Source organism: Kribbella sp. NPDC048837 (assembly GCF_055586945.1).
The window spans coordinates 167572-278724 of the sequence record NZ_JBVJHF010000009.1 but is presented as its reverse complement, the minus strand read 5'-3'; the positions used below and the strand labels follow the sequence as shown (position 1 = coordinate 278724).

The following is a 111153-nucleotide window of genomic DNA, read 5'->3' as shown; positions in this document are numbered from 1 at the left end:
CCGGACCGCTGCCCGCGATGATCATCTTCCGCACGAGTCGCGGCTCTTGCTGAGCGATCACCTGCGCGATCATGCCGCCCATCGAGAACCCGAACAGGTCGACCTGATCCAAGCCGAGGGCATGGATGAAGGTCACCGCGTCCATCGCCATCTCCTCGATGGTCGTCGGCGTGGACCCGCTGGAGGCCCCGACGCCGCGGTTGTCGAACGTGACCACCCGACGCTCGGCAGCGATGCCGTCCACGACACGGGGATCCCAGTTGTCGAGTACGGCGGCCAGGTGGGTGAGGAAGACCACCGGTACGCCGGTCGCCGGGCCGAGCTCCCGGTACGCGAACCGGACTCCGCCCGCGGCGAGTGTCCGGGTCGGGGCGTCCCGCCAGGACGTCGTCGAGCTTCTCTGCACAGCTGGTGACTCGTTCATGTCCGTTCCTTCTGTCGTCGGCCACCTGCGGGGTGCAGCTGGATTTTTAGATTATGATCATAATTCAATCGGAGCCGCAAGCGTCCAGGACAAGATTGGCGTACGGATGTAATACAATTCTCACGAGTGGCGAGGCAACTGGAGGAGCAGATGGCGCGGTACGGCAAGGAGCACAAGGAGGCCACCCGGCAGCGGATCACCGAGACCGCCGGCCGCCGGCTCAAGCGGGACGGAATCGACGGCTCGGGGGTCGCGACGCTTATGGCGGACGCAGGCCTGACCAACGGCGCGTTCTACGCCCATTTCGGCTCCAAGGACGACCTGGTGGCCACCGTCGTCGCCGACCAGCTCCGCGGACAGCGCGAATGGCTCGCGTCCCTGGCGACGGATCGCGCCGGGGTCGAGCGGATCGTTCGCGAGTACCTCTCCCCCGAGCACCGCGACAACCCCGGGGACGGGTGCCCGTCGGCCGCCCTCCTCGACGAGATCGGACGCTGCCCGGACGCGACGAAGCAGGCCTACACCGACGGCGTCCTGGCGTTCATCGACGACATCGCCGCCCACCTGGCGCCACACGATCCACGATCGGCCCGCATCTCGGTGCTCAGCGCCTACGCCCTGATGGTCGGCACGCTGCAACTGGCCCGCGCCCTCGCCGACCGCGACCTCTCCGACCAGCTCCTGGACCAAGGCATCCGGAACGCCCTTACGGTGCTCAACGCGATCCGGGACAGCTGAGGGGGTGGAAGCGGTCCGGGACCGCTGCGGGTCTGAACGGGCCCGGACCTGGAAGCCACCTGACCCCCGAGAGCCCTGCCGCTTCTGGAGCACCGGTACCCGATTCCTCGCGGTCGATTCGTCGTACGGACGGACAGCATTGCTGCGAGGATGGCCGGGTGGACATCTTGCGCAGGAACGCGGTCACCGTCGTCGGGAATCCGGCCGGCCGGACCGTCGTCCTCGCGCATGGGTTCGGGTGTGACCAGAACATGTGGCGGCTGACTGTTCCCGCCTTGGCTCCCGAGCATCGGGTGGTTCTGTTCGACTATGTCGGATCCGGCCGGTCCGATCTGTCGGCGTTCGACGAGCGGCGCTACTCCTCGCTCGGTGGGTACGCCGACGACGTGGTCGAGATCTGCACCGCCCTGGACCTGACGGACGCCGTGTTCGTCGGACACTCGGTCAGCGCGATGATCGGCGTACTGGCCGCGCAGAAGGCACCCGATCGCATCGGTGCACTGGTGATGGTCGCCCCCTCGCCCTGCTACCTCGACGACGCCGACTACCACGGCGGATTCACCGCCCAGGACATCGACGAGTTGCTGAGCTCCCTGGAGTCGAACTACCTCGGCTGGTCGGCCGCGATGGCACCGGCGATCATGGGCACCCCCGATCGGCCCGAGCTGGGCGACGAGCTCACCACCAGCTTCTGCGCCACGGATCCCGCCATGGCTCGCGTCTTCGCGCGCACGACGTTCTTGACCGATTCCCGCCCGGACCTGGCCTCGATCCGGGTGCCGACCCTCGTGCTGGAGTCGACCGAGGACATGATCGCCCCGCGCGAGGTCGGCGCCTACGTGCACGCCGCCGTCGAGGGCTCGACCCTCGTCACTCTGGACGCCACCGGTCACTGCCCGCACCTCTCGGCACCGGACGCCACCAACCGCGCGATCGTGGAATTCCTCGCGGACCTGAAATGACAGAGAGCACCGAGGAGGCCTACGAGACCGCACCCTGCGGCCTCCTGTCGACCTCCATGGACGGCACGATTCTCAAGGTCAACAGCACGTTGCTCGACTGGATCGGCCTGCCCCGGGACGCCGTGGTGGGACGCCTCCGGTTCAGCGATCTGCTGACCGTCGGCGGACGGATGTACCACGAGACCCACTTCGCTCCCCTGCTGCGCATGCAGGGCGAGGTCGGCGCGGTCGCTCTCGAGCTCAAGCAGTCCGGCGGCGGCCGCATGCCCGTCCTGGTGTCCTCGGTCGTCAAGTACGACGACAGCGACGAGCCCGCCGTGATCCGTACGACGATCTTCGACGCGCACATCCGCCGAGCCTACGAACAGGAACTGCTCCGCGAGCGCCAGGCAGCCGATCTGGCCCGGCTCCAGGCGGAGACGGACCGCGCCCGCCTGCAGGACGCCCTGGCCGTCCTCCAACAGTCCTTGCTGCCGGCAACCATCCCGGCCGTGCCAGGTGTGGAGACCGCGGTGTACTACCACACGGCCTCCCCCGACGAGCTCGGCGGCGACTTCTACGACATCTTCGCCATCGACGCCGAACACTGGGGCTTCTTCCTCGGCGACGTGTGCGGCAAAGGCCCCGCGGCGGCCGCCGTGACCTCGGTAGCCCGCTACACCCTCAGAGCAGCCGCGATGCACGACCCGAGTGCGGCACTCGACACGCTGAACGGCGTACTGCACGAGCGGTACGTGGGCGGCGACGACCGCTACTGCACAGCCGTGTTCGGCACTCTGCACAGCGATGTCGAGACCGGCGAGGTCGTCGTCGAATTCGCCTCCGGCGGTCATCCGCCGCCACTGCTGATCCGTGCCGACGGCAGTGCCGACTACCTCGTCAGTCCCGACGGCACGCTGATCGGCATCCTGCCGTCGTCACAGTTTCCGCAGACGCGCATCACGCTCCGTCCCGGCGACATGCTCCTGCTGTACACCGACGGACTGACCGAAGCCCGGGTCAACGGCGAGCGGGATCTGTTCGGACCCGATGCCCTTGAGACGCTCGCGATCCAGCACGCCGGAATGTCACCCGACGCACTCGTCAAGGCACTCTCCGACGTGCTCGCGGGCTTCGGGCCCGAGCTCGCGGACGACACCGCTCTGCTCGCTCTCGGCGTACCAGCGCGGCGAAGCTAACAGTTTGACTGGCAATGTCCATGCCGCTGGCGCGGAGAGGCATCATATGCGCATGGATCAGGTCAGGCCGGCTCCCGATGCCCCGAGCTCACCGGTGCCCGATCCGGCCGAGCCGGTCGGGGCCGATGTCTTCGCCCGCCTCGCGGTCGAGCTTCACGACGCGGACGGGATGGAGGAGACAGTCGAGGCGGTCGTGCAGTTCGCACTGCAGGCCGAGGCCTGTGCGTACGCCGGAGTCGTCCTCACGTTGCGCGGCAGCCGGGAGATCGGAGCCGTCACCGACCCGCTGGTCACCGAGGTGTACGAGCTGCAGTTCGAGACCGGCGAGGGACCGCTGCTGATCGCGCTCGGCCAAGGGATCGCCGTACACGTTCCGGACGTCGAGAAGGAGACGCGCTGGCCCGCCTGGGCGGCGCGACTGACGCAGTGCGGCGTCAGGTCGGTGCTGCACGTGCCGATGTGGGCCGGCGCGCAGCTCATCGGCGTACTCTCGCTCTACAACACCGAATCGAACGCGTTCAGCGTCGACGACGAGGCGATCGCCCACATCCTGGCCCGGCATGCCTCGGTCGCGGTCGCCTCGACCCGCAACGACGAGACCATGGCCGCGGCGGTCGACGCGCGGAAGCTCGTCGGGCAGGCGATGGGCATCCTGATGGAACGCTTCGACCTCGACGACACCCGCGCGTTCGAGATCCTCAAGCGCTACTCCCAGCAGAACAACCGCAAACTGCGCGACGTCGCCCAGGAACTGATCGACACCCGGAAGCTACGAGGCACCTACAATGAGTGACGAACAGCTGACCGTCGAGGTCGTGGACCGTGGCCCGGACCTCCTGATCAGCGTCTCCGGCGAGATGGACTTCGGTACGAACGCCGACTTCCTGCAAGTCGTGCAGCCTTTGGCCCAATCCGGGCGCTCGTTGGTCCTGGACCTGGCCGAGCTGGCGTTCTGCGACTCGAGCGGACTCGGCGCGCTGGTGCGGGTCCACCAGATGACCGCGGAGGCGGGCGGGACGCTGTGCCTGGCGCGTCTCCGGCCGCAGATCGAGTCGACGATGAGGCTGACGATGCTGCACCGGCTGTTCCGGCTCAGCGACGAGGTACCCGACGCCGGCGCCGATCTTCGAGAAGTTCCCACGCAGGAGGTGTAGAAAGTCCTTGCGCGGGGCACCTAAGGCACAGTCCCACCTCCTTCTCCGGGAAAGAGGACAGTGAACGAGTTGTTCGCCGAGATCAACGGCCATCGCGTGATGGCGCTGTCGCGCGTGACAACCCGGGGCTGGGCGAGCGCCGTACCGGTCTGTCTGGACTGCGGTACGCATTTCACGGACCTGCGCGAGGTCGAGAACACCCTCTGCGCGGCGGCCGGCATCCCGCACGGTCACGACATCGTCCTCGACCCCGACGACGGACTCCTCTACTGCCAACGCTGCCCCCTCGTGGCGTACGACGTGAACGACCTCGCCACCGAGCCGAACTGCCCCATCCCGTTGCAATCCTGGGGAGACCAGCCCGATTAGGCTGCCCGCCATGCGGATCGTCTCTCTGAACGCGTGGGGTGGCGCGATGTTCGACCAGCTCGCCCCCTGGCTCACCACCCTCGACGCCGACGTCGTCTGCCTGCAGGAGGTCACCCGTACGCCGGGTGTCTCGGGCTGGACCCGGTTCGAGGACGGCGAACGGTCCCTCCCGCAACGCGCGAACCTCTTCCAGGACGTACGAGCGTTACGCCCGACCGACCAGGCCGTCATGGTCGCCAGCGACGCCGGCCCGGTCACCGACGAATCCGGCGTCCGCCACCGCCAGGAGTTCGGCATCGCCACCTTCGTCGCCGAAGAGATCCCGGTGATCGGCCTGCAGACCGCCTTCGTCCACGGCGACTTCGTCGACCACGACGACTGGGCGATCGAAGACCGCCCACGCTCCGCCCTGGCCACCCGCGTCGTCGACCGTCGCCACGACCGCTCCGTAGCCATCATCCAGCTCCACGGCCTCCGCGACCCCGCCGGCAAACACGACACCCCCGCCCGAGCCACCCAAGCCGAGCGCCTGGCCACCCTCGTCCAGCAGACCGCCGCCGACCTGACCATCGTCTGCGGCGACCTCAACCTCCTCCCCACCAGCGAAACCTTCACCGCTCTCGCCGACCTGGGCCTCACCGACCTGGTAGGCCCAGCCGACACCCGCACCTCCGCCTACCCCAAACCCACCCGCCACGCCAGCTACCTCCTGACCTCCGACCCCACAGCGGTCAAGAGCTTCACGATCCTCGCCAGCCCCGAGGTCTCCGACCACCGCCCTCTGATCCTCGACCTCTGACGCTCGAACCCGGCGCGGACGGCCCTTGAATCTTGACACAGTTAAGTAAAGGGCCCAATATCCTATCGGATCCTGGTTTCCAGACACCGGGGCGCTCGGCTGTCGGCATCATCAGAGAGGTCACCGCTCATGATCAGATCCCTTCGAAAGAAGGCGATACAAGGCGTCATCACCGTTGCCGTCGTCGGCGCGCTGCTGCCGGCCGCGACATCCTCCGCCGCACCCGGCGCGAGCGGGCCGCCGCCGGGGCCGCACCGGGACACCACGAAGTCGAGCGTCACCAGCTCGGCGAGCATCAGCACGCCCGCGACGGTCAGCACTGCCGCGAGCCCCTCGCTGGGACCGGCCGGAGAGGCGGCGCTGAAGCCCTACATGGGCTGGAGCAGCTACAGCATGCAGGTGTACAAGACCGGCAGCTGGATCACGGCGGACCAGATCATCGCCCAGTCGGACGCGATGCACCAGAAGCTCCAGCCGTTCGGGTACAAGTACATCAACATCGACGCCGGCTGGAACGGCGGCATCGACGGGTACGGCCGTCCCGTCCCGAGCAAGACGCTGTTCCCGAACGGTCTGCAGGCCGTGATCGACCACATCCACGCCAACGGCCAGAAGGTCGGGCTCTACAGCATCCCCGGCATCTCGCAGGCGTTGCTGGACGCCAACCTTCCGGTGTACGGCCACCCCGGCTGCACCACCGGCGACCTGGCGGTGGTGCCCCACCAGCAGGCCGACTACTGGGGCTTCGGCTACCGCATGGACATGACGAAGCCGTGCGCCCAGGCGTACATCGACTCGCTCGCCGACCAGTTCGCGTCATGGGGCGTCGACTTCCTGAAGTTCGACAGCGTGACGCCGGGCTCGGGTCACAACGACCTGTCCCTCGACGCCCGCGACGAGGTCAAGGGCTGGTCGCAGGCACTCGCCCGCCACAAGATCTGGCTCGAGCTGTCCTGGGCCCTCGACATCAACTACGCCGACTACTGGAAGCAGGTCGCGAACGGCTGGCGCCTCGACTGGGACGTCGAGTGCTACTGCCAGGGTGAGGCGCTGACGGCGTGGCCGAACATCGCGCGGCTCTTTCCGAAGGTGGCCGACTGGTGGCGCCACGGCGGACCGGGCGGCTGGAACGATCTCGACTCCCTTGACGTCGGCAACGGCACCATGGACGGTCTGACCAAGGACGAGCGCCGTACGGCGGCCACCCTGTGGGCGGTGTCCGCGGCTCCGTTCTACATCGGCAACGACATGACCAACCTCGACTCGTACGGCCTCGAGCTGCTCACGAACCCCGAGGTGATCGCGGTCAACCAGGCCGGCCGGCCGGCGCAGCCCGTGTCGACCAAGACCAACCGGCAGGTGTGGTACTCGCTCAACGCGGACAGCTCGTACACCGTTGCCCTGTTCAACCTCGGGACCACCGAGGCCAATATGACCGCGAACTGGTCGGATCTCGGCCTGACCGGCTCCGCGACCGTACGCGACCTGTGGGCGAAGAAGAACCTCGGAGAGTTCGCGACCGGCTACACGGCGGCGACCGTCCCTCCGCACGGCGTCCGGCTGTTCAAGGTCACGCCGCAGCAGGGCTCGACGATCCGCGTCAACGACGACGACCTGCGGGTCTCGTACCAGGGCGACTGGCAGCGCAACGGCAACCGTGAGGTCCCAGCCGTCTCGGAGCCGTTGACGGTGAACGTCACGGACACCGGCACTCCCCCGGCGACCACTCCGGCCGGGTCCGGCGTCCGCACGGTCGAGCTGAACAACGACAACCCGGCGATCGTCTACACGGGTTCGTGGAGCCGGAGCACGGGCCGCGGGCTCGGTGACTACCAGGACGACGTGCAGTACACCGAGACCAACGACGACTCGTTCAGCTACAGCTTCGTCGGCACCGGTGTGGACTACGTGACGGAGAAGGACCCGTCGCAGGGCCAGGTCGACATCTACGTCGACGGTGCGTTCAAGGAGACCGTGGACACCCACGCCGACGCCCGCGCCGCGCAGCAGACGGTGTTCAGCATCTCGGATCTGCCGAACGGCAGCCACACGATCCGCGGTGTGAAGAAGTCCGGACAGTTCATGCTGGTCGACAAGCTGGTGGTACGGCAGGAGAGCCTGCTGAACCCGGGTACGGCGGCGTTCGACAAGCAGCCGTCCGCGCAGGCCGATGTCAGCACCGAGATCGGTCGCGACCCCGGCGAACTGGTCGCGGTCTCGAACGGCGGCGCCGACCTGGTCAAGGGCACCGACTACACCGTCGACGGCCGGACCGTGACGATCAAGAAGGAGTACCTCGCGACCCGGCCGACCGGCACCACGACACTGGACTTCCGGTTCCGTGGTGACTATCGCGACGACGTGCACGCCGCGACGGCCGACGGTGCGGCGTTCGAGTTCGCCTTCAAGGGCACGGGCGTCAGCTGGATCACGGCGCTGGCTCCGGACCAGGGCGAGGCCGACGTGTACATCGACAACAAGCTGGTCACCCGGGTGAACCTGGCCAACGCGGCGCGGGTCACGAACCAGCAGGTGTTCTCCCGCACCGGCCTGAAGGATGCGGCCCACACGCTGCGCATCGTGAAGGTCTCGGGCGACGTACTGCGCACCGACGTGGTGCAGTACACCGTCGCCAAACCCTGACAGCCGCGGGCTGGGGGTCCGAGGGCTTTCGGATCCCCGGCCCGACGGCGAGCTCAGGCCTGCCGACCCGATCGTCGCGCAGTTCCTGGCCGCCGCGATCGGCACCGCGAGGGCTTAGGGTTTGGGCTTCTTCTTCTCCGGCTTGTCTTGCTTGGGGTGCTCGCTGCGGTTCGGCTTGCCCTTGCCTGAGCTCGGCGCGGGTGGCGGGTGACTGGTGATCGTCGCCGGTGTGCGGGTGACCGTGCGGGTCGGGGTCGGCGGTGGTGTGCCGCTCGGAGTGGTTGAGGGAGGTCTCAGGTCGTTCGTCGCCGGGAGCTCGACACCTCGGGTGTCCAGGGCGAGGCCGACGGCGGCCGAGATCACGAGCGCGAGTGCGGCGCCGATCCCGGCGAGAACGGGTCGCGAGGGAGTACGGCGTACGGGCAGCTCTGTGGTGTCGGCGGGCGGCGGTGGCTTGGCGCCGGCGGCGAGCTGGGCCGCGGTGGGACGGCGGTCCGGGTCCTTGGCGAGCATCCAGAAGATCAGGGCCTCGAGGTCACCGGCCAGCTCCGGCCGTACGTCGCTCGGCGCGGGCGGATCGTGCTCCACGTGCTGGAACAGGATCGACGCGGGCTCGTCCGCGACGAACGGGAGACGTCCGGTCACCAACTGGTACAGGACACAGCCGAGCGCGTAGACGTCCGACGCAGGTGTGGCAGGCTTACCGAGTGCACGCTCCGGGGACAGGAAGTGAGTCGTGCCGACGATCTGACCGGCTGCCGTCATCGTCGTCGTGGTGTCGTCGAGGAAGCGCACGATGCCGAAGTCGGCGACCTTCACCAACCCGTCCTCGGCCAGCAGCAGGTTCGCCGGCTTGATGTCGCGATGCACGACCCCCTGCCGATGGGCCGCCGCCAGACCGGCCGCTGCCTGCCGGACGATGCCCTCGGCCCGCTTCGCGGGGAGCGGACCCGTGCGCCTCAGTTCGTCCGCCACGGTGCGACCGGTCACCAGCTCCATCGCCAGGTACGAGCAGTCCTCGTGGGCGCCGAAGTCGTACGCGACGACGACGTGCGGGTCGCGGATGCGCGCCGCGGCCCGCGCCTCGCGCAGGAAACGCTCCGAGACCGCGAGGGTCTCGGGAACCGGCAGCATCAGCTTGACGGCCACCGCGCGGCCCAGGATCTCGTCCGTCGCCCGGTAGACCTCGCCCATCCCACCGCGACCGATCTCCTCGGCGATCCGGTACCGGCCCGCAATCAGCTCCCCTGTTCGTGGCATCCGCAACCGGTACCCGCGCCGGCACCGATCATCCGCGGGTGGTGGCGATCAGGCGGCGGGCCACCTCGCGGAGTTTGACGTTGCCGTCCTGGGACAGGCGGGCGAGGAAGGCGAACGCGCGCTCGTCGGTCAGGTGGTAGCGCTCCATCACGATGCCGACCGCCGTACCGATCATCGTGCGGGTGCCGATCGCCTCGCGCAGGTTGTGGATCTCCCGGGCGTAGTCGATCGCCGTCGCGGCCTGGTGCCGGAACAGCTCGCCGAGGACGCCGAGATCGCGGAAGGCGCCGACCTCGCGGGCGTACAGGTTCAGGGCACCCCGGGACTTCGGGCCGTTGAGAGCGCGATCCCCGCCTGCGCACGGATCCCGGCAGCCACCGCACTCACGGCGTACCGGGGGAACCGTTCGTCGTGGGCCAGATCTGGTGACGCGACGTGCACGGCATCCGCGGCCGCCTCGTAGCACGGACCTTCCCGCAGCTCGTACTGCGCGGCATCGACACCCAGGAGCAGGTCGACGGTCGGCGCCGCCGTCTCCAACCGCCCGTCGGAGTGCAGGATCGTGATACTCGCGTACTCCGTGTCCGGCAGGGTCTCCACCGCCGCGGCCGTGATGCGACCGAGCGTGTGGTCGAGGTCGCCGGGAGTCAACGAGCTCGCCAGCCGCTGAGCCACATCCAACAGTCGATCATCATCCACGGCACACCCTGTACCCCGAACAAACCCACCCAGCCGCGGCTGGTCAGGCTCTGTGGGGCGTAGACGCATGGGGCATCCGGGTCACATTGCCCGGTGGTGTGGGGGTTGTGAGGACCTCGACCGGTTGGAGGGAGTCCAGGGTGAGTGGTTGCTCCTGGTGCATCACGGTTTCCAGATGGTGGAGGATGATGCCCTCGCGCAAGGCCCAGGGCGACACGTCGAGGGATTTGATGTCGAGGGTCGTCATGACCGCGTGCGCGGCGATGGCTCCCGCGACGATCTGCCGGGCTCGGGCTTCGGAGACACCGCGCAGCCGGGCCCGCTCGGCGGTCGAGAGCTCCGCGAGGCGGGGGATCCAGGCCGCCACATCAGCGCGGCGGAGACGACGGCGTACGAACGGACCGGTGCGTTGCGGTGGAGCGCCCGCGAGCCGAGCCAGCTGCTTGAACGTCTTGGAGCTGGCGATCACCCGTTTGGGATCGCCCTCCCACCGGAGCCGGTCCGACACCTCCCGCAGCGTCGACCGCGCGTGCTGGCGTACGTCGCGCAACCGTCGCCTCGCCGAGCAACGTGGCGTGTTTCACCGCGTGCGTCGGCAGCGGCGGTGCACCGGGCGACGCCTCGACCACCTGTAACTGGGCCGAATTCGACCCGACATCCAGCACGCCGATTCTCACCGGTCCCCTGTTCCCGCTCCGGAAACGCGTGATTCTGCGTGAGATGCTGGCGCCATGGGTGAGCGGCGGGTGACGTCGGCGGATATCGCGAAGGCGTCCGGGGTGTCGCGGTCCGCGGTGTCGCTGGTGCTGAACGGGCGGGGCGACGGGATGGTCGACGCGGAGAAGCAGAAGCGGATCCGGGCGGTCGCCCGCGAACTCGGGTACGTACCGAACGCGTCCGCGGTGAACCTGCGCCGCCGTCGGACCGCGACGATCGGGCTGGTCACCGACGCCATCGCGAGCGCGCCGTTCGCCGGGCCGCTGTTGTCCGCGGCCAGCGACGTGGCGCTCGAGGCGGGCTACATGATCCTCACCATCGACACCTGGCAGCATCCGTCGTACGTCGACGGCGCGCTGGCCACCCTTCGGGCGCGGGACGTGGACGGCCTGATCTACGCCGACGCGGGACTGCGGCAGGTGGAGCACATCGACGCACCACCGGGCGTGCCGCTCGTGCTGGCCAACGCGTTCGTTGCCGACAACTCCCTTCCGGCGTTCATCCCCGACGACGAGGGCGGTGAACGCGCGGCCGTCGACCTCGTGATCGCGGCCGGGCACCGCCGGATCGCCTTTATTACTGGGGATAGCGACTCGTATGCGACCGTGCAGCGGGTCCACGGGTTCACGGCCGGGATGAACGCGGCGGGGCTGCCGGTCGAGGGCGCCATCGTGCCGGCCCGCTACAGCCTCGGCTCCAACCATGCGGCCGCGCTGGAACTGCTCCGGCGGCCCGAGAGGCCGACCGCCATCCTGGCCGCCAACGACCGTGGCGCGATCGGAATCGTGCTGGCCGCGGCGTCGCTCGGACTGTCCGTGCCGGGCGACCTGTCGGTGGTCGGGTACGACGATGAGCAGTTCCTCGCCGCCGAGGTCCCGCCCGGGCTCACCACCATCGCGCTGCCGCACCGCGAGATGGGACAGCGGGCCGTCACCGAACTGCTGGCCCGGATCGCCGGCAAGGGGTACGGCGACCCCGGCACGGAACGCCTCCCGTGCCTCCCCGTCCTCCGCGGCACCGTCGCCGCACCCCCACCCCACTGACCCGGCCCGCCGGCCTCCGGCGGCTCGGCGAGCCCGCGCTGCTGACCCCGACCGGGTGCCGGGACGGATCTTGACAGTGGCGACCTAACACCTGTTAGGTGGCGCACGGTCATCGATCGAATGAGGGGCTCATGACGGACTGGTCAGCACTGACCCGATCGCCCGGCCGGCGCCGGAGCCGATCCATCAACGCCGAGAACCCGACCGGCGCCCCCGGACAGGCGGCCATGACCGCCTCGGCCCTCGGCCCGTCCCGCAAAGGCCGCCCGGCGATCGCGCTCGAGCCCGGCGAGACGGCGACCCTGGCCGACATCACCGGCCCCGGCGTGATCCGCCACCTCTGGATGACCGTGCCGGACAAGACCCCGGCCGGTCCCTGGGTCCTTCGGGACCTCGTGCTCCGGATGTGGTGGGACGACGACGAGCGCCCGGCCGTCGAAGTACCGCTCGGCGACTTCTTCTGCAACGGCTTCGGGCAGCGCACGCTCGTCACCTCGGAGCCGATCGTGGTCGCGCCGACCGGCGGACTGAACAGCTACTTCCCGATGCCCTTCCGCCGCCACGCCCGGATCGAACTGACGAACGAGCACCCGGGCACGGTCGGCGGGATCTACTACCAGATCGACTACACGGTGGACGATGACCTGGCCGACGACACCGCGCTGTTCCACGCCCACTGGCGACGCAGCAACGCCTCCACCGCGCCGGGTGAGGACCACGTCGTCCTCGACGGAGTCGTTGGCAGCGGCAACTATGTCGGGACCTACATCGGGTTGACCGCGCTCGAGCGGTTCTGGTGGGGCGAGGGCGAGGTGAAGTTCTACCTCGACGACGACGAGGACTACCCGAGCCAGTGCAGCACCGGGCTCGAGGACTACGCGGGTGGTGCGTGGGCTTTCCAGGACGCGCTGCGGACCGATCCCCCACCGGTGCCGTTGACCTTCAGCGCGCCGTACTGCGGCTATCCGTTCTACTCGGCCGAGGACACCACCGGGCATTCGCCGTTCGCCACGAGCACGCTGCAGTCGCACGGCATGTACCGCTGGCACCTGCCGGACCCGCTGATCTTCCACCGGCGACTGAAGATCACGCTGCAGCAGATCGGCGCCTGGGACCACGGGCACTTCGAACGCACGGACGACATCTCCAGCGTCGCGTACTGGTACCAGGTCCCGGGCGGCTCGAACGACCTGCCTCCGCTGCCTTCCCGCGAGTTCCGCCGACCCCGTTAGGAAGACCATGACCGACTACCAGGAAGCCAACCGCGGTCAGTTCCACTTCAGCCCACGGGCCGGATGGATGAACGATCCCAACGGGCTGCTTCACTACCGCGGCACGTACCACTTCTACTTCCAGCACGCCCCGAACAGCCTGGTCTGGGACACGATGCACTGGGGTCACGCCACCAGCACCGACCTGGTCCACTGGCAGCAGCAGCCCAACGCTCTCGACCCCACCGTCCACCACCCCGGTGACCTGTGGTCGGGCGGCGGCGTGGTCGACGTACGGAACACCTCCGGGCTCAAGGACGGCGACCACGATCCGATCCTCGTCTTCACCGGCACGCAGGGCGTCCGAACCTTCTACAGCCTCGACGGCGGCATGACGTTCACGGCGTACGACGAGGGCCGGGTGATCGCCCGGCCGAGCGGTCACGAGAACCGCGACCCGAAGGTCGTCTGGCACGAGCCGTCCCGGACCTGGGCGATGGTGGTGTGGTCGGACAACGACGGGAACGGCGTGGACTTCTTCGTGTCGCCCGACCTGCTGACCTGGGAGCGGACCGGGCGGTACGTCGCGGACTGGTTCTTCGAGTGCCCGGACTTCACGCCGATGGTGCTGGACGGCAGGGTGCACTGGGTGCTTCGCGACGGACGCGGCACGTACGTCGTCGGCGATTTCGACGGGCGCGAGTTCCGGACGGACTGGACCGAGGCGCACACCATCACCGTGAACCCGGGTGGTGCGGCCGGTCACTACTACGCGGCACAGTCGTTCGACAACGTGCCGGACGGACGCGTGGTGACGATGGCCTGGCAGGGGCTCAACCGCGGCTCGACCTGGACCGGTAACGCCAGCTTCCCGGTGGAGCAACGACTCGTCGCGACCCCGGACGGTCCCCGGCTGTTCAGCCTGCCGGTCGACGAGGTCGCCGTACTGCGCCGATCGACCAAGACGTGGGGCGCCGAGCAACTCTCCGCCGGATCTCCACTGAGACTCGACGACGCCACCAGCTACGAGCTCGAGGCAACGTTCGATCTCACCGACACCCCGGCCGGCTCGTTCACGTTCCGGCTGCGCACCGGTTCCGACGGATCGGCCGCCCGCGAGGTCACCTACGACATCGGGGCCGGCCTGCTGGACGGCGTACCGCTGGCTGCCGACGGGACCCTCACGGTCCGGCTCCTGGTAGACCGTGGCCAGCTGGCAGTCTTCGCCGCCGACGGCGCCTACTACGCGTGCTACAACGTCGACTTCGACACCGCCTCCACCGGCGACGGTCTCCAGCTCACCAGCACGGTTCCGCTGCGGCTGGAGTCCCTCACCCTCCACCAGCTGGCGTCCATCTGGCCTCTATAGATGCACCGACGACCCCCAAAGTTGCGGCCTTCGGGAGATTGTTCGGCGATCGTTGCGGCCGGACGAGATTTCCGCGATCGCCAACAAATAAAGGGATTCCGACGCTAGCGGACGAGGGATCCACGTGCCACCCTGCGGGAATGAGCACGAAGATCTGGGCGGCCCTGGCCGCCGCTGTCGCGTTGGTGCTGGGCACGACGACGGCCGCGACCGCCGTACCCGAGACGACCAGTTCCGTCGATCCGAACCTGACGGTCACGAGTGTCGTGCTCGGGCGTACGTCGGTCGCCGTCTCCGGGCTGAACACCGTGGCCGTACCGGTCACGGTGGTCGGCGGGTACGCCACGACCGGGTCGTACACCATCTATCTCAACGTCTTCCTGGACCGCACCGGCGGCAGCGGACCGGCGAGGTACATGGTCGCGGCACTCCTGACGCTGGCCTCCGGGACCAACGCGAGCGGCACCTGGAAGGGGTTCCTCTACGTGCCGTCGACGGCGAACGGGACCTTCAAGGTCTCCGGCGTCATGCAGGGCCAGATCATCGACGGCTCCGACGGCAGCATGACCACCCCGACCCCGTTCGCCGGTCCGAGTATCGCGGTCACCGGGCTCCACCTGCCGAGGATCGGCGTCTCGATCATCCCGAAGGTGGTCCCGTTCGGCTCGGCGTACACGGCCCGGGTCGCGATCACCGACGCGACGACCGGCAAGCCGTACGGCAGCCGGATCAACGTCCAGATCACCTGGGACAACCTCTGCGTCGAGCACGACGGGGACCGCTACCTCACCAACGCGTCCGGCATCGTCGACCGGGCCTACCCGGCCGCCGCCGCGGACGCGCTGAACTGCGTCCGGTTGCGCGGCAGGGCGTTCGACACTGCGGGACTCGGTTGGTGGGTCGCCCGGCCGGGAATCGTCGGCGCGACGCCGTCCAAGACCAGCGTCCGGGTCGGCACGGTCGTGCCGGTCAACGGCTCGGTGGCGGGCGCGCCCTCCAACTGCCCGGTGATCCTGCAGCGCCTGTCCGGCGCGACGGCGTGGCGTGGAGTGAGCCAGGACGTGGTCCGGCAGAGCGGACGGTTCACAGTGCTCGCCCAGCCGCCGTACGTCGGCAACGTGATCTACCGCGTGTACTTCCCGACCTGCTCCCGCTATCAGGCCGGCTACTCCAAGAGCTTCGTGATCCGGGGACTGTGACATGAGGGCGATCCGTGTGGTCATCCTCGCGCTGGCCCTGGTCGCGTTGAACGTGACCGCGGTCCAGGCGGTCCCGGACCCGAAGCTGACCGTCACCGGCGTCACGCTCGGGCGTACGTCGGTCGCCGTCTCCGGACTGAACACCGTGCCGGTCACGGTGCGGGTGCTGGCCGGCTACGACTCCACCAACGCCAACGTCTCGCTGGCCGTCTTCCTGAAGCGCACTGCCGGGACCGGGCAACTCGCGACGATGATCGCGATCGACCTGGAGCGCGTGTCCGGCACCACCCAGAACGGTGAGTGGCTCGGCACGCTGAACGTGCCCTCGACGGCGAACGGGACCTTCACGGTGAGCGGCGTACAGGTCGGGCCGTACACCGTGAACGCGAACGGGGTCAGTCCGATCGACCCGACCCCGTTCGACGGGCCGAGTCTGGTCGTGACCGGCTACCACCTGCCCAAGCTGACCGCGTCGGTGAGTCCGCGGGTGGTGCCGTTCGGGTCCGGCTTCACCGTCCGGGCCGCCGTGACGGATTCCGCCACCGGGAAGCCGTACGGGACCAGGATCCCGCTCAGGTTCGCCGCCGCCGCGTGGTGCAAGCAGATCGTCCTGACCTCGAGCGAGATCACCGACACGGCCGGCATCGCGCAGACGTCGTACGCCGGTGGGCTGGCCGACAGCATCACCTGCGTCCGGCTCCGCAACGGCCCGTTCGACAAGCTCTCGATCTCGTTCCTGGTCGCCCGCCCCGGCATCGTCGCGGCGACGCCCGCGGCGACCAGCGCCCCCGTCGGTACGATCGTCCCGGTCAACGGCTCCGTCGCCGGTGCACCCGCCGGTTGCCCGGTCGTCCTCCAACGGTTGCTCGGGGCAACACAATGGCGCGGTGTGAGCCAGGGAGTGGTCCGGTCGAGCGGCCGCTTCACCGTCCTCGCCCAGCCGCCGTACGCCGGGAACGTCAGCTACCGCGTGTACTTCCCCGCCTGCACCCGCTACCAGGCAGGGCTCACCAAACCCTTCACGATCCGCGGTCTCTGACCCACGGCCGCCCTCAGTCGAAGCTGAGGGCGGCCCTCGGGGGTCAGCCGACAGAGGGGCCCAGGCCCAGCGATTGCGGGGTACTGGAGTCGGGTGACGGTTGGTGCAGGCCTTCGTCCAGAGCGCCGTACTCGGTCATCAGGGCAGGGCTGCCGCCCCACGGCGTCTGTTCCTCGGCGATCAGCGTGTTCGTGGTGAGCAGCAGACCGGCGACCGAGGCACCGTTCTGGAGGGCCGAGCGGGCGACCCGGAGCGGGTCGATGATGCCCATCTCGAGCATGTTGCCGTAGCGGCCCTCGAGGGCGTCGAAGCCGTCGTCGACGCCGAGCTGGGCGGTCCGCTCCAGCACCTCCGCGCCGTTGTAGCCGGCGTTCGCCGCGATCAGGTACGCCGGCTCCCGCAGCGCGCGCCGGACGATCTCGACCCCGGTCTCGTAGTCGCCCTTCACGTCCAGGTCGTCCAGCGCGGAGGCGGCGTGCAGCAGAGCCATCCCACCACCGGCGACGATGCCCTCTGCCATCGCGGCCCGGGTGGCCGACAACGCGTCCTCGACCCGGTGCTGCAGTTCCTTGAGCTCGGCCGGGGTCGGCGCACCGACCCGGATGACCGCGACCTTGCCGGACAACGCACCGATCCGCTCGGTGAGCACGTCCTCGTCCACCCCGAAGGTGGCCCGCTCCAGCTCGGCCCGCAGCTGGGTGATCCGGAACGCGACGTCCTGCTCGTGACCGGTGCCGGCCACGATCGCCGTCCGGTCCGCGGTGACCCGGACCTGGTCGGCGCGACCGAGCTGGTCCAGGGTCATCGTCTCGAGGTTGAAACCGGAGTGCCGGCTGAAGACCGCGCCGCCGGTGATCGCCGCGATGTCCTCCAGCTTGTGCAGCCGCCGGTCGCCGAAGCCCGGCGCCTTGACCGCGACACACCGGAACAGGCCGTTCACGTGGTTGTGCACCAGCATGCTGAGCGCGGTCCCCTCGAGGTTCTCCGCGATGATCACCAGCGGCTTCGGCTCGCGCATGATCTTGTCCAGCAGCGGCATGACCTCCTGGACCTTGGTGATCTTCTCGCTGCACAACAGGATGTAGGGATCGTCGAAGATCGCCTGCAGGCTGCCCGGATCCGTCACCATGTACGGCGACAGGTAGCCGTTGTCGAACTCGAAGCCCTCCAGGAAGTCCACGCTCATACCGTGCGCGGCCGACTCCTCGACGGTCACGATCCCGCCGTCCCCGACAGTGTGCAGGGCCTTCGCGATCACCGCGCCGACCATGTCGTCGTCGTTCGCCGAGATCGCCGCCACCCGGGCGAAGTCGAGCTCGGTGGCGACCGGGTGCGCGACCTCGCGCAGCCGGGCCACCAGGCGCCCGACCGCGAGGTCGATCCCGCGCTTGACCAGCACCGGGTTGCCGCCCTTGCCGATCGCCTGCATGCCCTCGCGGACGATCGCGTGCGCGATCACCGTCGCCGTGGTGGTGCCGTCGCCGACGATGTCGTTGGTCTTGATCGCGGCTTCCTTGACCAGTTGGGCACCCATGTTCTCGAACTGGTCCTTGAGGAAGATCTCCCGGGCGATGGTGACGCCGTCGTTGGTGACCACCGGCGAACCGGTGATCTTCTCCAGGATCACGTTGCGCCCCTTCGGGCCCAGAGTCGACTTCACCGCCTCGGCCAGCTGGTCCACCCCGGACAGCATCAGCATCCGCGCCTGCTCACCGAATCGCAGTTCCTTGGCCATCAGAGCCCTCCGGTCGTGAAATGGTCGTTTACGGAACGAGGATCGCGCGGCCGCGGACCCGGCCGGCGTCGAGATCGGCGACCGCGTCGGCGGCCGCGTCGAGCGGGTACGTCCGGGTGTGCAGGGTGACCTTGCCGGCCTGGGCGAGCGCCATCAGCTCGGTCAGTTCGTTGAACGTGCCGACGATGTTGCCGACGATGTTCCGCTCGGTCGAGATGATGTCGAGGGTCGGGATCTGGACCTGGCCGCCGTACCCGATGACGAAGTACGAACCGGCCGGCGCGGTCATCGCGAAACCGTCCTGTTCGGCGCCCTGCTCGGCGACGAAGTCGAGGACGACGTTCGCCCCGGCGCCGCCGGTGAGCTCCTGCACGGTCTGGACCTGCTTGCCGTCAGCAACGACTGTCTGGTCCGCGCCGAGCTGCTCGGCCAGCTTCAGCGCGTCGGGGTTGCGGTCGACCACGATGATCCGGGCCGCCGTCAGCGCCGCCAGGCACTGCACCCCGATGTGTCCGAGACCGCCCGCGCCGATCACGACGCAGGTCGTCCCGGGTGGCAGGAGTGGAATGGCCTTGCGCACCGCGTGGTAAGCCGTGATGCCGGCATCGGCCAGTGCCGCCACGTCCTCCGGCTTGGTGGTCGGGTCGAGCTTGACGCACGCCCGGGCGGAGGTGAGGAGGTACTCCGCCATGCCGCCGTCACTGTCGAGCCCCGGGAAGGTGCTGTTCGAGCAGTGCATGTCGTTGCCGGCCCGGCAGGCCTGGCAGAGTCCGCACGTCGGGGTCGGGTGCAGGATGACGGTGTCCCCGACCTGGACGTTGGTCACGGCCGAACCGATCTCGTGCACCCAGCCGGCGTTCTCGTGGCCGATCGTGTACGGCAGGGCCGGGTGCATGGCCTCGGCCCACTGGCCCTCGATGATGTGCAGATCGGTGCGGCACACGCCGGCCCCACCGATCTTGACGATGACGTCCAGCGGACCCTTGACGACCGGTTCCGGTACGTCCTCGACCACTGGCTGCTGGTGGTACCCGTGCAGTCGAACCGCCTTCATCCCGATCCCTCCTCGCCGGCCCCGGTCTCGGCGTACCGGTGCCGCAGCATTCCCCTACAGATGCCGGTGTTGGCCTCGATCCCGGTCCGGGTGAGGCGTGCCTTGCCCAGATACCTCGGCGCCCCGGCGCCGGTGACCGCGTCACCGGTGCCGGGGTCGAGGAGCAGCGGCGCCGCCAGGTCCGCGGGCAGGCCGAGCTCGGCCCGCCGCCGGCGCAACCGCTCCAGCTCGTCCGACGGCGGTACGTCGCCGAGCGTCAGCCCGGCGAGCTCCGCCGGATCGGTGCCGGAGGCAATCAATGGCCGGCACACCTGGTCGGTGCCGGCCAGCACCGCCTTGGCCACGAAGGTCCGGCGCAGCTCGTCCAGCTCGCCCGCGGCCTCACCCGCGAAGGAGGCCACGAACCCGGCCCGGGCCGCGACGCCGGCGTTGATCTGGTCGGCGGCGAAGTGGTCCACGAGGGCGACGTCGACGGCGCGTACGGCGGGCAGCGCGGAGACCACGTCGTACGCGTCGGCGACCATCAGGAAGGCGAAATTGGGTGCGCAGAAGTACGTCGGCAGGCGCAGCCGCACGACCACGTCGCCGGCCGCCGACACCACGCAGGTGGACACGAACCCCAGCGTCGTGATCGGCTCGTCCAGCTCCGGGTCCCGGACCGCGTCCAGGGCGGCGAGCACCACCCTGGACCGCTCCGTCACCACTGCTGTCATTACGACGTAACCAGCTTGGCGTCGTCTGGTGCTGCCGGCGTCTCCTCCTTGAGTTGAAGCTCGCCCGGAACCTTGAGGTCGTACAACTTGGCCGCGTTCAGCCCGAGGATCTTCTTCTTGCCCTCGACCCCGAGCCGCGGATAGTCGGAGAACTCGTCACCCTCCGGGAACTCCCAGTCGACGAAGCCCTCGATCTGCCACTTCGGCTCCCAGATCCCGTAGTCGCTGCCGAAGGTCATCTTGTCCTCGCCGACCCAGAACAGCAGCTCTCCCATCACCTTCGCGAAGAACCGCGGCCGGGCGTGCATCAGACCGCCGATGACGACGGACAGACCGGCGTACACGTTGGGCTCCTGGGTCGCCATGAAGCAGAAGTCCTCGATCCGCGGCAACCCGACGTGCTCGACGATGAAGTTGAGCTCCGGGAAGTCGGTCGCGGCGTGGTCGATGTCGGCGACGTCGAACGCGTCCTTGTCCAGCGGCCAGATCGTGGGGCCCTTGTGGACGTGGATGTTCTTGATCCCCAGCTCCTGGGCCTTCGCGAGGTAGGCGTACGCCGCGGGGTCGGTGAGCTTGTAGCCCCGCGACCCGGCGTTCCACTCGGCCGTGTAGAGCTTGACGCCCTTCGAGCCGTAGCGCTCGACGTTGCGGGCGAGCTCCTCCAGGCCGACGTCACCGTCGCGTGGGTCGAAGCGGGTGTTCAGCACGAACATGCCGGGGTGCTTCTCCCCCAGGTTCGCGTTCTGCTCGGTGGTGTTGAACCCTTCCTTGTACCACTCCTTCAGGTAGGTCGGCTGGAACACCGCGACGTCCACGTAGCCCTCCTCGAAGACGTCCTTCATCAGGTCGTCCTCGGAGTACTTCATGAACTTCTCGATCGGCCAGTGGGTCTCTTTCGGGGCCAGACTCATGTACGCGTGGAAGCACTCGATCCACCCCTTCGCGTACTGCTCCTGGCCGGCGACCCAGTTGTCCGGTGCCGCATTCCAGAAGTGCATGTGGCTGTCGACCACGAAGTACTTCTCACCATTCTTCTCGTACACGGAAGACCCCCTTGTGTCAGCTGGATGCGGTCAGGTCGAACCCGATGTAGTCGGCGGCGTCCTCGGGGTTGGCGAACATGATCGTCCGGTCGTCGGTGTGGACCATCCGCCCGTAGTGGGTGGACATGTTCTCCTCGAACTCGGCCTGGTCGAAGTACCCGGGCTCCTCACCGAGCGCCTCGGAGATGTCGTCGTAGATGAACTCCATCTTGCCGACCGCGTCGACGCGGATCATCGACGGCAGCGGCGTCACGGTGACGTTGTCGAAGCCCCGCATCACCTCGGCGACGACGGCGCCGACCTGGTTGTTCATCAGCGTGACGCCACACCGGTTGGACGCGGTGTTGTCGGACTTGAACGGGCTCTCGACAACTGCCTTGAGCGTGGTCACTGTGCCAACTCCTTCGGGTTCTCGAGGCCCAGCGTGCCGAGGATGCCGCTGAACCGGCTCTTCACCCGGTCGAGGCCGTCCTCGAACCGTGGCGGTTTGGCGTCCGGTTGCGACCACACCGGCTGCAGGGTGCGCGCCGCGGCCAGGGCCGCCGCGGTCCAGGTGGAGGCCCAGCCCTGCAGGATCGCCTTGTTGTGGGCGGCGAACTCACGGTCGCTGGTGAGCAGCTCGAACATCGCCGTCGTGTAGCGCAGGTCGCGCTCGGCGAAGTCGTACTCGGCGGCGCCGATCACGGTCGGCGTGACGAAGTCGCCGTTGCGCGGAGCGGCCTGCTGGATCAGCTGGCTGCGGAACAGCTCGCCGACGAGCGGCTCGAAGACGACGTTCGCGGCGAAGATCGCCTCGCACCAGTCGTCGATCGCGGTCAGGCGCTCGGCGACATCCCGCACACCCTGCCAGGACGGGTCGGAGTTCCAGGTCTCCAGGTGGGCCTTGCCGTCGAAGCCGTCGATCTCCTCCGACAGGGTCAGGTTGTACAGCGCCAGGTCCTGCGCCGCGCGGATCCGGTGCATGCTGTTCACCGAGATCGCGTTGTTGTGCATGTTCGTCGGGGCCCGCCGGTTCGCGTTCGCGTACAGGTAGAGACCCAGGCCGTGGTCGACGTGCATCCAGGCGCCGACGTGCTGCTCGACGAAGCGGACCCAGTTGGTGTTCCACTGCTCGAAGGCCTTCGACTGCCGCGCGGCCTCGACGTTCTGGGTGACCTGGCGGACCACGTTGGAGTTGTAGCGGTAGAGCGTGAGCTCCCACTCCTCGTTCGGGTCGCGGAACTCGTGCCAGCCGGTGGCCGGCCAGTCCTTGACGAGCATGCCGCCGGTGCCCGGTCCGCGCTCGGGTGAGGGCTTGTCCGAGCCCCACGCCTTCAGCACGGTCCAGTCCAGCGGGTAGCCGCCGCGCCCGTCGGCGAACCCGTACAGCCAGCCCTGGGTGAGGTAGTGCCGCGGATCCGGCTGCACCTCGACGGTGACGTCCTCGTAGTGGCTCTGCTTGCGCTTCTGCGGCTGGTAGTAGTTGTAGCGCCGCGACGACGAGTCCGGGAACTCGCGGGCGCCCGCTTCGGCGTCGGTGAAGACCGGCTTCGGCACGCTGCGTTCGAACTTGCCCCCGGTCGTGGAGTCTTGTGTGGTGGTCATCGGCTCTCTGCCTCCAGCACCTTCGAGTCGCCGGCGTCGCCGGTCGTGGTGAACTTGTCGTAGTAGATGTGCTTCGTCACGACGCCCAGTCCCTCGAGCATCGGGATCGCGGCCTCGACCATGGGTGGCGGCCCGCAGACGTAGGCGTCGGCTCCGGTCAGATCCGGCTCGTTGCGACGGACGACATCGGTGATCAGGCCGGTCTCGCCGTCCCACTCGTCCTCGGACAGGGCCGGCACGAACCGGAACCGCGGCAGGGTCTGTTCCAGCCCGCGCAACTCGTCCTCGAAACACAGGTCCCGCTGGGTGCGGGCGCCGTAGTAGTACGTCGTCGGCCGGTCGATCCCCCGCTCGGCCATCGACCGCAGCAGCGACAGGATCGGCGCCATCCCGGCCCCGCCGCCGAGGAAGACCAGCCGGGCGTCCGGGTTGTCCCGGAGGGTGAACACCCCGAACGGCCCGGACAGGTCCAGTCGGTCCCCGACCTGCAGCCGCTGGTCCAGGTGCTCCGAGAACAGGCCGCCCGGGTAGACCCTGATCACGAACTCCAGCCGGCCGGTCTCCCGGCTGGTGGTGTTTGCCATCGAGAACGAGCGGGTGGCCTCGGCTCCCGGTACCGCGATGTCGACGTACTGCCCGGGGAAGAACTTCAGCTCGCCAGGCTCGGCGAGCCGAAGCACCAGGTGGCGCAGGTCATGGGTGACCGGCGTGATCGCGACGACTTCGGCGGTACGTTCCTGGATCGGCAGGCCGGAACGGATCATCTCCTCGTCGTAGTTGAGCAGCTCGATCGTGAGGTCCTCGTAGGCGTGCGCACGGCAGAGCAAGGTGTAGCCCTCGTCCAGCTCGTACTCCGGCAGCGCGAAGGTCGAGTAGCGGTCCAGTTCGATGTCCTCACCGTCGAGGACGAACGACTTGCAGGACGCGCACTGTCCCTCCTTGCAGCCGTGCATGAGCATCACACCCTGCTCGGCCGCAGCCCGTAGGATCGTCTGGTCCTCATCGACCTCGATCTCGATGCCTACGGGCTCGAACCTCACAACATGCTTCTCAGCCATGACGGACGGGATCAGGCGTCCGCAGGGGCAGGACGGCCGGCGGGGCCTCCCTTGACGTAGCGAGCGGCGAACGCGGTGCGCTCGTCGTCCGTCATCTCGTTCAGCAACACGTTCGGGCTCGCCAGCGGCGGGCACTTGCGCAGGTGGTCCAGCGTCCACATCTTGTCCGGGTTCAGATCAAGGTGCGGTTGCGCGACCATCGTCTTACCGTCGTCCCGGACGAAGCCCATGTCCGAGACCACGTCGGCCCAGTTCCATCCGTGGTACAGCGTCTCCCACTCGCGGTGACCGATCAGCTTGCCCATGTTCGGCGTCTGCCGGCCCTGGTACGTCGGCCGGAAGGCCTCCTCGTCGGTCCAGCGGCACATGTCGTGGCAGTAGGTCCGCCACTGGCCGTCGACCTTGGCCATCACCATGTCCTCGCGGACCAGGCACGGGACCATGCAGGTCCAGCACCGGTGCGGGTACTCGTAGTCGACGTCCTCGAAGACGATCGGCTTGTGACCGTTCGGCATCGACAGGCGGTTGTAGTTCTCCCACCACGCGCCGTACTTGTCGTACCAGCCCGGGTACTTGTACTCGAACCACTCGAAGTCCTTGTCCGTCATCGGGTCGATCCGCCAGTAGTTGGCGAGCCAGCCGGTGGCGAAGAACTGGGCGACCTCGTGCACGTAGCCCTTGTTCCAGATCTGGTTCCAGGACTCCTCGATCAGGTCGTGCGGGATCTCGAGGCCGTACTTCTCCAGCGGGACGAGGTAGCTGCGGTAGTAGTCGTCGTAGATCCACCGGCGCCACATCTCGGCGTAGCTCTCGCGGTCCTTGCGGCGGTCCTTCGTGCCGTACTCGATGAAGGTTCCGATCGCCGCGTCGACGACCCGGTGGTTGTTCCACCACGCGTAGCGCAGGTCGCGGGCGAGCAGCTGGTGGTTGCCCTCGTCGGCGAGTGCCATCAGCAGGGTCGCGTACCCGTTGCTGATGTGCCTGGACTCGTCGGACTGCACCGAGTGGAACACCGTCGGTAGCAGGTAGTCGCCGTTCGCGGCCGCCTCGGCCGGCATCGCGACGAACAGGGTGTTGGTGAACGCCGTCTCGGCCACGATGGTCAGGTAGATACTGGCCGCCGTGATCGCGTCACCGGTGATGAACCCCTCGGCGAACTGCCGGCCGATGGTGCCGCAGTAGTCGCTCTGGAAGTTCCGCAGGCTGGAGTTGAAGCCCGCCGGGTCGATGTAGTTGTTCATGTAGAGGCGCTTGAGGTTCTGCTGGATCGTCGAGTGCCGTACCTCGTCGATCATCTGGATCGCCTGGCCGTTGTGGAGCTCGGGGTTCGGGACGGTCCGGAACAGCAGTGGCATCGCGCGGGCGGCCGAGATCTCCGGCAGCGGGATGATGCTCAGGAAGAGCTTCTGCCATTCCAGCCAGCGCTCCTGCACCTGGCGGAACATGTTTCCACGGATCGCGCCGTCCGAGGCGCCGTACACCCGGTGGTCCTTCTCCTCCTGCATCGGGAAGTACGAGCGCAGAACCTGCTTCAGCGGGTCTTTCTTCTGCGCCTTCTGGAACGTGTAGTCGGTTCCGTACTGAGAGACCGGCTCGTGGTACGCCGGTTCCCAGGACAACTCCTGGATCTTCTGGTGGGCCTTCGCCACACTCTGGCGACTCATGGCACTCCTCCCGCTCATGTGGCCGACTGTCCTTGCAGTACATCGCCGCTGGGATGCCGGTGAGGTCTCAAATTGAGATGAAGATCACGTCTCGCCGAACATCGCCTCACGGAGCTCGGCGAGACGGTCCTGTTTCTGCTGCACGAGGCGCTGATCACCTTGTGGATCAGGCTGGATTCCCAGGCAGCGCAGCAGTTCGGCGGCCGGCTCGCCCGGGTGCCCGGTGGCTCCGAGGACTGGATGCAGGCCGACATCGGCCAGATGCTCGAACACGACGTTCACGATGGTCCACGGGTTGTACGACTCGACCTGGCTGGAGACATCGTTGTCCATCGGAACCTCCCTAGCCCCACTTCGATCACAAGCCCGCGAGCCTCCGGCGGTTGTCTCAATCTGAGACACCACTTGTGTCTGCCTGCATTAGGCTCGAACTGCGATGACCGGGTGGGGCCACGCGGATCAGTGCCGCGCCGTTCCTGCTCGGCGTCAGGAGGCCCCGTGGACGAACTCGCTGCGACGGACGACAGCGCGCGGGCCGCCACGGCCCGGCTGAACTTCCTCACCCTCGATCCGGTGCGTGCCCAGGACGTCCGGCCACCGATCCTTGCGTCCTGGGTGAGATCGCGGCGATGGAACCTGCCCGCCGACCGGATCACGCTGCCCTACGTCGCGGACCCGGATCTGGACCTGCCGCTCACACGCAGTGCGCGCCCGGTGCTGCAGCAACTGCACCAGAACCTGGACGGCCAGCCGATCAGCATCATCCTCACCGACCGGACCGGGATGGTCCTCGAACGCCTGACCGCCGACGCCGAGCTGAGCCGGCACCTCGACAAGGTGTTCCTGGCGCCGGGCTTCAGCTACGCCGAGCAGTTCGCCGGGACGAACGGGATCGGCACCGCCCTCGAGGGCGGCGGCCCGATGCACGTCTTCGGTCACGAGCACTACGCCGAGGACCTCGAGGACCTGGCGTGCGCCGGCGTACCGATCAAGCACCCGGTGACGGGTAAGACAGTCGGGGCCATCGACCTGACCTGCTGGCGCAAGGACGCCGGTTCGCTGCTGATCGCGCTCGCCAAGATCACCGCCGACAACATCAGAGGGGCGATGCTGACCGACAGCTCCACGCGGGAGCTGGCGCTGCTGCGCGCGTACAAGCAGAGCGTGCGACGGCTCGGCGACATGGTTCTCGCCGTCGACGACGACGTACTGCTGATGAATGCGAACGCGCGGCAGTCCCTCGACGCCGCCGACCAGCGCGCGGTGCTCGGCCACGCCGCCGAGCTGCTGGAACGCGGCGGCTCGGAGGCGGTCGTGGTCGAGCTGCCCACCGGCGGCTGGGCCAGGATCACCTGCCGGCCGGTCACCGTCGGCCCGCATGACGAGGCAGCGGGGATCATCCAGGTCAGCGCGCTGAGTGCCGGTGTGGACGGGCCGGTGCCGGGCTCCGTGCACCGCCCGCCGTCCCGGCCTGTGCTGCCGGGACTGGTCGGCCGGAGCGCCCCCTGGCTCGGCAGTAGCCGGGAGGTCGACAACGCGTGCCGGGCCGGGCAATGGGTCGTTCTCACCGGCGAGCGCGGCGTCGGAAAGATCGCGCTCGCGCGCGCCGCGCACCACCAGAACAACCCGGGCGGCCTGTTCCACGTGGTCGACGTCGCCATCGCGGGTGCCGGCTTCGGTGCGGAGCTGGAGGCCGAGCTGGCCGACGACTCCCTGCAGGCGCTGGTCATCCGGCACGCCGAGCGACTCGATGCCGCCGGTGTGGACGTGGCCATCGAGGCCCTGTACGGCGTGCAGGAACGCCGTCCGTCGGCCCCGCCCTGGATCGCACTCACGCTCACCGGCGACGACCAGGAAGCCGCGGATCTCGCGGACCTGTTGGCGTTGTTCCCACTCACCATCGAGGTGCCACCGCTGCGGCACCACATCGAGGACGTCCGGGACCTGGTGCCGCACTTCCTCAACCAGATGAGCCACGGCGAGCTGGCCTGTTCGCCGGAGTCGATGCAGCAGCTGATGCGTTCGTCGTGGCCGGGGAACACCGCGGAGCTGTGTCACATCCTGAAGCAGGTCGTCCTGCGGCGCCGCCGGACCGGCGTGATCACGCCCGCCGACCTGCCGGCCCGCGTCCAGGCGATCAGCCGGCGCAGCCTCAGCCAGCTCGAGGCGCTCGAACGCGACGCGATCATCCGCAGCCTGGTCGCCAACGACGGCCACAAGGGCCGGGCGGCGAAATCCCTCGGGATGTCCCGCGCCACCATCTACCGCAAGATCCACGACTACGGCATCCAGCCACCGTAAGACTTGACCGCAGCTGCACAAGGAGCAGCCGCTGGCGACAACTTTGCTCATTTTCCTCTTGCCGTGCGCAGCCCGGTCGCGGTTCGATAAGGACATGACGGAAATACGCGCGGCCGGCGCGACGGATGAGCAGAAGATGTCGTACCGGCCGTTGCTGTGGCTGGCGGTGGCGCTGTTCTCGACCGGAATCGACGGGTATGTCCTGGCGGGGCTACTGCCTGCGATCGCCGCGGACCTGCGCGTCAGCGCGGCGGCCGCCGGGCAGTTGATGTCGGTGTTCGCGCTGACCGCGGCGCTCGCGGGGCCGGTGCTCGGAACGGTGACCTCACGGTGGGAGCGCCGTACGACGATCGCCCTGTCGCTCGCCGTCTTCATCGCCGGGAACCTGGTCGTCGGACTCGCGACGCTCTACTCGGTCGCGATCGCCGGCCGGGTCGTGGCGGCGCTGGGCGCCTGCTTGCTGAACGCAGCCGTCACCGGGTACGCGATCGCGCTCACGCCGGAGCGGCATCGCGGCAAAGCGTTGTCGTTCGTGCTCGGCGGGTGGATGGCCGCGACCGCGCTCGGGGTGCCCATCGGCCTGGTGATCGGGCAGTCCAGCTGGCGGTTCCCGATGATCATGGTCGCCGTGGTCGGCAGCATCGCGCTGGTGGGCATCCTGCTCAAGCTCCCGAAGCTGCATCTTCCCGGCGGAACCCTCGTCGACCGGCTGCGCCCGCTGCGGCAGCCGCGGCTGCTCGCCGGCCTCCTGGTCACGACCGGCATCCTGTGCAGCAGCTACGCCTGCTTCACCTACGCCACCCTGATCCTCGGCCCGCACTTCCACGCCGAGTGGATGATCATCGCGATCATGTTCGGGTACGGCGTCGCGAGCATGCTGGGGAACGCGGTCACCGGCCGCCTCACCGACCGCTTCTCCGCGATCCGCGTGCTGACGGTCGTCCTCTCCGGACTGCTGCTGAACGCGATCGTCGGCATGGTCGCCCTGTCACTCTTCCCGCTCACCCTCGCCGCGGCCTGCGGGCTGCTGTGGTTCTTCACCGCGGGTGTCGGCAACGGCGGCGCGGCCGTCCCGCAACAAGCCCGCCTGGCCTCGATGGCGCCGGACTCCGCGACGATCGTGATCGCCCTGAACGGCAGCGCGATCTCGCTGGGCTCCGCGCTGGGTAGTGGGCTCGGTGGCGCCGCGCTGGCCGCCGGCTCCGCCGCCAACGACCTGCTCGGCGTCTCCGCCGTCATCCTCGCCATCACCGTCACCCTGCACCTGATCGTCTCCCGCTCCTCCACGACCGCAAAAGTCGCCGCCGAGTGACGAACACGTGCGCCGCGGAGACCGTTGAGGAGCAGGAGTTCTCGTACCGGCCGCTGGTCTGGCTGGCGGTGGCGACGTTCTCGATGGGAATCGACGGGTACGTCCTGACCGGGTTGCTGCCCGCCGTCGCCGCGGACCTGCACGTGAGCGCGGCGGCCGCGGGCCAGTTGATGTCCGCCTTCGCGCTCACCGCGGCCTTCGCCGGTCCGGTGCTCGGGACGCTGACTTCGCGCTGGGAGCGCCGTACGACGATCGCCACGGCGCTCGGCGTCTTCGCCCTCGGCAACCTGATCGTCGGGCTCGCCACGAACTACCCGATCGCGTTCGGCGGCCGGGTGGTGGCGGCGCTCGGCGGCTGCCTCCTGTACGCCGCCGTCAGTGGGTACGTGATCGCGGTGACTCCGGTCCGGCATCGTGGCAAGGCGTTGTCGTTCGTGCTCGGGGGGTTGCTGACCGCGACCGCGCTCGGCGTACCGGTCGGCCTGCTGATCGGGCAGTCCAGCTGGCGCCTCCCGATGATCCTGGTCGCCGTGATGGGCACGATGGCGCTGGCCGGCATCCTGCGCGGCCTCCCCCGCCGGCATCTCCCGCCGGGCCGGCTGGCCGACCAGCTACGCCCGCTCGGGCGGCCCCGGCTGCTCGGCGCGCTGCTCGTCACCACCGGCATCCTCTGCGGCAGCTTCACCTGCTTCACGTACGCCGTCCTGATCCTCGGCCCGTCCTTCCCGGCCGGATGGATGATCATCGCGATCATGTTCGGGTACGGCGTCGCGAGCGCGGTCGGCAATGCGATCACCGGCCGGCTGGCGGACCGCTTCTCGGCACCGCGGGTGCTCACCGTCGTCCTGGGTGTTCTGCTGCTGAACTCGATCCTCGGCATGGCCGGCCTGATGATCGCCTCGGCCACCGTCGTCGCGGTGACCGCCCTGATCTGGTTCTTCGCCCAGGGCGTCGGCAACGGCGGCGCCGCCGTACCGCAGCAGGTCCGCCTCGGCGGCCTCGCCCCGGAGTCCGCCGCGATCGTGATGGCCCTCAACGGCAGCGCGATCTCGCTCGGTTCGGCGATCGGCAGTGGGCTGGGCGGTGTCGCGCTGGCCGCCGGGACCGCACCGAGCGGCCTGCTCGGCGTCGCGGCCGTCGTCCTCGCCGTCACACTGGGCCTGCATCTGGTCGTCGTCAAAGCCGGAGCGCCGTCCTGACGAAGCGCCTCACTCCCAGCCGCGACGGCCGGCTTGCAGACCGGCTTGGAAGCGGCTGGTCGCGCCGAGTTGCTCCTGGACCTGGGCGATCCGGCGGCGCAACGTCCGGCCGCTGACGCCCAACTGGCGAGCGATCGCCTCGTCCTTCATCCCGCTGGCCAGCAGGTTGATCAGGGTCGTGTCGGGATCGGCGGTGGCCGGCTCGGCCAGCCGGAGCGGCGTGGCCTGGCCCCACAGCTGGTCGAACAGGGCCTGCAGGGCATGGGTCAGCGCGGAGTCCGTGACCACGACGGCCCGCGCCTGGCCCGGCGTCGACGGACCGTCGCCGGCCAGTGGGAGCATCGCGGTCCGGCCGTCGACGATCAGCAGCTTCACCGGGACCTGCGGCAGTACGCGCGACTGTTCGCCTCGCTCGGCCATCGATCGCAGCCGATCGACCCAGCCGGGATGATCCAGCACCTCGGCCGCGTAGATCGCCCGGAACCGGACACCGCGATCCAGCAGGGCGAGCTCGGCACCGGACACCTGGTGGCTGCCGTCGGCGACGTACGGCGGGGTGTCGGTGCCGACCGCCTGTTCGGTTGCTCCACGCAACATGTCGTCGATCCGTGCCTCGATCGCGTCACGGCCGACCGCGATCTCGATCAGGCGGCTCGGCTCGGCCTGCAACTGGCCGGCACTGAACTCCCGGGCCAGCTGATCGGTCATCGCGGCGACGCCGTCCAGGGCCGCCCGCCGCTCGCGCACCAGCATGCCGAGCCCGGACCGCGGATCGACCGGCGCCGGCGCTGCCTCCGAGCCGCTGCGTACCAGACCGGCGGCGATCAGCCGGCCGACCGCGGCCTCGACCGTTGCCTCCGGCTCCTCCACCGCCTCGCTGAGCTGCCCGACCGGGACACCGGGATCACGCAACAACTGCCGGTACACCTGCGCGTCCAACGCGGACAGTCCAATCGCTTCCCAATCAGCCACGGATCGAGGGTAGTTGGCCGCAATCGGCGTTTGGCCGGATCCGGCGCCGCGCGAGCCCGGTCAGGGCTTAGCGTGTCCCGAGGAAGCGTCGTTGTCCGAGGAGTGAACTGTGCGTTTACATGCTGGTCGTTCCACGATCGCCTTGGTGGGCGCGATCGTCACCGCCGTTCTGGTCGGCTCGGGGGCCGCGACCGCCCAGCCCAGTGAGCCGGCGTTCTCGCCGCAGTCGATCGTCTGGCCGACCCAGACCGACGGCTACCTGCTCGGCGGTGTCGCCTGCGGTACGACGACCTGCCCGGCCGAGGTCAAGGCCACCCACGACGGCGGCAAGACCTGGACGACCGCCGGCCGGACGCACAACGGGCTGGCCAAGAGCGGCGAGCCGGGCCTGACCAGCCTGCAGTTCGCCGACCAGAAGTTCGGCTGGGCCTACGACCCGTTCCTCGAGGTCACCCGCGACGGCGGCAAGACCTGGACCCAGGTCCCGGTACCCGGTGGTGACGCCAAGATCCTCAACCTGCTGGCCGCCCCGGACGGCACGTACGTCGTCACGTCCGGGTGCGCGATCGGGACCGGCATCTGCGACGACCGCCCGCTGAAGGTCTGGCGCGCACCGGCCGGCAAGTCGACCGGCTGGAAGCAGCTCGACCTCGCGGTGGCGGCCGACGACCACGTCGCCCTCGACGCCGAGGGCTCGACCGTCTACTTCCTGGCCGCACCGTTCGTCGGGTCGGGTCGCCTGTCCACCCTGCGCAACGGCACGGTCCGGTCCACCAGCCTGGTGACCTGCGCCGACCCCGAGGACGCCACCATCACCGACCTCGCGACGAACGGCCCGGGCCGGGTCTACGCGCTCTGCATGGCGAACTTCGGCCGCGGCCACTCCGACAAGACCCTCCTCGTCTCCGGTGACGGCGGCAAGACCTTCCGGTACGACGCCATCCCCGGTGGACTCGGCCTGGCCAGCCGGCTGGCGGTCGCGCCCGATGGTGCGGTCATGCTGACCACGGTCACCGCGAGCCTGGTCTACAACCGCCCGACGCTGTCGAAGTCGTGGCGCGTCGACCAGAACTGGCTGGAGAACAGCGAGCACATCCACGACCTGGTCTTCCAGTCCGGCACCACCGCGTGGCTCGTCGAGCGCGATGCGGCGTACACGCCGGACACCCAGCTCTGGGTGACCCACGATGCCGGCCAGAGCTGGCAGCAGACCACCGTCGTCCCGGCGTGACGCCGATCCACTCTCGAAGCATCGGAGTACATCTGTGATCTCACTGCGCCGGTTGGCGATCCCGCTGGCCCTGGTCCTGGTCGGTGCCACCACCACGGTGGCCGCCGCGGACGTCCAGGAGTCCCCGAAGGTCGTGGCGAGCTGCGACCAGAAGGTCGAGCCGGGACACTTCACCTGCTTCGCGCAACGACGTGCCGACCTCGGCTTCCGGGCCCGGGTCGCCGGTGCGCCCGCCGGCTACGGTCCGGCCGACCTCCAGTCGGCGTACAAGTTGCCGTCGGCATCGGCCGGCCAGGGTCAGCGGGTGTACGTCGTCGACGCGTACGACGATCCGACCGCCGAGGCGGACCTGGCCGAGTACCGCAACCAGTTCGGGCTGCCGGCCTGTACGACGGAGAACGGCTGCTTCCAGAAGCTCAACCAGGACGGCCTGCCGAGCCCACTGCCGGCCCCGTCGCGCTCGTGGTCGGGCGAGATCTCGCTGGACCTCGACGCGGTCTCGGCGGTCTGCCCGCACTGCGGCATCACGCTGATCGAGGCGAACTCCGCCAGCGACGACCTCCTCAAGGCGGTCGTGACCGCCAACCGGCTGGGCGCCAAGTTCGTCTCGCTGAGCTGGGGCGGACCGGAGTCGGCCGACCTCGCCGAGCTCGACAGCACCTACTTCGACCAGCGCGGTGTCGTCTACGCGGCCTCGACCGGCGACAGCGACTACGAGGCCGGCGTCTCCTACCCCGCGAGCTCGGAAGCCACGACCGCGGTCGGCGGTACGACGCTCACGAAGGACGACTCGGCGCGCGGCTGGACCGAGACGGTCTGGAACAGCTTCCTGGGCGACGGCACCGGTTCAGGGTGCTCCGGCGTGATGGCCAAGCCGAGCTGGCAGTCGGTCATCCCGGCGGCGGTCTGTTCGCAGCGCGCGGTCGCGGACGTGTCCGCGGTGGCCGACCCCGCGACCGGTCTCGCCGTGTACCAGACCACCGGCGGCGACGGCTGGGCCGTGTACGGCGGAACCAGCGCCGCGGCACCGATCGTCGCCGCGATCTACGCACTTGCCGGTGACCCGGACCCCGCCTCCCGTCCGGCGAGCTACCCGTACGGCGTCACCGGCAACCTCAACGATGTTGTCCAAGGCAACAACGGCGACTGCACCCCGGCCGCGCTGTGTACGGCGCAGGCCGGCTGGGACGGCCCGACCGGCCTCGGGACGCCGGACGGCACTCGCGCACTCACCTCGCCGACCAAGGGCAACCGGATCACGGTCACGGCGCCGGCGCAGCAGTTCAGCGCGGTCGGTGACCTCGTGCTGCTCCAGGCCCGCGCGACGGACTCTGGTCATCGCTCAGTTCGGTTCGCCGCGACCGACCTGCCGACCGGACTCCGGCTCGACGCGTCGAGCGGCGTCATCTACGGTCGGCCGACCCAGCCGGGCGTTCACTCGGTCACGGTGACCGCGACCGACTCGACCAAAGCTCGGGGCAACACCGTGATCAGCTGGGTGGTCAGCACCAAGCAGGGTGCGCGCGGCGTAGTGAATGGTGACTTCGAGGCCGGCGCAGGCGGCTGGACGCAGACCGCGGACGTGATCCGCGCTGACGGTCAGTACAGCCACAGCGGCCTCGGCTACGCCTGGCTCGGCGGCACGGGCACAGCCCACACCGACTCTCTCAGCCAGCACGTCACGGTCCCGTCCTTCGGCCGGCCCACGCTCCACTTCGCGCTGCGAGTCGCGGGCGTCGCATCCCAGGACGTACTTCAGTTGACCGTCGATGGTCACGCGGTCCGCAGCTACACGAGCGCCCAGAGCGGTCCGTCGTACCGCGATCAGGTTGTCGACCTCACGCCGTACCGCGGCCGGACCGTCACCCTGGCCTGGGTCAGCACCGAGGACGAGGGGACCCCGACGACCTTCCTCGTGGACGACGTCAGGATCGACCGCTGACGAGTTGCCACCACGCATCGCGACCGAAGGACCAGAGCAGCGACAGCAGGCCGATCAGCACGACCCACCAACCGGTGACGTGCACGGCGGCGAGCGAGATCGACAGGAGCAACGTCGTGCCGGCATCGACCGCTACGGGGCGGACCACGGCAGATGTCGGCATCAGCACGTCACGCTACGTCGGAATCGTTCTCTTGACGTCCGCGGGGCCGGTGCGGTTCATAGGATCCTTCCGTGACCCAGAAGATCCGCACGTTGCTGGTGGCTACGCCCTCGTTCCGGAAGATGGTGTTCTCCGCCGCGAGTGTGGCGCGGCTCGAGGCTCTCGGGGAACTCGTCGTCCTCGATGATCCGACGGACGCCGATGCGCTCATGACCGCTCTGCCGGGTTCCGACGTACTCGTCACCTCGTGGGGTGCGGCGCCGCTGACCGCGGAGGTGCTGGATCGCGCGGACCGGCTGCGGCTGATCGCGCACAGTGCCTCGTCGGTCAAGCATTTCGTCACCGACGAGGTGTTCCGCCGCGGCCTCCGGATCACTCAGGCCGGACAGGCGATGGCGCGTCCGGTGGCCGAGGTGTCGTTGGCGTTCACGCTGACGATGCTGCATCGGATCCATCGGTACGACCACGCGCTGCACCGCGGAGCGACCTGGCAGGAAGCGATCGCGGCGCCCGCTCAGCACGGCATCAGCGGCTCCCGGATCGGCGTGGTCGGCGCCTCCCGGACCGGCGTCGAGTACATCGCGATGCTCGTCGCCCTCGGTGCCGAGGTCGTCATCCACGACCCCTATCTGACCGACGAGCGCGCGGCAGAGCTCGGCGTACGACGGCTCGACCTGGACGAGCTGCTCCGGACCAGCCGGGTGGTGGCCCTGCACGCGCCGACCCTGCCGGAGACACGCGAGCTGATCGGTGCCCGCGAGCTGGCGCTGATGCCCGAGGGCTCGGCTATCGTCAACACCGCACGCTCCTGGCTGGTCGACTCCGACGCGTTGCTCACCGAGCTGCGCACCGGCCGGATCGACGCCGCCTTGGATGTCTTCGACGAGGAGCCCCTGCCGACCGACAGTCCGCTCCGCGGACTGCCCAACGTCCTGCTCACCCCGCATCGCGCCGCCGGCACGGTCGAGTGCTACCTCGAGATGGGCGAGATCGTCGCCGCCGAGATCGAGCGCTACGCCACCGGCTCGGCCTTGCGGTACGAACTCACCGAGGCCGCCCTCGCCCGGATGGCTTGACCTGAACCGGGCGAGCCCGAGAGGAGCACCTCTCCCGAACCCGCCCAGGCGTACCAGCTTCACAGCCCGCGATACACGTGGAAACGTCTGATCAGGTCGGCCAGCCGGTGTAGGACTCGGCGAGGAAGGCCGCGCCGTGGGCGGAGTCGACGACGGCGGACAGCTCGGCCAGTTGGCGGCGTACGTCGAAGTCCGCGGCGTCGGGCACGGTGTGGAGCAGCATGGTCAGCCAGGCGGAGAAGTACTGCGCCTTCCACACCCGCGACAGCGCCCGCGACGTGTAGGTGTCGAGGGCCGGCCGGTCGTTCTTCAGTACGGCGCGCTCCAGCACCTCGGCGAGGACACGTACGTCGGCGAGCGCGAGGTTGAGCCCCTTGGCGCCGGTCGGTGGCACGGTGTGCGCGGCATCGCCGGCCAGGAACAGGTTGCCGTGGCGGATCGGCTCGCAGACGTACGAGCGGAACGGCAGGACGGTCTTGCTGAAGATGCGGCCCTCCCGCAGTGCGAAGCCGTCCGCGCCGGCCAGCCGGGCCTGGAGCTCGGACCAGATCCGGTCCTCCGACCAGTCGTCGACGGACTCCTCCGGCGAGCACTGGAAGTACATCCGCTGCACGGATTCGGTGCGCTGGCTGATCAGCGCGAAGCCACGGTCGGAGCGGGTGTAGATCAGGACGTCGTTACTCGGCGGCGCCTCACACAGGATGCCGAACCACGCGAACGGATACTGCCGGAAGTACTCCTGCCGGCCGGCCACCGCGGACCGGGTCATGCTCCGCGAACCATCGGCACCCACCAGGAGATCGCACCGGATCTCGTGCTCGACTCCGTCCGCGTCGGTGAACAGCATCCCCGGCCGGTCCGTCGTCATGTCGACAATCTGCGTGTCGACAACGCCGTACCTGACGTCGCCACCGTCGCGCTCGCGGGCGGCGGCGAGGTCGAGGAAGACATCGGTCTGCGGATACAGCCAGGTCGACGCGCCGACGAGTCCCTGGAAGTCGATCCGGTGACTGACCCCGCCGAAGCGCAGGTCGATCCCCGGGTGCTCGTGGCCCTCCCGCAGCACGCGGTCCGAGACGCCCGAATCCACCAGCAGCCGGACGCTGTCGCGCTCGAGGATGCCGGCCCGGTGCGTCCGCTCGATCTCCGCGCGGCCGCGAATCTCGATCACCACCGACTCGATGCCGGCGACGTGGAGCAGGTGCGAGAGCATCAGGCCGGCCGGACCACCGCCGACGATGCCGACCGTCGTCCGACCCACGCGGCGCGTCACTCGGGATCCTTCAGTACGGCGCCCGCCACCGCGAAGGCGTGGTTGGCGGCCGGGACACCGCAGTACACCGCGGTCTGCAGGATCACCTCCGCGATCTCCGCCCGCGTCAGACCGTTGCGGAGTGCCGCGCGCAGGTGGAGCTCGAGCTCGGACCAATGGCCGTTGGCGATGAGAGCGGTCAGCGTGATCATGCTGCGGGCCCGGCGATCCAGCCCGGGCCGCGTCCAGATCTCGCCCCACGCGTAGCGCGTGATGAACGCCTGGAAGTCCTTGCTGAACTCGCTTCCCGCTCGATCCACGTGAGCCTCACCGAGCACTTCCCGCCGCACCGCCATGCCGTCGTCGTAGCTCATGACTTCCTCCATCGGGCGAGCGCGAGATCGATCAGGGAATCAGTCGCACCCAGGTACGACGCCGGGTCGCCGGGGGCACCTCGCTCACTCACCAAGTCACCTGCCGCCGACTCCACCCGACGACGCATCACCTCCGGGTTCACCTCGAGACCGTTGACCAGATCAGCAGCCTGGCTCGAAGCCGTGAGCGTCAGCTCGAGCAACCGCCGGATGGCCGGCCACTCGGCGTGCCAGGCGCCCGGCGACCGTTCGTCCTGGCTCTCAGCCGCACACAGATGCAGCTGCGCACCCAACTGCGGCGCCTGCAACGCCGCACTCCGGACTAGGACGCTCAGCACCGGATTCTTCTTGTGCGGCATCGTCGACGACCCACCGGCCGACGTGTCCCGCACCTCGCCGATCTCAGGCCGCCCGAGCACCAGCACATCCCCCGCGACATGCCCGAGCGCATCACACGTCTCCACGAGCGCGTCCCCCAACCGCGTGACCGGCGTACGACGCGTGTGCCAACTCAGCTCCGGCGCAACCAGATCCAGCTCCGCGGCCAACGCTTGTACGGCCGCGATCGGATCAGGCAGCAGCTCACCCACGAATGCCAGCGTCCCGGCCGCGCCCCCGCACTGCACCGGGAACGTGAGTGCCCGCAGGCCATCGCGAGCATCGAGCACGCCGGTCAGCCACTGCGCCGCCTTGAGCCCGAAGGTCACCGGCACGGCGTACTGCGTCAACGTCCGCCCGGCCATCACCGACTCCCGGTGCTCAGAAGCCAACCCAGCAAGGGATTCCGCCACCCGATCAAGGTCTCCGGCAACGCGCGCCGCAGCGTCCCGCGCCAGCAGCATCAGCGCCGTGTCGAGCACGTCCTGACTGGTCAGACCGCGGTGCACCCCCTCGACCTGCAGCGACTTCACCAACGGCAGCACAGGATTCCCGGCCGCCTCGACCTCGGCGGCCGCCGGCTCGACCGCCTTCAGCTCGTCCGGAAGGCCGAGCACCCGCAGCCACGCCGCCTCGACCCGAACGAGCGCCTCCACCAGCGCGTCATCGTCCACCACGCCGGCAGCGCGGTGTGAGCCCGGCTCGAGCAGCGACGCCATCACGAATACCTCAGAAACACCGTCTCACGCGGCCCCTGCAGGTGTACGTCGAAGCGCAGACTCCCGTCCTCTTCCCGTACGGCGATCAGGGTCGATCGCTCGTCCTCGGCCAACCCGGCCAACAACCCATCACTCGACCCCGGGAGATAGATCCTTGTGAACAGCCGGTTCAGCAACCCCCGGGCGAAGAACGTGACCGCGAAGAACGCCGCCGCCCCCGGCTCCACCGGCGCCGGCTCGACCGTGCTGAACCAGTAGTGACCGGTCGGGTCCGTGTTGCTGCGGCCCCATCCCGTGAAGCGAGTGCTGTCCCGCCGCATCGATCCCTCGATCGCCGGGACCACGCCGGCAGCGTCGGCCTGGCGGATCTCCAGCAGCGCGTCGGGCATGCCGTTGCCGTCCCCGTCGTACACGTAGCCGTGCAACCACACTGAGCCCGGTGTCCCCCGGCGTACCAGCTCCCGATCGCCCGGGTACGGCAGGGCGTAGTGGAAGAAGGGGCCGACCGTCTGGCCGGGGGTGGGCGCGAGGTCAGTCATCCGCGCGCTCCATCAGGGTCGCGTGGCCGCCGGTCAGGACGATGTCCCAGCGGTAGCCGAGCAGCCGTTCGTGTTCGGACAGGCTGTGGTCGTACGTCGCCACCAGCCGCTCGCGATCGCGGGGATCGGTGATCGACTGGTAGATCGGATCGAGGGCGAACAGCGGGTCACCGGGGAAGTACATCTGGGTGACGAGGCGCTGGGTGAAGTCGGTGCCGAACAGCGAGAAGTGGATGTGCGCCGGGCGCCAGGCGTTGCGGTGGTTCCGCCACGGGTACGGTCCGGGCTTGATCGTGGTGAACGAATACCAGCCGTCGTCGTCGGTGAGGCACCGGCCGACTCCGGTGAAGTTCGGGTCCACCGGCGCCGGGTGCTGGTCGCCCTTGTGCACGTACCGGCCCGCGGCGTTCGCCTGCCAGATCTCCACCAGTTGCCGCCGGATCGCGCGGCCCTCGCCGTCGACGAGCCGGCCACGCACCAGAATGCGTTCGCCGATCGGCTCGCCGTCGCGCTGCAGGGTCAGATCCGACTCCAGGACACCGACGTCGGAGTGCCCGAACACCGGCGCGACCAGCTCCGCGCCCTCTGGGTCGGCGTGCCGCAGCTCCTTGGTCGGATGCCGCAGCAAGGTGCTCCGGTACGGCGGGAAGTCGAGCCGCGGCTGCCCGTCGCCGGGACGGGTGTCCGCGTGGATCTTCTCAATCTCGTCGCTGATGACGCGCTGGCTGGTGAGCTCTGCTGTCACCTGCCCAGGCTAGGAGCCGGACCGCCCGGCGGAGACCCGGAAATTCCACTCAACGGAAGCCCATCCGCCCCCGGCGCGGCTCCGAACGACAGGTGTCAGCAACCCCGTCAGGAAGAGGTCACGCCATGACCGCCAACGCTACGGTGTACTTGATCGACTCTGCCCTGATGCCACCTGCGAACTGACCGTGAACGAACGCACCCCGCTACCCTGGCCGGCCGGGTCGCACCAGCGACCCGGTGAGATCACGGACGGCGACCTGCTGGCGCTGACCGCCGGCGGTGACGTCGCCGCCTTCAGCGCGCTCTACGACCGGGTCACCCCCTGGGTGTTCGGCCTGGTCCGACGGATCCTGCGCAACCCGGCCCAGTCCGAGGAGGTGACCCAGGAAGTGATGATCGACGTCTGGCGGACCGCGACGAGGTTCGACCCCGAGCGCGGCTCGGCCCACTCGTGGATCCTCACCATTGCCCATCGGCGGGCGGTCGACCGGGTCCGCTCCGAACAGGCCGCGGCCGATCGCACCGAGCTCGCCGGGGTCCGGTCCGCCGAGGTCGACTTCGACCAGGTCTCCGACACCGTGACCACCCGGCTCGAGGCGGAACAGGTACGGCGCTGCCTCGGTTCGCTGACCGAGCTCCAGCGCGAGTCGATCGAGCTGGCCTACTACAACGGCTACACCTACCCCGAGGTCGCCCAGCGGCTCGGGGCCAAACTGCCGACCATCAAGGCGAGAATGCGCGACGGGCTGATCCGTCTCCGCGACTGCCTAGGAACCACCCACGGGGGGCGGACGCCATGACAGAACCCGACGTGCACACGCTCACCGGCCCGTACGTCCTCGACGCGCTGCCGATCGACGAACGCGACCGCTTCGAGACACATCTCGCCGAGTGCACCTTCTGCACCACCGAGGTCGCCGAGCTGCGCGAGGCCGCGGTCAGACTCGCCACCCAGGTCTCGACCCCGCCGCCGCCCGCCCTCAAGGCGAACGTGCTCGCCGCGATCGACCACGTCCGCCAGCTCCCGCCGCTGGTCCCCGGGGAGACGGCCGCCGAGCCACCACCGGCCCGCCGCCGCTACACCCGGCGATCGGTCCTGGCGCTGGCCGCGGCCGCACTCGCGGTCGCCGGCACCGGTGGGATCGCGATCGACCAGTACCGCGACAAGATCGCCGCGGTGCAGGCCAACGAGCGGATGGCCGCCGTCCTCTCGCAGCCCGACGCCCGCACGGTCCACGGTCCGGTCAAGGGCGGAGGCCAGGCCACCCTCGTGACGTCCGCGAGCGCCGACGCGGCAGTCGTCGTACTCAAGGATCTCCCGGAGTTGCCGAGCGACCGCACCTGGCAGCTATGGATGATCGACCCGGACAAGACCGCCCACTCCGTCGGCCTGGCCTCGGGCGACCTCACCCAGGTCCTCAACGGCTCCGTCACCGGCATGGTCGCCTTCGGCCTCACCGTCGAACCCCGCGGCGGCTCCGCCACGCCCACCCTCCCCACCGCAGCCACCCTCCCCGTGACCTGACCGCGAGTACTGTCGCCCGCATGGAAGAGGCATCGGCCGAGGTTCAGACCAGGGTCAGGGCGAGCTTCGAGCGGCAGGGGCTGATGCAGCACCTCGGCGCACGCCTCTCACACATCGGGCCGGGCCGGGTGCACATCGTCCTGCCGAGCCGTCCCGAGGTCACCCAGCAGCACGGCTACTTCCACGCGGGGGCGACCAGCGCGATCGCGGACAGCGCCGGCGGGTACGCCGCGTTCACGGTGTTCCGGCCGGAGAGTTCCGTGCTCACGGTCGAGTACAAGATCAACCTGCTCGCGCCGGCCGAGGGCGATCACCTGGAAGCGGTCGGGACGGTGCTGAAGGCCGGCCGCACCCTGACCGTCTGCAACCTCGAGGTCTACGCGGTCCACGGCGCCGACCGCAGCCATGTCGCCACCGGGCAGCAGACCCTGATCCAGATCGAGTCCCGCCCCGAGCGCTGACCCCCGCTGGGTCACCTCGCCCGGGTCCCGTGCGTTCCGAGGTCTTGACAAGTTTGCGCAAGTTGCCGCAATCTTGCCGAAACCTTGGAGCAACCTCGGGAGCGATCTGTGAACCCCACCCTGACGGACGTCGCGCAGCGCGCGGGTGTGTCGTTGTCGACCGCCTCGCGGGCGTTCAGCGACCCCGACCGGATCGGCCGGGACACCCTGCGCCGGATCATCACCGCCGCCGAGGAGATCGGGTACGTCGCCTCGGCCGGCCGCCGCTCCCGGGCCGCGAGCCTGCCGACCCGCTCGGCCACGGTCGCGATGATCGTCCCGGACATCGGCAACCCGGTGTGGGCGAGCTTCGTCAAGGCCGCCCAGGCGCACGGCTGGAACCGTCGCCAGACCGTCGTGCTGACCGACACCGACGGCAGCCCGGACCGCGAGCGGGAGATCATCGGCGAGCTGCACGAGCGGGTCGACGGGTTCGTCGTCTGCTCACCCCGCCTGCCCGCGCACGACATCGTCGAGCTGTGCGGTGACACCCCGCTCGTCCTGGTGAACCGGACGAGCGACGAGACGAACAGCGTCGTACCGGACTCGGTCGACGGCCTGCGGCAGGCGCTGGAGTATCTGCGCGTCCTCGGCCACGAGCACGTCGCCTACGCCCAGGGCTCGCCGCTGTCCTGGTCGAACCAGACCAGGGTCGCAGCGATCCAGCAACTGGCCGACCAGGCCGACATCGAGCTCTCGGTGCTCGGCTGGCAGGCCGAGACCGTGGCCGGCGGCCAGGCCGCGGCGGCCAGCGTCGTCGCGTCCGGTGCCACCGCGGTGATCGCCCACAACGACCTGATGGCGCTCGGCATCATCGCCGGCGCAGCCACCCTCGGTGTCGAGGTGCCCGGCGACCTGAGCGTGATCGGCATCGACGACACGCCGCTCGCGCAGGTCGGCCGGCCGACGCTGACGAGCATCCAGGTGCCGATGTCGCGGGCCGGCGTGATGAGCGTCGACATGCTGCACCAGCAGCTCAGCGCCGAGCCCGGGCAACCACCGGCGGAACCGCGCACGGTCACCCTGCCGACCCAGCTGGTCGTCCGCCAGAGCACCGGCCCGGTGGCCGGCTGGACCCCCGCCCGCCGGGAACGGAACGACGCATGAGAGTCGTCATCACCGACCCGAACCTGCTCCCCCTGCGCGCCGAGTTCGAGACGCTGGTCCCCGCCGGCACCGAGGCGGTCTGGCTGCCGAGCGACGTCCTCGACGTGCTCGCCACCGCGGACGTCCTGGTCGGCCCGGCCTTCACACAGGCGATGGCGGACGCCGCGCCCGGCCTCCGGCTCGTCCAGGTCGCGGGCGCCGGGACCGACCGGATCGAGGCGACCGGAGTTCCGGTCGCGAACACCTACCACCACGAGGACTCGATCGCGGAGTACGTCGTCTGGGCCTTGATCGCCCTGCGCCGCGAGCTCCCCCAGGCCGACGCCGCCCTCCGCCAGGGGCGGTGGCGCTCACCCGTCTACGAACCCTCGATCGAGCAGCCGCAGACTCTGCAGAGCGCGAACGTCGGGTTCGTCGGATTCGGCCACATCGGCCGCGCCACCTGGCGTGTGCTGCAGGCCTTCGGTGCGCGGGCCCGAGCGGTGACGGCGAGCGGCAGGACCGAGGCGGAAGGCCTCGACTGGGTTCGTGACACGGCCCAGCTCCCCCGCCTGCTGGACGAGTCCGACGCACTCGTCGTCTCCGCGCCACTCACCGAGACCACCCGCGGCATCATCGGTGCCCCCGAGCTCGAGCGACTCGGGCGAAACGGCGTACTGGTGAACGTGGCCCGCGGCCCGCTCGTCCAGGAGCAGGCGCTGTACGACGCTCTGCGCGACCACACGATCCGGGGCGCCGCCCTGGACGTCTGGTACTCGTACCCGGCCGAAGGCAACCACGGCAAGCCGGCCGACGCACCGTTCGGCGACCTCGAGAACGTCCTGCTCACGCCGCACCTGTCCGGGATCACCCGGCAGACGTTCCGCGGCCGCATCCACGACATCGCCGCGAATCTCCACGCCCTTGCCGAGGGCAACGATCTGCGCAACGTCGTCCGTCCCTGAAGGGTTACCGCCATGAGCGACCGCATCGTCACCGCCGAGGTGATCCTGACCAGCCCCGGCCGGAACTACGTCACCCTCAAGCTGCGAACGGCCGAAGGCCTGGTCGGGTACGGCGACGCCACCGTGAACGGCCGCGAGCTCGCCGCCGCGAGCTACCTGCGCGACCACGTCACCCCGCTGCTGATCGGCACCGACCCGGCCCGCATCGAGGACACCTGGCAGTTCCTCTACCGCGGGGCGTACTGGCGTCGCGGGCCGATCACGATGGCCGCCATCAGTGCGGTCGACCTCGCGCTGTGGGACATCAAGGGGAAGGCCGCCGGCATGCCGGTGTACCAACTGGTCGGCGGCGCCGTCCGCGACCGGGTCCTCGCGTACACGCACGCCTCGGCCTGGGAGCTTCCGGAACTGCTCGACGCGATCGACGCCCGCCGCGCGGACGGATTCCGGGCCGTCCGCGCGCAGTCGGGCGTACCAGGCCTCGAGACCGTGTACGGCGTGCATCGTGAGGCGACCGGGTACGAGCCGGCGAAGCGTGGCGCCGCGCCGGTAGTGGAGACCTGGGACACGGACGCGTACTTGCGCCACGCCCCCGCCGTACTGACTGCTGTTCGGGAACACGTCGGCCCGGAGTTGGCTCTGCTGCACGACGCTCATCACCGGCTCACGCCGCAGCAGGCCGCGCGGCTCGGCAAGGCGCTCGAACCCGCGGACCTGTTCTGGCTCGAGGACGTCACCCCGGCGGAGAACCAGGAGGCCTTGCGCCTGGTCCGCCGGCACACGACCACCCCGCTGGCGATCGGCGAGGTGTTCAACACGATCCACGACTGCAAGGACCTGATCACCGAGCAACTGATCGACTACATCCGGGTCGCGGTCGCGCATGCCGGCGGGATCAGCCACCTGCGCAGGATCTTCGCCCTGGCCGAGCTCTACCAGGTCCGCGCCGCACCGCACGGCCCGTCCGATGTCTCGCCGGTCTCGTTCGGCGCGAGCGTGCATCTCGGCCTGTCGACGCACAACTTCGCGATCCAGGAGTACATGGGCTACGACCCGATCGCGCACGAGGTGTTCCCGCACGCGTGGTCGTTCGACGACGGTCACCTGCACCCCGGCGAGGCTCCCGGGCTGGGCGTCGAGCTCGACGAGGAGCTGGCCACGAAGTTCCCGTACGAACCCGCCTATCTGCCCGTCGCACGCCGCCTCGACGGCACGATGACGGACTGGTGACGCCGATGCCGTCGCTTTCCCGCCATTCGGTGCCCCGGCACCTATTGACGGCCGGCCGCGCGCCGGCCGTCCCGGGGATCGTCCACCTCGGCCTGGGCAACTTTCACAGAGCCCACCAGGCCGTCTACACCGCTCGGGCCGACGACGGCTGGGGCATCCTCGGCGTCGCGAGCCGCTCGGCCGCCGTCGCCGACGCGATGAACGCCCAGGACGGTCTCTACTCGGTGCTGGAGTTGTCGCCCGAGGGCTCGTCCATCAGCGTCCCCGGCGTCCACACCGGCGCGATTGTTGCCGCCGACAACCCCGCGGCAGTCCTCGACGCCATCACCGCTGCCCGGACACGCATTGTCAGCCTGACTGTGACCGAGCACGGCTACAGCATGGACCCGAGCTCCCACCGCCTCGCTCTGAACGACGAAGGCATCGCCGCCGACCTCGGCGGCAGGACCCCGCACACCGTCATCGGCCAGCTCGCGCGGTCCTTGGAACAAAGGGCTTTGACGCACGGCGCCCCGATCACAGTGCTCAACTGCGACAACATGCAGTCGAACGGCACCCAGACCCGCGGCCTGGTCCTGGACTTTCTCCAGGCCTCCGGATCGAGCGCGATCGACTGGGTCGACGAGAACGTTGCCTTCCCGAACTCGATGGTCGACCGCATCGTCCCGGCCACCACGGAGGCCGACCGTACGGCGGCCGGCGTACTGCTCGGCGTCCACGATCGCAGCCCGGTCCCGGCCGAGCCGTTCACGATGTGGGTGCTCGAGGACCGGTTCGCCGCCGGACGACCGGCCTGGGAACGGGCCGGCGCGGTCTTCACCGACGAGGTCGAGGCGTACGAGCTGATCAAGCTGCGGCTGCTGAACGGCACCCACTCGCTGATCGCGTACCTCGGCGCCCTCGACGGTCACGCGACCATCCCCGAGGCGCGGGCCGTCGACTTCATCGAGTCGGCCGCGCGCGCCGTCCTCGAGGACGAGTATCTGCCGACCGTCACACTGCCGCGTGGCTTCGATGTGAAGGCCTACATCGCGTCACTGTTCGACCGCTGGTCCAACGACGCCCTCGGACACCGGACGCAGCAGGTCGGCACGGACGGATCGGTCAAGCTGCCGCAGCGCGTCCCCGAGCCGGCGCTGCAGTTGCTGCGTCAGGGCGTGATGCCGGAGCACCTCGCGCTCACCCTGGCCGCCTGGCTGTGTTGCGTCGTACCGCTGCCGGGTTTCGACCCCGGCCCGCAGGCGCGGGCGATGGCCGATCCGGCTCGCGAGCGGCTCGGGGCGCTCGCGGCCCGAGCCCGCAGTACCGAGGATCTGGTCCGGGCGGTCTTCGGCCAGGTGTTCGCCACCGAACTTGCCGAGCACAACGACTTCGCCCGGCGCGTCGCCGAGTACGTCGCCGTCATCACCCGTGACGGCGTCCGCGCCGCGGCCCGGCTGGCCGCGCGCTCCCGATCGTCCCAGCCGCAGGCATCGCCCGCGGCCTGACGTCCCCGAAGGATCCGCCATGGAATCGATCACCTCGTCCCCGCCATCGACCACCACCAGCGACGACGTCGCCGAGCCCTCCCGGGCGGAGGTCCGCCGGGCCGCGCTCGCCGGCCTGATCGGCACCGCCCTCGAGCAGTACGACTTCGTCATCTACGGGACCGCGTCGGCGCTGGTCTTCAGCCACCTGTTCTTCCCGAACATCTCGGCGACGGCCGGCCTGCTCGCCAGCTTCAGCGCCTACGCGGTCGGCTTCTGCGCCCGCCCGCTCGGCGGCTTCTTCTTCTCACGGTACGGCGATCGCCTCGGGCGCAAGTGGATCCTGGTGGCCACCTTGACCCTGATGGGCGTGGCCACGATGGCCATCGGCGTGCTGCCGACGTACGAGTCGGTGGGCGTCTGGGCACCGATCCTGCTCGTGCTGAGCCGCTTCCTGCAGGGCTTCGGCGCGGGCGCCGAGCAGTCCGGCGGCGCGACCCTGCTGACCGAGACGGCCGCCCGCGGCAAGCGTGGCCGGCTGGCGGCGTTGATCATGACCGGAGCAGCCGCGGGGACGGCGCTGGGAGCCGGTGCCTGGGCCCTGGTCCAGCTGCTCCCGGACGAGCAGCTGATGTCGTGGGGCTGGCGGCTGGTCTTCCTGAGCAGTGCCTTCGTCACGATCGCGGCGTACATCCTGCGGCGGAAGCTGAAGGAGACGCCGGTGTTCGCCGAGATCAAGGCCGAGCGCGCGGCCGCCAAGGCGCCCGTACGCGAGGTCTTCCGGAACGGCAAGAAGGCCGTTGCCCTGGTCACCTTGATGACGGTCGGGCTGAGCGTGCAGTCCTACACCTACCAGGTGTTCATGGCGTCCTACCTCAAGGGCACGGTGAAGATCGACGCGCAGACCGTGCCGGAGATCCTGCTGGTGGGAGCGATCTTCGGTGGTATCGGCGCGATCGTGCTCGGCTACCTGTCCGACTTGTACGGACGGCGTCCCGTGTTCCTCGGTATCACCGGCTTGCTGCTGCTCCTGCCGTTCCCGACGTTCGTTGCCCTGAGCACCGGTAATCTCACGGTCATCTACCTGGCCATGATCGTCGGCTTCGTGTTCGCCTGCCAGGGCGGCGTGGCGGTGACGATGAGCTTCTTCCCGGAGCTGTTCGGCAGCCGCTACCGGTACGCCGGTGTCACACTGGGCCGTGAGTTCGCCGCCGTCCTGGGTGGTGGCTTCGCGCCGCTGATCGCGGTCGCGCTGATGGGTGCCTTCGACTCCTGGGTCCCGGTGGCGGTCTACATGACCGTCGCGATGGCGGTCACCTTCGGCGCCGGCCTGTTCGCGCCGGAGACCCGGGACCGCGACCTGCTCGCGCCGGAGAATGCCACCGACCGCACCCCGGCACCGAGTCCCGCCTGAGCGAGGAGAACCATGAAGGCGATCGTCATCCAGGGCAAGCTCGACCTCGTCGAGACCGAGCTCCCCACTCCGGTTCCGGCACCGGGCGAGGTCCGGCTGCGGATGGTGTACGGCGGGATCTGCGGTTCGGACCTGCACTACTACCACGACGGCGCCAACGGCTCGTACGTCGTCCGCGAGCCGCTGGTCCCCGGGCACGAACTGTCGGGCACGGTCGACCTCGACCCGTCCGGCGAGCTCGCCCCCGGGACGCCGGTGACCATCCATCCGGCGACGTTCGGTACGCCGGAGCCGGGGATCGAGGATCGCCCGCACCTCTGGCCGGCCGGCGCCTACCTGGGCAGCGCGTCCACCTGGCCGCACACCCAGGGCGGGATGAGCGAGTTCGTCACCGTGGGCAGGCACATGATCCGCACCCTGCCCCCGACGCTGCCGCTGCGCCGCGCGGCCCTGGCCGAACCGCTGGCTGTCGCCCTGCACGCGCTCCACATCGCGGGTGGTGTCAAAGGCCGGCGAGTGCTCGTCTCCGGCTCGGGTGCGATCGGGCTGCTCACCGCGGCCGCCGCACTGTCCGGGGGCGCGACCGAAGTGGTGTCGACCGACGTCCTCCCGGGTCCGCTGCGGCGGGCCCGGGAGCTCGGGGTCCACCGCACCATCCAGGTCGGGACGGACGAGATCCCCTCGGCGTACTTCGATGTCGTCCTGGAGTGCACCGCGGTCCCGGTGGCGATCAGCGCCGCCCTCGAGGCGGCCCGCCGGGCCGGGATCGTAGTCCTCGTCGGCATCCCGGCCAACGAGCCGCGCGGCGTGAACCTCTCCCCCTTGGTCAACCGCGAGCTCCAGCTCCGCGGCACCCTCCGCTTCAACGACGAGATCGACCAGGCGATCGAGCTCCTGAACGCCGATCCACGGCTCGAGCAGGTCATCACCCACGAGTACCCAGCCGCGCAAGCCATCGAAGCCTTCACCACCGCCACCGACTCCAACGCGTCCGGCAAAGTCCTGATCTCCCTCTGGCCCTAGCCGCCGAGGCGTAGAAAGGGACTCATCGCGGCGATGAGTCGGGGGGTCGGCGCCGGTCTGTACAGGTGACAGCAAAGTTTCCTGGAGGACCGTGTGCGGACGACAAGTGAACAACGATGGGTTCTGGGGCTGGCCTCGATCGGGTCGGTCATGGTGGCACTGGATGTGCTGGTGGTCGCGGCGGCGCTGACCACCATCCGGGCCGATCTCGGCGCGTCGGCCGAGCAGCTCGAGTGGACGGTGAACGCGTACGCGCTGAGTTTCGCGATGCTGATGATGACCGCCGCGGCGATCGGCGACCGGTGGGGACGGCGGCGGACGTACGCTGGTGGCCTGGCGCTGTTCACCGCGGCGTCGGTCATCTGTGCGCTGGCCACCTCGCTGCCCTGGCTGATCGCGGCGCGAGCCGTGCAAGGCGTCGGGGCGGCGGTGGTGATGCCGCTGGCGATGGGTCTGCTGGGTGCGGCGTTCCCGCCCGAGCGGCGTGGCTGGGCGACGGGTGCCTTCAGCGCCGTGACCGGCCTAGCGGTGCTGGGTGGGCCGATGATCGGCGGTGCGGTGACCGAAGGACTGTCCTGGCAGTGGATCTTCTGGATCAACGTGCCGATCGGCGTGGCCGCGATCGTCCTGGTACTGCGGAAGATCCCGGAGAGCACAGGTCCGGTACGCCGCCTCGACCTGGCCGGCGCGGTTCTGATCAGTCTCGCCGTACTCGGTCTGGTCTGGGGAGTCGTGCACGGTGAGACCGCCGGCTGGTCGAGCGCCGAGGTGCTCGGCTCGTTCGCGGCAGGTGTCGTCCTGCTCGCCGCGTTCGGAGTCCGGGAGGCACGAGCGGCCGCGCCGATGATCCCGCTGGCGTTCTTCCGCAACCGGACCTTCACGGCGGCCAACGCGGCCGGCTTCTTCCTCAGCGCCGCACTCTTCAGCGCTGTCTTCTTCCTGTCCCAGTACATGCAGGTGGTCTTCGGGTCGGCGCCGCTGAAGGCCGGTCTGCAGCTGCTGCCGTGGACGGCCACGCTCTTCGTCGTCGCCCCGATCTCCGGCCGGCTGATCGACCGGGTCGGCGAGCGTCCGGTGGTGGTGATCGGGATGGTGCTCCAGACGGCCGGCATGTTCTGGGTCAGCCGCGGCACCACCCAGTACGCCGACCTCGTGCTGCCGCTCGTGATCACGGGCTGCGGGATCTCGCTGGCGATGCCGGCCGCGCAGAGCGCCGGCGTCGGAGCACTGCCCCGGGATGCCGTGGGGATCGCCTCCGGCGTCTACAGCATGACCCGTCAGCTCGGCGGCGTCGCCGGGGTCGCCGTCCTGGGATCGGTGTTCGCATCCGCCGGTGGGTACGCCGGCCACGGCTTCACGAGAGCCCTTGCGGGGTGCGGCGTACTGTCGTTGCTCGGGGCACTGTCGGGCCTCGGTATCGCCGCCCGGCGCCGTACCGACGAGCTGGTGGTCACCAAGGCGGTGGAGGGAGTGCGATGAACCTCGAGGAAGAGTTCGCGCTGCATCGGGGCGCGCTGGTCGCGCACTGCTACCGGATGCTCGGATCGCTGCACGACGCCGAGGACGCGGTGCAGGAGACGTACCTGCGGGCCTGGCGTGGACACGCGGACTTCGAGCACCGGTCGACCGTCCGAACCTGGCTCTACCGGATCGCGACCAACGTGTGCCTCAACCTCCTGCAGCACAGCAGCCGCCGGGTGGTGCCGTCCGCGCTCGGTGCCCCCGGCAACGACCCGGACGAGCTCCATCCGCAGGCGCTCGAGGTGCCGTGGCTGGAGCCGTTCCCGGACCAGCTGCTCGGCGCCGATCCGGCCACCGTGGTCGGCGACCGGCAGAGCCTGCGCCTGGCGATGGTCGCCGCGATGCAGCACCTTCCGCCACGGCAGCGCGCCGTACTGATCCTGCGTGAGGTGCTGACCTGGCCGGCGGCTGACGTCGCGACACTGCTCGACACCACGACCGCGGCGGTGAACAGCTCGCTGCAGCGGGCTCGCGCCGAGCTCGCCCGGCTCCGGCCGAGCGAGGAGGACCTGAGTGAGCCCGACGAGCCGCTCCGCCGGGCCGTGCTCGATCAGTTCTCGGCGGCCATGGAGAGCAAGGACCTGGTCACGCTGGAGGGCCTGTTCACCGAGGACACCCGGTGGGAGATGCCACCGATCCCGACCTGGTTCAGCGGGCGTCGCGACGTACTGCGGCTGCTGGACTCGAAGCTGCGGCCGGGTCCGGACCGGCGGATGCTGGTCGAGACCTCGGCGAACGGGCAGCCCGCGTTCGCGCTCTACATCCGCGGCGGGGACGCCTTGTACCACGCGCATTCCGTCAAGGTCCTGACCGTGACGAAGGCCGGTATCGCGGCCGTTCTCGCCTTCCACCAGCCCGCGCTGTTCCCGGCGTTCGGGCTCCCCCTGATCCAATCCCGGTAACGGAGAAATCATGTCACTCGCCACCACTCTCCGGGCGCTGCACGTGCCCGGCACACCTCTCGTCCTGCCGAACACCTGGGACGCGGCCTCGGCCCGGATGGTCGAACAGGCCGGCTTCCCCGCGGTCGCGACCAGCAGCTTCGCGACCTCCACGATCCTCGGGTACGACGACGGCGAGCAGGCGCCGGTCGACGAAGTTCTGGCCGCGACCGCGCGGATCGTCCGCGCGGTCTCCGTCCCCGTCACCATCGACTTCGAACGGGGCTACGGACTCCCGCCGGCCGAACTCGTCGAGCGTTTCACCGCGACCGGAGCCGTCGGCCTCAACCTCGAGGACTCCGACCCGGCCAGCGGCGACATGATCGATCCGGCCGAACAGGCGGACTTCCTGGCCGCGATCCGCGCCGCGGCCGGAACCGAGCTGGTGATCAACGCCCGCACCGACGCGTTCATCCGCAACGCGGGCTCGCCCGAGGACCAGCTTCGTACGTCGATCGACCGCGGCGCACGCTACCTCGCCGCGGGCGCCGACTGCGTCTACCCGATCGCGGTCGGCGACCTCGACGTCGTCGGCATCCTGGTCAAGGAGATCCCCGGCCCCGTCAACGTCGCCTACGGCCAGGGTGCGCACTCACTCGCCGACTACACCGCCCGCGGCGTCGCCAGGATCAGCTTCGGCCCGATGTTCCAGCGACACCTGTACAGCAAACTGGCGAGCTCCCTCCTCCCAGCGCTCCAGGCGGACGAGAACCCGTTCGCCCGCTAGGCGCACCTGGGTCACTGCATGAGATCGGGGACCTCGTGGGCGAGGATGCGGCCACGGTCGGCGGTGGTCCGCAGCTTCGCCGCCGGTGCGACGGGATCCGCGGGGCGGCGGTGATGCCAGTCGGTGACAGCCTGGTAGGCGGCCGCAACGGCGAGGAGGCGGTCCTCACCGAACGGCTTGCCACCGAGGATGGTGCCGATCGGCAGGCCGGCGGCCGTGAAGCCGATCGGCAGTGCGAGCTCGGGCAGGCCCAATGCGTCGAACGGAGTCGGTGAGGTCTGGACGACGACGTCGCACTGGGCGAAGAGGTCCTCGAGGACTCGTTCGAGCAGCAGCATCTTGGCGCGCTGACCGATCAGGTACTCGTTGGCCCCGAGCAAGGCGCCTTGCAGCCAGCCCGTCAACGAGACGCCGAAGCCGCGCAGGTCCGACCGCAGCATCGGGAGGAACGGCTCGCTCCGCTCCGGCAGCCGCACGTTGTTGAAGGCCGCGTTCGTGAGCAGGTCCCACTCGGCCGGCATGGTCACATCGACGACCGAGAGGCCTTCAATTCCCGCGAGTACGCCGAGGGCCGTCGTGCGCGCCACCGCGGTCTCCGACGTACCGCTGGTGAAGCCGGGGATGACACCGATCCGGGTCCGCCAGCGGGCCCGGACACCCCGGCCGCGCACGACCGGCGTCGCCGCGGCCACCAGGTCCGGCACCGGCGGAAGCCCTTGTGTTCTGGGGTCTTCCGGGTCCTCGCCGGCCATCGTGGTCAGCATGATCGCGGCGTCCATCGCGTCGCGCGCCAGCGGACCGGGATGGTCGCGGGTGTAGCTCAGCGGCACGATGCCGTGCAACGAGACCCGGCCCATCGTCGGCTTCAGCCCGGTCAGGTTCTGGGCGTTCGACGGCGCGGTGATCGAGCCGCCGGTCTGCGTTCCCACCGCCGACAGCGCCATCCGGGACGCCACCGCGGTCGCGGACCCGGACGACGAACCGCCGGGATCCGTGCCCGGATCGGCCGGGGTCCAGGCGTTCACCGTGGTGATCCGCCCGTCCGGCGTGGTCGCGCGAGTAGTTGCCAACGGCCCCATCTGGGTCTTGCCCAGGACGATGCCACCGGCCGCGGTCAACCGTCGGACGGCGGTCGCGTCGTACGGTGGGACGAAGTCCGCGAACAGGTACGAGTTCGCCGTCGTGGTCACGCCGCGCGTGTAGTAGTTGTCCTTGATCGCCAGCGGGATGCCGTGCAGCGCACCGCCGCGAGTGCGGCCGAGCGCCTTGGCTCGAGCGAGCGCCTCGTCCGCGAGCACCAGGTTGAACGCCTGGTACGTCGAGTCGAACCGCTGGATCCGGTCCAAGCATGCTTCCAGCAACTGTTCCGGCGTCAGCTGGCCCTTGCGCATCAGCGTGGCCGCCTCGGCGACGGTCAACTCGCTCACGTCAACCGGGCGAACCGGTACATCGACAAGCGTTGCGGCACCAGTGGTCGCCGGTGCCGCGTGCGCGATCGACGGGAGCGCGACGGTGCCGACGGTTGCTGCGGCAGCCAGCGCGCCGGCTCGGTAGAGGAACGATCGCCGGTCGACCTGGTCGTCCTGCGGTGTGCTCATCGCGCGTCCTCCCGAACGACGTCGATCGACGGGTACAGCTTCGGCGGCGCGACCTGCTGGGCGAGTGCGGCGTCGGCCGCGAACGTGTAAGCGCTCAACGGCAGAACTGTCGTCCGCATGAACCCGCGGAGACTCGCGAGTACCGAGTCGAGGCCCGGACTCCCGGTGTCCGGATCCGGCGCGCTGCCCGTGGGCAACTGATCGAGATCGATACCGATCGAGGCAAGACGCGCGCGGATCATCACATCCAGTTCGGCGTCCGTCGGCTGACTGAGACCCATGAGTCCTCCCGGTCGTGGCGGCAACCTGTCAGCCTTTTATGTCACCTTCAACTACTCCGAACATTTCACCGATGTCACGACGACGTTGCGGTCCGCAGGCTTGTGCGGGATCGGTGCGATCGGGTAGGAACGGATTGGTAGCGCACAGCAACCATCGACAGAACGGGGAAAGACGATGGGCATGTTCGACAACCTCAAGGACAAGGCCACCGAGGCGATCGACGAGCACGGCGACAAGGTGGGCGAAGGTCTCGACAAGGCAGCCGAGTTCGCCGACGAGAAGACCGGCGGCCAGTACGGCGACAAGATCGACCAGGGCACCGACTTCGCCAAGGACCAACTGGACAACCTCGACGGCCAGAACGACGACATCGAGTAACCCCCGACCGGCCGCGGGCTCCCCGCGGCCGCTCGCGGTCCACTACACCGGCCCGCTCCACCTCCGAGCGTCGGAGCCGTTGCAGTCGGAGATCTGCAGATCGGTCACGCCACTCGGGCTAACGCCAGATGACTGCTTCGATTTCGCGGCGGCGTTCGGAGAAGCGGCCGTGGTCGGCGGTTGTGGTCAGGAGGGTGCGGAGGTCGGACTCGAAGGTGGGGAGATCGGCGCCGAAGAGGTGTGGGGTCGAGCTGGAGAGGGAGAACACCGACGCGGTGACATCGTCGATCGTGCGGTCCTCGATCTCGTTGCCGCCGACGACGACGCGGGTCGGGCCGCTGTAGCCGGCGGCGCGCATGACCTCCTCTTCGCCCGGGCGGGTGCCGGTGGGCAGTGTGCCCTGACCGGCGCGGCGGACCGGGCCGAGGTAGCGGGCGACGAGCTTGTCGATGTCGTCCCACGGCGGCCGGGGATGCGGGAGCGTGTCCGTGCCTTCGACGCCGCGATGCGTGGTGGCGCCGACGTGCACCCAAGCGCCGTCCGGTGTCAGCATGCCGCGCACCCGATCGGCGACGAGCGGCTGATCCATCCAGTGGAACGACTGCGCGAACGTGACCACCCGGAAGCTCCCGAGATCGGCCGGCAACTCCTCGGCCCGCAGCTGTCGCCAGGCCGTGTTCGTCAGCCCGGCCTGGTTCGCCCGCGCCGCGGCGGTGACGAGCATGTCGCCGTCCGCGTCCACCCCGACCGCTTCCTCGACCAGCGGCGCGAGCAACAGCGTCAGCGAACCCGGACCACACCCCACATCGAGCAACCGTCCGCGACCGTCCAGACCGAGTGCGTCGCGGACTGCGTCCGCCAACGCCGCCGGGTAGGCCATCCGCCCGACCGCGTAATGCTCCGCGCTCCCGGCGTACAGGCTCGGATCCCATCTCCAGTTCCACCCGGTCGAGTCCATCCCGCGATGCTACCGACGCCCCACGCCCTCCCGTCGAACTGTTTTCCAGCGCACACTCGGGAGTGGGGAGAGGAGGGGGCATGTGGCAACCAGATGGCTGGGATGTGCGGACCCGGATCGGCGTACTCACGCCCCACGGTGACGTCGGCCCCGAGTCGGAGCTGCAGGCGATGGCTCCGGAAGGTATCCGCGTGCATGCGGCGCGCGTCCCGTTCGGGGCGATCACGACCGGCGGGGTGATGGACCCGACGATCCCGTTGGCTCCGGTACGGGCGTTCGTCGAACCACCGGCCATCGACGAGGCCGCCGCGCTGCTCGCGACCGCGCCGATCGCCGCTCTGGGGATCGGGTTCACGAGTTCGTCGTACGTGATCGGTGCCGACGGGGAACGCAGGGTCGCCGAGCGGCTGATGCAGCGGACCGCCGGGATCCCCGTCGTCACCCCCTGCGCCGCCGCGGTCACCGGACTGCAGGCGCTGAACGTACAGCGGATGACTCTGGTCGATCCACCGTGGTTCGATGTCGAGCTGGACCGGCTCGGCGCCGAGTACTTCGGCTCCCAAGGCCTGGACGTCGTCCGGCACGGACCGTGCGACCTGCCGAGCAACCAGCGCAGCATCAACCCGGCCGAGCTGTTCGGCTGGGTCGTCGAGCACACCCCGGACCGGGCCGAGGCAGTCTTCATCGGCGGCAACGGCTTCCGCTCGGTCGGCGTCATCGCCGCGCTCGAGGAACAGCTCCAGCGCCCGGTCCTCACAGCGAACTCCTCCCTCCTCTGGGCCCTCCTCAACGCCGCCGGAACCACAGCCAGACCCACGAACTACGGCACCCTGTTCCGCCTGTAACTTGCCTCAGGCAACCACCCGCGCCCGGCAGTCGGCGTAGGTGGTTGAGCGAGAGTGCAGTCACGCGGTGCAGCGGGACGACCTAGCAGCCGCCCAGTGACCGTCGTACCAGCGCTGATCGGAAAGAGGGTTCCTCGGACTGCCCTGGCCCGTCAGACACAAGTGTCCGGTCCGGGCGCGCGACACGTTTCTCCGGTCCGCTGAATGGGTTCCGCCTTGCCTGGCTGAGAATTCGCTGTGAACTCGCGGCCAGATCAAGCGTTTGCCAGCCATCCAGATGCTGATGGCAACTGAGTGGTCGCTGGTTGTCAGAAACGCCGACAGGGGTTCGATCTGGCGGGTTCGCGACGTAGGCTGCTGACGCACGGGGACAGTTGGGGCTGCAGGGGGGAACTGCATGATGCTCGAGTTCGGCCTGCCTTCGGGCAGGTGGACGCGGTGATCGGGTTGGGGCGAATTCTGGTCTGGATCTCTGGCGCCTCGGCCGGACTCGGCGCGGCGCTGGCGGCGACCATTCCGTTCGAGGCGGAGCTGGTGGACATCTCCCGCCGCGGTGGTACGCCGGGAGCCCACCACGTCATGGTCGATCTCGCGGACCCGGCCTCGTGGCCCGTGGTCGAGAAGGACTTCAGGCAACGGATGGACGAGGCCCCCGCGGACATGGTGATCTTCGTCCACAACGCCGGCACGCTCACTCCACTGGGACCGGTCGACCGGGTCGACACCGAGCAGTACACCCGCAACGTGCTGCTCAACTCGGCCGCCGCCCAGGTGCTCGGTCACGCGTTCCTCCGCGCGGTCTCGGGGCGGGACTGCGAGCAGCACCTGATCATGATGTCGTCGGGTGCCGCGGCTCGACCGCACGAAGGCGAATCGAGCTACTGCGCCGGCAAGGCCGCGATCGATCAGTGGGTCCGCACAGCGGCCCTGGAACAGAACCGGCGCGATCCGGGCTGCCGGGTGATCTCGGTGTCCCCCGGCGCGGTCGACACCGACATGCAGGCCGAGTTGCGCGCGTGCAGCGACGACCAGGTCCCGGAGTCCGAGCGCTTCCGCGAGATGGACGCCAAAGGCCTGCTGGCCAAGCCGGAGGACGTCGCCCGGACCATCTGGTCGCTGCTGGACCGCAAGCTCGACAACGGCAGCGTCCTGCACATCCGCGACCTCACCTGAGCCCGCCCCGGCGGACCTGCACCGGTCCGGACCTCATCGCGTGAAGACCCGGTAGCGAGCGGGGTCACGGTTTGGACACCCGCACGACGAGGTCTTGTCAGCGATTATTCCAATGGTTAGTTTAACCGCCACTCTAATCGACGGGGCTGCGCGGAAGAGGTGTGCGATGGGAACTGGGTTCTCCCGGCGGGGACTTCTCGGGATGGGACTGGCGGCCGGCGTCATCACGCTGACGGCCTGTGGATCGGACAACGACAAGGGCTCGGCATCGGGGAACAACGCCACCGCCGCCAACCTGGTGATGACGGTGTGGGGCGGGGAGAACGACAAGACGACGTACCAGAAGCGGATCGACCTGCTGGTCACGAAGTACCCGGAGCTGAAGATCACGCTGCAGCTGATCCCGAACGACGGGTACGCCCAGAAGGTCCAGACGATGATTGCCGGCGGCAAGGGCCCGGACATCATGCAGGTCGCGGAGAGCGTCAACGTCTACTCCAGCAAGAACCAGGTCCAGCCGCTCGACGACCTGGCGAGCAAGGCCGGGATGAACCTGGAGAAGCGGTTCGGCGCGATCGGCAAGCTCTACTCCTACCAGGACAAGGTCTACGCGATCCCGGACCGGTCCGGCGCCATGATCGTCTTCTACAACAAGGCGCTGTTCGCGGCCAAGGGCATCAAGGCGCCGACCGCGGACTGGACCTGGGACGACGCGCTCGGCGCGTTCAAGGAGCTGACCGTCCCCGGCAAGCAGTGGGGATACGCGGGCGGCGGCTGGTGGGCGCAGTGGTGGAGCTTCGTCTACCAGAACGGCGGCAAGATCATCGACGACAGCGGCAAGCCCGCGGTCGCCACCGACGAGGTGATCGACGCGCTGCAGTGGACCGGGGACCTGATCTTCAAGCACGGCGTCGTACCGACCCAGAAGCAGTACGCCGACATGGGCGCGGACGTCGGCGGGGACCAGGCGTTCGCGAACGGCAAGGTCGCGGTCAACACCACCGGCTTCTGGGGGATCAGTGGTCTGACCAAGTCCAAGATCGAATGGGATATCGCGCCGCTGTGGCAGGGCAAGCAGCAGGCCGTGACCGCGTTCGGCAGCGGCCTGGCCATCTCCCGGACCGCGAAGAACCCCGAGGCGGCGTTCAAGGCGATCGACTTCCTCACCTCGCCGGAGGCGCAGCAGCAGATCATCGCGACGGGCCAGGACGTGCCGGCCAGCCTGGAGGTGCAGAAGAGCGACGCGTTCCTGAAGCCGGCCTGGATGACCAAGCCGGTGAACATGAACGTGTTCGGCGAGTCCAGCGACTTCATCTACCGGGCGCCGTTCATCCCCGCCTGGAACGAGATGCAGAAGGCGTTCGACGACGGGCTGGCGGACTTCTGGCTGGGCAAGCAGGACGCCCGGACCGCGCTGACCGCGATCCAGAAGCGGCTCGAGTCGATCGTCAAGCCGGGCTGATGTCGGGGCTGCGCCGCCGTGAGGCGCTGTGGTTCTACCTGTTCGCGTCGCCGTGGATCATCGGGTTCGTCGTGTTCCTGCTCGGCCCGATGCTCGCGTCGGTCTGGATCTCGCTGACCGACTGGGACTCGTTCACGGCACCGAAGTGGGTCGGGCTGGACAACTACACCCGGCTGCTCACCGAGGACCCGGTGTTCTGGAAGGCGTTGTGGAACACGTTCTACTACGCCGCGATCTCGGTCCCGCTCGGGCTCGGGATCGGCCTGTGGCTGGCGAACCTGCTGAACAAGCAGGTTCGCGCCCGCAAGGTGTTCCGGACCCTGATCTACCTGCCGACCCTGGTCCCGCTGGTCGCGACCGCGATGATCTTCAAGATGGTGCTCGCGCCGTCCGGACCGCTGAACGACGTCCTCGGCTGGTTCGGGATCCCCGGCCCGTCGTGGTTGCTGGACGCGGGCTGGGTCAAGCCGGCCCTGATCCTGCTGTCGGTGTGGGGTGCCGGCGGTGCGACCGTACTGTTGCTCGCGGCAATGAAAGGGATCCCGCGGGAGCTGTACGAGGCGGCCGAGGTGGACGGTGCCGGACCGGTCCGGCAGTTCTGGAGCATCACCGTCCCGCAGCTCACCCCGATCATCTTCTTCAACCTGGTGATGGGGCTGATCGGCGCGTTCCAGGTGTTCTCCCAGGTCTACATCCTGACCAAGGGCGGGCCGAACAACGCCAGTCAGATGATGGTGCCGCTGCTGTTCGACGAGGCGTTCTCCTTCTACCACCTGGGCTACGCGTCCGCGGTCTCATGGCTGCTGTTCGCGGTGATCCTGGGGTTCACCCTGCTCGCCTTCCGCACCGCCCGGCGCTGGGTGTTCTACGAAACCGAGGTGAAGTGATGGCCACCGCTGTGTCCGCCGGCGTGCCGGCGCGGGAACCGGCCACGAGCAAGGACCGGGTCGTCGGCGTGTTCCGGGCGACGCCGTTCACCTATGCGACGCTGATCGTCGTCTCCGCGGTGCTGTGCGTGCCGTTGGTGTTCGTGGTGTCGATCGCGCTGTCCAGCGATCAGACCGTCAACGCGAACACCTTCACGATCTTTCCGCACGAGTTCGGCTGGGACAACTTCACCCGGGTGTTCAGCACCGAGCTGCCGATGCAGCGGTTCCTGCTGAACTCGATGATCATCTCGGCCGGCGCGGTGATCGGCCAGGTGCTGTCCAGCGGGCTGGTCGGATACGCGTTCGCACGGCTGCGCGCCCCGGGCAAGAACGCGCTCTTCATCATCGTGATCGCGACGATGATGATCCCGGCGCAGATCACGATGATCCCGCAGTTCATCCTGTTCAAGGAGCTCGGCTGGGTGAACACCTACCTGCCGCTGATCGTGCCGAACTTCTTCTCCAACGCGTTCAACGTCTTCCTGGTCCGGCAGTTCGTGTCCCGGCTGCCGAGCGAGATCGACGAGGCCGCGATGGTGGACGGGCTCGGCTTCTTCGGGATCTACCGCCGGATCATGCTGCCGATGCTCGCACCGGTGCTGATCGCGATCGGCATCTTCACCCTGACCGCGACCTGGGGTGATTTCATGGGCCCGTTGATCTACCTGAACGACGAGACCAAGATGCCGCTCGCCCTCGGCGTGCAGTACATCACCAGTACGTCGGCCGCCCTGCAGGCACCGCCGTGGAACCTGGTGATGGTCGGATCGATCGTGCTCACCTTGCCGATGATCCTGGTCTACTACCTGGGTCAGCGGTATCTGTACGAGATGGACATCAGCGGCGGGAGTGCGGGAGTCAAGTGAGCTCGGTTTCTTTGAACAGCCAAGGCGTCGTCGTCGACGGTCGGCCGGCGGTCGTGCTGTGCGCGTCACTGTTCTACTTCCGGTTGCCCCGGGAGCAGTGGCGCGCGCGGCTCGAGCAGGTCCGGGCGTCCGGCTACACCTGCGTGGACGTGTACCTGCCGTGGAACTTCCACGAGCTCTCCCCCGGCCGGTGGTCGTTCGAGGGCCGGCGTGACGTGGCGGCGTTCCTGGACCTCGCGGCCGAGGCCGGGTTGCACGTCATCGCCCGGCCCGGTCCGTACATCTGCTCCGAGTGGGACGGCGGCGCGCTGCCGGCCTGGCTCGGTGTGGACCCGTCGTTGCGGGTCCGGCAGAACGAGCCGCGCTTCCTGGCCGCGGTGACGGCCTGGTTCGACCAGGTCCTGCCGCTGCTCGCGGCGCGTCAGCACGGTGCGGGCGGCTCGGTGATCATGGTCCAGCTGGAGAACGAGCTGGACTTCTTCGACTGCGCGGACCGGCCCGGGTACCTGACCGCCTTGCGTGACCAGGCGGTTGCTCACGGCATCGGCGTACCGCTGATCGCTTGCGCCGGGCAAGGAGATCTGTTCGGTGCCACCGGCGACGTCGAGGGCGTCGTACCGGCGTGCAACTTCTATCCGGACGACGATTCGCCTGCTATCGAAGAGGAAGTACGGCGGTATGCGGCGCTGCTCGCGGATCGCGGGCTGCCGCTGCTGATCACCGAGACGAACCGGCGGCACCGGACGCTGCGCCGGCTGCTCGCGAGCGGTGCGTCGCTGCTCGCGCCGTACCTGCAGTCGTCGGGGTGGAACTTCGGCTACACGCCGTCGAGTGGGAACTGGGGTACGCCGGGCAATTTCATGAGCCACGGCTACGACTTCAACGGGTACGTCTCGTCGACGGGCGTGGAGCGGCCTGAGTACGCCGAGGCGCAGGTGCTCGCGCGGGTCCTCGAGGCGCTGGGATCGCGGTTGGCTCTGGCGTCACCTGGTGCGGCGGTGGAGGTGGTTGCCGACTTCCCCACCAGCTCGTCGCCTTCCGTGCTGGAGTTGGACGGTGGTGGGCGGCTGGTCGCCGTACCTCACTTGGGTGCTGACAACGGGCGGGCTGTCGTCAACGGGGTGTCGGTGGCGGTCGCTGCCGACTCGTGTCCGCTGATGCTGCTCGATCTGCCGCTGCGGGACACGACGCTGACGCTGGCTTCGGCCGATCTGGTGGAGTTGTCCGATGACGGTCTGGTGTTCTGTTCGTCTGTTCCAGTGACTGTTGTCATCGGCAACACCTCGGTGGAGATCGCGGTCGGATCGTCGCTGGTCGTCGAAGGCGTCGCGGTCACCGTCGAGCCGAGGCCGGGCGTGCCGATGCCGGAGACCTCCGAGGTGCAGCACGGGGCCGTGCGACGACGTACGTCGACAGCTCCGTCGAAGCCGGCCGGTACGCATGAGCTTCCGCCGACCTTGGAGTCGCTCGGCGTCTACCGCGGGCGTGGCGTCTACACGGCCACCGCCGAGCTCACCGACGAGCTGCTGCTCGTGGGTGCGGCGGACATCGTCGACCTGTCGATCGGCGGACGGGTCCGAACGCTGGCCGGATTCGGCGCCACCCAGCGGATCGACACCCGTGGGCTCAGCGGCGAGATCCGGGCGACCGTGGAGATCTGGGGACACGCGAACTTCGACGACTCCCGGCTGCCCGCCCTCCGCCTCGGCGCCCTCCGCGGCCTCGGCACGGTGTGGACGATCGTCGAGGCCCGGGACATCTCCGCACTGTGGACGGTCGACGGCCACTGGGCGGGCGACCCGGCGCCGCTGCGCACCCTCACCGGCTGGAGCAGCACCCGCGTCGGTACGCCGATCACGTACACGCGCCGTGTCGACACGGACACTCCGGCGGCACTGCAGCTGAACGGTGTCCGCGAGCCGGTCACGGTGACCGTGGACGACGGCGAGCCGCTCACCGTGCACGCCGAGAATCCATGGGCGCTGTTGCCCGCGGGCACCAAGCAGGTCTCGGTGACGGTTCCCCACAACCCGAGCGGTGGCGGCATCCGGGCCGAGCTGCTCGCACTGGAGCCGGTGCTCGAATGGGCGTGCGCCGTACAGGACGACGAGCTGCTGACGGCCTTCGCCGGACAGGATGCGCCAGGCCCTGCGATCGAGCTTCCGCTGACCCTGGAACCGGGTGGGGAGGCCTGGCTCGACGTGGAGCTTCCAACGTTGGAGAATGGTCTCGTACTCCGGCCGGAGGGGACCCAGCTGCGCGTCACGGGCTGGGCGTCCGGAGAGTGTGTGGGGAGGGTGTGGCTCGGTGACCGACCGGCCTTTTCCGGTGGAGATCCCGACGTACTGTGGATCCCGCCGGGCTGGTCCGGACTGACGCTGCTGGTGCGGGGCGTCGACGGTCCGGGCACTCCGGAGCTACGTACGCTACGCCTGGAGTCGACCTAGAAGGGGGACAGAGTGCCGCGGCAGACATCCCGTGACCTGCGCAACGAGAGCCGGTTCGAGGTGCTGCACGCACTCTTCACCCTCGGGCCGTCGACCCGGCAGGAGATCGCCAAGCACACCGGCCTGAGTACGGCGACGGTCGCGACGCTGGTGACCCAGTTCCTGGCCGAGGGCGTGCTGCGGATCGCGACCGTAGAGCAGAACACCGTCGGCCGCCCGTACGAGCGACTCACGATCGATCCCGACCGCGGCCGCATCCTCGGCATCGACGTGGCCGAGACCTACGTCGACGCGACCGTGTACGACGTCACCCTGGGCCAGCTCGGCCAGAGCCAGGTCGCCCTCGACGAGCACCAGAACGGCCAGGCGTACGTCGTCGACGGCATCGTCGGCGCGATCGACGCGGCGGTGAAGGCCAGCGGCACCGACCGCGGCCGGATCATCGGCGCCGGGGTCAGCATGCCCGGCCAGGTCCGCCCGGACGCCGGCGTCTCGGTCTTCGCGCCGAACTGGGACTGGCACGACGTCAAGATCGAGGCCCTGCTCGAGGAACGCCTCGGCATGCCGGTGTACGTCGACAACCCGCTGAAGGCGGTCGCGCTGTCGGAGATGTGGTTCGGCGTCGGCCGGGTGACGAAGAGCATGGCCGTGGTCAACCTCGGGACCGGCGTCGGCGCCGGGATCGCGATCGACGGCTCGTTGCTGCGCGGAGCGGCGAACAACGCGGGCGAGTGGGGACACACGCTGCTGCAGCTCGACGGCCGCCAGTGCCGGTGTGGGCGGCTCGGCTGTGTCGAGGCGTATCTCGGGGTGCACGGGTTGCAGACCACGCTGGCGGAGATCGACCCGGATCACCCCGCGCTCCAGCAGCCCCAGCAGCGCGGGTTCGTCGAGGCGGTCGCGGCCGGCCTGGCCGGCGACGACCCGGCTCTGGTGGAGCTCGCCCGCCGTACGTCGCACTACCTCGCGGCGGGGCTCGGTGATCTGGTGAACTTGCTGAACGTCGCCCACATCACCCTGACGGGCTGGACCACAGTCGCGCTGGGCAAGTGGCTGATCCCCGCCGTCACCGCCGAGCTCCCCGAGCACGTCCTGCCCGGGTCACTCCCGGGCCTGACGGTCGAGGCCTCGCGTGTCGCCGGCAACCCGGTGGCTCTCGGCATGGCGGCGTTCACGTTGGAACAGTTCCTCGGGGCCCTCGGTCTGGCGAGCCCGGCGAGCGCTCCCAGTACGCGCCGCCGGCTCCGGTCTCCCGCTTAGGCCATGTCTGGCCTAGGCCGCCTTCTCGAACTGGGTGGCGTAGAGGTCGGCGTACAGGCCGCCGTTGGCGAGGAGTTCGTCGTGGGTGCCGCGTTCGCGGATGCGGCCGTCGTCGAGGACGAGGATGACGTCGGCGTTGCGGACGGTGGACAGCCGGTGCGCGATCACCAGTGAGGTCCGGCCGACGAGGGCGTTGGCGATGGCGGCCTGGACGGCAGCCTCGGACTCGGAGTCCAGGTGAGCGGTGGCCTCGTCGAGGATCACGATCGACGGCGACTTGAGCAGCAACCGCGCGATGGCCAGCCGCTGACGTTCACCACCGGATAACCGGTAGCCGCGGTCGCCGACGACGGTCTCGAGACCATCGGGCAGGCTGCCGACCAGGGTGGCGATCTGCGCGGCTCGGAGTGCCTCGTGCAGTTGCGCGTCGGTCGCTTGCGGGTTGGCGAGCAGCAGGTTGGCGCGGATCGTGTCGTGGTACATGTGCGAGTCCTGCGTGACCACGCCGATCACGTCGCGCAGTGAGCGCTGGGTGACCTCGCGGACGTCGTGGCCGCCGACCAGGACAGCGCCGCCGGTTACGTCGTACATCCGGGAGACCAGCGACGAGAGCGTCGTCTTGCCGGCACCGGACGGGCCGACGACGGCGACCATCTGCCCGGGCTCGACGGTGAAGCTGACGTCCTTGAGGACCTCCTCGCCGGTCTCCGCCGACAGGGTCGCGACCGACTCGAGCGAGGCGAGCGACACCTCCTCGGCGGACGGGTAGTGGAAGGACACGTGGTCGAACTCGATCGACGGCTCGGCCGTGGCCGGCAACTCCTTGGCGTCCTTGCTGTCGGCAACCATCGGCGGGAGGTCGAGCACCTCGAGCACGCGCTCGAAGCTGACCAGCGTGGTCATCACGTCGACCTGGATGTTGGACAGTGCGGTGAGTGGGCCGTACAGGCGGTTCAGGTACGCCGTCAGGGCCACGACCGTACCGATTCCGAGCGTTCCGGCGACCGCGAAGACGCCGCCGACGCCGTACACCAGGGCGACCGCGAGAGCGGCGACGAGGGTGAGGGAGACGCGGAAGATGCTCGCGTACATCGCGGTGGTGACGCCGATGTCGCGGACCCGGGCGGCCTTGCCGGCGAACTCCCGCGACGAGTCCTGCGTCCGGCCGAACACCTTGGCCAGGACGGCGCCGGCGACGTTGAAGCGCTCGGTCATCGTCTGGGCCATCGTCGCGTTCAGCTTGTACGTCTCGGCGGTGGCCTCACGCAACTTTCCGGCCATCAGCCGGGCCGGGATGACGAACAGCGGCAGGACCACGAGGGCGAGCAGGGTGATCTGCCAGGACATCACGAACATCGCGCCGAGGACGAGGGCGACGCTGAGCAGGTTGCTGACGACGTTCGACAGCGTCGAGGTGAAGGCCTGCTGGGCGCCGAGGACGTCGCCGTTCAGGCGCTGGATCAGCGCGCCGGTCTGGGTCCGGCTGAAGAACGCGACCGGCATCTGCTGCACGTGGTCGAACACGGCGGTGCGCAGGTCGTAGACGAGCCCCTCGCCGATCCGCGCGGAGAACCAGCGCTCGGCCAGGGTCACCGCGCTGTTGACGACCGCGAGCAGCCCGATGACGAGGGCCAGCCACACGACGACCTCGGCATCGCCCGGGACGATGCCGCGGTCGATGATCGCGCGGAAGAGCAAGGGGGTGACGGCGCCGGTGCCGGCGTCGAGGGCAACGAGAACGAGGAAGGCGGCCAGATAGCCGCGGTACGGACGGGCGAAGCCGGCGATGCGACGCAGGGTGCCCGCGGAGAGCTTGTGATGACGAACGGAGGAGTCCTTCAGCAGCGACCGCATCGCGCGCCCACCGCCGCCTCCCCCGCCCGGAAGTCCGGAGATCTGTGACATGCAGACCCTTTCAGTCGGGAACCAGATATACTGAGCTTACCTCACTATGAGCTAACCTCACAAGATCCTCAACCACTAGGCTCGGCTCGTGCATGCTCCGGATGACGCCGCGGAACAGATTGCGGCTCTGCTCGACGGGATCGTCCGTCGGCAGCGCCGTGCGTCCAGGGAGGGGCTGGGCGACACCGTCACCCACGGTCAGTTCCGCGTACTCCGCACCCTCGACCGGGCCGAGCGCCCGCTGCGCCTGAGCGAACTCGCCGCCCAACTCGGCATCGTCCCCCGCTCAGCCACCTCGGTCGTCGACGACCTCGAGTCCGCCGGCCTCCTCGCCCGCCAACCCGACCCCGACGACCGCCGCGCCACCCTCGTCACCCTCACCCCGGCCGGCACCCAGATCCTCACCACCCTCCGCGAGAACCGCCGCGAAGCCATGGCCGCCGTCATCACCCGCCTCACCCCCACCGAACAATCCACCCTCATCACCCTCCTCCAACGCCTGGCGGACGACTGATGACGCACAGGCAGTCCGTAAAGAAGCCCGTTCTGACGATTGTTGGGGCGGGGATTGTGGCGGTGGGGTTGGTGGTGAGTGGGTTCTTCATGCTGCAGTTGCTGCGGGGCATGCCGGGGTCGCCGGTGGCGGTGGATGGGCGGCCGGTGGTGTTGGAGCGGGTGGGGTTGACGATCTTCTCGACGGACCGGGACGCGGCGCAGAGTTGTACGGCGAAAGATGCGGGTGGCAACGAGATTGCGTTGGAGGTGCCGGCGCGGCACGAGCAGTGGGATGACGCGGGCGATCTCTACTACGTGGTGGCGCACTCGGTGGAGCGAGTGCCGGCGCAGACCGTGCAAGTGGTGTGCACCGACGAGAACACGCGCTACTTCGTCGGGCAGCGGCAGTCCGCGGACATGTTCGTCGGACCGCTCGTGCGCACGCTCGGGTCCTTCTTCGTCCCGGCTGCGATCGGGGTCGTGCTGATCGTGATCGATCAGGTACGACGCCGGCGCCGCGCTGCCGTCTGAGCACGGCGTCGCGCGGTCACCGACGTCCTCACCGACCTCGGCCTGGAGTAGCCGACGCGCTCAAACAAGCAAGTACGGCGAGTACCCGCCGGTGGCCGTCCTCGGTCTCGGGCAGGGACAGCTTGGTGAACAGGTGCCGCACGTGCGCCTCGACGGTCCGCTCACTGAGGAACAGCCGCTTGGCGATCCCGCCGTTCGTCAGGCCCTCCGCCATCAGCTCGAGCACGTCCCGCTCCCGCTCCGTCAGCGCCGACAACGGATCGCCCGCCCCGCGCCGGGCGACCAGACCGGCCACCACCTGTGGATCCAGCGCCGACCCACCCCGCGCGACCCGCTCGGCCGCGGCGAGGAACTCCCTCACGTCGAGCACGCGATCCTTCAGCAGATACCCGAACCCACCGAGCGACACGAGCTCGACCACATGCTGTGCCTCGACGTGCTGAGACAACAGCAGTACGCCGATCTCCGGATGCGCACTCTTCACCGCTCGAGCCGCCCGAGCACCCTCGTCCCCGAAGTCCGGCGGCATCCGGATGTCCGCCACCACCAGATCCGGACGGTACGCCGTGACCGCGTCGAGCAGCCCGTCCGCGTCGCCGAGGCTCGCCACCACCTCGTGGCCACCGTCGACGAAGAGCATCTTCAGCCCTTCCCGCAGCAGCACCTGGTCCTCGGCGATCACGATCCGCATGGCAGCTCCGCGACGAGCGTCGTACCGGCGCCTGGCCGGCTCTGGACGTGGAAGGTACCGCCGAGCGCCGCGACCCGATCGGCGAGCCCGGTCAGCCCGGTGCCGCGACGGGCGACGGCACCGCCCACCCCGTCGTCCACCACCCGCACCACGAGCCGCTCGCGGTCGTGGACGGCGATCAGATCGACCCGCGTCGCCCCGGCGTGCTTGACCGCATTCGTCAGCCCTTCACAACAAATGAAGTACGCCGCGGCCTCGACGCCGGTGTCGAAACGCTGATCGGGCATGTGCACGGACACGGGCAGCGGAGCGCGGCGCGCGAGTTCCTGACAGGCCGGTGCGAGACCGGCATCCAGCTGCGCGGGCGGCAACCCGTGCGCCAGTTCGCGGAGCTCGCCGATCGCCACCGTCGCCTCGTCGATCGCGCCGTCCAGAGTGGCCCGCACGGCCACCGGCGACGCCGAGCCGAGTTGGTGCTGCGCGTGTCGCAGCGCGAGGCCGATGGACACCAGCCGCTGCTGCGCGCCGTCGTGCAGATCGCGCTCGATCCGGCGGCGTTCGGCGTGCCCGGCGGCGACGATGCGTGCGCGGGACGCCTTGACCTCAACCAGCTGGACGTTGAGCTCGGCGCGCAGCCGAGCGATCTCGACCGCGAGTCCACCGTCCTCGACCACCTTCCGCAGCAGGTCGGGTCCGATCTCTCCGATCCGGTCGTGCAGGACCACGCCGATCGGCTGGTCGCCGCGCTCGATCGCGATCCGGTGCCGGCCGTCGGTGTCGGCGCGAGTCCGGCCGGCCAGGTCGACGTACCGACGGCTCTCCGGGAGGAAGACGAGCAGGTCGAGACCGGGATCGCCGAGGATCTCGCGGAGGACGGTCTGGACGTCCTCGGGTGGGCGGCGACCGGCACGGACGTCGTCGAGGAAGCCGGCCATCCGGTGCAGAGCGTCGTACCGCGCCCGGTTGAAGCGGCGGTCGACGGTGTCCTGGATCCGTCCGCGCAGGGGACGGAAGAGTACGGCGCAGACCAGCGTCGCCACGGCCGCGGTCCAGGCCGAGCCCCGGCCCAGAAAGGCGCCGACGGCAACAGTCATGGCGGCGTACGCGAAGATCAGCAAGACGGTGAGGCTCGCGTACGCGACGGTCCGGCTGATGAAGAGGTCGATGTCGTACAGCCGGTAGCGCAGGATCGCGGCCCCGGCAGCCAGCGGCAGTGCGGAGAGTGCGAGCGCGGCGATGACACCGGCCGCCGGCGTGACGTACCAGAGGAAGAAACTCGTCGGCAGGGCTACAGCTGCGATGGCCGCGGCGAGCACGAACCACTTGAGCTGCTGCCGCTCCAGTCCGGTCGACCGATGGAAGCGGAGGGCGAGCGAGCCGACGGCACCGATCAGCGCGCCGAGGAAGAGCGTCATCCCGATCGCGACGAGGACGCCGGTCGGCAGCGACTCCACCGCCAGCGGGTTGCGGCCGCTGCTGAAGTCACCACCGCGATCCGGTCTCAGCGCCCAGGCGACCATGCTGATCACCAGGCCGATCGCGCCGATCCACGGCAACGGCCGCCATCGCGGACCGGGGAGATGGCCGGTCGGGAAGAGCAGGAACGTGAGCGTCCAGCCGTAGCCGCTGGGCAACCAGCTGACGGTGGCGATCACCTCCGCGGCCGGGCCCCCGGCCCAGCCTTCGGCGGCGGCCCGGAGTCCCCATCCCTGGGCCAGGTCCGCGGCGACGGCGTTGAGCAGTCCGAATCCGCAGAACAGCCAGCCGATCGCGTTCTCCGGCCGGCGCCGGATGATCAGCGCGCCCGCGCCGACGGACGCGAGGTTGAACAGGCCGTAGAGAAGCGTGTCGTAGACGGGCTCCAGCCGCCACGACAGGGCGACCGCGGCGATCACCGCGAGTACGGTCGCTCCGAACAGCAAGGCCGGTACCGGCCGACGGCCACCCACGCCCTCATCGTGGCAGCGCCCGGCGGTCCCGCCAACAGTGCTGGTACTTACGCGGATCCGCGCGTCAAAGGGCGTACTGGCGCCGATGCGCCGGGCCACCGCCGAAACCTAGCTTCGAAGCAGTCTTCGAAAGGTGGGAATCATGAACCGCAAGTTTGCCGTCCTCGGCCTGGTGGGAGCCGTCCTGACGACATTGTCCGCCGTCGCCGTCGCCGCGCTGATCAAGCCCACGTCCGACGTGTCCGACGAGATGTGGAGCTACCCGTTGACCGCCGACGCCTTCGTCCCGGTCTCGATCCTGTACGCCGTGTTCCATCTCCTCGTCCTGGTCGGCATGCTCGCCGTCGTCGCCGCCATGGGCAGCAACCGGGCCGGCCGGATCGGAGCGATGCTCGCGACCGCGGGCACGCTCGTGCTGTTCCTCGCCGAGTTCGCGTCGATCCCGATCGCCGACCAGCGTCTGGACGACACCGGCCCGCAGGTCGTCGGCGCGATCTTCGGACTCGGGGTCGCGCTCACCGCGATCGGGCTGCTCGTCGCCGGCGTGGCGGTCCTGCGCTCCGGCCAGTGGGACGGCTGGCGTCGGTACGCGCCACTGGGCGCCGGCATCTGGTCCCTGGTGATGATCGGCCTGAGCATGACCAGCGCCCTGCCGATCGGCGTCGCGATCTACGGCGTCACCCTGTTCGTCCTGTTCGCGGCCGTCTACCCGCGGGACACGGCGACCTCGACCGAGACCCGTCTCCGCGCCCGCGTCGACCACTGACGGATCAGCTGGCGGCTGCTCGCGCGGCCGCCAGCTCGTAAAGGAACGTATTGACCGGCGTCGGGACACCTGCCTCGCCACCAAGGCGGACCACCGCGCCGGTCCACGCGTCCAGCTCGGAAGGGCGACCGGCGATCAGGTCCCGTTGGAGTGAGGTCGTCCCGTCGGCGGGCAGCTGGTCGATCCAGGCAAGCGTCCGCGGTACGACGTCCTCTGCGAGAGCGATCCCTCGGGCGAGGGCCACGTCCCGGATCTCGGTGGTCGCCTCGGTGAGGAGCCGGCGCGTTCCGGGCCTCGAGCGGAGTACGCCGTACCCGACGCCGCTCGCGGCTCCGAGACCACCGCTCGGGACGACCGACAGGAACTTGGTCCACAGCGCCGACCAGATGTCGTCCGGGACAGCCGCTTCCAGACCCGCATCGACGAAGGCCTCACGCAGCCGCTCGGTGCGGTCCGTCGGCTGGTTGTCCCACTCGGCGAAGCTCAGCTTGCCGTTGCCGAGATGACGGATGATCCCCGGACCATCGACGTACGCGATCACCTCCGCCGCGCCGGGCAGGACGGCCGCGCGGCCGTAGACCTCAGCCACCTGTTCCGGCGCCTCGACGCCGTTCTGCACCGTGACGATCGCCGTACTCGCGCCGACCAGCGGAGCCATCGTGGTGATCACCTCGGGCAGCTGCCACGTCTTCACTCCGACGAGCACGTAGTCCGCAGCACCGAGCTCGGCCGGGTCGGCGGTCGCCCGCACCGGGAGCTCCAGGTCACCGGCTGGACTCCGCACGATCAGCCCCTGGGACCGCAGCGCCTCCAGGTGCTTGCCGCGCGCAACGAAGCTGACGTCCTGCCCGGCCGCGGCCAGCCGGGCCCCGAAGTACCCGCCCACGCCCCCCGCGCCGATGATCGCGATCTTCACAGCCCACTCCTCGGTTACCGGTTTGTCTGGTAACAGCGATGATAGACTACCGGTCATGACGACGCGCTTCACCTGGGTCGGCGGCCGGCCGTCGGTCGACTTCACCGCGACCCTCGGCAAGCGGCGGCAGACCCCGTTCGAGCGGCTCCCGGCCGCGGCCGACCTGAGCCGCTGGTTCCGCGACGCCAAGGTCGCGGACGACTCGGTGCCGGTCTCGGCACGGACGTTCACCCAGGCCGTCGCTCTCCGCGAAGCCCTCTACCGCCTCTTCACGGGTACGACGCTCGCCGCCGACGTCGACCTGGTGAACCGGTGGAGCGCCCGCCCGGTCCCCGGTCCGCGCCTGACCCACGACCTCCGCGCCGAGAGCACGACGACCGACGCGGCTGCCCTCCTCAGCGTGCTGGCACGCGACGCGGTCGATCTGCTGACCGGACCCCTCGCGGACCGGATCCGGACGTGCGCCGCCGACGACTGCTCGCTGCTCTTCGTCGACGAGAGCCGGGCCGGCCGCCGCCGTTGGTGCTCCATGAATGCGTGCGGCGCCCGGGCCAAGATGGCGCACTACCGCGCGACCCGGGTGGATTGAGGACATTCTTCAATCCACCGCGGCTGCGACGCGGGAGCTGATTGATTCGGGACATGCGTACACCGATGACTTCTCCGGTCGAGGCGGCCCGCTTGATCCGGGCCGACCAGGAGCTTCTGTTGAGCCGTGTCGATGGACGGACCGAGGCCGAGCTGCGAGCGCCGTACCGGGTGACCGCCGGGCCGCTCGGCGACTTCTGCGACTCCTTGCACGACCTGACCGCGCACATTCTGATGTGGGACGAGATCACCCTCGCCGTCCTCCGCGACGCCAAGGCGGGACGTCCGCACTGGAGCCTCGACCCGCGCTGGGAGACCGCCGAGATCGGGCGCGCCCTCAACGTCGGCGGGGTCGAGGCCGGCCGTCACATCCCATCCGATCTGCTCCGCCAGCGGTTCGACAGCGTCGGCGCGGCGCTCATCGCGGAGATCGAGCAGTACGACGAGAAGTCGTGGGCGGACCCGTCCACCGGCGGCGGGTTCGACGGCGGCATCGGCGCGCTGGCCGAGTACGTCTCCACACCACCGGACGGCGTCGTCTTCGGCCACGCGGCCCGCCACCTCCAGCCCGCGCCGGTGACCGCATGATGACCGAGACGGTCGACAGCCCGGAGTTCGAGGCCGAGACCGACGCCCTCCTGAAACACTTCGCGAACCAGCCGGAGGGACCGGACCTGGACCCCTATCAGGCCCTGCTGCTGGACCGCGAAGAGCTCCCCGACCCCGAGCTGGCCGGTGAGCGTGACCCCCGCACCCGCGTCGACGACCTCGCCATCGACCTGCCCGGCCGCACCCTGCAGGCTCGGGTCTACCGCATCAACCACGAGCCCCGGCCGATCGTGCTGTGGTTGCACGGCGGCGGCTTCATCGGCGGCGACCTCCGCGACATCGAGTCCGCGACATCCGGGATCGCTGCCGCGGGCAACGTCATCGTTGTCTCACTCAACTATCGCCTCGCACCCGAGAACCCTTATCCAGCAGGGCTTCACGACGTCCACGACACGCTCGACTGGTTGCGTGAACACGCTGCCGAGGTGAACGGCGACGGCCGGATCGCGGTCGGCGGGCAGAGCGCGGGCGCCGCGCTCGCCACCGGCGCCTGTCTGCTGGCGCGAGACGCGGGTACGGCGCTGCCGGACCGCCAGATCCTCTGCTACCCGAGCCTCGACCTCGACCAGGACACCGAGTCGTACCGGCTGTTCGACGGCACGTTCCTCAGCATCGCGCCGGGTCGGTGGTCCGATGCGCAGTACTTCCCGGACGGCGAACTTCCCGCTGCGGCCGTGCCACTCAGGGCCGGCACTCTCGCCGGTCTCCCGCCCGCGTTGATCCTCGCGGCCGGGCGTGATCCGCTGCGCGACGACGCCCGTAGCTATGCCGGTCGGCTCGCGCAGGACGGCGTACCGTCGCGGCTGGTCGAGTACGCCGGGACGATGCACGCGTTCCTCAACTTCCCGGCCGTCCTCTCCGCCGGGCGGCACGCGGTCGAGCTGATCGGAGCGGATCTGCGCGCAGTGTTCAGTGCACGCCGCGCATGAGCCGGCGGATCGGCCGGGACGCCAGCCCAGCGCAGACAGGCAGAACAGCGCAACCATCTGGGTGCGGAACCGCTGCAGCGCGAGTTGGCGGATTCAGGTGGTGCGGGGGATGAAGAACCTGGCCGGGTCGCCGGCGGCCCGGGCGCCGGACGCGATCCAGGCCGCGAACGCTTCGGGCCGGCGCCGCTCGAGCTCGTCGAGGAACGCGCGACGGACGTCGGCCATCACCACCCGTCGCTCGAGCCTGGTCGCCACCTGCAGCTGGCGGAAACTGCGCCGCCAGGCCAGACAGAGCTCCGCGTCGGTCAGTTCACCCAGAGTCTGCCGTACTGCGAACAGATATGGACGGACCGGAATGTCGATGGGCGGCAGCTGCGGCGAGTCGGGACGAATCCGGCTGGCCTGCGACTTGACCGATCGCCGTCGGCCGCCACGTTTCGCGGGATCGGCCGGTTCGGCGGCGTCGGCCGGCAGGAGGTGAGCGACGACGGGCGGGGACGAGGCGACGATCAGCCCCAGCAGGATGAGCGTGTCCACTCCCGCGGCGGCGACGTACCCGCTGATCGCGAGCACCGTCAGAGCGCCGAGACCGGCCCAGCGGGCCATGGAGTAGACCAGCTGGGCGGCCGGCTGCTCACGCACCAAGCCCACGCTGAGGCAGATCGATGCAGACAGGAAGGCGGCGACCGAGAAGGAGATCAGGTTCGTCGTCACGCTGATGAAGATCAGCGCGGCCGCCAGTCCGAGGACCGCCAGCAGCCCTACAGATGTCTTCCAGATTCGGTTGTACTGCGATTTGATGCGCTCCCGCATGCGCTACCAGTGCCCATCAGCCGCGCTCTCAACACAAGCTCGCAGCGCCTCGATGAACGCGGTGGTGGCCGGCGGATCCGGAGGTTCGCCGTACGTGGCGAGATAGATCCGGCGGCGGATCGGCAGCTCGGTGGTCCGCACTCCCTCCAGGTGATGTGACCGCAGCGCCAGGCCGGGCATGGTCGTGACGCCGAGACCGGCCGCGACGAAGGCCTGCTTCACGATGATGTCGTCGCTGGTGTACGCGATGGCCGGGGTGAACCCGGCGTCCGCGCAGTGCCGGAGCAGCTCTTGCCGACAGTTCACGCATCCGGCGATCCACGCCGAGTCGCGATGGTCGGCGAGAGTTTCTCCGGTACGCCGACTCAGCAGGTGCACCAGGTCGTCACGAAGGTAGGTATACCGGAGGCCGTCGGCCGGGACGTCGTCGTCGTACCGGAACAGGATGGCCAGGTCGATCTCGCCCTCGCGCAGGGCCCGGGTCGCGACGTTCGGATGGAGATCGGCCAGCTCGAGCTCAAGGTTCGGATGGTCCCGGCGCAGTTCGGCGGCGGCCGGCGGCACCAGGACGCTCAACGCCGAGCTGAACGCACCGACCCGGACCCGGCCGGACCGCAGACCGACCAGCGAGGCGAGCTCGGCGTCGGCCGCGTCGACCCGGCCGATGATCTCGACGGCCCGACGCGCCAGCACCTCCCCCTCAGGCGTGAGCCGGATGCCCCGCCCGGCGCGCTGGACCAGCTTCGCGCCGGTCTCGGCCTCCAGGCGGGCGAGATGATGACTGACGGTGGGCTGCGTGTAGTGCAGGGCCTCGGCCGCCGAAGTCACCGACCCCTGCGCGGCGACCGCCGCCAGCACCCGCAGCCGAACGAGATCAAGCATGCATCGATGCTATCTATGCTTCCACCCGCTGATTGGCATTAGACGCATAGATCTTCCGCGGGCACCGTGGTGACCATGACCGGCACAGTGATCTGGCACATGACCATGTCCCTCGACGGCTTCATCGCCGACCGGGACGACCACCTCGACTGGATGTTCGCCGCCGAAGGCAGTCCGAGCGACCTCGGCGCCGAGGTGATCCGGACCACGGGCGCGTTCCTGTGCGGCGGCCGGCTCGTGGAGGCCGTCGGCGAGAACCGGCCGTACGGCGGTGCCTGGACCGGGCCGATCCTGATCTACACACACAAAGACCCGGCGACCAACCCGATCCCCGAGTTCACCTACGTGTCCGGGGACATCCGCGATGTCGTGGCCCGCGGCTTGAAGGAGGCCGACGGCAAGAACGTCGTCGTCACGGGCGGCGCGGTGCCTCGGCTGGCCCTGGAAGCGGGACTGGTCGACCAGATCGTCCTGCACATCGTCCCGGTCTTGCTCGGCGAAGGCGTCCGCTTCTACGACAGTCCGGGCGTCGAGCCGACCAAGCTCGAAGTCCTGACGGCCGAGGGCATGAACTTCCGCTTGGACGTCGTCAAGACGAGCTGACCCGAGCGAGTGACCTGGCGATCAACTCGCCCACTTGCTCGAGCTCGATCAGGAAGCCGTCGTGGCCGTACGGCGAGGTGATCGTGTGGACGCCGTCGGCCGGTGGGTAGGCGGCGACCAGTTCGGCGGACAGCGACGGCGGGTAGAGACGGTCGGAGTCGACGACGGCGACCACGAGGCGGGACTTCAACCGGGCCAACGTGGTGGCGAGGTCACCGCGGCCGCGGGTGATGTCGTGGGAGTTCATCGCGCGCGTCAGGACGACGTACGAGCCGGGGTCGAAGCGGCGGGTGAGCTTGTCGGCGTGGTGGTCGAGGTACGACTCGACGGCGTACCGTCCGCCGGCGGCCGGATCCTCGCCGGGCTGCGCGTCGCGGCCGAACCGGGCGGCCAGCTCGTACTCCGATCGGTAGGTCACGTGCGCGATCCGACGGGGGATGCCGAGCCCGGCGACTGGGGAGCGGCCGGTGCCGTAGTAGTCGCCGCCCTGCCAGTCCGGGTCCGCCGTGATCGCCGCGAGCTGCGGTGCGCACCAGGCGATCTGGTCCGCCGACGCGTAACCGGTGGACGCGAGGACGATCGCCGTACCGACCCGGTCGGGGAACATCAGCGGCCACTCGAGCGCCCGCATGCCACCCATCGACCCGCCGATCACCGCGGCCCACCGATCGATGCCCAAGGCATCGGTCAGCGCGGCTTCGGCGGTGACCTGGTCCCGGACCGTGATCGCCGGGAACCTGCTCCCCCACGGCCGCCCGTCCGCCGCGTCGGCGGCCGGGCCGGTGGTCCCCTGGCAACCACCGAGGACGTTCGCGGCGACGCCGTACCAGTCGGCCGGATCGAGGTAGCGGGTCAGCCCGTCCCACCACCCCGGCGTCGGCTGCCCGGGACCCGCCGGCCCGACCACATGCGCGTCACCCGTGAGCGCATGAGAGATCAGTACGGCGTTGTCCCGGGCAACGTTCAGCCGGCCCCACGTCTCGCTGGATGGACTCACACGCCGGCGGCCTGTCGCGTTCCATGGGTATGGACAGCTATGCGCAACGAGTGGACAAAGCCGACTGGGACGCCGTGACCGCCGAGGTGAACCAACTCGGCTGCGCACTCCTGCCCCGTCTCCTGACTCCCGCGGAGTCGGCGCGGATCGCCGGCCTGTACGACGAGGTCGAGCACTTCCGGGCCACGATCGACATGGCGCGGCACCGGTTCGGCGAGGGCCAGTACCGGTACTTCGACCGGCCGTTCCCCGAACCCGTCGAGGCGCTACGCCAGGCGCTCTACCCGCGATTGTTGCCGATAGCACGCGATTGGTACGCCAAACTCGGCCGGGAGGCGGAGTGGCCCGACACCCTCGACGAATGGCTCGAGATCTGCCACCGCGCCGGCCAGCCCCGCCCGACCCCGATCCTCCTGCGCTACGGCCCCGGCAACTGGAACGCCCTGCACCGCGACCTGTACGGCGACAAGGTCTTCCCCCTGCAGGTCGTCATCAACCTCAACGACCCCGGCGTCGACCACACCGGCGGCGAGTTCCTCCTCGTCGAACAACGCCCCCGAGCCCAGTCCCGCGGCACCGCAACCCTCATCCCCCAAGGCCACGGCCTCCTCTTCACCACCCGGGACCGCCCCGTCCCCTCAACCCGAGGCTGGTCCGCCTCCCCCGTCCGCCACGGCGTCTCCCCGATCCGCACCGGCCAACGCCACACCTTGGGCCTCGTCTTCCACGACGCCAAGTAGAAGGACACGGCCTCCGGCCGCGGCTGACCTTCGGCCACCTCCGGTGGCGTCGCCCACTCGTGTCGGGAGGTGCTACACCCGGCGAACGCAGTGCAACACCCGACCACGAACGCAGAGGACACGGCCTTCGGCCGCGACTGCCTTCCGGCCGCCTCCGGCGGCGCGCCCACCCGTGTCCCGGAGAACCGCACTCCGCGAGCGCAGCGCAGCCGCGCGACCACAGGTAGGAAGGACACGGCCCACGGCCGCGAGTACCCTATGGCCACCTTCGGTGGCGTCGCCCACACGTAATGACAACTGCTGCACTCGGCGAACGCACTGCAGCACCGACCACGAACGCAAAGGACACGGCCTTCGGCCGCGGCTGACCTTCGGTGGCGGCGTCCACATGTGATGGGAGCTACTACAGCCGGCGAACGCAGTCCCCGCACCTGACGACGAACCGTCGAGCACACCACCTCCGGAGACGACTGTTCGCTCAACCGCCTCCGCTGGCGGTCGTCCACGGTGGCATGGGGTGCGATGGCCAAGGCCTGCAAAGCAGCACCGAGCACGAGCGCAAGCAACACGGCCTCCCGGGCCGGGCTCGGTGAGGTTGGCGGCCTATTGTTGGCGGGTGCGCGCACAGGATATTGACCGCCCTGCTGATCTCGATGTGGTCCGTGAGTCCTATGACCGGGTCGCCGACAACTACGCCGACATGGTGGTGACGACGGGAATGGGCGACATCCGTCGCCATCCATGGCTCAAGGCGTCGATCGATGCCTTCGCCGACTCCGTGGGCGACCTCGGGCCTGTCCTCGACGTCGGCTGCGGACCCGGTACGGTGACCGCCTACCTCGCCGAACGCGGACTCGACGTGTCCGGAGTCGACCTCTCACCCCGCATGATCGAGAACGCGCGCCGCCTGCATCCGGAATGCCGCTTCAGCGTCGCCTCAGCCACCGACCTCGTCCTCGAAGATGCGTCGTTCGGCGGCCTACTCGGGTGGTGGTCGCTCTTCAACCTCCCGCGCGAGGTCCTTCCCCAGGTCCTCGCCTCGTTCGCACGCGCCCTCAAGCCAGGCGGATACTTCATCACCGGCACCCACGTCGGCGACGAAGACGCGCTGCGCACCGAGGCGTACGGCGGTGTCGCCGTTCGCTGGACCACCCACAAGTGGCGACCGGAACAACTCGTAGACCTGATCGAGCAGACCGGTCTCGACACGGTCGCCGAACTCCGGCTCCCCGCCGACGAGTTCAGCGGCCCAGGCGTAGTCGTTATGGCCAAGCGTCCCGCCTGAGCACCAAGTACCGCAGGCGGCACGAGGTCTCGCGGCGGAGGTGCCGCTCTGTTCGCGTTCGAAGGCGATCCGGGCCAGGCCTGACCAACTGCGGCTCCTGGTCTCGTGCTGACCAACCCCGGCAGCATCGCTCCGATCCGCTCGCTCGGTCCGGAGGTTACCTGGGCGCCGTTCGGTAGAAATGGTGTGCCGTGGGTGCAGCCAGCCGAGTAGCCTCGGCGCTGATGAGGATCGCGAGATCGCCCCGCGACCTGCTGGATCGTGTCTCGGGGTTATGCGTCGCATCGGTGGGACCTGCCAGAAAGGTCTGGCCGTGAGGTGGCTGGACGAGGGGTCGCCCGCGGCGGTCGCCGAGGCGTTGAAGCAGGTCGCGCCCGCGCTGGGCGACTATCCGATCGTGCTTCGCGAATCGCTGGGCGAGGACGACCCGTTGTGGTGGTCGGCGACCGCGATCGTCGGTGAGCGGTTCGTGGCGAAGTATGCGTGGTCGGCTCCTGCCGCGCTCCGGCTCGCGCACGAGCTCGCCATCTTGGACGTACTGGCGCGCGAGCCGGCGATCCCGTACTTGCCGGAGGTTGTTGCCAGCAGCACCGATCCGCTGCTCTTGGTGACCAGGCTGGTGCCGGGACAGGCCTTGTTCGATGTCGTCGACTCGCTCGACCGGGATCTGGTTGGTCGCCAGCTCGCCCACTTCCTGGGCGAGCTGCACAGTTCGGCGACCCGGACCCGCGTCGAGGCCGTCGTCGGTGAGCTTCAGCCTGCGGCGCTGCAGCCAGCCACGACCGATACGTTGCGCGAACAGTTCCCGAAGTGGGCTCGTCCGGAGCAACGTCGCGCTGTCCTGCGGTGGTGTGACTGGGCGGACGACGTACTCGCGACGCCGCGCGAGACCGTGCTGGTACACGCCGATCTCCATGGCGGCAACCAGGTCTGGGACGGCGAGCACCTCCGCGTAGTCGTCGACTTCGAAACCGCCGGCCTCGCGGAGCCCGAGTACGACCTGCGCACCTTCCCCGGTACGGGACCCGGGGTCGAGTTGCTGACCGCCACCATGCACCACTACAGGCAGCTCACCGGTCGCCAACTCGCAACCGATCGCGTCATGGCCTGGCACCTACGCACGGCCCTCGGCGACGCACTTTGGCGCAGCGAAGCCGGCGTCCCCCTACCGGACCACCGAACACCGCACGCCTGGGTCGATGACCTGGCCGGCCGATTCACCGCCCTGGGAATCGACCCCGCCGCGCCACGCTGAACGCATGAATGCGAGCCGATGACCGCCCTTCCACCTACGACGGGGCGGCCGTGCCTGTCTCGCTGCGTAAGCTGTTGGCTCGTGTTCCTGTCGGTGACGTCAACCTGCGCACTGACGGTTGCCCGTTCGATCCGAAGGACTGAGCTGTGCCTGACCGACCTGAGATTGTGTGCATCTGCGGCTCTACCCGGTTCGTGGACGAGATGCGCGCGGCGAACCGCGACTTGACCTTTGCGGGCGTCATCGTCGTCGCGCCAGGCGTCTTCTTGCGCGCCGAGGATCACGAGGCAAACGAGGTCATCACCAACGAGCAGAAGTCCGCGTTGGGCGCCCTCCACCTGCGCAAGATCGACCTGGCTGACCGCGTTCTGGTCGTCAACCCCGGCGGATACATCGGCGAGTCCACGAGCAGGGAGATTGCCTACGCCCGCGCCACCGGCAAGCCGATCTCGTTCACCGATCCCGCCTGACCAGTCGACGCTTCGTAGTGCGCGGGCAACGAGTCCCGGTCAGTCACCTACCGTGTTGCTAGAGGGTCTTTGATGTCGTCGGGGCGCAGCCTTGTGCTCGTGCCGCGTGACGTCACCAGTGCACGGACTGCTACCGGAGATGGTGTCCATTCCATGGATCACCACATGGCACTCGCCGACCGCGGTGCGCGTGTCACCACTACGCGGACCGCGCCGAAGGCGCCAAAGGAACAGTCGCCGCCGAAGGCGGTGTCCTTTCGCCGAAGGGGGGTGGTGTTGCGGGCTAGCCCTTGACGCCGGTGAGGGTTACGCCTTCTACGAAGTAGCGCTGGAGGACGAAGAAGATGAGGATGATGGGGAGGATGACGACCAGGGACGCGGCCATCAGGAAGCCCCATTGGGCTGTGTAGGTGGATTGGAAGCCAGCGAGGCCTAGGGCGAGCGTGAACTTGCTGTCGTCGGTGAGGTAGAGGAGCGGGCCGAGGAAGTCGTTCCAGACGCCGATGAAGGTGAAGATCACGACGACGACGATGACCGGTTTCGAGAGCGGCATGATGACGCCCCAGAAGACTTTCCACGGGGTTGCGCCGTCGATGTAGGCCGCCTCGTCGAGCTCGTACGGGATGGTCAGGAAGAACTGGCGGAACAGGAAGATGTTGAACACCCCGCCGCCGGCGCCGGCGAACCAGGCGGGGACGGTCAGCGGGACGAAGGTGTCGAGCGCCCCGACCGAGCCCCACATCACGAAGGTGGGGATCAGCGTCACGGCGTACGGGAGCATCACGCCGGTGAGGAGCAGGCCGAAGATCAGGTTGCGGCCGCGCCATCGGAGCCGGGAGAAGGCGAACGCCGCGAGCGCGCAGGTCAGCACGGTCCCGGTGACGACCAGCACCTCGATGATCATCGTGTTCAGGAAGTAGCGCGCGAACGGCTGTGAACTGAGTGCCCCACTGAAGTTCGACCACGCGAACGGGCGAGGGATCCATTGCGGCGGCGAGATGAAGATCTGGTTGTCGTCCATCAGCGCGCTGCGTACGAGCCACGCGAACGGCATGATCATCAACAGCCCGCCCGCGGCCAGCAACACCCAGACTCCGGTACGGCGAATCACCGCGCTGCTCCCATCTCGTAGTAGACCCATCGCCGCGCGTTCCGGAACAGCAGCACGGTGACGACCAGGACGACGACGAACAGCACCCACGCGAGTGCGCTCGCGTACCCGATCTCGCTGTCGGTGAACGCCTTCGTGTAGAGGTAGTAGATGTAGAACTCGGTCGCGTTGTTCGGCCCGCCCTGCGTCATGATGTACGCCTGGTTGAACACCTGGAACGTGCCGATCACCCCGGTGACGAGGTTGTAGAAGATCACCGGCGTCATGAACGGCAGCGTCACGTGCCGGAACCGGGCCCACGTCCCGCCGCCGTCGATCGCGACCGCCTCGTACAGCTGCCGCGGAACACCCTGCAACCCGGCCAGGAAGATCACCATCGTGTTGCCGAAACCCCAGACACTCATGAGGATCAGCGACGGTACGGCGCTCCGTTCGCCGTAGATCCAGGTCGACGTCGGCAGCCCGCCTTGCCGGAGCAGGCTGTTCAGCAACCCGAAGTCGGGGTTGAAGATCCAGATCCACAGCACCGAACTCGCCACCGCGGGTACGAGCGTCGGCAGGTAGTAGATCGTCCGCCAGGCCGAGCGGCCGCGGACTCCCTGGTTGACCAGGATCGCCACCGCGAACCCGACCAGCAGTGTGAGCGGGACGACGCCGAGCGTGTAGTAGGTGGTGACGTTCAACGACTTCCAGAACAGGTGGTCGTGCGCCAGCCGGTCATAGTTGCCGAGGCCAACGAATCGGGCCGGCGCCCCGATCCGCCAGTCCGTCAGGCTGAAGAACAGCGACGCCACCATCGGCCCGATCGTGAAGATCAGGAAGCCCAGGATCGCCGGCATCGCCAGCAGCAGTCCCCAGCGGGCCTCCGACCGGCCGAGCCGTTCCCGCCGGCCCGGCCGGGCCGGCACGCTCTGCTGCGACGGCATCGTCTCCGTCTGGGTCGCTGTGCTCATCAGCTGCCGTTGACCGGGTAGGTGCCTCGCAGCAGGCCGCCGTTCAACTTGGCGGCCAAGGGCTTGAGCACCTCCGCGGCCGGGGTCTTGCCCTGCTGGATGACCTGGATGGCCGGGGTCAGCACCTTGTCGATGGCCTCGATGTTGCGCAGCTTCTGGTAGAAGTACGGCGCCGAGTTGTTCATCGTGTAGTCGACCGCCGCGGTCCGGTACTCCGGCGGGTGCGCGTCGTTCTTGGTCCAGACATCGATGTCCTTCTGGTCGGTGTAGTACCGCTTCTCGAGCGGCATCCACAGCCCGGAGCTGAACAGATCGACCTTGGTCGGGTTGTCGTGGAACAGGTAGAGCTCGACCGCCTCCTGTTCGTGCTTGGTCGACGAGAAGATCGCGGTCGCACCGCCGAGCGTGATCGTCATCGGCTTGCCGTACGACGGCAGCACGCCCATCCCGAAGTCGAGTTTGCCCTGACTCAGATCCAGCAAGGTCCACTGGCCGTCGATCACCATGGCGACCCGGCGGGTCTTCAACTGCACCGTCGTACTCGGCGCGTTGTTGCCCAGTTGGGCGGGAGTCGGCGCGACCCGGTGCTTGTACATCAAGTCGGCCAGGTCCTGGAACACCCCGATCGCCTCAGGTGTGTCCAGCATGGACTTGCGCGCGGTCTCGTCGGTGAAGTCGATCCCCCGGCTGAGCAGGAGCGGCTGGTATACCGTCGGCCCGAGGCCGGCGGACACGCCGTACTGCCGGATGCGCTTCGGGTCGAAGCCCGGCTCGTCCGGGTGCTTGCCGTTCTGGTCGAGCGTGAGCTTGTAGGCGTTCTGTACGAACGTGTCCCACGACCAGGCCTTGTCCGCCGAGGCCGGCGGGGTCTCCACGCCCGCATCGGACAGCGCCGGCTTGCTGTACCAGAGCGCCATGATCTCGTTCGCGCTCTGGGTCCCGTAGGTCTTGCCCTTGTCCCACCAGAAGTAGGTGCCGGGCAACCGGTTCGCGAGGTCCGGGTACTTGTCGAAGTACGGGTAGAGGTTGACGAGCTTGCCCTGCTCGGCCAGGCGGTATCCCATCGGGCTCTGCATGTAGCAGAGATCGGGCTGGCGGTTGCTGGCGACCAGTGCGTTCAGCTTGGTGTCGTAGTCGGCCGGGGTGAAGACCGGCTTGACCGTGACACCGGATTTCTCCTGCTCGAAGGCCTTGAGCATGCTCGCGATCGCCTTCTGCTCGGCGGTCGACCCCCAGAACATGAACTGCAGCTGCTTGGCCCCGCCACCGGAGCCGGCACCGCTGTCCCCCAGAGACTTTCCGCTGCACCCGGCCAGGCCGGCGAGCGTGGCCAGGCCACCGAGCTGCAGCACGCGGCGGCGGCCGATTGTTGCTGACATGAACCCTCCTCGGGCGATCGAATGTCACCGAAACACCACGGCAACATGTTTCCCGACCGTAGGAGAGCTGTGCGGAGCGGTCAAGAGTCGAACCGTGTCCGGTGAGGGGAAACGCGGGATCGGGCAGGTATGGTTGTTTCCGGAAACACGGATGGAGGGGATCGGGTGAGCCAGGAGCGGCGGGCGACGGTGCGCGATGTCGCGGCCCGGGCCGGGGTGTCCCCCGGCACGGTGTCGAAAGCACTCAACGGCACCGGCCAGATCAGCGAGGCGACCCGGGAACGGATCCGCCAGGCGGCGGAGGAGATCGACTTCCGGCCGAACGCGTTGGCCCGCAGCGTGTTCGAACGGCGCAGCTACACGGTCGGGATGATCACCACCGACAGCTTCGAGCGGTTCAGCGTGCCGGTCATGCTGGGCGCCGAGGACGCGCTCGGCGCCGGCCGGATCTCGGTGTTCCTGTGCGACAGCCGCGGCGACCCGATCCGGGAGCGGCACTACGTCGACGTCCTGCTCGGCCGCCGGGTCGACGGGTTCATCGTGACCGGGCGCAACTTCAATCGCCGGCCGCCACTGGCCGGTGCCGGCGACGTACCTGTGGTCTACGCGTTGACGCCGTCGGCCGACGATTCCGACTGCTCGGTCGTCGTGGACGACACCGCATCCGGTCGCCTGGCCGCCGAACACCTGCTCCGGATCGGGCGGACCCGGATCGCCCACGTCACCGGACCGGAGCGCTTCGAGCCGGCCCGGCGGCGCCATGACGGTCTCACCTCAGCGCTCGCCGGGGCCGGGCTCGAGCTGACCGGCACGGCGATGTACGGCGGCTGGACCGAGGCGTGGGGCCGGCAGGCGACCCACATCCTGTTCCGCGGCAACCCGGAGATCGACGCGATCCACTACGGCAGCGATCTGCTCGCCCGCGGTGGCGCCGACGCGCTCCGCGAGCTGGGCCGGCGCATCCCGGAGGACGTGGCGATCACCGGTACGGACAACTGGGAGCTCATCGCGGAAGGCGCGCGCCCACCACTCACGTCCGTGGATCTGCGGCTCGCGGACGTCGGCCGGGTGGCCGCCCAACGGTTGCTCGACGCAATCGAAGGACGGCCACACTCAGGCCTCGAACGCGTGCCCTGTCAGCTCGTCGTCCGCGCGTCCACGGACGAGACGGCCGGCTGATACGGCAGCCACACCTTCATCGGGCCGACCTCACGATTGGCCCATTGGTAGTACGGCAACGCGGTGATCGGTACGACGTCCCCCGGCCGCGCGGGCTCGTCGGCGTACAGGTCCTCCTGCGGTGTCCACGTGGCACCGCGAGCGGTGATGAGCGGTACGCCGTCGCCCGCAGCCTCGTCGAGTCGGGGACTGGTGACCATCAGATCGTCGACAATCACACCATCGGACTGGTCGACCTGCTCGACGGCGTACAGCAACGGCCCGCGGCAGATCGCGACCGATCCACGGATCCCCTCGACGCGCGGATGCCCGTGCACCAGGCGCGGTGTCATCGGCAGGTTGAGTACGACGCGGTCGCCGGCTTCCCAGGTGCGGTTGAGCTTGACGTAGCTACCGGGAACGCCCGGGATCACCTCGTCCCCGATGGCGACCTCGGCGCCATGCGCCCAGCCGGGGATGCGCAGCGCGAGCGAGGCGGAGGCCGCTTCCCGCACCGTGATCACGATGCGACCACTGACCGGATAGTCCGTCGCGACGTCGAGTTTCAGCTCGTCGGCGTCGATCGAGCCGGCGGCGTACTGGTGCAACTGCAGGCCGTCGCCGGTGGTCGTGGCGACGTAGTGCTGCAGCGACGCGAAGGTCCGCATCAGGTTGGTCGGGCAACAGCTCGTGCCGAACCACGGCTGCCGGCCGTTGCCCGGAGCCCGTTTGTCGGAGTCATCGGAGTCCGCGCGGACCTGGAGGGCGTTGACATAGAAGTACTTCGACCGATCGAGTGAGACGCCCGGCAGTACGGCGTTGTACAGCTGCCATTCGATCAGGTCGGCGTACCGCGCCTTACCCGTTGCCAGGAGCAACCGCCAGCTCCATTGCACGCTCGCGACCCCGGCGCAGGTCTCGCCGTACGCGACATCACTGGGCAGCTCGTACGGGTTGCCGAACGACTCACCGTCCCAGCGGCTGCCGAGCCCGCCGTTCACGTACATCTTGGTGCGGACCGTGTTCTGCCACTGCGTCTCGAGCTTGCCGAGCAGCTCGGTGTCGCCGGTCTCGATCGCCACATCTGTCGCGCCCGCCGCCAGGTAGATCGCGCGTACGGCGTGCCCCTCCGGCACCGTGGTCTCGCGGACCGGGATCCGGTCGGACAGGTACGCGGCGCGGGCCGGGTTGCCAGGGGCAAGGAGTGAGCGGCCGTGGGCGTCGACGAAGTACTTGGCCTGGTCGAGGTACCGGTGCTCGCCGGTCGCCCGGTAGAGCTCGACCAGAGCGAGCTCCGCGACCGGGTGTCCGCAGAATCCCTCGCGTTGTCCCGGCCCGGTGCCGAATGTCCGATGCAGGTGATCCGCCGCACGCCGGGCCACGTCGAGCAACCCGGTCCGCCCGGTCGCCCGGAACTGCGCGACCGCGGACTGGATCATCGCGCCCATGTTGAAGATCTCGTGATCGAAGTCGAGCTGTCCGTACCGTTCGTCCCGCCGGCCCGACTGGACGAACGTGCCGAGGTAGCCGTCCTCGTCCTGCGCCGCCGCGATCAACTCCGTCCGGGACTCCAGCCAGTCCAGCAACCGCGGATCCTCACTCCGCGCCGCCTCCCACGCGACCGCCTCGAGCCACTTGTACGCCTCACCGTCCTCGTAGTTCGGCCCGTGGTACTCCGCGTCCGTGACCCCCTTGGCCACGTTCCGGAAGTTGTCCCACTGCTCCTCCAGATGCTCGGCCCCCTTCGGGATCGACACCCTCCCGTTGCTCGCCTGCAGATCGCCGAGAAAGCTGCCCTCGAGTCGCACGTCCCGCAGCCGGAGCGGCCGCAGGACGGTCGCCGCCACCGGCGCGGCCGGTCCCTGATCGTTGGTCGTCACCGCCCCATCCTGACAAGCACGGCATGGTTTAGGCAACTAGTTTCCGTGATTTCCGGACCCGTAGGCCACCTACTCGGCGGAGGCCAGCGCGGAGCAGATGTCCCAGGAGGCTTGGCGGAGGAGGGCGGCAGTGTCTGCGTCGAGGCCCTTGACCGGTACGTCGGTGCCGACCGGATCTTCGGCGAGCAGCGCGATCAGGAAGACGCACGCCGCGAGGTAGCTGCCGGCCGGCGCGGGATGGCTGTTGTCGGCGTCGTGCAGGACCGGCTGATCGTGATCAGCCAGGAATCGCTCCCACACGGTCCCGACCGGTACGAGCGTCGCACCGAGCTCGACCGCGCTCCCGGCGTACGCGTCGGTGAGCGCTCTCTGGGTCTCGGGAGCGTTCCGCCGCGCCCAGGTCTCGTAGAGCGCGGTGCGCGCCCCGGCCTCCTTGATCGCAGCGTCGAAGTCCCGAGCGCTGTCCGCGAACCGAGCAGGGCTCTTGATCGGCAGCGTGCTCTGCTCCTGCAGCACGACGATGTCGAAACCGCCGGTCGCGATCGCTCCGAGTGCCGCACCGGCGTTGAGGTGCTGCCTGAGCGACGCACCGCCCGCGGAGATCAGCTTGTGCTCGACGTCGATCCCGCGCGCCCCCGCCAGGCCCTTCAGCAGGCCGGGCAGGTTGTTCCGGGCTGTGAAGCTGTTACCGACAAAGAGAATGCGCACACCCCGGACGCTACTATGCCGAGGTGATGCCTGGGCTTCGGATCGTGCCGGTGCAGGACGACACCACCGTGCTGGACTGGCAGCGCGTGCACAACGAGATCATCCCGACCGCGCCGCTCTCGGTGGACGAGATCCGGGAGCGAGCCGGACGCAACGTCCTCGAGGTCGCCTACGACGGCGACGTCCTGGTGGGCAACTCGACGGTGCGGCCTCCGTCGGAGGACACCCCCGCGGCGACGGTGATCGCTCGGGTGCTCCCGGCGTACCGGCGGCGTGGATTCGGCGAGACGATCTACCAGCGGTGCCTCGTCCGTGCGCGCGAGTTGAGCGATGCCGGCGTGGAGACACACATCCTCGCCTCCAACGAGGACGGACTGCGGTTCGCCGAGGCGCACGGGTTCGTCGAGGTCGAGACGTACCTGCTGCCGGGCGACACTGTTCCGTTCGTCGAACTGCGTCTCGATGAGTGAGGATGCGGGCATGCGCTTCTCGATCAACGTGCCGAACTTCGGGGACTTCGCCGACGCCCACACGATCGCGCGGGTAGCAACCGCGGCCGAGGAGGCGGGGTGGGACGGGCTGTTCGTCTGGGACCACGTCGTCCACAGCAAGGAGCGGCGCCGCGGGCAGGCGTTCGGCGATCCGTGGATGCTGCTGACCGCGGCCGCGCTGGCGACGTCGCGGATCAAGCTGGGCCCGTTGGTGACACCGTTGGCGCGACGACGGCCCGAGCAGTTGGCGCGGCAGGTCGCGACGCTGGACGCGATGAGCGGTGGACGGGTGATCTTCGGCGCCGGGCTCGGCGGGCCGATCACGGACGAGTTCGGCAGCTTCGGCGACGAGACCGACCCGAAGGTGCTGGCCGAGAAGCTGGACGAGGGCCTCGACCTGCTGGCGGCGTACTGGTCCGGCGAGCGGGTCGACCATGACGGGAAGCACTACCGGGTCGAGGACGTGACGTTGCTACCGGCAACGACTCAGCAGCCGCGGCCGCCGGTGTGGATCGCGGGCTACTGGCCGCGGAAGGCCCCGATGCGACGGGCCGCGCGCTGGGACGGCGCCGTACCGCTGTTCCAGAACGCCAACCACGGCGAGGCCCCACCGGTCGACGAACTGCGTGACCTGATGGCCTTCCTCCACGACCGGCGCGGCGACCGGACCACGCCGTACGACGTGATCGTCGGCGGCATCAGCCCCGCGGACCCGACCCGCTCGCGCGCGCTGATCGAGCCGCTCGCCGAAGCCGGCGCCACCTGGTGGGACGAACGCCAACTCATCACCGGCACCGACTTCTACCGCCTGGACCCGGTCCTCCGCCGGATCGAGCAGGGCCCGCCGACCCTCACGACCCGCTGAGGGCCGACTGCATCGCTTCGAGGGCCTTCAGCACCGCGGGGAGAGCTGCGTCCGGGATATCCGCGGTGATGCTGTCGGCCACGTCGTCGAAGATCGGTTTGATCTTCGGGAGCAGCTTGCGGCCGGCCGCGGTCAGCTCGACGGTGATGGCGCGGCGATCGGTGCTTCCGGGCCGGCGCTGGAGGTAGTCCTTCTCCACCAGGCGATCGACCAGTCGCGTCATCCCGGCCGTGTCGGTCCCGAGCAGGTCCGCCAGCCGGCGCGGACTCGTCGTACCGCCGGAGACATGCAGCAGGACGCCGGCCTGCTGTGACGTCAGCCCGAGTTCGGCGAAGCGCTGGTCGAGTGCCGTCCGGACGCCTCGCGCCACCTGCGTCACCAGTCCGGTCAGGGCAAGCCGGGGGCCGGGCATCGAACCTCCTCTCCTATTGCTGTCGCGACAGCTACTGTCTAGACTGCCATCTCGGGATCCACCCGATCGAGAGGAGTCCGATGAGTACGCCGGTACGCACCGACGTGGCCGCGTTCTTCGAGCGGTTCGCGTCGGCGGGTGATGCTGCGGACAGCGTAGAGGCCGCGACGATGTTCCATCCGACCCTGCTCACGCTCGATCCGGTGTCGGCCGCGCCGGTGACCCGGGAACAGGTGGTGGCGAGCCTGCCGCGGCGGAAGGAGTTCTTCGCCCGGCTCGGGATCAGCGGGATGACGCTCGACACGCTCGCCGAGTCACCGATCGACGATCGGCACACGCTGGTCCGGTCCACCTGGCGGCTCGAGCGGGCCGCCGGGTCGGTGGTCGCGGAGGGGACGGTCTTCAGTTCGACGTACCTGCTGCGCAAGGTCGACGGGGACTGGCAGATCGTCGTCTATCTCAATCATCAGGACCTGCGATCGCTGCTCCCGGGCTGAGTTGACATCCTGGGGGCATGACCGACGACCACCCGTCCTGCTGCGCACCGGCGAGACCGGCCACCTCCGCGGTGCCGGAGGTGCCACGGGCGATGGACGCCGCGGGCGAGCACGGGGTCGAGCAGGTGATCCTCGGGGACGGCGAGTTCCTGATGGGCGACGGCACCGGGGACGGCAACGCCGGTGACGGAGAGACGCCGACGCATCGGGTCCAGGTGTCGGCGTTCAGCATCGACGCCACCTCGGTGACGAACCGCGACTTCGCGCGGTTCGTCGACGCCACCGGGTATCGCACGGAGGCGGAGACCTTCGGGTTCTCCGCCGTGTTCCACCTCGCGCTTCACGCGGAGCCGAGTGAGGTGATGGGCCCGGCGTCCGGTACGCCGTGGTGGGCCGGAGTGCGGGGAGCCGACTGGCGGCATCCGGGTGGTTCACGGTCGGACCTGGACGGGCTCGACGACCATCCCGTCGTCCATGTGAGCTGGAACGACGCCGTCGCGTACAGCCGATGGGCCGGACGCCGCCTGCCGACGGAAGCCGAGTGGGAGTTCGCGTCCCGCGGTGGCCTCGAGAGTGCGCGCTACCCGTGGGGCGACGACCTGCTCGGCGACGACGGTGAGTGGCGCTGCAACATCTGGCAAGGCGTCTTCCCCCGGTCGAACACCGAGGAGGACGGCTACCTCACCACCGCGCCGATCCACAGCTTCGCGCCGAACGCGTACGGGCTGTGGCAGACGGTCGGGAACGTGTGGGAGTGGTGCGCGGACTGGTTCGGCCCGCGGTACTACAAGTTCTCCCCTGACACCGACCCCAAGGGTCCGTCGCTCGGCGCGGCCCGGGTGATGCGCGGCGGGTCGTATCTCTGCCACGACTCCTACTGCAACCGCTACCGCAACTCCGCCCGCTCGTCGAACACCCCCGAGTCGTCGATGGGCAACACCGGCTTCCGCACGGTCGCAGTCTGAATCCGGGACCGAAGAACGGGTAGTGCCCGGCCGGAGGCGGCTCCGGTCGGCGTGCTCACGCGGGAAGCCCGAGGCTGGGGCGGACCACTACCCGTTCTTAGGTACGTCGACCCCTCGCAAGCCGGGGGTGGTGGCTGCGACCGTCGCGACGGCGGCGACGCACAGCAGGGCGCCCGAGGCGAGGGCGGTGACCGGTGAGGTGAACTGGGCGACCAGGCCGCCGCGGAGGTTGCCGAGGTCTGGGCCGGCTTGGCCGACGATCTGCTCTGCGGCGCTGACGCGGCCGAGCAGTTCGCTCGGCGTGTGCAACTGGACGATCGTGCTCCGGGAGACGACCGCGAGCGTGTCAGCAGCACCGGCGACCGCGAGAAACACCAAAGCCAGCCACGGCGTGGGCGAGAAAGCGAATAGTGCCAGCGCAATCCCCCACCCCGCCGATCCCGCGAGCATCACCACACCATGCCGCGGCAGCCGGGTGAACGTTCCGGACAGCAGCGACGCGGTGACCCCGCCCACCGCGATCGCGGTCAGGAACAGGCCGAGCGTCCGCGGGTCGTTGCCGAACCGCTCCGCGTTGATCACCGGGAACAGGCTGACCGGCATCGACAGCACGGTCGCCGCGAGATCGGTGATCAACGCGCCACGGATCACCGGCGTCGACACGACGAACGCCAGCCCGTCCCGCACTCCCCGCAGTCCGGCCTTGACGACCGCCTCGACCCGGAGCGTCGGCAGGCCGAGTACGCCGTACAGCGCGGCGAGGAAACTGAGACAGTCGATCAGGTAGCAGGCGCCCGTACCCCAGGCGTTCACCACCAGGCCGCCGATCGCCGGGCCGAGCAGCATCGCGCCCTGGAAAGCGATCCGGTTGAGCGCGATCCCGGCGGCGAGGAGCTCCCGGGGCAGGAGTTGCGGCAGCACCGTCCGCGCGACCGGGCCGGCCGCCGCCCCGAACGAGGCTTGTACGGCGACGAGCCCGAGCAGTACGCCGACCGGCACCGAACCGATCACCAACTGACTCGCCATCACGGCGGAGGTGATCAACTGCCCGCACGTGGTGATCAGGTAGAACCGGCGCCGCTCGAACCGGTCGACGGCCGCGCCGGCGAACAGCCCGAGCAGGATCAACGGCAACGCCTGCGACAACCCGACCGCCCCGGTCCACGCGGTGCTCTGCGTCTCGTCCCACACCTGGAACATCACCGCGACGAACGCCAACTGCCCACCGAACGTCGACAGCACCTGGCCGAACCACAGCCGCCGGAACACCGGCGATGCCCGCAACGGCTCGAGGTCGATCAACGCCCGCCGGACGCCGACGGACCCCTTCACTCCGATGCGCCGAACTCTTGCAGCTTCTCGGCGATCCGGTCATGGAAGCTCTTCCGCGCCAGCGCTTCCTCGACGTCGCGGACGACCTGGGTCATCGGGTACGGGAGCTCGGCCTCCAGTTCGGTGATGGCAGCCTCGGTGGCTCGCCACTCCGCTGCCAGGAGCTCGACGATCTTCTTCGCCTTCGCGGTCAGCGCGACCTTCTTGCTCCGGGCATCGGTCCCCGGCACGGTCCGCACCAGGCCGGCGGTCCGCATCGCCGACACCTTCTGACTCAGCGCCGAGTGCGTCCGGCCGACCGAGTCGGCCAGCTCGGTGATCGTCATCGGACCTTTGGCGTGCAGCCGGAGCAGCTCCATCACGAAGCTCGGCTTCAGTCCCTTGATCTGCCGATCGGTGTAGATACGCCCGATCTCGGCGTCCATCCGGGCCTGCAGCTGGTGCAGCCCGCGCCACTGGCTCTGCTCGGTCGGATCGTCCATGGCGAGATCATAACAGCACTTATATAAGTCCTGTTGCTTGTGGGACCGGGGCCGGCCGGGAGGACGTCGCGCGGCGGATCCAGGCGGCGGCGAGGACGGCGGCCAGCACGCTGATGACGACGAGGGTCGCGAAGCCGTACCGGGTGTCCGTCCGCCCGGTGACCACCGAGGTCACCAGCATGACGACGACCGTGGCCGCGAGCCCGTACCCGTTGGCGACCCCGAACGCGTGCCCGACCCGCGACTCGTCGACCGACGTCATCAGCAACGACCGCGTCGCGATCCGCGCCTGCCCGAACACGAACGCGCCGACCAGCACCAGCCCCATCAACGCGCCGACTCCGAACAACGGCTGCAGCACCAGCACCACGTTGCACACCAGGAATCCGCCCACCGCCACCCGAAGATCCCCGAACCGTACGGCGCTCCGCCGATAAGCCACCGCAGCCAGCAGGAACCCGGCCCCACCCACCGCATCCACCACCCCCAGCACCGCCGCTCCCCGATGCCACTCCCCAACCACCAGCACCGGCAACAACGCATTGAACACGGTCACCACCACAAGCCCCTGCCCGAAGAGCAACGCGAGCGCCCCCAGCGGCAGAGCCTGCCCCGTGGTCCACCGCGCCGATCCGGCAGCCACGACTGTCCCCGCGGTCGCGGGTGACGCGGCGGCCGCGCTCTCCCCACCCACCGCAGCGACGAACAGTGCCGAGGCAACGAACGTCAGGGCGTTGAACACGAACAGAGGTGTGGAACCGAAGTACTGCAAGGCGAAGCCGCCGACTGATGCCGACAGCAACATTCCGCTCTGGAGGGCGATCTCGTAGTGGCCGTTGAAGCGGCGCAGGTCGGCGACCGGCACCCGCTCGCGGACGAGGGCCGCGCTCGCCGGGGTGAAGAGCGCGGCGACGACGGCCAGCGCGAAGTTGCTGCCGTACACGAGCGCCTGCTGCGGCCCGCCGAGCGCCAGCCCGATCGGCAGGCACAGCGCCGCGGCAGCACTGACCACGTCACACCCGATCCACAGCCGCCGCCGGTCGAAGCGATCCGCGAGACGACCGAAGTACGGCGAGAGCACGGCCTGCGGTACGGCGACCGCGATGAACAGCCAGCCGACGTCCAGCATCGACCCCTGCGCGCGCACGAGCAGCAGCGCGGCGCCGATCAACTGGATGTTGTTCCCGAGGGACGTGATGAAGGCTGCCGGCAGCAGCAGTCGATGTCTGTGCACCCGACGACCGTCGCAGCAAAACCTGACAAACAATGGCAGCGATTATTTCCGCTACCGCAGTCGCGGAAATAGTTGTACTGTTCTTTTCGACACCACAGTAGCGAAAAGGAGCGACGAATGGTGGGTCGAGGGCGGCCGCGGGATGCCGGCGTGGAGGGACGCGTGCTGCAGGCCGCCATGGCAGAGATGCGGACCCGTGGGTACGACGGGATGTCGGTCGACCGGGTCGCCGAGCGGGCCGGGGTGGCGAAGACCACGATCTACCGGCGCTGGCCGACCAAGGCCGAGCTGGTGATCGCGATGATCACCGGGCTGCGCTCCGCCGTACCGTTCGCGCCGAGCGGCGACCCGCGCCGCGATCTCACCGACCTGGTGACCGGGATCGCCGACACGCTGAACGGCGTACCGGCCACCCTGATCGCGGATCTCGCCGCGGCCGCGGCCCGCGAACCGCGCGTCGCCGAGAGCGTGCGCGCCCTGTGGAGTACGCGGCACGCGGCCGTCACCGCAGTCGTCGCACAAGCCCAGGCCGACGGCCTCCTGCCCGGGCATGCCGCCCCCGCCGTGCTGGTCGACCAGCTCGTCGGACCGCTGTACTACCGGCTCCTCATCACCGGCGAGCCGATCACATCCGCCTACGTGAGGGAGCTGGTGCACAGCACCCTCGGACCCGATCCGGAGCAGTCATGAAGCTGGAAACACCCAAGAAGTCCCGCAAGAAGATCCTCACCGTGGTCGCCGCCGTCGTGGTGCTGCTGGCCGGCTACACGGTCTACACGAACGCCCGGCCGTTCGTCCTGCACACCCAAGTGGACATCGACGCGAGTCCCGAGCAGGTCTGGAAGGTCCTCACGGACCGGCAGGCCTACCCGGAGTGGAATCCGTTCATCGTGTCCTCGACCGGTGAGCTGACCAAGGGCGGCAAGATCACCAACGTGCTCCGCGACACCAAGGGCGCCGAGACGAAGTTCACGCCCACTCTGCTCGCGGTCGAGCCGAACAAGGAGCTCCGTTGGATCGGCAAGGTCCCGCCCGGCGGGATCTTCGACGGCGAGCACTCGTTCCGGCTCGAGGCGCTCCCGGACGGGCGCACCCGGCTGATCCAGGAGGAGAAGTTCCGCGGGGTGGCGATCCCGTTCACCCGATCGATGCTGAACAACACCATCAAGCCCCAGTTCGCCGCCATGAACCAAGCCCTCGCCGCCCGAGCCGCCGGCTCCTGATACTTCATGCAGTGCAGGCATCAAAAGTGACGAAAAGATGCATTGGACGGATGAGCGACGCGCTGGTTGGCTTGTCGGCATGGAAATGCGCAGGTTGGGACGAGTAGGGATCGAGGTCAGCCCGGTCGGGTTCGGGTGCTGGGCGATCGGCGGTCCGTTCAGCAATCCGGCCGGAGAGCCGCTGGGCTGGGGCGAGGTCGACGACGACGAGTCGGTCCGGGCGATCCGGCGGGCGATCGAGCTCGGCGTGACGTTCTTCGACACCGCGGACGTGTACGGCGCCGGCCACAGCGAGCGGGTTCTCGGCAAGGCGCTCGAGGGCCGCCGCGACCAGGTGGTGATCGCGACCAAGTGGGGCAACACGTTCGACGAGTCGACCCGGGTCATGCACCACCAAGACAAGACGCCCGAGTACGTCCACAAGGCCGTCCGGGCCTCCCTCGAGAGGCTCGGCACCGACTACCTGGACCTCTACCAGCTGCACTTCGACACGACCGACGAGATCGCGCTGCCACTGCGCGAGGCGTGCGAGGACCTGGTCCGGGAAGGGCTGATCCGCAGCTACGCGTGGAGCACGGACACGCTGCACAGCGCCGAGCTCTTCGCCGAAGGCGAGCACTGCGCGGCGATCCAGCACGAGGCGAGTGTCCTGCACGACGCTTCGGACTTCTTCGCGCTGTGCGAGCGGGCCGACCTGGCGAGCATCAACCGGACCCCGCTGGGGATGGGCATTCTCGGCCGGCGGAACGCGGACCGGCCGGCGACCGGCGCGGACATCCGGACGCTGCCGCCGTCCTGGCTGCGGTTCTTCGACGAGGGCGGCGTACCCGCGCCGGAGTGGTGGGACAAGGTGTCGGCGATCCGCGACGTCCTCGAGAGCGACGGCAGGACGCTGGCCCAGGGCGCGCTCGCGTGGCTGTGGGCTCGCAGCCCGCGGACGGTGCCGATCCCGGGGTTCCGCACGGTCGAACAGGCCGAGGAGAACGCCGGCGCGATGGCCCTCGGACCGCTCAGCGAGGACCAGCTGGCCCAGATTTCCCAGCTGCTCGCCGACTGATCCAGGCACCCTCCCCCAGTCCTCGGCCCGGCCACCGTCCAGGGAACGGTTCCGGGCCGAGGTCTTGTCACGGCCTAGGTTTATCGATATACCTCTGCGCAACAAACTACTGCTGCGTGACGAGGTAGGTCGTGGTCTCAGTCGACAGGCTTGGTGGTGCCGCGCAGGATCAGCCGCGCCGGCGCGATCAGCTCGTGCGGGTCGCGGGTCGGTCCGCCGTTGATCTGGGCGATCAGCTGCGCGACGATCGCGTCGGCCATCTCCTCGTGACCCGGATTGATGCTGGACAGCGACGGCACCAGGTACGGCGCTTCGTCGATGTCGTCGAAGCCGATCACCTGGACGTCGTCCGGCACCCGCAGCCCGGCGTCCGCCAGGGCCCGAAGCGCGCCGAGGGCAACCACATCGGTGAGCGCGAACACCGCGTCGAAGCCGATCCCACCGTCGATCAGCGACCGGATCGCGTCGTACCCGTCCTGCAGGGTGAACTTGCACCGGACCGTCAGCTCGGGGTCCATCGGTACGCCGGCCTCGGTGTGCGCGACCGCGTAGCCCTCGGCGCGCAGGGCCGGCATGTTCGCGGTCCAGTCGGGGTTGCCGCCGAGCATCGCGATGCGCCGGGCGCCGGTGGCGAGCAGGTGCGCGGTCGCCTGCCGGGCGCCGTCGACGTTGTCCATCATCACGTGGTCGAACTTCGACGGCAGGGCGCGCTCGCCGATCATCACGACCGGCGCGTCCGGCCGCATCTGGGTCAGCTCGGCCGGGTCGATGTCGACCACGCTGAGGATCAGGCCGTCGTACATCCGCAGCCGGGAGAACGCGACCGCGTCCAGCTCGCCCTCGCGGCTGGCGCCGGTGCGCTCCATCACGATCCGCAGTCCGTGCGCCTCGAACCGGTCGGCGAGCCGGCCGGCCAGCTGGCCGAAGTACGGGCGCTCGAGCTCGGGAACCGCGAGACCGACGACTCCCGTCCGGCCCGCGCGCAGGTTCCGGGCGGCCAGATTGACCTGGTAGCCGAGGTCGCTGATCGCGGCCAGCACCCGTTCCCGGGTCGCGGCACCGACCCGCGGCCGCCCGTTGATCACGTTCGACACGGTCATCGTGGACACCCCCGCGGACCGCGCCACATCCGCCATCGTCACCACGGTGGACCCCTTCTTCATGTGCCCCACCTTACGTAAGGAGTCTGCGATGAGACTGCGCCGTACCGTAGCCGCCCTGGCGGCCGTCGCGCTCGCCATCCCGCTCGCCGCCTGTGGCGGTTCGCCGGACAGTGGCGGTGGCAGCGGCAAACTGACGTTCTTCTCCTGGGACGGAGAAGACACGATGAAGCCGGTGATCGCGAAGTTCGAGCAGGACAATCCCGGCCTGACAGTGGAGTTCTCCAACGCCCCGCCGGTCGCGGAGTACATCTCCACGCTGCAGTCGCGGATCCTGTCCGGTACGGCGGCCGACGTGTTCGCGATCGCCGCGGAGAACAAGACCAACCTGATCAACGGCAAGCACGTCGTCGACCTGAAGGACAAGCCGTTCCTGAAGAACGTGCCGGAGTTCAACCAGACCACGTACTCCGGCTCCGACGGCGCGGTGTACGGCCTGTCGGTCGCGTCGTGGGGCGCCGGCATCCTCTACAACAAGGACCTGCTGGCCAAGGCCGGCGCGACCACGATCCCGCAGACCTGGGACGAGTTCCTTGCCCTGTGCCACAAACTGAAGGACGCCGGGGTCACGCCGTACCTGGAGTCCGTGCAGGCGATGTCCACGCCGCTGTCGGCGTTCCTGGGCGCGGAGAGCGCGGCCGACGGCAACTCGATGGTCACGAAGATCTTCGACGGGTCCGCGAAGTTCAAGGACTACTGGGTCGAGCCGCTCACCCAGTGGTCGCGGCTGTGGACCGAGGGCCTGGTGACCCCGGCGGTCGTCGGCCTGACCGGTGACCAGGTCCGGACCGAGTTCGCCACCGGCAAGGTCGCGATGATGGTCGCCGGCCCGTGGGACATCCCCGGCGTCCGCAAGGCCGCGCCGAAGCTGAAGATCGAGATGGCGCCGATCCCCGGCATCGACGGCCGCAAGCCGTACCTGGCCGGCGCGGCCAGCCCGGGCTACGCGATCAACGCGAAGGCGAAGAACCCGGAGGCGGCGGAGAAGTTCCTCGCCTTCCTGGACACGCCCGAGGCGATGGCCCTGTATCAGAAGGCGACCGGCGCGATCACCGTCACCACCGACTTCGAGCCGACCCTCGACCCGGCGCTGAGCCCGATCGTCAAGGACGTCCGGGCCGGGAACGTCTACCTTCCCCAGATCGCCTGGAAGCGGGCCGAGGACATCCTGAACGTCGAGGCGACCGCGCAGCTGCAACTGCTGGTCCAGGGCAAGGCGACCCCCGAGCAGGTCGCGACCGCCCTCGACACCAAGCTCGCGAGTACGTCGTGACCACAAGCGAACTCGCGCCGGCCCGGACCTCGTCCCAGGTCCGGGCCGGCGCGGAACGACCGCGTCCCGGGTTCAACTGGGAGCGGGCGCGGACGACGTCGGCGAACCAGCTGTTCCTGGTCCCGGTGGCCCTGGTCTTCGTGGTGCTCCTGGTGGTGCCGCTGACGCAGACGTTCTACTGGAGTTTCACCGACTTCACCGGCTACTCGGCCGATGTGAAGTTCGTCGGGCTGTCGAACTACCACAAGGTCCTCACGGATCCGTCGATGCTGGCCGGGCTCGGCTTCACCTTGGCGTACACGATCGGTACGGCGGTCCTGATCACGGCGTGCGCGATCCCGCTGGCCGTCGTCCTGAACAAGAAGTTCTTCGGGCGGAACTTCGTCCGGTCGGTGTTCTTCTTCCCGGCCATCCCGAGTATCGCGATCCTCGGTCTGGTCTGGGGCTACATCCTGTCCCCGCTCGGCTCCGGCGTCCTGAACTCGGTGCTGCAGAGTCTGTTCCATGCCGGGCCGTATCCCTGGTTGTCGGACGATACGCTCGCACGGTTGTCGGTGATCGTGGTCGCGGTCTGGGGTGGCGCGGGGTGGCACGCGATGCTGTATCTGGCTTACCTGCAGTCGATTCCGGCCGATTACTACGAGGTGGCAACCATCGACGGCGCGTCGGCGCGGCAGCAGTTCTTCCACCTGACGTTGCCGTTGCTCACGCCGGCGATCGTGATCAGCAACTTCCTGCTGATGACCGGTGGGCTCAAGGTGTTCGACCTGCCGTTCACGCTGACCAAGGGCGGTCCGGGGTACTCGACGTACACGATCACGCAGTCGATCATCACGAGTGGTGTCGCGCAGGGACGGTACGGCCTGGCCTCGGCCCTGGCCGTGCTCTTCACCTTCGCCGTCGCCCTGGTCGCGGTGGCCCAGCTCTGGGCCTCCCGCCGGATCGAACGGAGGGTGCTGTGAAACAACGACGGTCCCCGATCACGAGTGTGGTGATGATCGCGCTGGCGGGTCTGGTCGGCGTACCGCTGTACTACATCGTCGTCAACACGGTGAAGACGCAGGAGGAGATGACCCGGTCGCCGCTGGCGTTGCCGACGCGGCTGTTCCTGGACAACTACCAGCGGATCTTCGAGACAGTGCCGCTCGGGCGGAGCTTCCTGAACACCTTGCTGGTCACGATCGCGGCGCTCCTGGTCCAGTTGTTCGTCGGCTCGACCGCGGCGTACGCGATGGCGATGCGGGCCAGCCGGTTCAACCGGATCTTCGGGGCCCTGCTGCTGCTCGGGTTCATCGTGCCTGGGCAGTCGACGCTGATCCCGCTGTACCGCATGCTCGTCGGTGCCGAACTGGTCGACACGTTGCGCGGGCTGGTGATCATCTACTCCGGCGGTGCGATCTTCTGCTATTTCCTGATCCAGGCGTACATCAGCCGGCTGCCGTTCGAGATCATCGAAGCGGCCCGGATCGACGGCGCCGGCGCGTTCCAGATCTACTGGCGGATCGTGCTGCCGCTGATCCGGCCGATCCTGGTCACGGTCGGGATCTTCCAGACGATGGGCATCTGGAACGACTTCATCACCCCGAACGTGTTCCTGAGCTCACCGGAGAAGGCGACTCTGGTCCTCCAGGTCTACCGCTCGGTCGGCGAGTTCTCGACCGACTGGCCGGCCTTCATGACCATGAGCGTGCTGGTGCTGATCCCGATGGTCGTCTTCTTCATCCTCACCCAGCGCCACATCGTCAGCGGCCTGCTCGCGGGGAGTGTGAAGTCGTGACGCTCGCTCCTTCGCCGCTCTACACCGATCCCGTCCACCTGGCGCCGACCGATCCGGCCCTGATCGCCGGGCCGGACGGCTCCTGGTGGATGTTCTACACCCAGCGCCGGGCGCACGAGCCGGACGGCGGACACCGGTGGGTGCACGGCACCGACATCGGTGTCGCCCGCTCCGGCGACGGCGGCCTCAGCTGGCGATACGACGGTGTTGCCGAGGGCATCGATCCCCACGCGGGCCGGAACACGTTGTGGGCGCCGGAAGTGATCCGCGCGGGCGATCGCTACCACATGTTCACCAGCTACATCACCGGCGTACCGGACCGATGGGCGGGTCATCCGCGCACGATCCTGCACCACACCTCTACCGACCTCGTCGACTGGCGGTACGCCGGTGTGCTGCCGCTCTCGTCCGATCGGGTGATCGACGCGTGTGCGTACGAGTTGCCGGGCGGTGGGTGGCGGCTCTGGTACAAGGACGAGGCGCACGGGTCGACGACCTGGTCGGTGGACTCACCGGACCTCAGCACGTGGTCGGAGCCGGTGCAGGTGATCGGCGGGGAGCCCCACGAGGGGCCGAACGTGTTCCGGCTCGGTGAGTTCTACTGGATGATCACCGACGAGTGGCGCGGGCAGGCCGTCCACCGGTCGCTGGACCTGACCACGTGGGAACCGGCCGGCCGGATCCTCGACGAGTCCGACCGCGGGTTCGGCCACCACGCCGATGTCGTCGTGGGCCGGGACGCCGATGGTCAGCACGTGGGGTGGATCTTCTACTTCACCCATCGCAGGTCCGGTATGGGTGTGGTCGATCCACGCCGGCTGACCGATGTGCACGTCGCCGTACTGCGGGCGGACGGGGACCGGCTCGTCTGCGACCGGAACGCACCGGTCGCACTGGATTTACGCCGTAGCACCTAGCACAAGGAGAATTCGTTGTCCATTGCATCTTCTGCGCGGGTCGTGATCGATCTCGACGTACCGGGTCCGACCATCAGCCGCCACCTGTACGGGCACTTCGCCGAGCATCTCGGGCGGTGCATCTACGGCGGCTTCTACGTGGGCGAGGACTCCGAGCTGCCGAACGAAGGCGGGATCCGGCTCGATGTGGTCGAGGCGCTGCGGGCGCTGAACATCCCGAACCTGCGCTGGCCCGGTGGCTGCTTCGCCGACGAGTACCACTGGAAGGACGGGATCGGGCCGAAGGCGGACCGGCCGTCGATGATCAACACGCACTGGGGCAACGTCGAGGAGAACAACCACTTCGGCACCCACGAGTTCATGGCGCTGTGCGAGCTGCTCGGAGCGGAACCCTATGTCAACGGCAACGTCGGCAGCGGCACCGTGCAGGAGATGAGCGAGTGGGTCGAGTACCTGACCCGCGACGGCGACAGCCCGATGGTCCGGCAGCGCAAGGCGAACGGCCGTGAGGAGCCGTGGAAGGTGCCGTTCTGGGGTATCGGCAACGAGGCCTGGGGCTGCGGCGGGAACCTGCGCGCCGAGGCGTACGCCGATCTGGCCCGCCGCTACGCCACCTTCCTCAAGAACCACAGCGACAACAAGCTCTACCGGATCGCGGCCGGCGCGGCCGACGACGACCTGAACTGGACCGAGGCCCTGATGAAGGCGGTCAGCTGCCTGGGCTGCGGGCGCGACCCGAAGAACATCTTCCAGGCGATCTCGTTCCACTACTACACGGTGGCCGGGACCTGGGAGAACAAGGGCCGCGCGACCGACTTCGACCTCGACGACTACTACCGCACCATCATCAAGGCGCAGGACATCGAGCGGGTGATCCGCGGGCACTCCGCGGTGATGGACGCCTACGACCCCGACCGCAAGGTCGGCCTGGTGCTGGACGAGTGGGGCACCTGGTGGGACGTCGAACCCGGCACGAACCCCGGGTTCCTGTACCAGCAGAACGCGATGCGGGACGCGTTGGTGGCGAGCCTGCACTTCGACGTGTTCCACCGGCACGCGGACCGGCTGGTGATGGCGAACATCGCCCAGACGGTCAACGTGCTGCAGGCGATGCTGCTCACCGACGAAGAAGGTGGACTCGTCCGGACTCCGACGTACCACGTCTTCGAGATGAACAAGGGGCACCACGACGCGGTCGCCGTCCCGGTGCATGTCGTCGACCGGCCGGCGCCCCACGAGCTGGACGGCCTGAGGATGGAGCTGGTGTCGGCCTCGGCGTCGGTGAAGGACGGGCGGGCGCTGGTGTCGGTCAGCAACCTCGATCCGGGTGCCGCACTGGACGTCGTCCTGGATCTGCGCGGCGCCGACGTCCGCGAGCCGGTGGGACGGTTGCTGACGGCATCGAAGCCGCAGTCGTACAACACCACGACCGACCCGGCCGCGGTGGCCCCGGTCCCGTTGACCGGACTGGAACCGGAGCCCCGCGGACTGCGGGTCACGCTGCCCCCGCACTCCTTCGCGACGATCAGTGTGGCCGTGTGACCAGGATCTGGAATTCGTGCACCCAGTTGTCGGGGTTGTCCGGGTCGAACTGGAGCGTGACCTCCCGGGCATACCCCTGACTGCGGTAGCCGTTGTCCTCGATCCACTTGGCCAGCGTCTGCATGCTGCGGTCGGCCTCCATCATGTCGCCCTGGTGCACGATGGTCGCGGCGTGCGCTAGCTCGGGGAGTTCGGTGACGTCGACGTCGGCGGCGGTGACCGCGCCGGCGTCGACGGGTACGGCGGCGTGGACGCGGACCGTCTCGCCCTCGGCGTCCTCGTAGTAGGCGACCGGCGATCCGCACGGCGTGATGCCGGCCGCGCCGAGCCGCTCGAACAACTGGCCGAACAACGGCTGCAGCACAGGGCCGATGTCCTCACCGTCGTAGCTGGCCGAGATCGCGGACAGCTCTGCGACCCGGGCCGGGGCGATGCGTTTCAGGACGACGTCGTCAGTAGGCATGTGACCTTCTCTCTCGATCAGCCGGAGCCTCGCCTCGACACTGACCAACCGGGCCGAGCTCCGGTTCAGCTCCGCCTCGAGCTGTGCCTGCCGCAGCCGCAGCATGCCGCGCAGCTCCTCGGCGCTCGGCTTGGCGTCGACGATCTCGTGCACCTGTTGCAGCGTGAAGCCGAGATCCTTCAGCGCGATGATCCGGTTCAGCCGGCTGAACTGCTCGGCCGAGTAGTACCGGTAGCCGGTCGCGCTGTCGACGACCGCCGGCCGGAGCAGCCCGAGCGCGTCGTAGTGCCGAAGCATCCGGGCGGATACCTGCCCGAACGCCGCGAAGTCTCCGATGGTGAACATGCCTCCAGCCTTCCGGTTGACACAGTGTCAAGGTCAAGAACGTTCGCGGCGGTACCGTCCCGGGGTCAGGCCGGTCGCTTCCCGGAAGGCCCGGCTGAAGGCGGACTCGGACTGGTAGCCGACCTGGGCGGCGACAGTCGCCACGGTGCGCTCGGAGTCGGTGAGCAGGTCGGAGGCGACCATCATCCGCAGCGTGCTGACGAAGGCGGCGACCGTGGTCCCGGTGTGCCGACCGAAATGCCGTACGAACGTCGCTCGGGACATCGCCGCGACCTCCGCCAATCGCTCGACCGACCAGTCGGCGCCGGGATCACGCAACACGGCCGCGATCGCCGCGCCGATCCGGTCGTCGTCGATGGCGGTCCACGGTGCGACGCCGGGCAGACCGCCGCGACGCAGCAGCATCGCCAGAAGTGCGCCGCACAAGGCATCGAGGATCGCCGCCGTCCCCGGCCCTTCCGCGAGGGCCTCCGCGCGCATCAACTCGCTCAGCGTCCGGACCGAGTCGTCGGCGGTGTCGAAGGAGACGACCAGCGGGTCCGGCAGGCTGCTCAGTAGCAGCCGTCCCGCGTACGAGCCGACGGTGTAGTGGCCGCAGAAGATGTCCGTAGCCGGCTCACCGGACGGACTGCGGATCGTGTCGAAGGCCTCCCCCGGAGTCTCGACCGCGGACCGCATCCGCCCGGAGCCCGCCGTACGGATCGTGTGGGGCGGACTGCCCGGGAGCAGGACGGCGTCTCCGCCCTTCAAGTGGACCGGCCGGCTCGGCAGCTCCAGCGTGCAGTCGCCGTCGAGGACGAAGTGGAAGGCCGCCGCGGCATCGCCGTACGCCGGGACGGTCACCTCGGTCGCGCCCGCGAGCAGGCAGCGCTTGTCCACGGTCGCCGTGACGCGGGCCAGTTCGATCAGCCGGGTGATGGTGTCCATGAGACGCCTGCGCAGAATATTGAGTCAGGAACAGCTGGTACGTCTCAATCCTAGCGGTCAGACTCGACCGCATGACTTCTACCCTGCAGGCGGACGTGGCCGTGATCGGGTTCGGCAAGGGCGGCAAGGTCGCCGCCGCCGCGCTCGGCCGGGCCGGCCGGCGCGTGATCCTGATCGAGCGGTCGGACCAGATGTACGGCGGGACCTGCCCGAACGTCGGCTGCGTACCGACGAAGGCGCTCGTCCACCACTCCGGCCGGCGCCGGCCCGACGACTCGCCCCAGGAGTGGTTCGAGCACGCCGTCGGCGAGGTGCAGGCGCTGACGTCGACGTTCCGGGCCGGCAATTTCGAGGCGCTGAACGGCGCCGAGACCATCACTGTGCTCACCGGCACGGCGACCTTCGTGGACGAGCACACCATTGCCGTTGACAACGGATCGGACGAGGTCCGGGTGACCGCCGCGACGATCCTGATCAACACCGGCTCGGAGCCGGTGATCCCGGACATCCCGGGTCTGCGGGAGAGCCCGCGGACGGTGACGAACGTGGACCTGGTCCACACCACCCACCTGCCCGGCCGGCTCGCGGTGATCGGCGGCGGGTACCTCGGCATCGAGTTCGCCTCGATCTACCGGCGCTTCGGAGCCCAGGTCACGGTGTTCGAGTCGTCGCCGCGGATCCTCGGCCAGGAGGACGACGACATCGCGGCCGCCGCGGCGGACATCCTGGCCGGCGAGGGCGTCGAGATCGTCACCGGCGCCCACGTGCTGGAGATCCGCGGCGAGGACACCGTCGTCTACGAGCGGAACGGCCGCGAGCACACCGTCACGGTCGACGCGATCCTGGCCGCCACCGGCCGGACGCCGGCGACCGCCGGACTGGGGCTGGACAAGGCGGGCGTTCGTACGACGGATCGCGGCGCGATCGAGGTCGACGAGTACCTGCGGACCAGCCGGCCGCACATCTTCGCGCTCGGCGACGTGAACGGCGGCCCGCAGTTCACCTACATCTCCCTGGACGACAGCCGGATCGTGCTGGACCAGCTGCTCGGGAACGGGAAACGGTCCACCGCCGATCGGGTCGCCGTACCGCGAACGCTGTTCATGTCACCGCCGCTGGCGACCGTCGGCCTGACCGAGTCGGCGGCGCGGGCGGCCGGGTACCGGATCACCATCGGGATGCGGAACGTCGCCGACATCGTGGCCATGCCGCGGGCCTACATCGTCGAGGAGACGCGCGGCGTGATGAAGTTCGTCATCGACGCCGAGACCGACGAGATCCTCGGTGCCGCGCTGCTGAGCGTCGACGCCCAGGAGCTGATCAACACGGTCGCACTGGCGATGCGGCACCGGATCACCGCGACCGAGCTGCGGGACTCGATCTACACCCACCCGTCGTCGACCGAGGCCTTCAACGAGGTGCTGGGGGCGATCGTCAGGACGTGACGCGGGCGCGACGGTCGCGGATGGCGGCGACGGCGAAGCCGGAGAGGACGACGGCGACACCGCCGGCGCCGAAGCCGGTGACCAGGTCGCCGCGGCTGCTCAGCCGGGCATCGCACTGCATCGGCGTGATGCCCTTCTCGGGCTGGAAGACCGAACCACAGGCCTCGCCGTTGACGTGGACCGGTCGAACGGCGAACATCACCCCGGCGATCAGCAGGACCACACCCACCGCGCCGAGAACCTTGCTCAGCACTGCCCGTCTCGCAGGGAACCGCACCGGACAGCCGCTAGGACCGACCACACCTGCCTGGTCAGATCCCGCATATGGCCCTCACGCTCCCTGGGTTGCTCCTAAGATTTGATCAAATCTAACGCAGCTAGCAGCGTCCGCTGAAGTCCGGACCCGGCCCTCGGTCGAATCTTCACTCAGTTCTAACGATCTCCGGGGCGGAACAGTTCAGCCCGGACGCAGGCTGATTCAGCCGGGGCCGAGGCCGGGCGGCGGTTGGTTCAGTTGCCGTGGACGGCGACCAGGGAGCCGGCCGCGCGGCCGTGGGCCACGTCGGCCAGCGCCCGGTCCACCGCGTCGAAGCCCACCACGGTGGTGTGGGGCCGAACCGGGAGCCGGGAGGCCAGGCGGAAGAGCTCCTCGCCGTCGCGCCGGGTGTTGGACGTGACGCTGCGAAGGTCGCGCTCGTGGAAGAGATGGCGCTCGTAGTTCAGCACCGGTACGTCGGTCAGGTGGATCCCGGCGACCGCCACCGTCCCACCGGGCTTGAGCGCCTCCAGGGCGTACGGCACCACGTCACCGGCCGGCGCGAACACGATTGCCGAGTCCAGCGGAACGGGCGGGCGGTCGGCCGTCTCCCCGACGTACGTAGCGCCCAAGGCACGCGCGAGCTCCCGGTTCTGTTCGCCGCGGGTGAGCACGAAGAGCTCGGCGCCCTGCGCGGTCGCGAGCTGCGCGGTGAGGTGAGCGCTCGATCCGAAGCCGTAGATGCCGAGGCGGCCGCCCGGCGGCAGGTTCGCCCGGAGCAGGGAGCGGTAGCCGATGATCCCGGCACACAGGAACGGCGCCAGCTCCACGGCCGGACGGTCGACCGGCAGGGCGTACGCGTAGTCCTGCGGCACAGCGGCGTACTCGGCGAATCCACCGTCCGCGTCCCAGCCCGTGTACGTCGATCGCGGGCAGAGGTTCTCGGCTCCGGACCGGCAGAACTCGCACACCCCGCACGTCCCGCGGAGCCAGGCGATCCCCACCCGGTCACCGTCCTCGAACCGATCGGCCCCTGGTCCACGGCCGACCACCGCGCCGACGACCTGATGCCCCGGGACCACGCCCGGCCGCCGCGGCTCCAGATCCCCTTCACACAGATGCAGATCGGTCCGGCAGATCCCGCAGGCCTCGACCTGCACCAGCACCTCGCCGGGCCCCGCCTCCGGCACAGTACGCCGGACTCGCCGCAACGGCCCGTCGTCGATCGGCCCCGGGTGCTCGACTGCCCAGACATCCATCTGCTCGGCCATGATCCAACGATCTCAGGCGACCCGCCGCAAAGCCCGCTCCCGGCGCTCGGCCACCTTAGAGCCGGACTCGCGACGCGCCATCCGGCGCAGTACGACGGGAGCCAGCAGCAACCCACCGACAGCCCAGATCCCGAGTACGCCGACCGTCTCGAGGTGACGCCAGGATCCGCCGACCTCGACGACGACCGCACTGTCCGGCAGCAGAGCCGACCGCATGCCCAGTCCCATCCAATAGATCGGCGTCAGCTGCCCGATCGACGCCAGCCAGCCGGGCAGCGCGGTGATCGGATAGAAGATGCCGGAGATCGCGATCAGCGCGAGCACCGGCAGCTGGATCAAGCCCTGTGACCGGGCGGTCGTGAACACCGAGCCGAGGACCGCCCCGATCGGCAACGTCGCGACCAGGCCGAGCAGCAGCACCCAGCCAAGAGTCAGCCAGTGCGCCGATCCGAGGGCGAGACCGTCGACGATCAGCAATCCTGGAATCAGCAGGATGGCGAGATCGGCCAGCAGTCCGCCGGACACCGACACGACCTTGCCGACGAGGTAGCCGAGCATGCCGTCCGGAATCGCCTTGGCCCGCAGCAACGTGCCGTCCTCGCGATCGGCGGTCAACTGCTGGCTCATGCTGACCATGCCCATCGCGGCATTCATCCCGAGGATGCTCGGCAGAGCCAGCGCACCGAGCAGGAACCCGGTCGAGCCGAAGTCCCGGTGCCGCAGGAAGACCAGCGCGGCCAGCATCAGCACCGGCCAGAGGAAGTGACTGGACAGCTCGGCCCCGTTGGTGAACGACTGCCGCAACTCGATCAGCCCACGCCGCCAACCAGCCCGCACAGCAACAGATCTCGCGGTCATGACGCAACCTCCTGGCCCCGGACCAGTGCGAGATAGGTGTCCTCCAGCGAGGCCCGGCGGACCTCGAGCTCGCGGACGGTGGCGCCGTACGTCGCGAACAGGCCGCGGACGAACGCGGTCGAGTCCGGTGTCGACTTCCGGAAGCGCTGATCGCCGACACTCCACCGGACCTCGTCCTCCCCCGCGATCAGCGTGGTGAGCTCGGCGGTCGTCCCGGCCGCGACGATCCGGCCGCCGGTCAGGATGAGGATGCGATCGGCCAGCTTGCTCGCCTCGTCGAGGTCGTGGGTGGTGAGCAGGATCGTGGTCTGATGCTCGGCCGCGAGCCGCCGGACCAGGTCGTGGAACTCCGACCGCGCCTCCGGGTCGAATCCCGCGGTCGGCTCGTCCAGGAACAGCAGCTCGGGCCGCCCGACGATCCCGATCGCGACATCGAGCCGACGCCGCTGCCCACCGGACAACGTCTTGATCTTCTGCGCCGCGTGCGCGCCGAGCCCGACCGCGTCCAGCAGCTCGCCGGTGTCCCACGGCCGTACGGCGGTCGCGGTTGAGTACGGCGCGTAGTACGAGCCGAGGTGATGCAGCAGCTCCCGCACCCGCCAGTTGCCGTGGTCACGCCAGGACTGCAGCACGATGCCGAGCCGGGACCGCCACCGCTCGTCCCCCTCGGCAGGGTCCACGCCGAGCACCGCGACCTGCCCGGCCGACCGCAGCCGGAATCCCTCCAGGATCTCGATCGTCGTGCTCTTCCCCGCGCCGTTCGGGCCGAGCAGGGCGACCACCTCACCAAGCCGGGCCCCGAACGAGACATCGTGCAGAACCTCGGTGCCGCCGTACCGCATCCGCAGGCCGTCGACCGCCAGAACCATCGTCCACCTCCTTCACGAGTGCCTGAAAGCTACGTTGCATTCATCAGACCGGCAATCACGATCCGAGCCAGAAGGGGTGTAAAACTTCACGCAACGTGGCAATCTGTGCAATGAGCCTGACGCAGAACGCACCCCAGGTTGACATTCGTTGCAATGAGTTGCCGGTGAACGCAGAGAGGATCCCGATGCCCGGAGGCAGGCTGAGCCACCAGGACCGGCTCGACATCGCCGACGGCCTGACCGCCGGCCTCGGGTACGCCGAGATCGCCCGGCAGCTCGATCGACCGACGTCGACGATCAGCCGCGAGGTCGCCCGCAACGGCGGCGCGCACGGCTACCGGGCCGACCACGCGCACTACGCGACGGCGTCCCGGGCCCGCCGCCGCAGGCCGGACACCGATGCCGCCGGCAACGACGCTCGGCAGCTCTCAGGTGCCGACCGCCGACGCCGGGAGTTCGTCGAGCGGTTCGCGACGATGATGGTCGACGGCGGCCTGCCCCGGATGGCCTCGCGCGTCCTCGCGCTGCTCTACACCGCGGACTCCGCCAGCCTGACCGCGGCGGACCTGGTCCGCGAGCTCCGCGTCAGCCCCGCGTCGATCTCCAAGGCGATCGGCTACCTCGAACACGTCGGCATGGTCTACCGCGAACCCGACCCGCACCGCCGCCTGCAGCACTACGTCATCGCCGACGAGGTCTGGCTGAAGGCCTGGCAGGTGAGCGCCCGGACCAACCTCAACTGGGCCGAGACCGCCACCGAAGGCGCGGACCTGCTCGGCCGCGACACGCGGGCCGGCGAACGCCTCACGCAGATGGCCGACTTCTTCCACCGCCTCGGCGAGGACATGTCCGGCGGCCCGGCGTTCGAGGTGATCGACGACGCGTTCACGATCCTCGCGGCCCTCCTGCGCGCGGCCCGCCCACTCACCGCGGACCAGCTGGCCGCCGCCCTCGACTGGCCGCCCACCCGGATCATCGATGCCCTCGGCAACGCGACGAAGTACGCCGAGTACTGCGATCCCGTCGTACTCGATCAGGTGGACGACACCTATCGGGCGATCCCCAATCCCGCTCGGCTCACTCCGGCCCAGCTGGACGCGCTCCGCTGACCAGACCGCGCAGCAGCCGGCGGGTGATCAGGCCGTCGGCCAGCCCGATCTCTACCAGGTCGTCGAAGATGCGCTGGTCGGCGGCGGCCGCGCGGATCCCGGCGTCGAGCACCCGGCCGGATCGGGTGAGCTGAGCCGTCAACGCGGTGTGCCGCAGATGGCGAGCCAGGAGGCGAGTCGTGCGGCGACGGTACGGCGTACCCGCATCGGCACTGCCTGCCCGCAGCGCATCCGCGACCGCACGCCCGGCGAGCAGACCGGTCGCCACCGCGTAGTAGATGCCCTCGCCGGTCATGGGATTGATGAGTCCGGCG

Annotated in this window: 114 protein-coding genes (2 of these 114 cut by a window edge); 66 read left to right on the top strand and 48 right to left on the bottom strand. The window is 69.2% G+C overall.

Annotated elements, in window-relative coordinates:
• Positions 1 to 424, bottom strand: the start of a protein-coding gene (locus ACZ6O0_RS36040; RefSeq protein ID WP_465769526.1) for an alpha/beta fold hydrolase. Its footprint begins 437 nt before the window's first position; only the first 424 of its 861 coding nucleotides appear in the window; it begins with the start codon at positions 422 to 424; its stop codon lies beyond the left edge, outside the window.
• Positions 425 to 550: 126 nt separating this feature from the next.
• Here ACZ6O0_RS36040 and ACZ6O0_RS36035 point away from each other — a divergent pair, with 126 nt between their 5' ends.
• The 8 genes from ACZ6O0_RS36035 (at position 551) to ACZ6O0_RS36000 (ending at position 8267) form a co-directional block, all read left to right on the top strand.
• Positions 551 to 1162 (top strand): TetR/AcrR family transcriptional regulator, encoded by a 612-nt coding sequence (locus ACZ6O0_RS36035; RefSeq protein WP_465769525.1) that lies wholly within the window; start codon positions 551 to 553, stop codon positions 1160 to 1162.
• A 158-nt stretch (positions 1163 to 1320) separates the two neighbouring features.
• Positions 1321 to 2124, top strand: coding sequence for an alpha/beta fold hydrolase (locus tag ACZ6O0_RS36030; protein ID WP_465769524.1), 804 nt, complete (start codon positions 1321 to 1323; stop codon positions 2122 to 2124).
• Entirely contained in the window at positions 2121 to 3302 is a 1182-nt protein-coding gene (locus ACZ6O0_RS36025; protein WP_465769523.1) for a PP2C family protein-serine/threonine phosphatase, read from the top strand. Before ACZ6O0_RS36030 ends, ACZ6O0_RS36025 begins: the two co-directional genes overlap by 4 nt.
• A gap of 52 nt (positions 3303 to 3354) precedes the next feature.
• Positions 3355 to 4095, top strand: coding sequence for a GAF and ANTAR domain-containing protein (locus tag ACZ6O0_RS36020; protein ID WP_465769522.1), 741 nt, complete (start codon positions 3355 to 3357; stop codon positions 4093 to 4095).
• Entirely contained in the window at positions 4088 to 4456 is a 369-nt protein-coding gene (locus tag ACZ6O0_RS36015; protein WP_465769521.1) for an STAS domain-containing protein, read from the top strand. Before ACZ6O0_RS36020 ends, ACZ6O0_RS36015 begins: the two co-directional genes overlap by 8 nt.
• A 60-nt stretch (positions 4457 to 4516) precedes the next feature.
• Complete coding sequence (locus ACZ6O0_RS36010) at positions 4517 to 4825, top strand: hypothetical protein (protein ID WP_465769520.1); 309 nt, start codon at positions 4517 to 4519, stop codon at positions 4823 to 4825.
• A gap of 10 nt (positions 4826 to 4835) precedes the next feature.
• On the top strand, positions 4836 to 5624 hold the full coding sequence (locus ACZ6O0_RS36005) for an endonuclease/exonuclease/phosphatase family protein (RefSeq protein WP_465769519.1): 789 nt from the start codon (positions 4836 to 4838) through the stop codon (positions 5622 to 5624).
• 129 nt (positions 5625 to 5753) lie between these two features.
• A complete protein-coding gene (locus ACZ6O0_RS36000; RefSeq protein ID WP_465769518.1) occupies positions 5754 to 8267 on the top strand; it encodes a X2-like carbohydrate binding domain-containing protein in 2514 nt (837 codons plus the stop codon).
• 114 nt (positions 8268 to 8381) lie between these two features.
• Here the strand turns inward: ACZ6O0_RS36000 and ACZ6O0_RS35995 are convergent, their stop codons facing one another.
• From ACZ6O0_RS35995 to ACZ6O0_RS35980, 4 genes are all read right to left on the bottom strand, one after another.
• A complete protein-coding gene (locus ACZ6O0_RS35995) occupies positions 8382 to 9527 on the bottom strand; it encodes a serine/threonine-protein kinase (protein WP_465769517.1) in 1146 nt (381 codons plus the stop codon).
• 28 nt (positions 9528 to 9555) lie between these two features.
• Positions 9556 to 9729 carry an ANTAR domain-containing protein gene (locus tag ACZ6O0_RS35990; RefSeq protein WP_465769739.1) on the bottom strand — a complete coding sequence of 58 codons (174 nt, stop codon included), beginning with the start codon at positions 9727 to 9729 and terminating at the stop codon, positions 9556 to 9558.
• A gap of 107 nt (positions 9730 to 9836) precedes the next feature.
• Positions 9837 to 10226, bottom strand: a complete 390-nt coding sequence (locus tag ACZ6O0_RS35985; protein ID WP_465769516.1) for a hypothetical protein — start codon at positions 10224 to 10226, stop codon at positions 9837 to 9839.
• A 43-nt stretch (positions 10227 to 10269) separates the two neighbouring features.
• Positions 10270 to 10776, bottom strand: a complete 507-nt coding sequence (locus ACZ6O0_RS35980) for a Ppx/GppA phosphatase family protein (RefSeq protein WP_465769515.1) — start codon at positions 10774 to 10776, stop codon at positions 10270 to 10272.
• Positions 10777 to 10957: 181 nt separating this feature from the next.
• Between ACZ6O0_RS35980 and ACZ6O0_RS35975 the strand changes: the two genes are divergently transcribed.
• The 5 genes from ACZ6O0_RS35975 to ACZ6O0_RS35955 all read left to right on the top strand — a co-directional run bounded on the left by ACZ6O0_RS35975 (position 10958) and on the right by ACZ6O0_RS35955 (position 16804).
• Positions 10958 to 11986: a LacI family DNA-binding transcriptional regulator gene (locus ACZ6O0_RS35975; protein ID WP_465769514.1), complete on the top strand. Its 1029-nt coding sequence runs from the start codon at positions 10958 to 10960 to the stop codon at positions 11984 to 11986.
• Positions 11987 to 12117: 131 nt separating this feature from the next.
• The gene (locus ACZ6O0_RS35970) at positions 12118 to 13218 is read left to right on the top strand and encodes a glycoside hydrolase family 172 protein (RefSeq protein WP_465769513.1); all 1101 of its coding nucleotides are present in this window, start codon (positions 12118 to 12120) and stop codon (positions 13216 to 13218) included.
• Between the two features lie 7 nt (positions 13219 to 13225).
• Entirely contained in the window at positions 13226 to 14566 is a 1341-nt protein-coding gene (locus ACZ6O0_RS35965) for a glycoside hydrolase family 32 protein (protein WP_465769512.1), read from the top strand.
• 140 nt (positions 14567 to 14706) lie between these two features.
• The gene (locus tag ACZ6O0_RS35960) at positions 14707 to 15765 is read left to right on the top strand and encodes a hypothetical protein (RefSeq protein ID WP_465769511.1); all 1059 of its coding nucleotides are present in this window, start codon (positions 14707 to 14709) and stop codon (positions 15763 to 15765) included.
• A gap of 1 nt (position 15766) precedes the next feature.
• Positions 15767 to 16804, top strand: a complete 1038-nt coding sequence (locus tag ACZ6O0_RS35955) for a hypothetical protein (protein ID WP_465769510.1) — start codon at positions 15767 to 15769, stop codon at positions 16802 to 16804.
• A gap of 43 nt (positions 16805 to 16847) precedes the next feature.
• Here ACZ6O0_RS35955 and groL read toward each other — a convergent pair whose 3' ends face one another.
• The 9 genes from groL to ACZ6O0_RS35910 form a co-directional block, all read right to left on the bottom strand.
• Positions 16848 to 18542 carry a chaperonin GroEL gene (groL, locus tag ACZ6O0_RS35950; RefSeq protein WP_465769738.1) on the bottom strand — a complete coding sequence of 565 codons (1695 nt, stop codon included), beginning with the start codon at positions 18540 to 18542 and terminating at the stop codon, positions 16848 to 16850.
• A gap of 25 nt (positions 18543 to 18567) precedes the next feature.
• Entirely contained in the window at positions 18568 to 19593 is a 1026-nt protein-coding gene (locus ACZ6O0_RS35945; RefSeq protein ID WP_465769509.1) for an NAD(P)-dependent alcohol dehydrogenase, read from the bottom strand.
• Positions 19590 to 20306, bottom strand: a complete 717-nt coding sequence (locus ACZ6O0_RS35940) for an iron-sulfur cluster assembly protein (RefSeq protein ID WP_465769508.1) — start codon at positions 20304 to 20306, stop codon at positions 19590 to 19592. The genes ACZ6O0_RS35945 and ACZ6O0_RS35940 overlap by 4 nt, the downstream gene beginning before the upstream one ends.
• Positions 20306 to 21349, bottom strand: a complete 1044-nt coding sequence (locus tag ACZ6O0_RS35935; protein WP_465769507.1) for an amidohydrolase family protein — start codon at positions 21347 to 21349, stop codon at positions 20306 to 20308. Before ACZ6O0_RS35935 ends, ACZ6O0_RS35940 begins: the two co-directional genes overlap by 1 nt.
• 16 nt (positions 21350 to 21365) lie before the next feature.
• The gene (gene mimD / locus ACZ6O0_RS35930) at positions 21366 to 21740 is read right to left on the bottom strand and encodes a propane 2-monooxygenase effector subunit MimD (RefSeq protein ID WP_465769506.1); all 375 of its coding nucleotides are present in this window, start codon (positions 21738 to 21740) and stop codon (positions 21366 to 21368) included.
• A complete protein-coding gene (locus ACZ6O0_RS35925; protein ID WP_465769505.1) occupies positions 21737 to 22933 on the bottom strand; it encodes a ferritin family protein in 1197 nt (398 codons plus the stop codon). The genes mimD and ACZ6O0_RS35925 overlap by 4 nt, the downstream gene beginning before the upstream one ends.
• Complete coding sequence (locus tag ACZ6O0_RS35920) at positions 22930 to 23973, bottom strand: FAD-binding oxidoreductase (protein WP_465769504.1); 1044 nt, start codon at positions 23971 to 23973, stop codon at positions 22930 to 22932. Before ACZ6O0_RS35920 ends, ACZ6O0_RS35925 begins: the two co-directional genes overlap by 4 nt.
• Positions 23974 to 24002: 29 nt before the next feature.
• Positions 24003 to 25655: a ferritin family protein gene (locus tag ACZ6O0_RS35915; RefSeq protein ID WP_465769503.1), complete on the bottom strand. Its 1653-nt coding sequence runs from the start codon at positions 25653 to 25655 to the stop codon at positions 24003 to 24005.
• 84 nt (positions 25656 to 25739) lie between these two features.
• On the bottom strand, positions 25740 to 25988 hold the full coding sequence (locus ACZ6O0_RS35910; protein ID WP_465769502.1) for a hypothetical protein: 249 nt from the start codon (positions 25986 to 25988) through the stop codon (positions 25740 to 25742).
• A gap of 165 nt (positions 25989 to 26153) precedes the next feature.
• Between ACZ6O0_RS35910 and ACZ6O0_RS35905 the strand changes: the two genes are divergently transcribed.
• From ACZ6O0_RS35905 to ACZ6O0_RS35895, 3 genes are all read left to right on the top strand, one after another.
• Complete coding sequence (locus ACZ6O0_RS35905; RefSeq protein ID WP_465769501.1) at positions 26154 to 27956, top strand: sigma-54-dependent Fis family transcriptional regulator; 1803 nt, start codon at positions 26154 to 26156, stop codon at positions 27954 to 27956.
• A gap of 94 nt (positions 27957 to 28050) precedes the next feature.
• Positions 28051 to 29268 (top strand): MFS transporter, encoded by a 1218-nt coding sequence (locus tag ACZ6O0_RS35900; RefSeq protein ID WP_465769500.1) that lies wholly within the window; start codon positions 28051 to 28053, stop codon positions 29266 to 29268.
• Positions 29265 to 30467: an MFS transporter gene (locus ACZ6O0_RS35895; RefSeq protein ID WP_465769499.1), complete on the top strand. Its 1203-nt coding sequence runs from the start codon at positions 29265 to 29267 to the stop codon at positions 30465 to 30467. The genes ACZ6O0_RS35900 and ACZ6O0_RS35895 overlap by 4 nt, the downstream gene beginning before the upstream one ends.
• A 9-nt stretch (positions 30468 to 30476) precedes the next feature.
• Here the strand turns inward: ACZ6O0_RS35895 and ACZ6O0_RS35890 are convergent, their stop codons facing one another.
• A complete protein-coding gene (locus tag ACZ6O0_RS35890) occupies positions 30477 to 31439 on the bottom strand; it encodes a helix-turn-helix domain-containing protein (protein ID WP_465769498.1) in 963 nt (320 codons plus the stop codon).
• Positions 31440 to 31584: 145 nt separating this feature from the next.
• Between ACZ6O0_RS35890 and ACZ6O0_RS35885 the strand changes: the two genes are divergently transcribed.
• Both ACZ6O0_RS35885 and ACZ6O0_RS35880 read left to right on the top strand, forming a co-directional pair.
• Positions 31585 to 32670, top strand: coding sequence for a hypothetical protein (locus ACZ6O0_RS35885; RefSeq protein WP_465769497.1), 1086 nt, complete (start codon positions 31585 to 31587; stop codon positions 32668 to 32670).
• A gap of 34 nt (positions 32671 to 32704) precedes the next feature.
• Positions 32705 to 34612 carry a putative Ig domain-containing protein gene (locus ACZ6O0_RS35880; RefSeq protein ID WP_465769496.1) on the top strand — a complete coding sequence of 636 codons (1908 nt, stop codon included), beginning with the start codon at positions 32705 to 32707 and terminating at the stop codon, positions 34610 to 34612.
• Here ACZ6O0_RS35880 and ACZ6O0_RS35875 read toward each other — a convergent pair.
• On the bottom strand, positions 34596 to 34775 hold the full coding sequence (locus ACZ6O0_RS35875) for a hypothetical protein (protein ID WP_465769495.1): 180 nt from the start codon (positions 34773 to 34775) through the stop codon (positions 34596 to 34598). The genes ACZ6O0_RS35880 and ACZ6O0_RS35875 overlap by 17 nt on opposite strands.
• 71 nt (positions 34776 to 34846) lie before the next feature.
• Between ACZ6O0_RS35875 and ACZ6O0_RS35870 the strand changes: the two genes are divergently transcribed.
• Positions 34847 to 35851: a hydroxyacid dehydrogenase gene (locus tag ACZ6O0_RS35870; RefSeq protein ID WP_465769494.1), complete on the top strand. Its 1005-nt coding sequence runs from the start codon at positions 34847 to 34849 to the stop codon at positions 35849 to 35851.
• A gap of 91 nt (positions 35852 to 35942) precedes the next feature.
• Here the strand turns inward: ACZ6O0_RS35870 and ACZ6O0_RS35865 are convergent, their stop codons facing one another.
• The 5 genes from ACZ6O0_RS35865 to pcaH are packed head-to-tail and all read right to left on the bottom strand — an operon-like array spanning position 35943 to position 39858.
• Positions 35943 to 37124, bottom strand: a complete 1182-nt coding sequence (locus tag ACZ6O0_RS35865; protein WP_465769493.1) for a 4-hydroxybenzoate 3-monooxygenase — start codon at positions 37122 to 37124, stop codon at positions 35943 to 35945.
• Positions 37121 to 37477, bottom strand: a complete 357-nt coding sequence (pcaC, locus tag ACZ6O0_RS35860; protein ID WP_465769492.1) for a 4-carboxymuconolactone decarboxylase — start codon at positions 37475 to 37477, stop codon at positions 37121 to 37123. Before pcaC ends, ACZ6O0_RS35865 begins: the two co-directional genes overlap by 4 nt.
• Complete coding sequence (locus ACZ6O0_RS35855; RefSeq protein ID WP_465769491.1) at positions 37474 to 38574, bottom strand: lyase family protein; 1101 nt, start codon at positions 38572 to 38574, stop codon at positions 37474 to 37476. Before ACZ6O0_RS35855 ends, pcaC begins: the two co-directional genes overlap by 4 nt.
• The gene (pcaG, locus tag ACZ6O0_RS35850; RefSeq protein WP_465769490.1) at positions 38574 to 39113 is read right to left on the bottom strand and encodes a protocatechuate 3,4-dioxygenase subunit alpha; all 540 of its coding nucleotides are present in this window, start codon (positions 39111 to 39113) and stop codon (positions 38574 to 38576) included. Before pcaG ends, ACZ6O0_RS35855 begins: the two co-directional genes overlap by 1 nt.
• Positions 39106 to 39858, bottom strand: a complete 753-nt coding sequence (gene pcaH / locus ACZ6O0_RS35845; RefSeq protein ID WP_465769489.1) for a protocatechuate 3,4-dioxygenase subunit beta — start codon at positions 39856 to 39858, stop codon at positions 39106 to 39108. The genes pcaG and pcaH overlap by 8 nt, the downstream gene beginning before the upstream one ends.
• Before the next feature lie 187 nt (positions 39859 to 40045).
• Between pcaH and ACZ6O0_RS35840 the strand changes: the two genes are divergently transcribed.
• The 12 genes from ACZ6O0_RS35840 to ACZ6O0_RS35785 all read left to right on the top strand — a co-directional run bounded on the left by ACZ6O0_RS35840 (position 40046) and on the right by ACZ6O0_RS35785 (position 52258).
• Complete coding sequence (locus tag ACZ6O0_RS35840; protein WP_465769488.1) at positions 40046 to 40660, top strand: sigma-70 family RNA polymerase sigma factor; 615 nt, start codon at positions 40046 to 40048, stop codon at positions 40658 to 40660.
• Positions 40657 to 41385, top strand: a complete 729-nt coding sequence (locus tag ACZ6O0_RS35835; protein WP_465769487.1) for an anti-sigma factor — start codon at positions 40657 to 40659, stop codon at positions 41383 to 41385. Before ACZ6O0_RS35840 ends, ACZ6O0_RS35835 begins: the two co-directional genes overlap by 4 nt.
• 20 nt (positions 41386 to 41405) lie before the next feature.
• A complete protein-coding gene (locus ACZ6O0_RS35830; RefSeq protein WP_465769486.1) occupies positions 41406 to 41846 on the top strand; it encodes a PaaI family thioesterase in 441 nt (146 codons plus the stop codon).
• A 108-nt stretch (positions 41847 to 41954) separates the two neighbouring features.
• A complete protein-coding gene (locus ACZ6O0_RS35825) occupies positions 41955 to 42992 on the top strand; it encodes a LacI family DNA-binding transcriptional regulator (RefSeq protein WP_465769485.1) in 1038 nt (345 codons plus the stop codon).
• On the top strand, positions 42989 to 43936 hold the full coding sequence (locus ACZ6O0_RS35820) for a 2-hydroxyacid dehydrogenase (RefSeq protein ID WP_465769484.1): 948 nt from the start codon (positions 42989 to 42991) through the stop codon (positions 43934 to 43936). Before ACZ6O0_RS35825 ends, ACZ6O0_RS35820 begins: the two co-directional genes overlap by 4 nt.
• Before the next feature lie 12 nt (positions 43937 to 43948).
• On the top strand, positions 43949 to 45166 hold the full coding sequence (gene manD / locus ACZ6O0_RS35815; protein WP_465769483.1) for a D-mannonate dehydratase ManD: 1218 nt from the start codon (positions 43949 to 43951) through the stop codon (positions 45164 to 45166).
• A 5-nt stretch (positions 45167 to 45171) separates the two neighbouring features.
• The gene (locus ACZ6O0_RS35810) at positions 45172 to 46653 is read left to right on the top strand and encodes a mannitol dehydrogenase family protein (protein ID WP_465769482.1); all 1482 of its coding nucleotides are present in this window, start codon (positions 45172 to 45174) and stop codon (positions 46651 to 46653) included.
• A 19-nt stretch (positions 46654 to 46672) separates the two neighbouring features.
• Entirely contained in the window at positions 46673 to 48046 is a 1374-nt protein-coding gene (locus ACZ6O0_RS35805; protein WP_465769481.1) for an MFS transporter, read from the top strand.
• Between the two features lie 12 nt (positions 48047 to 48058).
• Positions 48059 to 49069: an L-idonate 5-dehydrogenase gene (locus ACZ6O0_RS35800; protein WP_465769480.1), complete on the top strand. Its 1011-nt coding sequence runs from the start codon at positions 48059 to 48061 to the stop codon at positions 49067 to 49069.
• 93 nt (positions 49070 to 49162) lie between these two features.
• Positions 49163 to 50548 (top strand): DHA2 family efflux MFS transporter permease subunit, encoded by a 1386-nt coding sequence (locus ACZ6O0_RS35795; RefSeq protein WP_465769479.1) that lies wholly within the window; start codon positions 49163 to 49165, stop codon positions 50546 to 50548.
• Positions 50545 to 51492, top strand: coding sequence for a sigma-70 family RNA polymerase sigma factor (locus tag ACZ6O0_RS35790; RefSeq protein ID WP_465769478.1), 948 nt, complete (start codon positions 50545 to 50547; stop codon positions 51490 to 51492). The genes ACZ6O0_RS35795 and ACZ6O0_RS35790 overlap by 4 nt, the downstream gene beginning before the upstream one ends.
• 10 nt (positions 51493 to 51502) lie before the next feature.
• A complete protein-coding gene (locus tag ACZ6O0_RS35785; protein ID WP_465769477.1) occupies positions 51503 to 52258 on the top strand; it encodes an isocitrate lyase/PEP mutase family protein in 756 nt (251 codons plus the stop codon).
• Between the two features lie 11 nt (positions 52259 to 52269).
• Here the strand turns inward: ACZ6O0_RS35785 and ACZ6O0_RS35780 are convergent, their stop codons facing one another.
• Both ACZ6O0_RS35780 and ACZ6O0_RS35775 read right to left on the bottom strand, forming a co-directional pair.
• A complete protein-coding gene (locus tag ACZ6O0_RS35780) occupies positions 52270 to 53856 on the bottom strand; it encodes an amidase (protein WP_465769476.1) in 1587 nt (528 codons plus the stop codon).
• Positions 53853 to 54137 carry a hypothetical protein gene (locus ACZ6O0_RS35775; RefSeq protein ID WP_465769475.1) on the bottom strand — a complete coding sequence of 95 codons (285 nt, stop codon included), beginning with the start codon at positions 54135 to 54137 and terminating at the stop codon, positions 53853 to 53855. The genes ACZ6O0_RS35780 and ACZ6O0_RS35775 overlap by 4 nt, the downstream gene beginning before the upstream one ends.
• Here ACZ6O0_RS35775 and ACZ6O0_RS35770 point away from each other — a divergent pair.
• Both ACZ6O0_RS35770 and ACZ6O0_RS35765 read left to right on the top strand, forming a co-directional pair.
• The gene (locus ACZ6O0_RS35770; RefSeq protein ID WP_465769474.1) at positions 54136 to 54264 is read left to right on the top strand and encodes a hypothetical protein; all 129 of its coding nucleotides are present in this window, start codon (positions 54136 to 54138) and stop codon (positions 54262 to 54264) included. The two genes, ACZ6O0_RS35775 and ACZ6O0_RS35770, sit on opposite strands and share 2 nt — an antisense overlap.
• Before the next feature lie 48 nt (positions 54265 to 54312).
• Positions 54313 to 54516, top strand: a complete 204-nt coding sequence (locus ACZ6O0_RS35765; RefSeq protein WP_465769473.1) for an antitoxin — start codon at positions 54313 to 54315, stop codon at positions 54514 to 54516.
• Positions 54517 to 54634: 118 nt separating this feature from the next.
• Here ACZ6O0_RS35765 and ACZ6O0_RS35760 read toward each other — a convergent pair whose 3' ends face one another.
• A complete protein-coding gene (locus ACZ6O0_RS35760; RefSeq protein ID WP_465769472.1) occupies positions 54635 to 55474 on the bottom strand; it encodes a class I SAM-dependent methyltransferase in 840 nt (279 codons plus the stop codon).
• An 80-nt stretch (positions 55475 to 55554) separates the two neighbouring features.
• On the opposite strand from ACZ6O0_RS35760, the gene ACZ6O0_RS35755 reads away from it, so the two are divergent.
• The 7 genes from ACZ6O0_RS35755 to ACZ6O0_RS35725 all read left to right on the top strand — a co-directional run bounded on the left by ACZ6O0_RS35755 (position 55555) and on the right by ACZ6O0_RS35725 (position 64456).
• Entirely contained in the window at positions 55555 to 56319 is a 765-nt protein-coding gene (locus tag ACZ6O0_RS35755) for a maleate cis-trans isomerase family protein (protein ID WP_465769471.1), read from the top strand.
• A gap of 438 nt (positions 56320 to 56757) precedes the next feature.
• Positions 56758 to 57492 (top strand): SDR family NAD(P)-dependent oxidoreductase, encoded by a 735-nt coding sequence (locus tag ACZ6O0_RS35750; protein WP_465769470.1) that lies wholly within the window; start codon positions 56758 to 56760, stop codon positions 57490 to 57492.
• 166 nt (positions 57493 to 57658) lie between these two features.
• Positions 57659 to 58954 carry an ABC transporter substrate-binding protein gene (locus tag ACZ6O0_RS35745; RefSeq protein ID WP_465769469.1) on the top strand — a complete coding sequence of 432 codons (1296 nt, stop codon included), beginning with the start codon at positions 57659 to 57661 and terminating at the stop codon, positions 58952 to 58954.
• A complete protein-coding gene (locus tag ACZ6O0_RS35740) occupies positions 58954 to 59841 on the top strand; it encodes a carbohydrate ABC transporter permease (protein ID WP_465769468.1) in 888 nt (295 codons plus the stop codon). The genes ACZ6O0_RS35745 and ACZ6O0_RS35740 overlap by 1 nt, the downstream gene beginning before the upstream one ends.
• Positions 59841 to 60749: a carbohydrate ABC transporter permease gene (locus ACZ6O0_RS35735; protein WP_465769467.1), complete on the top strand. Its 909-nt coding sequence runs from the start codon at positions 59841 to 59843 to the stop codon at positions 60747 to 60749. Before ACZ6O0_RS35740 ends, ACZ6O0_RS35735 begins: the two co-directional genes overlap by 1 nt.
• Positions 60746 to 63196, top strand: a complete 2451-nt coding sequence (locus tag ACZ6O0_RS35730) for a beta-galactosidase (protein WP_465769466.1) — start codon at positions 60746 to 60748, stop codon at positions 63194 to 63196. Before ACZ6O0_RS35735 ends, ACZ6O0_RS35730 begins: the two co-directional genes overlap by 4 nt.
• Positions 63197 to 63208: 12 nt before the next feature.
• Positions 63209 to 64456 (top strand): ROK family protein, encoded by a 1248-nt coding sequence (locus ACZ6O0_RS35725; RefSeq protein WP_465769465.1) that lies wholly within the window; start codon positions 63209 to 63211, stop codon positions 64454 to 64456.
• 12 nt (positions 64457 to 64468) lie between these two features.
• Here ACZ6O0_RS35725 and ACZ6O0_RS35720 read toward each other — a convergent pair whose 3' ends face one another.
• Entirely contained in the window at positions 64469 to 66310 is a 1842-nt protein-coding gene (locus tag ACZ6O0_RS35720; protein ID WP_465769464.1) for an ABC transporter ATP-binding protein, read from the bottom strand.
• A gap of 139 nt (positions 66311 to 66449) precedes the next feature.
• Here ACZ6O0_RS35720 and ACZ6O0_RS35715 point away from each other — a divergent pair, with 139 nt between their 5' ends.
• Complete coding sequence (locus tag ACZ6O0_RS35715; RefSeq protein ID WP_465769463.1) at positions 66450 to 66875, top strand: MarR family winged helix-turn-helix transcriptional regulator; 426 nt, start codon at positions 66450 to 66452, stop codon at positions 66873 to 66875.
• Positions 66876 to 66937: 62 nt separating this feature from the next.
• Positions 66938 to 67387, top strand: a complete 450-nt coding sequence (locus ACZ6O0_RS35710) for a hypothetical protein (protein WP_465769462.1) — start codon at positions 66938 to 66940, stop codon at positions 67385 to 67387.
• 28 nt (positions 67388 to 67415) lie between these two features.
• Here ACZ6O0_RS35710 and ACZ6O0_RS35705 read toward each other — a convergent pair whose 3' ends face one another.
• Positions 67416 to 68078: a LuxR C-terminal-related transcriptional regulator gene (locus ACZ6O0_RS35705; RefSeq protein WP_465769461.1), complete on the bottom strand. Its 663-nt coding sequence runs from the start codon at positions 68076 to 68078 to the stop codon at positions 67416 to 67418.
• Positions 68066 to 70027, bottom strand: a complete 1962-nt coding sequence (locus ACZ6O0_RS35700; protein ID WP_465769460.1) for a sensor histidine kinase — start codon at positions 70025 to 70027, stop codon at positions 68066 to 68068. Before ACZ6O0_RS35700 ends, ACZ6O0_RS35705 begins: the two co-directional genes overlap by 13 nt.
• A gap of 142 nt (positions 70028 to 70169) precedes the next feature.
• Between ACZ6O0_RS35700 and ACZ6O0_RS35695 the strand changes: the two genes are divergently transcribed.
• Positions 70170 to 70793 (top strand): hypothetical protein, encoded by a 624-nt coding sequence (locus ACZ6O0_RS35695; protein ID WP_465769459.1) that lies wholly within the window; start codon positions 70170 to 70172, stop codon positions 70791 to 70793.
• Between the two features lie 4 nt (positions 70794 to 70797).
• Here ACZ6O0_RS35695 and ACZ6O0_RS35690 read toward each other — a convergent pair whose 3' ends face one another.
• Positions 70798 to 71709, bottom strand: coding sequence for a 2-dehydropantoate 2-reductase (locus ACZ6O0_RS35690; protein ID WP_465769458.1), 912 nt, complete (start codon positions 71707 to 71709; stop codon positions 70798 to 70800).
• 55 nt (positions 71710 to 71764) lie between these two features.
• On the opposite strand from ACZ6O0_RS35690, the gene ACZ6O0_RS35685 reads away from it, so the two are divergent.
• From ACZ6O0_RS35685 to ACZ6O0_RS35675, 3 genes are read left to right on the top strand one after another with little or no spacing between them, the layout of a single operon-like run.
• Entirely contained in the window at positions 71765 to 72298 is a 534-nt protein-coding gene (locus ACZ6O0_RS35685) for a CGNR zinc finger domain-containing protein (protein WP_465769457.1), read from the top strand.
• A gap of 53 nt (positions 72299 to 72351) precedes the next feature.
• Positions 72352 to 72885 (top strand): hypothetical protein, encoded by a 534-nt coding sequence (locus ACZ6O0_RS35680; protein ID WP_465769456.1) that lies wholly within the window; start codon positions 72352 to 72354, stop codon positions 72883 to 72885.
• Entirely contained in the window at positions 72882 to 73835 is a 954-nt protein-coding gene (locus ACZ6O0_RS35675; RefSeq protein WP_465769455.1) for an alpha/beta hydrolase, read from the top strand. Before ACZ6O0_RS35680 ends, ACZ6O0_RS35675 begins: the two co-directional genes overlap by 4 nt.
• A gap of 93 nt (positions 73836 to 73928) precedes the next feature.
• Here ACZ6O0_RS35675 and ACZ6O0_RS35670 read toward each other — a convergent pair whose 3' ends face one another.
• Positions 73929 to 74648, bottom strand: a complete 720-nt coding sequence (locus tag ACZ6O0_RS35670) for a hypothetical protein (protein WP_465769454.1) — start codon at positions 74646 to 74648, stop codon at positions 73929 to 73931.
• Positions 74649 to 74651: 3 nt separating this feature from the next.
• Positions 74652 to 75530, bottom strand: a complete 879-nt coding sequence (locus tag ACZ6O0_RS35665) for a LysR family transcriptional regulator (protein ID WP_465769453.1) — start codon at positions 75528 to 75530, stop codon at positions 74652 to 74654.
• A gap of 75 nt (positions 75531 to 75605) precedes the next feature.
• Here ACZ6O0_RS35665 and ACZ6O0_RS35660 point away from each other — a divergent pair, with 75 nt between their 5' ends.
• Complete coding sequence (locus tag ACZ6O0_RS35660) at positions 75606 to 76133, top strand: dihydrofolate reductase family protein (protein ID WP_465769452.1); 528 nt, start codon at positions 75606 to 75608, stop codon at positions 76131 to 76133.
• Here ACZ6O0_RS35660 and metX read toward each other — a convergent pair.
• Complete coding sequence (gene metX, locus ACZ6O0_RS35655) at positions 76120 to 77130, bottom strand: homoserine O-acetyltransferase MetX (protein ID WP_465769451.1); 1011 nt, start codon at positions 77128 to 77130, stop codon at positions 76120 to 76122. The genes ACZ6O0_RS35660 and metX overlap by 14 nt on opposite strands.
• A 29-nt stretch (positions 77131 to 77159) precedes the next feature.
• Between metX and ACZ6O0_RS35650 the strand changes: the two genes are divergently transcribed.
• From ACZ6O0_RS35650 to ACZ6O0_RS35635, 4 genes are all read left to right on the top strand, one after another.
• On the top strand, positions 77160 to 77870 hold the full coding sequence (locus ACZ6O0_RS35650) for a 2OG-Fe(II) oxygenase (RefSeq protein WP_465769450.1): 711 nt from the start codon (positions 77160 to 77162) through the stop codon (positions 77868 to 77870).
• 616 nt (positions 77871 to 78486) lie between these two features.
• Positions 78487 to 79155 (top strand): class I SAM-dependent methyltransferase, encoded by a 669-nt coding sequence (locus tag ACZ6O0_RS35645; protein ID WP_465769449.1) that lies wholly within the window; start codon positions 78487 to 78489, stop codon positions 79153 to 79155.
• A gap of 313 nt (positions 79156 to 79468) precedes the next feature.
• Positions 79469 to 80410: a phosphotransferase family protein gene (locus ACZ6O0_RS35640; RefSeq protein ID WP_465769448.1), complete on the top strand. Its 942-nt coding sequence runs from the start codon at positions 79469 to 79471 to the stop codon at positions 80408 to 80410.
• Positions 80411 to 80613: 203 nt separating this feature from the next.
• On the top strand, positions 80614 to 80880 hold the full coding sequence (locus tag ACZ6O0_RS35635; protein WP_465769737.1) for a hypothetical protein: 267 nt from the start codon (positions 80614 to 80616) through the stop codon (positions 80878 to 80880).
• Positions 80881 to 81163: 283 nt separating this feature from the next.
• Here the strand turns inward: ACZ6O0_RS35635 and ACZ6O0_RS35630 are convergent, their stop codons facing one another.
• The 3 genes from ACZ6O0_RS35630 to ACZ6O0_RS35620 are packed head-to-tail and all read right to left on the bottom strand — an operon-like array spanning position 81164 to position 84323.
• Positions 81164 to 81991 (bottom strand): carbohydrate ABC transporter permease, encoded by an 828-nt coding sequence (locus ACZ6O0_RS35630; RefSeq protein WP_465769447.1) that lies wholly within the window; start codon positions 81989 to 81991, stop codon positions 81164 to 81166.
• A complete protein-coding gene (locus tag ACZ6O0_RS35625; protein ID WP_465769446.1) occupies positions 81988 to 82944 on the bottom strand; it encodes a carbohydrate ABC transporter permease in 957 nt (318 codons plus the stop codon). The genes ACZ6O0_RS35630 and ACZ6O0_RS35625 overlap by 4 nt, the downstream gene beginning before the upstream one ends.
• Entirely contained in the window at positions 82944 to 84323 is a 1380-nt protein-coding gene (locus ACZ6O0_RS35620; protein WP_465769445.1) for an extracellular solute-binding protein, read from the bottom strand. Before ACZ6O0_RS35620 ends, ACZ6O0_RS35625 begins: the two co-directional genes overlap by 1 nt.
• A 165-nt stretch (positions 84324 to 84488) precedes the next feature.
• Between ACZ6O0_RS35620 and ACZ6O0_RS35615 the strand changes: the two genes are divergently transcribed.
• Positions 84489 to 85502 (top strand): LacI family DNA-binding transcriptional regulator, encoded by a 1014-nt coding sequence (locus ACZ6O0_RS35615; protein ID WP_465769444.1) that lies wholly within the window; start codon positions 84489 to 84491, stop codon positions 85500 to 85502.
• On the opposite strand, the gene ACZ6O0_RS35610 is transcribed toward ACZ6O0_RS35615, so the two are convergent.
• Entirely contained in the window at positions 85460 to 87361 is a 1902-nt protein-coding gene (locus ACZ6O0_RS35610) for a glycoside hydrolase family 127 protein (RefSeq protein WP_465769443.1), read from the bottom strand. The two genes, ACZ6O0_RS35615 and ACZ6O0_RS35610, sit on opposite strands and share 43 nt — an antisense overlap.
• A 69-nt stretch (positions 87362 to 87430) precedes the next feature.
• Entirely contained in the window at positions 87431 to 88069 is a 639-nt protein-coding gene (locus tag ACZ6O0_RS35605; protein ID WP_465769442.1) for a hypothetical protein, read from the bottom strand.
• A 26-nt stretch (positions 88070 to 88095) separates the two neighbouring features.
• On the opposite strand from ACZ6O0_RS35605, the gene ACZ6O0_RS35600 reads away from it, so the two are divergent.
• Both ACZ6O0_RS35600 and ACZ6O0_RS35595 read left to right on the top strand, forming a co-directional pair.
• Positions 88096 to 88539, top strand: coding sequence for a GNAT family N-acetyltransferase (locus ACZ6O0_RS35600; protein ID WP_465769736.1), 444 nt, complete (start codon positions 88096 to 88098; stop codon positions 88537 to 88539).
• 10 nt (positions 88540 to 88549) lie between these two features.
• A complete protein-coding gene (locus ACZ6O0_RS35595) occupies positions 88550 to 89425 on the top strand; it encodes an LLM class flavin-dependent oxidoreductase (protein ID WP_465769441.1) in 876 nt (291 codons plus the stop codon).
• On the opposite strand, the gene ACZ6O0_RS35590 is transcribed toward ACZ6O0_RS35595, so the two are convergent.
• Positions 89412 to 89837: a MarR family winged helix-turn-helix transcriptional regulator gene (locus tag ACZ6O0_RS35590; RefSeq protein ID WP_465769440.1), complete on the bottom strand. Its 426-nt coding sequence runs from the start codon at positions 89835 to 89837 to the stop codon at positions 89412 to 89414. The genes ACZ6O0_RS35595 and ACZ6O0_RS35590 overlap by 14 nt on opposite strands.
• Positions 89838 to 89917: 80 nt before the next feature.
• Here ACZ6O0_RS35590 and ACZ6O0_RS35585 point away from each other — a divergent pair, with 80 nt between their 5' ends.
• Both ACZ6O0_RS35585 and ACZ6O0_RS35580 read left to right on the top strand, forming a co-directional pair.
• Positions 89918 to 90334 carry a nuclear transport factor 2 family protein gene (locus tag ACZ6O0_RS35585; RefSeq protein WP_465769439.1) on the top strand — a complete coding sequence of 139 codons (417 nt, stop codon included), beginning with the start codon at positions 89918 to 89920 and terminating at the stop codon, positions 90332 to 90334.
• A gap of 17 nt (positions 90335 to 90351) precedes the next feature.
• Positions 90352 to 91299 carry a formylglycine-generating enzyme family protein gene (locus ACZ6O0_RS35580; protein WP_465769438.1) on the top strand — a complete coding sequence of 316 codons (948 nt, stop codon included), beginning with the start codon at positions 90352 to 90354 and terminating at the stop codon, positions 91297 to 91299.
• A gap of 87 nt (positions 91300 to 91386) precedes the next feature.
• Here ACZ6O0_RS35580 and ACZ6O0_RS35575 read toward each other — a convergent pair whose 3' ends face one another.
• Genes ACZ6O0_RS35575 through ACZ6O0_RS35565 form a run of 3 tightly spaced genes read right to left on the bottom strand, consistent with a single transcriptional unit; the run spans position 91387 to position 94347 of the window.
• The gene (locus ACZ6O0_RS35575) at positions 91387 to 92631 is read right to left on the bottom strand and encodes an MFS transporter (RefSeq protein WP_465769437.1); all 1245 of its coding nucleotides are present in this window, start codon (positions 92629 to 92631) and stop codon (positions 91387 to 91389) included.
• Complete coding sequence (locus tag ACZ6O0_RS35570) at positions 92628 to 93113, bottom strand: MarR family winged helix-turn-helix transcriptional regulator (protein WP_465769436.1); 486 nt, start codon at positions 93111 to 93113, stop codon at positions 92628 to 92630. Before ACZ6O0_RS35570 ends, ACZ6O0_RS35575 begins: the two co-directional genes overlap by 4 nt.
• Positions 93114 to 93132: 19 nt before the next feature.
• Positions 93133 to 94347, bottom strand: coding sequence for an MFS transporter (locus ACZ6O0_RS35565; RefSeq protein WP_465769435.1), 1215 nt, complete (start codon positions 94345 to 94347; stop codon positions 93133 to 93135).
• 117 nt (positions 94348 to 94464) lie between these two features.
• On the opposite strand from ACZ6O0_RS35565, the gene ACZ6O0_RS35560 reads away from it, so the two are divergent.
• From ACZ6O0_RS35560 to ACZ6O0_RS35550, 3 genes are all read left to right on the top strand, one after another.
• Complete coding sequence (locus ACZ6O0_RS35560) at positions 94465 to 95037, top strand: TetR/AcrR family transcriptional regulator (protein ID WP_465769434.1); 573 nt, start codon at positions 94465 to 94467, stop codon at positions 95035 to 95037.
• Complete coding sequence (locus ACZ6O0_RS35555; protein ID WP_465769433.1) at positions 95034 to 95570, top strand: SRPBCC family protein; 537 nt, start codon at positions 95034 to 95036, stop codon at positions 95568 to 95570. Before ACZ6O0_RS35560 ends, ACZ6O0_RS35555 begins: the two co-directional genes overlap by 4 nt.
• A 79-nt stretch (positions 95571 to 95649) precedes the next feature.
• Positions 95650 to 96627, top strand: coding sequence for an aldo/keto reductase (locus ACZ6O0_RS35550; RefSeq protein WP_465769432.1), 978 nt, complete (start codon positions 95650 to 95652; stop codon positions 96625 to 96627).
• Between the two features lie 137 nt (positions 96628 to 96764).
• On the opposite strand, the gene ACZ6O0_RS35545 is transcribed toward ACZ6O0_RS35550, so the two are convergent.
• A complete protein-coding gene (locus ACZ6O0_RS35545; RefSeq protein WP_465769431.1) occupies positions 96765 to 97790 on the bottom strand; it encodes a LacI family DNA-binding transcriptional regulator in 1026 nt (341 codons plus the stop codon).
• A gap of 28 nt (positions 97791 to 97818) precedes the next feature.
• Here ACZ6O0_RS35545 and ACZ6O0_RS35540 point away from each other — a divergent pair, with 28 nt between their 5' ends.
• From ACZ6O0_RS35540 to ACZ6O0_RS35520, 5 genes are read left to right on the top strand one after another with little or no spacing between them, the layout of a single operon-like run.
• Positions 97819 to 99060: an ABC transporter substrate-binding protein gene (locus tag ACZ6O0_RS35540; protein ID WP_465769430.1), complete on the top strand. Its 1242-nt coding sequence runs from the start codon at positions 97819 to 97821 to the stop codon at positions 99058 to 99060.
• Entirely contained in the window at positions 99057 to 100022 is a 966-nt protein-coding gene (locus tag ACZ6O0_RS35535; protein ID WP_465769429.1) for a carbohydrate ABC transporter permease, read from the top strand. The genes ACZ6O0_RS35540 and ACZ6O0_RS35535 overlap by 4 nt, the downstream gene beginning before the upstream one ends.
• The gene (locus ACZ6O0_RS35530; protein WP_465769428.1) at positions 100019 to 100837 is read left to right on the top strand and encodes a carbohydrate ABC transporter permease; all 819 of its coding nucleotides are present in this window, start codon (positions 100019 to 100021) and stop codon (positions 100835 to 100837) included. Before ACZ6O0_RS35535 ends, ACZ6O0_RS35530 begins: the two co-directional genes overlap by 4 nt.
• Positions 100834 to 101754, top strand: coding sequence for a hypothetical protein (locus tag ACZ6O0_RS35525; protein ID WP_465769427.1), 921 nt, complete (start codon positions 100834 to 100836; stop codon positions 101752 to 101754). The genes ACZ6O0_RS35530 and ACZ6O0_RS35525 overlap by 4 nt, the downstream gene beginning before the upstream one ends.
• 15 nt (positions 101755 to 101769) lie before the next feature.
• Complete coding sequence (locus ACZ6O0_RS35520; RefSeq protein ID WP_465769426.1) at positions 101770 to 103296, top strand: alpha-N-arabinofuranosidase; 1527 nt, start codon at positions 101770 to 101772, stop codon at positions 103294 to 103296.
• Here the strand turns inward: ACZ6O0_RS35520 and ACZ6O0_RS35515 are convergent.
• Positions 103280 to 104104 carry a MerR family transcriptional regulator gene (locus ACZ6O0_RS35515; RefSeq protein WP_465769425.1) on the bottom strand — a complete coding sequence of 275 codons (825 nt, stop codon included), beginning with the start codon at positions 104102 to 104104 and terminating at the stop codon, positions 103280 to 103282. The genes ACZ6O0_RS35520 and ACZ6O0_RS35515 overlap by 17 nt on opposite strands.
• Positions 104105 to 104137: 33 nt before the next feature.
• Positions 104138 to 105031, bottom strand: coding sequence for a cupin domain-containing protein (locus tag ACZ6O0_RS35510; protein ID WP_465769424.1), 894 nt, complete (start codon positions 105029 to 105031; stop codon positions 104138 to 104140).
• Positions 105032 to 105102: 71 nt separating this feature from the next.
• Here ACZ6O0_RS35510 and ACZ6O0_RS35505 point away from each other — a divergent pair, with 71 nt between their 5' ends.
• Complete coding sequence (locus ACZ6O0_RS35505; RefSeq protein ID WP_465769423.1) at positions 105103 to 106476, top strand: FAD-dependent oxidoreductase; 1374 nt, start codon at positions 105103 to 105105, stop codon at positions 106474 to 106476.
• Here the strand turns inward: ACZ6O0_RS35505 and ACZ6O0_RS35500 are convergent.
• The 4 genes from ACZ6O0_RS35500 to ACZ6O0_RS35485 form a co-directional block, all read right to left on the bottom strand.
• Positions 106466 to 106729, bottom strand: coding sequence for a hypothetical protein (locus ACZ6O0_RS35500; protein ID WP_465769422.1), 264 nt, complete (start codon positions 106727 to 106729; stop codon positions 106466 to 106468). The genes ACZ6O0_RS35505 and ACZ6O0_RS35500 overlap by 11 nt on opposite strands.
• Positions 106730 to 106986: 257 nt before the next feature.
• Positions 106987 to 108003: a zinc-dependent alcohol dehydrogenase family protein gene (locus tag ACZ6O0_RS35495; RefSeq protein WP_465769421.1), complete on the bottom strand. Its 1017-nt coding sequence runs from the start codon at positions 108001 to 108003 to the stop codon at positions 106987 to 106989.
• Positions 108004 to 108015: 12 nt separating this feature from the next.
• Positions 108016 to 108861, bottom strand: a complete 846-nt coding sequence (locus ACZ6O0_RS35490) for an ABC transporter permease (protein ID WP_465769420.1) — start codon at positions 108859 to 108861, stop codon at positions 108016 to 108018.
• A complete protein-coding gene (locus ACZ6O0_RS35485; protein ID WP_465769419.1) occupies positions 108858 to 109730 on the bottom strand; it encodes an ABC transporter ATP-binding protein in 873 nt (290 codons plus the stop codon). The genes ACZ6O0_RS35490 and ACZ6O0_RS35485 overlap by 4 nt, the downstream gene beginning before the upstream one ends.
• 164 nt (positions 109731 to 109894) lie before the next feature.
• On the opposite strand from ACZ6O0_RS35485, the gene ACZ6O0_RS35480 reads away from it, so the two are divergent.
• Entirely contained in the window at positions 109895 to 110839 is a 945-nt protein-coding gene (locus ACZ6O0_RS35480; protein WP_465769418.1) for a GbsR/MarR family transcriptional regulator, read from the top strand.
• On the opposite strand, the gene ACZ6O0_RS35475 is transcribed toward ACZ6O0_RS35480, so the two are convergent.
• A protein-coding gene (locus tag ACZ6O0_RS35475) for an NAD(P)/FAD-dependent oxidoreductase (protein WP_465769417.1) crosses the window boundary here: on the bottom strand, positions 110808 to 111153 show its 3' portion. 797 nt of this gene lie beyond the right edge of the window; 346 of the gene's 1143 nt are visible here — the last part of the coding sequence; its start codon lies off the right edge, out of view — the gene reads right to left on this strand; the stop codon is at positions 110808 to 110810. The two genes, ACZ6O0_RS35480 and ACZ6O0_RS35475, sit on opposite strands and share 32 nt — an antisense overlap.

What these genes read in the sequence shown, in the direction of transcription:
- ACZ6O0_RS35940 (WP_465769508.1), bottom strand. Translation starts at nt 20,306, where the DNA reads ATGACAGCAGTGGTGACGGAGCGGTCCAGGGTGGTGCTCGCCGCCCTG.
- ACZ6O0_RS35595 (WP_465769441.1), top strand. Translation starts at nt 88,550, where the DNA reads ATGCGCTTCTCGATCAACGTGCCGAACTTCGGGGACTTCGCCGACGCC.
- ACZ6O0_RS36005 (WP_465769519.1), top strand. Translation starts at nt 4,836, where the DNA reads ATGCGGATCGTCTCTCTGAACGCGTGGGGTGGCGCGATGTTCGACCAG.
- ACZ6O0_RS35495 (WP_465769421.1), bottom strand. Translation starts at nt 108,003, where the DNA reads ATGGCCGAGCAGATGGATGTCTGGGCAGTCGAGCACCCGGGGCCGATC.
- ACZ6O0_RS35670 (WP_465769454.1), bottom strand. Translation starts at nt 74,648, where the DNA reads ATGCGGGAGCGCATCAAATCGCAGTACAACCGAATCTGGAAGACATCT.
- ACZ6O0_RS35560 (WP_465769434.1), top strand. Translation starts at nt 94,465, where the DNA reads ATGGTGGGTCGAGGGCGGCCGCGGGATGCCGGCGTGGAGGGACGCGTG.
- ACZ6O0_RS35995 (WP_465769517.1), bottom strand. Translation starts at nt 9,527, where the DNA reads ATGCCACGAACAGGGGAGCTGATTGCGGGCCGGTACCGGATCGCCGAG.
- pcaG (WP_465769490.1), bottom strand. Translation starts at nt 39,113, where the DNA reads ATGACTGACCTCGCGCCCACCCCCGGCCAGACGGTCGGCCCCTTCTTC.
- ACZ6O0_RS35765 (WP_465769473.1), top strand. Translation starts at nt 54,313, where the DNA reads ATGGGCATGTTCGACAACCTCAAGGACAAGGCCACCGAGGCGATCGAC.
- ACZ6O0_RS35745 (WP_465769469.1), top strand. Translation starts at nt 57,659, where the DNA reads ATGGGAACTGGGTTCTCCCGGCGGGGACTTCTCGGGATGGGACTGGCG.
- ACZ6O0_RS35620 (WP_465769445.1), bottom strand. Translation starts at nt 84,323, where the DNA reads ATGTCAGCAACAATCGGCCGCCGCCGCGTGCTGCAGCTCGGTGGCCTG.
- ACZ6O0_RS35555 (WP_465769433.1), top strand. Translation starts at nt 95,034, where the DNA reads ATGAAGCTGGAAACACCCAAGAAGTCCCGCAAGAAGATCCTCACCGTG.
- ACZ6O0_RS35720 (WP_465769464.1), bottom strand. Translation starts at nt 66,310, where the DNA reads ATGCGGTCGCTGCTGAAGGACTCCTCCGTTCGTCATCACAAGCTCTCC.
- ACZ6O0_RS35970 (WP_465769513.1), top strand. Translation starts at nt 12,118, where the DNA reads ATGACGGACTGGTCAGCACTGACCCGATCGCCCGGCCGGCGCCGGAGC.
- ACZ6O0_RS35580 (WP_465769438.1), top strand. Translation starts at nt 90,352, where the DNA reads ATGACCGACGACCACCCGTCCTGCTGCGCACCGGCGAGACCGGCCACC.
- ACZ6O0_RS35945 (WP_465769509.1), bottom strand. Translation starts at nt 19,593, where the DNA reads ATGAAGGCGGTTCGACTGCACGGGTACCACCAGCAGCCAGTGGTCGAG.
- ACZ6O0_RS35635 (WP_465769737.1), top strand. Translation starts at nt 80,614, where the DNA reads ATGCGCGCGGCGAACCGCGACTTGACCTTTGCGGGCGTCATCGTCGTC.
- ACZ6O0_RS35675 (WP_465769455.1), top strand. Translation starts at nt 72,882, where the DNA reads ATGATGACCGAGACGGTCGACAGCCCGGAGTTCGAGGCCGAGACCGAC.
- ACZ6O0_RS35625 (WP_465769446.1), bottom strand. Translation starts at nt 82,944, where the DNA reads ATGAGCACAGCGACCCAGACGGAGACGATGCCGTCGCAGCAGAGCGTG.
- ACZ6O0_RS36020 (WP_465769522.1), top strand. Translation starts at nt 3,355, where the DNA reads ATGGATCAGGTCAGGCCGGCTCCCGATGCCCCGAGCTCACCGGTGCCC.
- ACZ6O0_RS36000 (WP_465769518.1), top strand. Translation starts at nt 5,754, where the DNA reads ATGATCAGATCCCTTCGAAAGAAGGCGATACAAGGCGTCATCACCGTT.
- ACZ6O0_RS35830 (WP_465769486.1), top strand. Translation starts at nt 41,406, where the DNA reads ATGGAAGAGGCATCGGCCGAGGTTCAGACCAGGGTCAGGGCGAGCTTC.
- ACZ6O0_RS35490 (WP_465769420.1), bottom strand. Translation starts at nt 108,861, where the DNA reads ATGACCGCGAGATCTGTTGCTGTGCGGGCTGGTTGGCGGCGTGGGCTG.
- ACZ6O0_RS35960 (WP_465769511.1), top strand. Translation starts at nt 14,707, where the DNA reads ATGAGCACGAAGATCTGGGCGGCCCTGGCCGCCGCTGTCGCGTTGGTG.
- ACZ6O0_RS35510 (WP_465769424.1), bottom strand. Translation starts at nt 105,031, where the DNA reads ATGGACACCATCACCCGGCTGATCGAACTGGCCCGCGTCACGGCGACC.
- ACZ6O0_RS36015 (WP_465769521.1), top strand. Translation starts at nt 4,088, where the DNA reads ATGAGTGACGAACAGCTGACCGTCGAGGTCGTGGACCGTGGCCCGGAC.
- ACZ6O0_RS36025 (WP_465769523.1), top strand. Translation starts at nt 2,121, where the DNA reads ATGACAGAGAGCACCGAGGAGGCCTACGAGACCGCACCCTGCGGCCTC.
- ACZ6O0_RS35835 (WP_465769487.1), top strand. Translation starts at nt 40,657, where the DNA reads ATGACAGAACCCGACGTGCACACGCTCACCGGCCCGTACGTCCTCGAC.
- ACZ6O0_RS35665 (WP_465769453.1), bottom strand. Translation starts at nt 75,530, where the DNA reads ATGCTTGATCTCGTTCGGCTGCGGGTGCTGGCGGCGGTCGCCGCGCAG.
- ACZ6O0_RS35820 (WP_465769484.1), top strand. Translation starts at nt 42,989, where the DNA reads ATGAGAGTCGTCATCACCGACCCGAACCTGCTCCCCCTGCGCGCCGAG.
- ACZ6O0_RS35785 (WP_465769477.1), top strand. Translation starts at nt 51,503, where the DNA reads ATGTCACTCGCCACCACTCTCCGGGCGCTGCACGTGCCCGGCACACCT.
- pcaC (WP_465769492.1), bottom strand. Translation starts at nt 37,477, where the DNA reads ATGAGCTACGACGACGGCATGGCGGTGCGGCGGGAAGTGCTCGGTGAG.
- ACZ6O0_RS35685 (WP_465769457.1), top strand. Translation starts at nt 71,765, where the DNA reads ATGACGACGCGCTTCACCTGGGTCGGCGGCCGGCCGTCGGTCGACTTC.
- ACZ6O0_RS35505 (WP_465769423.1), top strand. Translation starts at nt 105,103, where the DNA reads ATGACTTCTACCCTGCAGGCGGACGTGGCCGTGATCGGGTTCGGCAAG.
- ACZ6O0_RS35910 (WP_465769502.1), bottom strand. Translation starts at nt 25,988, where the DNA reads ATGGACAACGATGTCTCCAGCCAGGTCGAGTCGTACAACCCGTGGACC.
- ACZ6O0_RS35955 (WP_465769510.1), top strand. Translation starts at nt 15,767, where the DNA reads ATGAGGGCGATCCGTGTGGTCATCCTCGCGCTGGCCCTGGTCGCGTTG.
- ACZ6O0_RS35550 (WP_465769432.1), top strand. Translation starts at nt 95,650, where the DNA reads ATGGAAATGCGCAGGTTGGGACGAGTAGGGATCGAGGTCAGCCCGGTC.
- ACZ6O0_RS35590 (WP_465769440.1), bottom strand. Translation starts at nt 89,837, where the DNA reads ATGCCCGGCCCCCGGCTTGCCCTGACCGGACTGGTGACGCAGGTGGCG.
- ACZ6O0_RS35965 (WP_465769512.1), top strand. Translation starts at nt 13,226, where the DNA reads ATGACCGACTACCAGGAAGCCAACCGCGGTCAGTTCCACTTCAGCCCA.
- ACZ6O0_RS35770 (WP_465769474.1), top strand. Translation starts at nt 54,136, where the DNA reads ATGAGTCCTCCCGGTCGTGGCGGCAACCTGTCAGCCTTTTATGTCACC.
- ACZ6O0_RS35705 (WP_465769461.1), bottom strand. Translation starts at nt 68,078, where the DNA reads ATGCGGATCGTGATCGCCGAGGACCAGGTGCTGCTGCGGGAAGGGCTG.
- ACZ6O0_RS35545 (WP_465769431.1), bottom strand. Translation starts at nt 97,790, where the DNA reads ATGAAGAAGGGGTCCACCGTGGTGACGATGGCGGATGTGGCGCGGTCC.
- ACZ6O0_RS35585 (WP_465769439.1), top strand. Translation starts at nt 89,918, where the DNA reads ATGAGTACGCCGGTACGCACCGACGTGGCCGCGTTCTTCGAGCGGTTC.
- ACZ6O0_RS35775 (WP_465769475.1), bottom strand. Translation starts at nt 54,137, where the DNA reads ATGGGTCTCAGTCAGCCGACGGACGCCGAACTGGATGTGATGATCCGC.
- ACZ6O0_RS35790 (WP_465769478.1), top strand. Translation starts at nt 50,545, where the DNA reads ATGAACCTCGAGGAAGAGTTCGCGCTGCATCGGGGCGCGCTGGTCGCG.
- ACZ6O0_RS35755 (WP_465769471.1), top strand. Translation starts at nt 55,555, where the DNA reads ATGTGGCAACCAGATGGCTGGGATGTGCGGACCCGGATCGGCGTACTC.
- ACZ6O0_RS35540 (WP_465769430.1), top strand. Translation starts at nt 97,819, where the DNA reads ATGAGACTGCGCCGTACCGTAGCCGCCCTGGCGGCCGTCGCGCTCGCC.
- ACZ6O0_RS35760 (WP_465769472.1), bottom strand. Translation starts at nt 55,474, where the DNA reads ATGGACTCGACCGGGTGGAACTGGAGATGGGATCCGAGCCTGTACGCC.
- ACZ6O0_RS35805 (WP_465769481.1), top strand. Translation starts at nt 46,673, where the DNA reads ATGGAATCGATCACCTCGTCCCCGCCATCGACCACCACCAGCGACGAC.
- ACZ6O0_RS35570 (WP_465769436.1), bottom strand. Translation starts at nt 93,113, where the DNA reads ATGGACGATCCGACCGAGCAGAGCCAGTGGCGCGGGCTGCACCAGCTG.
- ACZ6O0_RS35695 (WP_465769459.1), top strand. Translation starts at nt 70,170, where the DNA reads ATGAACCGCAAGTTTGCCGTCCTCGGCCTGGTGGGAGCCGTCCTGACG.
- ACZ6O0_RS35855 (WP_465769491.1), bottom strand. Translation starts at nt 38,574, where the DNA reads ATGGCGTCGCTGCTCGAGCCGGGCTCACACCGCGCTGCCGGCGTGGTG.
- ACZ6O0_RS35975 (WP_465769514.1), top strand. Translation starts at nt 10,958, where the DNA reads ATGGGTGAGCGGCGGGTGACGTCGGCGGATATCGCGAAGGCGTCCGGG.
- ACZ6O0_RS35810 (WP_465769482.1), top strand. Translation starts at nt 45,172, where the DNA reads ATGCCGTCGCTTTCCCGCCATTCGGTGCCCCGGCACCTATTGACGGCC.
- ACZ6O0_RS35780 (WP_465769476.1), bottom strand. Translation starts at nt 53,856, where the DNA reads ATGAGCACACCGCAGGACGACCAGGTCGACCGGCGATCGTTCCTCTAC.
- ACZ6O0_RS35660 (WP_465769452.1), top strand. Translation starts at nt 75,606, where the DNA reads ATGACCGGCACAGTGATCTGGCACATGACCATGTCCCTCGACGGCTTC.
- ACZ6O0_RS35515 (WP_465769425.1), bottom strand. Translation starts at nt 104,104, where the DNA reads ATGTTCACCATCGGAGACTTCGCGGCGTTCGGGCAGGTATCCGCCCGG.
- manD (WP_465769483.1), top strand. Translation starts at nt 43,949, where the DNA reads ATGAGCGACCGCATCGTCACCGCCGAGGTGATCCTGACCAGCCCCGGC.
- ACZ6O0_RS35680 (WP_465769456.1), top strand. Translation starts at nt 72,352, where the DNA reads ATGCGTACACCGATGACTTCTCCGGTCGAGGCGGCCCGCTTGATCCGG.
- ACZ6O0_RS35925 (WP_465769505.1), bottom strand. Translation starts at nt 22,933, where the DNA reads ATGACCACCACACAAGACTCCACGACCGGGGGCAAGTTCGAACGCAGC.
- ACZ6O0_RS35915 (WP_465769503.1), bottom strand. Translation starts at nt 25,655, where the DNA reads ATGAGTCGCCAGAGTGTGGCGAAGGCCCACCAGAAGATCCAGGAGTTG.
- ACZ6O0_RS35600 (WP_465769736.1), top strand. Translation starts at nt 88,096, where the DNA reads ATGCCTGGGCTTCGGATCGTGCCGGTGCAGGACGACACCACCGTGCTG.
- ACZ6O0_RS35875 (WP_465769495.1), bottom strand. Translation starts at nt 34,775, where the DNA reads ATGCCGACATCTGCCGTGGTCCGCCCCGTAGCGGTCGATGCCGGCACG.
- ACZ6O0_RS35900 (WP_465769500.1), top strand. Translation starts at nt 28,051, where the DNA reads ATGACGGAAATACGCGCGGCCGGCGCGACGGATGAGCAGAAGATGTCG.
- ACZ6O0_RS35735 (WP_465769467.1), top strand. Translation starts at nt 59,841, where the DNA reads ATGGCCACCGCTGTGTCCGCCGGCGTGCCGGCGCGGGAACCGGCCACG.
- ACZ6O0_RS35485 (WP_465769419.1), bottom strand. Translation starts at nt 109,730, where the DNA reads ATGGTTCTGGCGGTCGACGGCCTGCGGATGCGGTACGGCGGCACCGAG.
- ACZ6O0_RS35650 (WP_465769450.1), top strand. Translation starts at nt 77,160, where the DNA reads ATGGACAGCTATGCGCAACGAGTGGACAAAGCCGACTGGGACGCCGTG.
- ACZ6O0_RS35740 (WP_465769468.1), top strand. Translation starts at nt 58,954, where the DNA reads ATGTCGGGGCTGCGCCGCCGTGAGGCGCTGTGGTTCTACCTGTTCGCG.
- ACZ6O0_RS35800 (WP_465769480.1), top strand. Translation starts at nt 48,059, where the DNA reads ATGAAGGCGATCGTCATCCAGGGCAAGCTCGACCTCGTCGAGACCGAG.